Genomic DNA, 115343 nt, shown 5'->3' with positions numbered 1-115343 from the left:
GAACTTATTTTAATATTTTAAAAAGGATAAAAGATGGCAAAAGTTAAAACCCAAAAAGTAGGCGATGAAATTTCAATTTTCATACGTGAAGATGAGTTAAACGCAAAAACCGCAAAGGCAATTTATGAGTTTGCAAAGCCCAAAGGCTATCGCTTGGCAATAAAGTTAGCTCAAAGGGTGGCTGGCATTGATGAAAATGGTGTGATGAGCAATGAAACCTTAAAAGCGATAAATGCCATGAAAGAGGATGATTTTATAAAGGTTTTTGAGTTAGAGATACAAGGCTATTAAATGGATACACAATCAAGATTAGCAGAGTTAAAACAAAGAGCTTACGAGGGCTTTATGTGCTATAAGCCTATGCTTGATAAGCTAAATAGTGCCTATTTATTAGCACTTGATGAGGACAAGGCACTTAGTCTTAAAGAGCGTGGCAAGGCTAATTTATTTATCCCGAAACTAAATGCAAAGACAAAACGAATAACAGATGGCCTAAGCGAAACTTACTTTAACACAGATGAGTTTGCAAAACTTGAGTGCTATATTAACTCTGAGCAAAAAGTAATAGATAAGTGGCAAGAGGCTATTAACTATTATACAGATATGATAAAACTTTATAAAGTTTTTATGCCAATTTTTCAAAAAATACCATTTTTAGGCACAGCAGTAGCGAAAATTTACTGGCGAAGCGGACTACTAGTAATTGAGGAGGTGGAGCTTGATGATGTATATTTTGACCCAAATGCAAAGGATCACGATGATATAAGATATATCGTTAATCGCATAAATTTAAGCTATGGCGATTTAAAAGAGCTATCAAAACAAGGTATTTTTAGCAAGGAAGCAGTAAGTGAGATTGTAAGTAATGAAGCCTTTATTTATGAGAGATTAAGCGTTTATGATATTTACGAGCAAGATACAAATAGCCAGTGGAAAGTTAGTACAATTAATGAAAGTGGAGCAGTTTTAAGAGCTGATATTAAGCTAAAAGATGGTTGTCCATTTATAATCGGCTATATGTTGCCACAAGTTAGAGCTTATGATGAAAGCACTTTTGTCGTAGCTTACGGAGAGCCACCACTTGCTAGTATCTTACCGCTTCAAGATGAGATGAATTTTGCAAGAAATGCAATGATAGACGGTATAAACCGCCTTTTAAATCCAAAATTATTAGTGCCACTAAATGCAAATGTAAGTCGTAAAGATTTAGAAAGTATGGGGCCAACATATATCTCACAACCAACAGCTGTGCAGATAATGCCACCACCAAATGTTAGCTTTGCAGTGCAAAAAAATAGCCTAATACAAGCAAGTCAGGCACTAAATGCACAATTTGGACTTTACGCACAAATTGGCGACCCCAATGGAATGATAAAAATTCTAAAAGCAAATGAAAAAATCATACGTGATATTTTGCCACTTTATGGCATTAAAAACGTAAGCGAGTATTTAGGTGATAATGACAAGGAGATATTAAATGCTATCGTTACTGACAACGAACAAATTAACGCAGGAAATAACACAAATTCTATCAACCAACAAGGAGTTAATGGACCTATCAAGACATCAAGCATTTAAGGCAATACTGGGCTATATTTTAGCATTAAGCGATACAAACACAGCAATAGCGTTTGATAAAACAGCTAAAAAGAGTGATAGGCTAAGAGCGATTTATAGGGTCGCTTTGATTGATGAAATTTTAACTTACATACTAAATTGCAAGAAGAATGAGAATGACTGAACAAGACGCAATTAACGCACTGCTTGGCGAGTTTGAGAGCGAAGCAAACGAAATGGGTAAAGAGGAGCAAGAAACACAAGTACAGCAAGAAAATACAGGAGAACAAGAGCCAACGCAAACAGCTATGCCAAATTTAAGTAAAGACGACATAAGCGAAGCAATGCTTAATGCAATGCAAAAGATGAAAAGTACCGAGCAAGAACAGGCACTAAACGCACAAGCACAGGCACAGAGTGAAGCTAAAAACGCAAGTCAACGTGAAATTTTAGAGCAAATGGGACTTGGCGAATTAGCAGGGATGAGTGAGCAGTTAAAAGCAATGCAAGAGCAAATGGCACAACAAGCAGAAGAGGCAAGAAGGCAGAATGTTTTTAATCAAAATATTACTCAGTTTGAAAAAGAGTTTCCCACCATAAACCCAAAAGAATTTGGTGAGTTTGCAAAGGCTAATGGATTTGATGGATACTTAGGCGAGGATTATAATATGTGGCGCTTGGTGGCTAATACAATGCTTCAAATTGCAACGCCAAAACAAAGGACTGATGAGATTATCGGCAATGGTGGTGGTAAGAACGAGATAAGTGCCTTTGAAAGGTTAAAAAATGGTGAGGATGTGAGCGACATAGAGATTGGAGCGGAGCTTTTAAAGAGCTTATAAAGAAAGGATAAACGATGTGGCAAAATCTTTTAAATGGTGTAACCGGTGCCTTAAAAAGTGGCTGGGAGTGGCTCGGTGGAGTGGATAAAAATGGAACAAGTAACGCATTAACGGCACTTGGGACACTTGGTAATATTTATGGCGGATACGAACAAAACAAAATGGCTAAAAAAATGTATGGTATGCAAAAGGACGCTTATGATTTTAATAAAATTCTATCACAAAGAGAGATTGCAAGACAAAATCAAGCACAGCAAATTTTAAATAATGCCTGTGCTAACTCATCACTTGCAAATGGATACGATGATAAGGGGCGATAATGGCTTTTTACAATCCAAACAGGGTTGATTTTAACCCTAATAACGGCATTATAGGGGCAGTCGGCAAAGTTGGCGACGCCCTTTGGGATATTTATAAGACAAACGTTGAGAAAAACCGAAATCAAGCAAGACTAGATGAAACGGCTAGGCATAATGAGTCAGTAGAAAAACACGCAGCCGATAATTTAGCCGCAACTAATGCGTGGCGACAGACAGAAAAAGAAAACGCCGACAGAGCTTATCAATTTAGCATTGATAGATTTAACGCTGAAACTGATTTAAAAAACAGGCAACTAAATGAGGAGATAGCACGTCAAAAAGAGCAAAATGCTTTTAATAACGAATACAAAAACGTACTTTTGGATTTAAAACGAGGCGAAATCACACGAAAACAGCAAGAGATTAACGAAGCTAACGGCGGATTAAGTCCATTTGAGTATTTTAACAATAACAAGGACAACAAGCAGTTTATGGCAATGTTTGGCGGACTTGATGAGAATACAGGGCAAATAGATTTAAACAAAGCGGGGCAAAATTTCGCTAATTACATAAATACAAATAGAATGTGGGGTAAAAATATCACTGATAAATTAAATAAAGATGATGGCTTTGATAAGGAGATGACCCAAATTTTAGACGGAGCTAATAAGCTTAATGCAGTAGGGCAAAAATTTCGTACCTACGGCAAAGAGCTAGATAATTATGATGGTTTAATTGATAGAGTTGGTGACTGGTGGCAAGAAAAATCAGGTAAAGACAATGGCTCACAATCGGCTAGGGATTTAACGCAAATGCTAACAAATGCAGGAGTGCAATTAGCAAAAATGGGTAGAGCCGATAGAGAGATACAAGACTTATCAAAAGAGCTTGGCGTAAGTTTAAACGGCGTTATTTTTGATAATGACACGGCGTTAAAGGCTAGGCGTTTAAGTGAGCGGATTTTTGATACGACAATTGGCGATTTAGCAAACAAAAAAGAAGCCACGAAAGACCCTTACCAAAGATACATAATAAATGAGAAAATAAAAAATCTTACCGAGCAGAAAAGCCAAATTATGGACGCTATTTATAAGCCTAGTGGCGAGAGTAACCAAAATTTTAACTGGCAAAGCGTAAATGGTTTTGATGGCACAGCAACAACGCCTAAAAAAGATAACCGACCGCCACTTGATAAATTTTTTAATTAAAGGATAAAAAATGGGATTTGATTATAACGGAGCTATTAAAGCTGGATATAGCGATGATGAGATAAACAGCTTTTTATCAAATAAAAGTAAGAATTTAGCGAGTAATCAAGCTCAAAGTGTGGTTGGTTTTACAAACGAAGCACCAAAAGCCCCTAATTTAAGCGAAGCAAAACCACACGAAAATAAAAGCTGGTTTGATAGCGTGGTAGATAGTGGCAAACGCCTTTATAAAGATATAACTTCGCCTATTGATTATGCAACAGATAACATAGTAGCAACTTTAACAGGTAAAAGTGCGAACGAAGTAAGAGATAACTATAAAACACAGCAAGATATATCAAAGATAAACCGCACATTATCGGCACAAGAAGCCTTAAATAACGGCACTTTCGCACTAGGTGGATTATTTAAAAGCGATGATGAAAGAAAAGTGGACGCTGATAGGACAAAAGATATTTTTATAAAAACAGCACAAGAGTTAGGTTATGAACCACTTATGGCAAAACATAACGGCGAAATAAAATATGGTGTCCGGCTAAAAAATGGTGAAGTAAAGGATATTACGCCTGATTTTTTAGACCTTTTAGGGGCAAATAGCAATGAAATTTTAGGTTCATTAGCTGGAACTGGCGTAGCACTTGCTACAAAAAGCCCTACCGCAGGAGCAGCCGCAAGAAGCTTATTAGCCACGCGGGCAGCAAGAGCTTTAACTTACGGAGCGGTTGGTAGTGGAGCTGGTGCGGTAGCGGATTATACAAGAAACACAGCCGATACAGACGACGAGTTTAAATTAAGCGAAGCGATAAAAGCAGGTATTAGTGGAGCTAGTAATGAAGCACTAGGAGCTGGACTTGCCCAGCTTTTAAATCCAGTCATTAAAGGCTTTAAGGCAACGGGTAAAATTTCAGCCGATATGATAGGCAAGGTAGCCGATTATATGCCTATTTTAAAAACACTAAGAGAGCAAAATATAGGTGGAGCGTTAAAAGAGTTAGAAGCTCAAATGGGCGGTAAAGAAAACTTAGATGAGTTTTTAAAACAAGCCGATAAAATGGGCGTAAGAGTAAAGATTAACGACAGCTCATATTTAGCAGGAATAGCAAAAGAGGAGCTAGAAAAAGCAGGAGCGAAAATAGATGATTTTAACGCTCAAAATGAGCTAATGCAAAAGGGCAAAGATTTTACGCAAAAGGGCGTAAATTTAGCAAAAGACGGCATAGATGCAGCACAAAATCTGTTTTTTAAAAATGATGAGATAACAAAAAATCAAAGCGACTTTTTAACCGCCACAAGAGGCAATGAGAGAGTAGCTCAAATGGCTAGTAATACGTTAAGCTTAAATGCAACAGCAGCAAATAGGCTAAATGAGATAATTACGGCTGATACAAATAAAATTTTAGATGAGTTTAACACGTTTAAAGGTGCTTAATATATCTGTAAAAGATATGGCTACAAGTTACGAAGCAAGAGTAAAGCAGGAGTTTAACGAGGGCTTAAAGGCGTTAGAGAATAACATAGGTGATATAAAAACACTATTCACGATATACCGACTAGTTGGCAATTTTTAAATGATATAAACGAGCTAAAAGCAAGAGAATGGGGTGGGGTAGCTAACACGAAGCTAAAAAATATCTTACAAAATTTAGCAAATGGTAAAGAAATAGATATAAGCGGGATAAATGGGCTAAGAGCTGAGTTAAACGACTTAATAGCAGACACCCAGCAAAACAGCGTAAAACGCATAGCAAGAAGCATAAAAGATTATGTAGAGAGCGATATTTTAGACGATATTTTAACAAAATCCCCTTTACAAAACGAAGCAAAAAGCCTTTATAAAACAATGGTATCTGAATATAAAGATATGAAAAATATCACAGATAGCAAGTGGTTTAAAACCGCACAAGATACCGACAAGGGCGAAGATAGCGTTATTAAAGCAATGAGTAAGGTAATAGATGAAAAAACCCCAAATAATAGCGTAAATAGCTTTTTGTCAAAGCATAGCGATAAAGACATTTCAAAGGTGGAGCTGGGCTTATTAGAAAGAGCCTTAAACAAATATACATACGACGTAGGCACAAATGGCAAGATGCTAGATATAAAAAGCGTTATAAAAGCGGTAGGTAATCACAATTTTAAAAGTAGTGAAGCAAAGAATTTTACAAATCTACTTAATAAATTAGAGCCATTAATTGGGCAAGATATAAAACTAGCTAAGGCGATAGGAGCGTTTAAAAAAGGCGAAAAATTAAGTCAAGGCATAAGTTCTGACCCAATGGCTAGGATTTATACGATGATGGCAAACCGCACCATAAAAACAGCCCTAAGACTAGCACCGATAATAGGCAGACAACCAGCACTAATACACCACATAGAACAAGCGATTTTAAAGTCAAAAAACTATAATGGCTTTATAAATAACCTAGCCAAAATAACAACTGACCCAAACGTGCCAAATGGCATAAGGGCGGAGCTAAGCAGGTTTTTATCGGCAAAAGATGATTTACCGCCAAAAGGTGGAGTGCCAAAGCAAAGTGAGAATTTTAATATCGTAAGTGAGAGTAAGCCTTATCAATACGCAGAGCAAAACTTTAAAGCCGAGCAGTGGATAAATGATTTAAGCGGTGTATTAAACGATGAATAGGTAGCAAATTTAAAAAGCCTAGCCATAAAACACCCTGAAATGTTTAAAAGCGAAGCGGATGTGTTTAGGGTTATAAAAGAGATTAAGGATAATCCAACGCATTTTTTTAAAAATAATAACGAGCGAAATGCACTAATAGGCAAAGAGCTTAAAAACGGCAAATTTGGCGAAGTTGGTATAAACAAAGAGAGCGGACAAATCATACATACAACGCAAATTAACAAAGAAAAAATAATAAAAGAATTAAATAAAAGGCAAGAAAGGGAGCTAGGTAATACAAAATTACAAAGCGACAGGTCGGCACGCCTCAACCGACACTCTGATACTAGTCAGACAATGGCTACCGCAAAAGCGGGGTCTGTCGCTGATGAGCCTTTACGGGTAGAGACACCACACTCTACACCTCAGTCCGATGAATTATCGCTGAGCAAGGCTGGTAATAATCTACATTCTGTAAAGGCTAGTGATGAAATTATACCACAAAACGGAGCCAAAGACAGAGTTTCTTTAAAAAAAGAGCTAACCACAAAAGAAAACGCCCTTAATACCCTTAAAAGAGTGCGTGAGCTAGGTGATGAAATTAGCGTAAGAAATAAAGAATTTAATGCTAAACGCCTTGAACTAGAGAAAAAAGAGCCATACAAACCACAACTATCGCCGATTTTAAAAAAGGCACAAGAGCAATATAAAAATTTAGGCATAGATATTACGTGGAGTAAAGATGAGTATGTAAATGGCAAGAAAGTAGCAAGGCGTAAAAAGGTAAATTTAAAAGGGTATGATGAGCTAAATGAGAGTTTAGATACGATAAAGCTCTTTGCTAAAACATCTAAAGGAAAAGATAAAGAGATATACGAACAAGTAAGGGGCATTTTACAAAGCACAAAAGATGATATGGACGCAGAGCTTAAAAACCTTAGTACATATATAGCTAAAAACGGCGTAACAGAGAAAGAATTAGGCGAAATTTTACCACTAAAAGCCAAAGAGATAACCAGCCTCCGCCAAACTATACAAGAAAAGCAAAACATAACCCCTATAAAAGAGTTTGGCACAAACTACGCCGAGTTTTACCACGACGCAAAAGGAGCGGTTAGAAAGCTTTTGACTGAGAGAAACGGACAAGTTGCTGGAGCGTTTCATCGTGATAATTTGGGCGATATTGACTTAGTTTGGGGTGATAGTAAAATAGGATTAAATAAAATCATAGAGCGTCACGTTGATGATTTTAAAGAGTTTGGTGGGGTCGAGAACGGACTTGATGAGATAGTTAAAAATGGCGAAGTTGTAGATAAAAACAACGTAAAAACAATACTTTATCACGATAAGGGTAAAATTTACCGTATAGGTTTATCAAAAGGGTGGCTTGATAAAGGCGATAATGAGTGGATAATAACAGCTTATCAGGTAGAAAGGTCGCGAGGCTCAGATTCTCTACCAAGTAGCCAAGTTGCCAAGAGTGATGGGACTAATCTACACTCTAACGACCTAAAAAAAGGCGACACCGCGAACTTGTCTGCTTATAGCGATGAATTTAAGGGAGAACTGACTTCTTCTCATCCACCTCTTACTAATGAGAACATTATACCACAAAAACCAACAAAAGGCGGAGTTTCTTTAGAAAACAGAGTTACCCTGAACGCAAATCCAACTATTAGTGGTGGTTTGCTAGGTGGTGGCTTAAATAGTGTAGAGCGTGATGAGAATGGCAATGTAAAGCTAGATTTTGATGAGTTTGTAAAGGGATTTTTTGGTGGTGCGATAGGGGCTAAACTAGCAACTTTAGGTCTTAAAAAATCAAATCCTAGCTTTTATAACCGTATAATGGACTATGCAAACAAATACCCAAAAGTAGCACAAACAGACCCTGTAATGCTTGGCGATATGCTTAGACGTGGCAAAGATAAAGAGCTTAGAGAGCTTGAAAACAAGATAGCCTAAAATAAATCAAAAATTACTCATCACTGCAAAAAATGGGTAGTTTTTGCATACCCTGAACTTATAAACTAAGCCAAATTCATCATAAAGGATAGAAAATGGCAATAACTTCAACTGGGTATCAATCTCCAGCAACACAAAGAGTTGGACTGGCTCCGTCAGTCTATGATAAAATCCTACTTATAGGTTCAGATGAAACGCCTATGCTTTCACTTATGGGTAGTGGCTCAAAGGTATCTAGCACAAAACATAGCTGGATAACAGATACGCTATCTGCTCCAAAAAAGAATGCACAGCTAGAAATTTCAGATTTTGTAGGAGCTGATAAAAGCTCAAAAGTTGAGCTGTTTAACAACACTCAAATTTTTACCTCTGACGTTATGGTTTCAAAGACTATGCAGGCAGTTAGAACCTATGGTGGAAACGAACTAGCTCATGAGATTAGTAAAAAGGCAAAAGAGCATAAAGCCGACATTGAATATGCTCTTTTAGGACTTGGCAGAGATAGTAACGTTAAAACTTCAGTTTTTAAAGCCCCAACTGCTAGAACAGATACAACTGCTTCTGAAATGGCAGGGCTATTTTACTATGTAGCAAAAGGTGCAACAGCTTTTTCAAGTGGCAAACGCGGTAATGTTTTAGCATTTGATAGTAGTGGGGACTGGCAAGGCACAGCAGGTGTTTTAACAGAGGATATATTAAGTCAAATTTTACAGCAAATTTGGGATAGCGGAGCAACGCCAAAAGATGTATTTATCGGAGCAAACCTTAAAAAAGCGATAAACAAAATCGCAACTCGTCAATTTGGCAATGATAAGACAATAAACACTCGTGTTGTTTCGCTTGAAACGGATTTTGGCAAGGCAAATTTCAGAATGCATCGCTTATTAAGTGCTAAATTTGGACTTGATGACGTGCTAATTGCTGGGGATTTTTCACACGCCAAGTACGGATTACTTACACCTACATATGTTGAGGATGTGCCAACTAGCAAAACAGCAAAACAAAAGCACTACTACACCGAAGGCACTCTTGAGGTAAGGATACCTGACGCATTTGCAATAGGCGTTGGGTTAAAGGCGTAAAATGCTAAGCAAAAGAGCAAAAGAAATTTTACTCTTTAAGGGAAAGTCAGGGATTAAAATCCCTGATGATGAAATTTTAAGCGAACTGTTTTTAGAAGCTATGCTCTATGTAGCTACAAAATGCACTCCTAGTGAGCTAATGGAGCGTTACGTAAGCCCAAAAATGCAGGTATTTAGGAATTTAGCCAATGAAACTTTTATACGCATACCAAAAAAACCTGATTTTAAAAGTGATACTGAGCATTTGCAGATTGATGAGGAGCTAAGCTATGCTGTAATTTATGAGGTGCTTTACTTGCTAAACAAAGAGCCTTTTAATAGACAGCAAAGCTTAGAGATAATAGCACAATATAACGCCAATGAGGGGCTTAGCATAGATGATGTTAGATAAAGAGATAAAGAATTTGGCAAATATTGATTTGTTTAAGCTTTTTAAGCAAATCACACAAAGGCTTAAACAAGTTAAAGAGAGTATAAAAAAGGCAGGGTTTTAACAATGGCAACTAGTATATATGAACTAAAATTGGCACAGGAAAAATTAGAAGCATTGCAATTTTTATTAACGCAAGTTGATGAACTAGAAATAGCAATAAATAATTTTAACTCATCCGGAGTTAAAGAGTTTGAAACAGATATAAAAAACGCAAAAGAGCAAATTATTGCCACTAAAGATGAAATTAAACTAACAAAGTCGGAATTTGATACAGCACTACAAAAATTTAATCAAGACCTTGCCAGTGCAAACGCAAAAGTGGCTGAACTCGGCGACATAAGCACTGCATTAAAAAATAATGGTATAAAAACCTTACTTGATGAAATAAATCAACTTATTAAAACAAAAAGCGATGGGATTATTAATGACAATGAAATTTCAAGCGTATGTGTTTATAGTTCAAGCAAAATTACTCAATTGGTAAAACAAGTAAAAGATGAGATTAGCTTAACTATTCAACAAATTGTTTCAGAAAGTCAAGAGGCTAGTTTAAATATTGCTTTGGATACAAAACTTGATAAAAATGCAAATGCTGTTAGTGCCTCAAAACTGGAAACGCCGCGTAGTATATCGGGTATAGAATTTGATGGGACAAAAGATATAACACTTAAAAAAGAAAATATCGGACTTAATGAAGTGGATAATACAAGTGATTTAAATAAACCTATAAGCAAAGCTGTAAAAACTGAATTAGATAGTTTAAAGCAGAGTGTAGATGAGATAAAAAGCCAAGCTAGTAAAACTTATAATGGTGTTAGGCTGTTTAGTCATCTTTCAGGTATAAAGTATCTTTTTATGTATCAAGAGGTTATAAGAGATGCTAAAACTCACGAAATATTAAAGTATGGGGATATTATCGTTAATGGTAGAACAGAGCACTCTTTTTATATGCCCGGTCAGCACGCACGTGATAGATATGCAAAACCACAACGTTTAGCTCTACCTTATAATGAAGAGATCATAGACCTTGTTACGCAATATAACTATACAGGAGCTGAAAGTTTTATAGCAATACCAAAGGGTAAAAACTACATTTATGTTTGGGGAAGTAATAACAGAGGAGAGCTAGGTGTCGGACATACACAAATTGTAGTTATACCAACTAAAGTTGAGTTTGAAAGCGAAGTAGTTCGTGTATATATGTCAACTACACAGGTTAACGTTCATTATAAATCAACCTTTGTAATGCTTAAAAATGGTGATGTTTATGTCTGTGGTGCTAATAATGATGGAGAGCTTGGTATTGGGACAAAGGTATCACCAAGCACTTTTGTAAAGAATGAATTTTTAAGTGGTAAGAGTATAGTTAAGATATGGGTAACAGGAACACTTAATACGTATTTTCAAATTCTTAAAGATAATGGTAAGTATGATATTTATGGTTGTGGATACAATAATAATGGTAGTATAGGAAGTATGGGTAGACAAGTGTTAAACCCAACTTTACTAGCTAGTGATGTAGATTGGTTTTATACTGCAGAAAATGGTTCAGCAAGACTTGGAGATAGTAACTACTTTAATGATAGTTTTTGTTTTATAAAAAATAACAGATGTTATGCTTGTGGGTTAATTGGTAAAGTTTTAGGAAAGATTGTTAGTAATAATCACTCTACAAACACTCCAATGATAGTAGCAAAAGGTGATGGAACACCGTTTGAGAATGTAAAGCAATGCATTATCTTAAGTGATAATATAGCATTCTTGCTTGAAAATGATGGTAAGCTATATATTTGCACCGCTCACGAGAGCCTTGGTTCTTTAAAAGGTAGTGATGGGAATATAGTAAGACATCAAAATGGTTTTGAGCTATATGTTAGCGGGGTTAAAAAGATAGAGCTTATACACTCTTATCAATTAATGTGGTTTACTTTGCTTGTTTATATGGATAATGGTGATTTGCACTTACTCTCTAATATAGAAGGAATTAGTAATACTTCAACAGTAATAAACCCTGCTGTATTTGGTCTTAACACTATCCAAGCGGCTACTGAAAATGCAAAATATCTTATGAAAAACTTTAAATATACAAAGCTTGATCTGCCAATAGCTGTTGATGAGATAAGAGAGATAGCTACAGCTTTTAGTGATTATGAGACACTTGGATCGACTTTATACTTTAGCGATGGGTTAAGAATTTATAAGGGTGCAGGTAGACACGCAGATAATATCAGCACAACTGAAAATAGCATAGGTATAGAGGCAATACCTTTGATGATAACAAGGAGATAAGAAGATGAAATATTATATAGCAGATGTAAAAGATACAAGATGGAATAGTATAAATTTTGAATTTGTAGGAGCACTTAACGGACAGACTTATGTGGCTACTAATGATAATGTAAGCTTTGCTAAAGCGGTAAGCTTACCCCAAGAGTTAAGAGATAGATCAAATTTAGCTGAGTTTTTACCTATTCTTGAAGCAGAGTTTAAAAACAGAGTTCAAACCATACTAGATCAAAAGGCTAAAGAGAAAGGTTATGACAGCATAGTCTCAGCGGTTAGTTATGCAGGTTATGAAAATGTATTTCAAACAGAAGCTATTAATTTTGGTAAGTGGAGAGCTAATGTCTGGGCTTGGGGTTATAAGGTCTTAGAGGATGTTAAAAGTGGTAAGATAGATATAACTTCTACAGATATAAATGAAGTCTTAGCTAGTATGCCTGAATTTAAAGGTGATAGCAATGATTAAGTTTATAACTACTTTATTTGCTAAAAGAGCTTTAATTAAAGTAAGTGATAAAAACAAGAGTGAGATAATAACTATATCTCGTCCTATCTTAAAACCTTACTCAAAAGATAGATTTGAATTAGTAGCTGAATATACCTATGACACCATTAAAGTGCCTAAAGAGTATAAAACTAATGGAGCTAATACACCAAGACTTCTTTGGTGGTTATTTCCACCAAATAGTCCAGAGTATCTCTCAGCTATAGTAGTGCACGATTATTTATGTGATAAAGAAGAATACAGACAAGCTGATGAGATATTAAAGCAGATGATGATAGCTTTAAACTGTAGTCGTTTTAAAGTTAATTGCTTTTACTACTCTTGTAGAGTATATCATAAGTTAAGATATAGGGAGTATAGATGTTTAAAATTCTAATGAACTTTTTATAAAATTTACTTAAATCAAACGCTGTCATTTACGCCCTTTTAGCTTTTTGCATGGGTGTGAGCTTTGCTTTGTTTAGTCTAAATCAAATGCTAAATAGACAGCTAAAAATCGCAAATGAAAAGATAGGGATTTATCGGTTAGAGAGTGAGCTTATCCGCTCAAATTTAACCACTTGCAACGCTAAAATAGACGAACAAAACGCGAAATTTAAAGAGCTAGAAGCAAATAAGCCAAACATAGCAAAGATAACCGCAAATGTTAAAGCCAAACAGAGCGTAAAAGCACCTAAAAATAGCGAGTGCATAGAGATAAAGGGCTATTATGAAAGAGCCACAAAGGATATGCTAAACAAACTAAAGGAAAATAGACAATGAAACGAATTCTCATATTTTTAGCCCTTTTTGCATTTTTAGGCTGTGCGGATAAACAGATAATAACCGAGTATAAAAAGCAATACATCCCTATAAAATGCCTAAACAAAGATGACCTTCCAACCTTGCCGACTTATGGCCCAAATAAGCCAGAGAGCTTTGATGAAGTCGTGCAGTATGTTCTTATAGTCGATGAATTATTAATGGAGTGTGTAAATGAATGATTTTAAAAACAGCTATTTATTTTGGGTGTTAATGGTTGGCTTAGTGGCTGGGTTTTTATCCCACGCTAAAGATGAGCGACCAAAGAGCCTAAAGCAAAGGTTTATCTACTTTGTAATTGGAGCCATATCATCGACCTTTTTATGTTGGATGACTTATGAGATAGCATTTTATTATATCGCCCAGCAAAACCCTAGCCTTGCAATCGGTGGCTTTTTTGCGTGGCGTGGTGCTGAGTGGGCTACGGCGATAGTGGATAAATTTATAGATAGCAAATTAAAAAATAATGAAAGGAGTTACGAGGAGTAATTTAAACGGCTAGAGGCAAAAATCCTAAACCTTGTCACTTATGTGACAAGGTGGCTTATTAGTAAGCCTTGACTATAATTATACAAAGTAGTATAATTATGACAATTAGGTTTTTAAGCATAAACTCACCTCTCTTTCTGAGGTGTAATTTAGGCTGGAGGTTGCGACCCTCTAGCCTAATTATACAAATTATTCTTAAAATTTACAATGATACTTAAAATTCAAAGATTTAAAGAGATAGATGACGGCACTATCGGACGCTTTAAGCTTTTAAGGGATGATGAAATTTTACTTACTGGCTTTAGCCTTGAACCAGCCGGGAGTGATACAACCACACCAAATTTAGACAGACGCATACCAGCTGGGATTTATAACGTAGTGTGGCATAAAAGCCCACATTTTAAGATGACTTTACCACTTTTATTTAATGAAAGCGTTAGCCGTGAGCGGTATATCTTAATCCACGCTGGAAACTATCCTTTGGATACGCAGGGTTGTATCTTGCTAGGTAGCGAGTATAACAATCAGGGCGTATTTAACTCAAAAGCCACGCTAAGCAGATTTTTAGAGCTTACAAAGGGTGAAAATTTTAGGGTAGAGATAAAAAATGGACTACAAACAAAAACCCATAAAACACAAAGAGAGAATAAAAACAATGGCTGAAATTTTACAAACACTTGAAGAATACAAAGAGGCTTATAAGGAAATTCTAGCTCAAACAATGGCTGAAAATGCACCATATGACAAGTTAGTTAAAAAAATAGATGAAACATTTGAAAAATATGGTATAAGTGATGAAAAAACACTAAATGCAAAGCTATCCGCACTAACTTCACTACTGCAAACAGTGACAACTTCAAGCCAAGATATTGCACTTAGGCTACTTTTAGCAAGTAAAGAGTTGAAGCTTACAGAGAAAAAACTTTTATTGGCACAAGCAGAGCTTGAATTTAACAAAGCAAGAACAGAACTAGTAAAGACACAAAAAGACAGTGAAGAGGCAAGAAAAAGAGCAATAGAACGTGAGATTATAAGTTATGATGATAGACTTAGAATTCAAGAGGCAACACTCCTAAAAGATAGTGTATTTGGGTATTCAGTTGGCGGACTAACACCACCAGCAGATATGACTACAAAAATGTTTGACGCAATAGATAAGATTACTACGTAAAGGTAAAGAATACCAACAATGGCACAAGGCAAAAATGCACATTGGTTTGAAGAGACTTCAGGTAATTATTTTGATGATGCAAAAAATGGAAGTGTCTGGGATGCGATTAATAGAAGCAAACAATATGAGTTATTACATATGCAACTTGTTCGTAAGGCACAGAAAATTGACCCATTGGCAAATACGGGAGGTGTTAGTATTCGTGCTGATTATTTATTAACAAATAAGGGGCTAATATATTTTATAAAGAATTACTATGTCTATACGGGTGGAGTTCAGCCATATACATATGAAGGAAGATTAAATCTTGGATTGTCTCAACTTTTTAATGGTCAAAATCCAAAAGAAAAATTCTCTGGAGATTATAGCTCTGGAATAACAAATGATACTCAATGGCTAATAGTTGGCGAAAAAGTATATACAGAACAGGTTATTCCACCAACTAAATATGGCAAAATAATAGATAGTGGTTCAGGACGTTTCAAAATAGCAGAAACAAATTGTGGTGATGGTGTTTTATGGGGTAGGGATGATTGGTTTTTTACAGATAAGGGTTTTATAGTAAGACATAGACATTTTAAAACACATTCAAATTCCTTTGTTGCTCCTGCTTTTTGGGCTAATAATAATATGTTTGTCGGTGGTAAAAAATATTTTATTGAACACTGGAATGAAATTTTTACAGCAACCTACTACCCCAAGAAGAATAAGAAAAAAAGCAGTAATCCTTTTAAACGTTTTATGCAAAGTTTGAAATCAAATATTCCCATACTAGCAACAGCAGCACTTACATATTTTTCTTTTGGTGCTTTAAGCTCAATTGGCAGTTTGGTTAGCTGGAGCGGAATGGCTGCAATTGGTGGAATAATAGGTAGTATAGGTATGTCAATATCTCTTTTTGGTCATTATTTTGGTTCAAATTCTATTGTAAAATTTGGTAGCTATGTTGGTTATATTGGCTCAGCTATTTCAGCAGTAGGTGCAATTGGTGGGGCACTACAAACAATAGGCACAACAGCAAAAGGAACAGCTTCAACACTACCAAATCAAAATATAGCCCACTCACAAGGAGCGAACCAAACAGCAGACCTTTATAATGCAATAAGTCCAACAGCAAGAGATACGCTCACAAACTCACAACTTTATTTGACAAATAGTCTTAAAATTGCAGGATATGGAATGCAGGCTGTGCAATCAATCAGAAATTTAAGCGACGCTTTCCGTTCTCCAAATCAATATCAAGATGACGATATGCAAGAAATAAGCGATGAAAAAAAGCTGTGAGTGTTTCAAGTGAGTATATAGATGAAAATGAGCGTAGATTTTATGAGCTAAATGTCGAATATGACTTAGGCTTAGAAGCAGGAACACTTATGAGTAATGACGATAGCTTATTAAATTAAATACATTTTTATAGCGTATTTATAATAATTTTTATGCTGACTTTTTAGTTGACTAACAAAAATAATATAGTGTATCTTAGGGATTTATTTATAGTTATTTTTTTAATCCCTCTCCAACCTCTTAGTAAAAAATAATTAAAATTTTGTGCCTCAAACTGTGCCTTATTTTTTGTCAGAACTTTGATACACTGACAAAAATTGTGCCTAACTTAACCAAAACTTAAAACATTGTAGAGCTTTAAAACGCCGTATTTTAGGAGTTTGAGTTGGTGTCAAGAGAGAGACTTGAACTCTCGACCTCCGGCTTATGAGACCAGCGCTCTAACCAGCTGAGCTACCTTGACACGAAGTAATAAGTTCACGATTATACTATCTACAGACTTATTTCTAGCTGAATTTTAATATCTTTTAAATTTAAAAAACGCAGATAAAAGCCCTTGTTTTAATGGCGTAAGCTATTTTTGAGTTAAAACGACGTTTTTATTATCGCATAATAAAATGCCTTTAAAATGCGATATTTTATGTAAAACATAAATTAAACATCTGTAAGATATGAACTCTTTATAAGCATAAAGAGCTTTTATACGCACAAAGCTAATAGCTATGAGTGCAAGATAAAGATAAGTGGAGTAAATTTAAGCAAAAAGAGCTAGGATTTAAGGTGAAAAAGCAAAAGTGCCAAAGACAAAATGGACTTTTTGTTTCATTAAAAACCTCACCGCTATTTGGCTTATTGCTGTATCACCAGCCTCTCCTGGCGTGTTATCACTGATTTTACAATACCAGCTTTAGCCTCACTTGCATAAGGTGTATCATCTGTCTGCGTTGCCTAACGCACATTTTCAGCTTTGATAATATAAATGGCACTTATGTTATAAGGACGTGTTTTAGCCCCCTATTTCCATAAAATTTAAACTAAAGATTGGCTATTTTACGAAAAACTCTTGTGCCTTGCTTTTATCTTCAAACGGCTCTACTTTAAACGTCATATCGCCCACACGTACGTTATATAATCTATCTTTTTTTGCCTTCGTATATGCCAAAGCCAAACGTGCTGCAAACTCGCCATCTATCACATCAGCACCAACGCTTAAAAAGCTTTTTGCCCCCACGATGTCGTCCGCTGGATCAAATTCTATCGCATTAAATTTATCGTTTGGTTGTGTATTAAGAGCATTATTATCCGCTTCGTCACGTCCGATAATGAGCTTTGAGCCATTTTTTAGACGCAAGTGACGCCCAAGTTTTAGCCAAATGACATCTATATCACGCATACTGCTATCAAATTTTAAATAATCTTTTATCTTTACCGCAAAGCTATCTATCGTCAGCAAACAGCCACCACCTGGCGTAGCATAGTCATTTAGGCCCCATTTTGCAGCGAGTGCTAACTGTGGCTTACGATCGCGTCCACTTATATCTAGTAGCTTTTTGCGATCTATCCAGCCTTCACGTTCGGGCTTAGTTGGTGGCAAGAGCTTTGCACACATTGGACGCACAATAAGATCATTTTCATCATCAGCTAGTTTTTTGACTTGATTCATCGCGTCTTTACGCTGACTCATCGGTCGCTGTCCTAGCACCTCTCCTGTGATGATAAAGTCCGCGTTCTCGCTTTTAAGCATATTTAATGCCGTTTTAAACATATATCCGTGACAGTCTATGCAGGGATTAAACTGCTTTCCATAGCCATATTTTGGATTAAAAAGCACATCGCGTAGATATTCGTTGCGTATATCTACTACTTTAAATTCCGCTCCTACAAGTGCTGCACGACGAGCTAAAACGTCAAATTTATCCTTATCTACCCCAAATCCCGTATCTATATGCAACGCCGTTACCGCCACGCCTTGATCGGTGATGAGTTTCATCGCTAACATACTATCAAGCCCACCGCTAAAAAGTGCCAATGCTTTCATATTTTCTCCATAATTTTTGGCAATATTACTTAAAATTTCAAATTTTGTAAATAAAATTTGGGTGCAAATTTTCAGATTGCACCCAAGAGATTATGCCTTTGCAGCGATTTTTACGATATTTGTGATAAGCTCACTTGACGCTTTTAGTGATTTTACTGGGATATACTCATATATTGAGTGGAAGTTGTGTCCGCCGGTAAATAAATTTGGTGTTGGTATGCCTTTAGCAGAGATGACTGCACCATCGTATCCGCCACGCATAGGAATGATCTTTGGTGTGATATTTAGTGCTTTAAATGCCTCTTTTGCGATCGCAATAGCTGGGGCGTTTTCATCTTGCAAGAAGTTATAGACATTTTTATATCTATCGGATAAGTTTATCTCTACACGTCCACCCCAAACGGCATTTAGTCCGTCTGCTAAATTTTGTAAAAATTTCATCCGTTCGGTATATCGCGTCTCATCAAACTCTCTTATATCAAGCTTTAGTGTTGTCTTTGCACTATTGCCACTTAACTCTTTAACCCAGTAATACCCCTCCTTACCTTCAGTGTATTCAGGTGCTTCACCACCTGGTAGAAGTGAGATAAATTTATGAGCTAAAAGGAGTGAATTTACAAGCTTTCCTTTGGCATTCATCGGATGAGCTGAGGCACCTTGAAATGTAACCACTGCGTCCCCTGCATTCCAGTTTTCGTATATAAACTCCCCTATTCCGCAGCAGTCTAGGCAGTAGCCAAAGTCTGCACCTACTAAACTTGCATCAAGTGCCTTTGCACCACGAAGCCCCTGCTCCTCATCAGGCACAAAACATAACACTATCTTACCATGTGGCACGTCAGGGTTATTTATAAAATACTCTGCCATATTTACGATACTTGCAATCGCTGCCTTATCATCAGCCCCAAGCAAACTAGTGCCATCTGTTACGACGATATCGTCGCCTATGTAGTTTTTAAGCTCTGGATTGTCACTAAGTTTTAGATAAATTTTTAACTCATCATTTAAGCATATATCACCGCCACTATAATGCACGATACGAGCGTGTGTGTCACCCTTTTGCTCGGCACTTGTATCAAGGTGAGCGAAAAAGGCGATTGATGGCGATTTGTGTTTTAAATTTGATGGGATTTTGGCTATTAAAATAGCTTTATCACTTAAATTTATATCTGTTATGCCAAGTGCTTGAAGCTCTGATTTTATTAAATTTGCAAGTTCAAGCTCACGTGAGTTAGATGGCATAATCCCTGCTGCTCCGTTTTCACGGCTTGTAGTTGTATTTATCTTTGTGTAATTGATAAATCTTTGAATGATATCCATTTTCATACCTTCAAGTTTAAATAACAAAAAATGCGATCGCAACGACTGAGAAAAGCATACCTAAAAACGTCCGCTTTGCGATCTGTATAGGGCTAACCATAGCAAGACTCGCACAAACGATAGCTGCACCTGCTAGTGGAGACGCACTCCTACCTAAAGCCCCAGATATAGCCGCTGCCATACCTAGCTTATCTTGAGCAAATCCAAGATCTGCTGCGTGTATTGTAACGGCTTGATTAAACGCCATCGCCGCTGCATCTCCTGAACCGGTAACTACGCCCATTATAAACGGCACGAAAGTTCCGCCAAATTTAACATAACTTTGCTCTGCTTTTAGCCACTCTATAACGACATCTATCGCACCACACGCCTTTAAACCTGCGACAAACACACCAGCTGCGATAATGATACCAATGACATCAGCGTAAGCTGAACCCATACCCTTGAAAAACTCCTTTGTTATCTTTTCTGGGTTTGTTAAAGTTGCTACGATAGTGATGATAGCACCTAGCACCATAGCCTCTGCCACGCCCATCTTAGTCCAAGCAAGCCATGAAATTTTATTAAGATCAGTTCCACCTATGATTAAGATTATTAGTGGTACAAGCGGCATAAGTGCGTAGATTAAATTTACCCTTATCTCGCTCTTTTTAATCTGTATTTCGTCATTTTCAGCTAAGAAATTTCTATCTTTTGTATAGTCTTTAAAGATAACTGCCATAACGATCATCGTTATAAGTACTATAATAAGAGCGATGACAGCACTTGAAAACTGCACTGATATCACATCTTGAATGGTGTAGGTCTCAATGCTTTTTTTAACCATATCAGTTACATATATGTTATGTGCTGAACCGGGGCTTAACACACCGCCAAATGTCCCAGCAAAGACCGCTGCACCAGCCATAGCAGGGCTAACACCTGATGCCATAAGTAGCGGAATGAGTGTTGCACCAACAACAGCTGAACAGCCAGCAGCTGATGGAATGGCTATATTTATGAGATATGTTAGTATCGTAGTCATAGGGATGAGTGCAAAGCCGATATTTTTAAGCGGTCTAGTTAGTAGTGTAACTAAATGTTCATCACATTTTGTAAATTTCATAACAAAGGCAAAGCCCATAGCCGCACATATAGCCTTAATAAGCCCAGCCTTTGTCATATACTCAGTAAATGCTGCTAATGCATCCATAGGCTTAAACGCTACGATACAAAGCAACAAGCCAACGCCGATTAGAGTAGTTTTTGTATCGCGTTTTTTAACTAATAACCATACGACAGCGACAACGCCAAGTAGAGCCAAAATAAGCTTAAACGTCTGCATAAAATCTCCTTTTAAATTTTAAATTTATCTCCGACTTTGATAGTCGTGATCTCTTTTTGATATTCAAGCTTTAACACATCAGCATATCCGATGATCTCGCAGTTATCGTCGTTTATAAGTAGTGCGGTGCCTTCTGGTAGAGCATAGATGATTTCACGCGGATTTGCTATTAAAAACTCTTCTAATCTCTCCTCCCTACTCTCTCCGTTATGCCCTACAATCTTGCCACTTATGAAGTGCGGATTTATCTGAAATGGAAATAAATTTAACCCATCAAATGAGCGTGGCATAATGATAGGCATATCATTTGTTGTCATTATCGTCTTCCCAGCGATATTTGATCCAGCCGACCAGCCGAAGTATTTTGTTCCATTTGCAACAGCTTCTTTGATGGGCTCAATAAGATCAAATTTATAAAGCTCGTGTAGCAGCATAAAGGTATTTCCGCCACCTACAGCGATACTTCGTGCATTTTTAATTGCTGCTTTTTTGTCATCGTAGTGGTGGATTGATTTGATATTTTTATTTTTTAAGCGATCAATGACTTTTTGCTCGTATTCGTCGTTAGTGCGTCTGACACCTGCGTAAGGGATAAATAAAATTTCATCATCATTTGCGTCTGCTAAAAAGTCCTTGACCCAGTTCTTGCAGTGCCTTAGATAGCCAGTATCTTGATAGCTTGACGCACTGATAAGTAGTGCTTGTTTCATGTTTTTCTCCTAAATTTATTAAATTTTGCCGTTTAGCTTATACGCACATCGTAAAAATAGATCTACGCCAGTTACCAAACAGTTCTCGTCAAAGTCAAATTTATAGTTGTGGTGTCCTGCTGCTAGGCTCGTGCCTATCATCGCATAGCCACTCTTTCCCCCATTGTCTTGCACGAAACGCATAAAATGAGCGAAGTCCTCACATGCACTAAACTCAAAATTTCGCACGATTTTATCATTGTCAATAAATGGCGAATCGCTAGCCGCATCAAAAAACAGCTGCGTAGTCTCATTGTCGCTATCGCCTCCAGCTGTACCACCGGTGGCTACGACTTCACTTTTAACGTCATAAATTTCACTCACACCTCGCACGATATCCATACATTTTTGATACATAAACTCATTTAGCTCGGTGCTTTCACCTCTAGTTTCACACGCTAGATAGCCATTTGGTGCGATAACATTTCGCCCCTCTCCAGCACGTAAAATACCGACATTTATGCGAGTTACACCATTTGAATTGCGTGTTATGCCGTGCATATTTAATGCCATTTGTGCAGCGGCTAGTAGGGCGTTTGCTCCATCTTGTGGAGCTCCTGCTGCGTGAGCTGAGCGACCGCTTATATGCACATCAAATTTGGATGTGGCTAAAAGCTTTTTTGTGCCACAGATAATGCCACCCATAGATTCAGCCTTAAAGCCGATATGAGCACCTAGTAGATGATCCACCCCATCTACTACTCCAGCTTTTTGCATAGCCACAGCTCCACGTGTTCCCTCTTCAGCCGTTTGAAAGATGAATCTAAATTTGCCGTTAAAATCATTCAAATTTTCTTTGATAAGTTTTGCAAGAGCTAGTCCTATCGTGATATGTCCGTCATGTCCACAAGCGTGAGTAATGCCTACTACATCTGAGCTAAATCCCTGCTTTGCAGGTCGGTGACTCTCATCTTGACACTCCGTTACATCAACGCCATCTATATCAAAGCGAAATGCTACAAATTTACCAGTTCTACCAGTGTCTATATCGGCTACAAGTCCAGTTAGTCCATCTTCCATAATATCAAGGAATTTAGCCTGATCGGCATTTAGTAGGCTTTTTGCACGTTTTATTGCTGCTTTACAAGCTTCGTCTGAACCAAGCCCTTGACGAGCGTTGGCTACGACAACATCGCCACCCATTTTAAGCGTGTAGCCTAGCTTTTGTAGCTCATCAGCGATAACGGCAGTTGTAAAAAATGTATGCCATCCGGTTTCAGGATGAGAGTGAAAGAAGCGACGATGGGCGATAAGCTCATCTTTAAGAGTTAAAACTTTTTCTGCAATTTTATCCATTTAAAGCCCCTATTCATTAAAAAAATTTTAAATATTAAAATTATATCAGAATTTATAGGCTTAAAGCTTAAATTTTTAAGATATTATAGTATTTTTTGTAGATTTCTCTAGCTTTTAGGCTAGAGAAATTTAATTAAAATTTTTATAAATACTTACTCATTTGCCAGTTTTATCATCGCAGCTGTTAAAATTTCAGTTGCCTTAAACGCATCATCAAAATTTATGCTTTCATTTATATTATGGCTAATACCGTCTTTACAAGGGATAAACAACATACCAACGCTATCAGCTAGACTCAGCATATTCATCGCATCATGCCCTGCCCCACTTGGTAAATTTATCGTTTTTATACCAAGATTTTGAGCCTCATTGGTTAATAAATTTATGGCTTTTTGACTTAGTTTTACAGGTGTGTCTCGTATTAGCTCTGTGATCTTGTAGCTAAATTTCATCTCGCGACTTAAATTTGCAACAAATTGACGTAGCTCTTTATCTAAGGCACTTAGCTCATCTTTATCAATGTCGCGTATATCCACACCAAGCACAACTTCGCCTGGCACGACATTTAGCACGCCAGGTTTTGTCTTTGCGTATCCTATTGTAGCGACTGCTGTGCTTTTTGCAATGGCAAATTTCTCAGCAGCTATGATGATGTAAGATGCTGCCACAAGTGCGTCGTTACGCATATTCATAGGTGTTGCTCCACTATGATCGGCTCTACCTTTGATAACTAGCTCATAGCGTATGGGTGCTGCGATACCAGTTACCACACCAACAGCAATATTTAGGCGTTCTAGCACCGGACCTTGCTCTATATGAAGCTCTAAATAGCTATGATATGCTCCCTTTTGCAATATAGCTGAGTTTAAATTTTGTGGCTCTAAACCAAAATTTTTCATCGCGTCAAACAACGATATGTCGCTATCATCTTTTAGCTCATGAAGTTTGTTAAGCCCTAGTTTGCCACTTATTATCTTACTTCCTATAGTTGCCATTTTAAAGCGACTTGACTCTTCACAGGCAAATACTATCAGCTCAAGTGGTCGTTTTAGCGTTATGCCAAGCTCTTTTATGCTACGCACTGCTTCAAGTCCAGCCATAACACCCAAAGTGCCATCATAAAATCCACCAAATGGGACACTATCTATATGCGAACCAACGCTTACAGCAGGAGCGGAGGGTTTAGTGATAAATTTTTCATCATCAAATTTAGCATAGATATTACCTACGCTATCAACTCGCACTTTTAAATCTGCTGCTTTAAAAAGCTCGTATAAATACTCTCTAGCCTCGCATTCCTCTTTCGAAAATGCAAGTCGTGTCAGTCCACCATCGCTTAATGCTCCAAATTTTGAGATCTGTCTAAACTCACGTTCAAAACGTTCTTTGTTTATCATAATGCCTCCTAAATTTGATGTTGTTGTGCCTTTAGCTTATTTATTAAAATTACGATTTTTTCTAGTTTTTCTAGCTTATTTGGTTCGTTTGAGCTATGTATTTGGCGTTGTAAATTCTCATAAAATTTAATTTTTAAATTTAAGATGGCTTGATCTAGCTTTGTCATATCTGTGATGGGCTTTGCACTCTCATCAAGCTCTATCTCACGCAGTATTATCTCATCAGATTCGCTCACGCCACCATTTAACACTGCACGAAATCCATCTGTATGATGAATGAAAAATTTATCATCTATCTTATCAAGCACAAACTCCTGCGTCTGTGGTGAAATAAGCATAGTTTTAAGTATAGAAAGCTCTAAAATGTCCTTTTGATTTCGCATAGCTGGTGTAATTTGTTTTAAATTTGAATTTTGGCTATAGTGCGTTTTAGTAATATCTGTCCTACTTAGTGAAAATAAGTGTGGTTCAATGCCAAGCAAACTTGCCACTAAAGGTATATAAGATGTCGCTACAATTGGCTTTAAAGCATTTGTAAAAGCTCTAATCTCATCTAAGCATTTTTGTTTTTGTATCGGGCGTGTTAAGTCGTAGTTTTTAGTGATTTGACGTATATAAAACTCACCAAGCTCCACACCAGAGTTAAAAAGATTTTTTAGCTCATCTATCTTACCAGCAAATACCATATCCGCAGGATCGGCCCCATTACCTATGATAACTACACTTCCGTCTATCTCATTTAGGCTTAGTAGGTGTGATGACTTGATAGCTGCGTTTATGCCAGCTGCGTCACCATCAAAACAAAGCACCACACTTATATCATCACGTTTTAAAAGCGGAAGGTGCTTTTCGGTCAGAGCCGTGCCAAGCACTGCCACGGCGTTATTAAACCCTGCAAAGTGTAGCATTATCACATCTAAGTAGCCCTCTGTGATGATGATCTGCTTTTTCTCATAAATTTTTTGCTTTGCAATGTGATAACCATAAAGTAGCTTTGATTTGTCAAATACCGCACTTTGGGGCGAATTTACATACTTTGCAGGATTATTTGAGATAGTACGACCACCAAATCCTACGAGTCGCCCAGTGTGCGTGTATATAGGAAATGTTATGCGACTTATAAAACTAGCGTAGACCCCACGCTCATTTTGCTTTACAATGCCAACTTCTAGTGCCTCTTTTGGCTCTATTTTATTATTTTCAAGTACTCTTATCGTCTGAGCATTATCTCCGGCCCAACCTAGCTCGAATCGCTCTATCATAGCATCATTTATACCACGCCCATAGATATAACGCACCGCTTCTGCATTTTTGTAAAGCTCACTACGGTAAAAGGCGTTTACATTTTCTAAGATATGTTTATTTTCTTTTGAGGATTGAAATTCGCCCTTAGTGTATTCAAGGCTAAAATTTGAAATTTGAGCGATCTTTTCTATCGCTTCTGGATAGGTTAACTTCTCATAATCCATAACAAATTTTATCACATCCCCGCCAGCTTTACATGCAAAGCAGTGATAAATTTGCCTACTTTGGCTGATACTCATACTTGGGTTGCGGTCATCGTGAAAAGGGCAGACGCACTTATAGTTTGCCCCCATTTTACGCACAGGAACGTAGTGGCTTATGATATCAACTATATCGGTTTGGTCTTTTAATTTCTGTATTGATTTTGGATCTATCATAAGCGAGATTATACAATCATTTTGCTATAATGCAAGTAAAATTTTAACTTAAAGTTGCAAGAGTGGATATATTTTTTATAGAGCATAGAGATCCGATATTTAGTCTTATCGTGCTACTTGCTATCGTGCTGATGATAGCGTTTTTAAGCTATGCGTGGGGGATTTTCTTAAACAAAGATGAAAGAAAACGCATAGAAAAATTTATCAAAAAATTTGATAGTCAAAATGGACTAAGCGATGTTCACAAAGAGCTTTTGATAGCTACTGATGTTGATGTAGGTAGTCTAAGTGTGTTGGCTACAACATTTGCTAAAACTGGCGACTTTGAAAAGGCGATTAGTATCTATCTCATCGCACTTTCAAAGGTTAAGAGCAAGAGCGAAAAGGAGCTAGTGCTTGATGAGCTTGGAGAGGTCTATTTTAAGGCTGGGTTTTTAAAACGAGCAAATGATGTCTTTTTGCAGTCCTTGCAGCTCTCACCACGTAATGAACACGCCTTGAGATTTTTAACGATGATAGATGAGAAGCTAAAAAACTACGAAGAGGCACTGTATGCACTAAACTCACTTGAAGAGCTTGGCGTAAATGTAAGAGCTCAAAAGGCTTACATAAAAGCAAATGTAGTGCTTGATGATAAGAGCTTAAGCGTAAAAGAAAAGAGTGAGAAAATTTTAGCCCTTAGTACTGACTTTGCTTTACTTAAACGCATGTCCATGCAACTTTGGCTTAAAGATGGTTTGAGTTTAGCAGAATTTTCAGATTTTGCAGCGATAGATGATGTAATAGATATAATCTATCATCAAAAACAACCCATAAATTTAAATAATGATGGCTATAAAGCGGTATTTGTGGCTCGTGGGATTTTAAATTTAAAAGAAGATGAAGCTTGTGAGATAAAGGGCTTTGAGCTAAATGTTATTAAAAATTTAAACTCTGCTGGATATGACAGAGCTGAGCTGGGCTTTAACTATGTTTGCAAGTGCTGCAAAGGTTCATTTCCTATGTATTTTTACCGATGTCCGTCTTGCCACGAGTTAGGAAGTGTAAAAATTTTACCACACATAACAGAGAAAACTGATGAAAATAGTATGGCTTTTTAGTGATGGCTCGTGCTTAAATAATCCAGGACCTGGTGGTTGGGCGTATATCTTGGAGTTTGAGACAGCAAAAGGTAAAGTAGTAAAAAAGCAAAGTGGTGGAGCAAAGCAAACGACAAATAATCAGATGGAGCTAATCGCTGTCATTGAGGGTTTAAAAGCATTAAAAGAGCCGTGTGAGGTGCGACTACACACAGACAGCTCATACGTAGCAAATGCCGTAAATGGGTGGCTCTTTGGCTGGATAAAGAAAAATTTTAAAAATGTCAAAAATACTCCACTTTGGCAAGAGTATCTACAAGTATCAGCCTCACATAAGGTTATAGCGACTTGGATCAAGGCCCACAACGGACATCCGCAAAATGAAGAGTGCGACACGATGGCACGAGATGAGGCGATTAAATTTCAGCAAGGATTGTATGATATATGAAAAATTTAGATGATTTACAAGTGAGATTAGGCTATAAATTTAAAGATATTAAGACCTTAAATGAAGCTTTAACACATAAAAGTACAAAACTGCCTTATAGCAACGAACGACTTGAGTTTTTGGGCGATGCGGTTATGGATCTTATAGTTGGAGAGTATCTATTTAAAAAATTTACAAAGACAAATGAGGGCGATATGAGTAAGCTTAGAGCTGCACTTGTGAATGAAAAGAGCTTTGCAAATATGGCACGACATTTAAATTTAGGTGAGTATATTCACCTTAGTGTGGCTGAGGCTCACAATGGTGGACGTGAAAAACCAAGTTTACTTAGCGATGCATTTGAAGCGATTATGGGGGCTGTGTATCTAGAAGCTGGGCTTGAAACTGTGCGTGAGATAGCGGTTAAGCTACTTGAACTTTGCTATCCAAAGATTGATTTTTCGCACCTTGCAAAGGACTATAAAACAGCACTTCAAGAGATTACTCAAGCAAATTTGGGCGTAACACCTGTGTATGAGCTGGTACGTAGCTATGGTCCTGATCATAAAAAAGAGTTTGAGATAGCCTTGCTACTTAACGAGCATGAAATTTCACGTGCAATCGGTAGTTCTAAAAAAGAGGCTCAGCAGTTAGCTGCTAAAATTGCCTTAGATAAAATCAAAAAATAGGATAAAATTTGAATACTTTCGGACAAAAACTGACCTTAACAAGCTTTGGTGAGAGTCATGGTGTAGCTATTGGCGGAGTATTAGATGGATTACCTGCTGGTGTGAGAATAGACACTGAGTTTTTACAAAGTGAGCTTGACCGTCGTAGACCTGGACGAAATAAATTTGCCACTGCTCGTGATGAGAGCGATAATATTGAAATTTTTAGCGGTGTGTTTGAAGGTATTAGTACTGGTACGCCGATAGGATTTGCGATATTTAACGCTAATCAAAAATCAAATGATTATGATAATTTACGTGAGATTTTCCGACCTGGACACGCTGATTTTACATATTTTAATAAATTTGGCATAAGAGATCATCGTGGTGGTGGCAGGGCAAGTGCTAGAGAGACAGCTGTGCGTGTAGCTGGTGGAGCGTTTGCTCAAATGCTTTTAAATGAGTTTAATATAAGCGTAAAAAGCGGTATTTTAAGTATTGGTAAAGTATTAGCGGTCTCAAATTTAAAGGATGCTGATTTTGATTTGGCTATGAATTCTGAGATTTTCGCACTTGGTAACGAAGAGGCTTTAAAGTGTGAGATAATGTCCGCTCGTGAGGCTCACGATAGTGTTGGTGCGTCCGTGCTTAGCATTATCAATGGTGTGCCTACGGGGCTTGGCGAGGGGCTTTATGATAGGCTGGATGCAGTTTTGGCTTCAGCTTTGATGGGGATAAATGGCGTTAAAGCCGTTGAGATAGGTGATGGCGTGAAAACCAGCCAAATGTATGGCTCACAAAATAACGATGAGATGGGTGTAGATGGCTTTCTGAGTAACCATGCAGGAGGAATCTTAGGTGGTATGAGTAACGGAAATGAGATCGTTTTAAAGAGCTATTTTAAGCCTACCCCGTCTATTTTTAAAGAGCAACGTACGATAAATTTAAAAGGTGAAGCAGTTAGTTTTGAGCTTCGTGGACGCCACGATCCTTGTATAGGTGTGCGTGGAAGCGTAGTAGCCACTGCGATGATAAGGCTAGTCATAGCTGATATGCTGGTTCTAAACGCAAGTGCTAAGCTTGAAAATTTAAAAAAAATTTATAATTAAAAAGATAGAAATAATAGCTTTATGACCGAACTTTTAAGCTTTAATAAAGAAAAATTTACAGCCTTTATCTATGAGTTGTAGGTGTCATTTGGGTATATAGATCTTTGTTGGTGATAGATGATTATAGTGTCTTTAAGGTATAGGGCTAGTTTGTTTTATTTTTACTATCTGTTTGGGGCTAAAGCGGATGATAGTCCGCTTTAAATTTAATCACTTTGCTAATGAAAATATCTTAGTTATCGCCTCTTTAGTATATGTTTTGCTCATACCCCAATCTTTTGAGTTTTGCTCTGCAACTGCGATAATCTCACTTAAAATTTTATCATCAATATTTAGCTGTGATAGTGTTGTTGGAGTGCCGATCTTATCAAACCATTCTTTAAGTGATTCTATGCCAGCGTCTGCACCGTTTACTCCAAACACTTCACGCCCAAATCTCTCAAATGCAGCCAGTTTATTGTGTTTTTGCCACTTCATCCATGCAGGCATAACAACAGACAATCCAGCCCCATGTGCACAGTCAGTTACAGCACTCATTGCGTGTTCTATCATATGATTTGGATAGCTATAACCTGCTGTGCCAACGTATGTTAGACCATTTAATGCCATAGTCGCAGCCCATGCAAACTCCGCTCTTGCATTATAATCGCTAGGATCAGCAAGTAAAATTTCAGTCGTTTTTATGACTGTTTTTATATTTGCTTCTATGTATGCGTTGATGATTTGTGGTTGCATATCTGCGGTGAAGTATCCCTCTATGCTATGTGCGATGATATCAGAGGCTGAATAGACCAGATACTCACGACTTACACTCGCTTGAAGTTCAGGATTTATGATAGAGACTTTAGGATATAAACAAGGTGCGTCTATGGGATATTTCTGGCGAGTTTCCTCTTTGGTTACGACCCCACAACTATTCATCTCAGAGCCAGTCGCAGCTAGTGTGATAATGTCAAAAATTGCTAAAGCTTTGCTTGGGCTTTTACCTGTAAAAAAGTCCCAAACATCGCTATCATAACAGGCTCCTGCTGCGACTGCTTTTGCACTATCAAGCACTGAACCGCCACCGATTGCTAATACGCTATCTGCTCTAAATTCTTTGGCGATTTTGATTGCTTCATTGACTTTGCTAAGCACAGGATTGCTTTTTATACCACCGCACTCGGTAAATTCGATACCATTTTGCTTTAAACTTTGTGTTGCTACGTCAAAAAGACCGCTTTTTTTCACACGTTCACTGCCGTATAGGATGAGTGTCTTTTTTACACCAAACTCCTTCATATACCTACCGATCTCTTTTTCTTTACCTCTACCAAACTCTATACGAGTTGGGTTGTAAAAACTAAAATTATTCATTTTTTCTCCTTTAAATTTTCAAAATTTTTATAAGTTTATAAGCGAAACTATAGCTACCAAATATCGATATTTTATGCTACGCAGTAGTGTAAGTGGCTAGCTGCCGAAAGAGGAAGCTTTTAAATTTTTAAAGACTTTTTTATATAAAAAATATTGGGCTAGAATTACACTTTACTCGTAGTTACAAATGCAATGAAGCAAAAATCGCCATATTTCTTAAAGCCCCAACTTCCGTGCACTTAAGGTTTTTGCTATGCCACAGACTTATATTATAGATTCATACTCATAAATTTCTGTAATTATAGCTTTATTTGAATAATAGTGATAGAACGATTCTGCAAATTTCTTGCCTAATTCTGCAAATTTTATTAAATTTATTAAAAATTTCGTAGTTTTATCGGTATCGGTGAGATGATTTTTTCTATATCAAAACTATTTTTAGCATTATTCAGTGAGCCAAAATTTGAGCCAGTATCTAAAAATTTCTGTAAAAAATACTTACCCTCATAACCCATTTTTCTTAAAATTTGAGCCATTTGCGAGATGTCACTTTCATCTAAAAGGTCAAAATGAAGCGTCGTTCGGACCTCAAATTTAAATTTTATACTTAACAAAAACTCAAGTGTGGCAATAAATTTATCATATAAATTAGAGCCAGTTATAGCTTTAAATTTATGCTTTAAAGCCTTAAAATCAAGTGCAATGTAATCAATCAAACTCTCATCTATCGCAGTTTTTAACATATGTAAATTTGAACCGTTTGTATCAACTTTGAGTAAAAATCCACGCTGCTTAACCTCACGAGCTAATGGTAAAAATGCCGTATTTAAGGTGCATTCGCCACCGCTAAAAACGATACCACTAAGTTTTCCCACACGCTTGTTTAAAAATTTACAAAACTCATCGCCACTTATACTACCGCTACTCATTACTACATCTACGTTATAGCAGTAGGCACAACGCATATTGCACCCTGCAAACCACGCTATAGCAGCGATCTCATCAGGATAATCAAGTGTAGTAAATGGAGTTATACTGTGTATGGGATATCGCAAATTTTTCCTTATAAAGAGTTTGGTGGCTTTGCATAGAAATTGCGACTGCCACCAAACTTGGCTAGTTTAGGCTTTTTGGCAGATACTTACGCATTCGTCAAATTTAACGCGTTCTTTGTGTTCGCCCTTTTTACCTAGGTTAAAGCTCTCAACAGGGCGGTGATAGCCCATAACACGCGTATATACTACGCATCTTGTGCGTTTATCACTCATCTGCTCTAAAATTTCTTTTTCACTCATTTTTTCTCCTTTGATTATTAGCACTTACATTTTTTGATCTCAGCCACTAGCTCGGCATCGCAGATAGGGCAAAACTCATGCTCTCCAGCGATATATCCATGCTTTTTACACACGCTAAATACCGGTGTTATCGTGATGTATGGCAGTTTGTAGTTTTGTAGTATTGACCTCACTAAATTTTTACACGCTTTTGGTGAGCTGATACGCTCTTTCATATACAGGTGAAAGACTGTTCCGCCAGTATAGGCACTTTGAAGTTCATCTTGCAGATCAAGTGCCTCGTAGGCATCATCTGTGAAATTTGCTGGAAGTTGCGTTGAGTTTGTGTAGTAGATATTTTCATCCATTCCAGCTTGGATTATGTCTGGGTAACGTTTTTTATCCTCTTTTGCAAAGCGATATGTGGTACCTTCGGCCGGAGTGGCCTCGAGATTATAAAGGTTGCCCGTGCTTTCTTGAAATTCGCGAATTTTGCCACGCAAAAACTCAACCATCTCTAAGGCAAATGCACGACCAAATTCAGTGGAAATATTCTCTTTATCATCTGTGAAATTTCGTAAAAGCTCATTCATTCCGTTTATGCCGATCGTGCTAAAATGATTATTAAAATGTTTTAAATAGCGTGCTGTGTATGGATAAAGTCCACGATCATACATCTCTTGTATAAATTTACGCTTCTTTTCTAGAGTTGATTTGGCTAAATTTAAAAGGTGTATGAGATGGTTGTAAAGTCCCTTTTTATCGCCCTTATAAAGATAGCCAAGACGTGCTAAATTTATAGTTACCACACCGATTGAACCAGTCATCTCAGCTGAGCCAAATAGACCGCCACCACGTTTTAGTAACTCTCTAAGATCAAGCTGCAATCGACAGCACATAGAGCGGACATGCCCTGGTTTGTAGGCTTTTTCATTTGGTATACGGTTGCCATTTTCATCGGTGATATATTGAGAGCCTATGAAATTTTGAAAGTAGCTTGAGCCCATTTTGGCGGTATTTTCAAATAACACATCAGCTATTTCGCTATCCCAGTCAAAATCTTCTGTGATATTTACTGTTGGTATCGGAAATGTAAATGGCTGAGAGCATTTATCGCCTTCAGTCAAAATCTCATAAAATGCCTTGTCAATTCGTGCCATCTCAGGCTCAAAGTCGCCATAAGTCATATCTACAAGTTTCGCCCGTCCACGTTCTTTTGCACGTTTTAAAGCGTTTTCATCGTTCAAATTTGAAAAAAGATGCATATCGCTTGATGTAGGTATCTGATCTTTTAAGTCAGTAGGGCAGGTGATATCAATAGTAACGTTAGTAAATGGGCTTTGTCCCCAGCGTGCAGGGACATTTAGGTTGAAGATAAAGCTTGTGATTGCTTTTTTTATCTCTGTATCGCTTAGATTATCTTTAAAAACATATGGTGCTAAGTATGTATCAAAGCTAGAAAATGCCTGTGCTCCAGCCCACTCGCTTTGTAAAATTCCAAGAAAATTTGCCATCTGGCTTAACGCCTCTCGGAAGTGCTTTGGCGGTCTGCTCTCTACACGTCCACGGACGCCGTTAAAGCCTTCGTTTAATAATGCACGTAGTGACCAACCAGCACAATAGCCAGTTAAACAGTCAAGGTCGTGTATGTGATACTCGCCATTTCTGTGAGCTAAACCCTCTTCTTTACTATAAACCTTATCGAGCCAGAAATTTGCTATAACTTTGCCGGCGGTATTGTTGATAAGTCCAGCATTTGAGTAGCTAGTGTTTGAGTTTGCCGAGATACGCCAGTCGGTACCGTTTATATACTCATTTATCGTTTGAGTTGAGTTTATGTATGTCGTATCTTCGCTTAGCCCAAGGACTTGTTCGCGTTGCATTTTGTGTGTATGGCGATAGAGCATAAAGCTTTTCATTACATCAAAATACCCAGCCGCAAATAGCTCCTTTTCTATCGCATCTTGCACGTCCTCAACACTGATAGCGGCTTGATTTTGAAATATATCTTGCACTACGTTGGTAAAAATTCGCTCATCATAGGGCGTGTTTTCACTCTCAAACGCTTTTTTGATCGCATCAACTATCTTGTATGCGACAAAGTCCTGTTTTGTTCCATCTCGTTTTAGTATAGATCTCATTTTGTTTCTTTATTGGTAATTTTTAATTATATTAATAGTTTGAAAGTATAGGCAAAATTTGCTTAAAATTTAGTGAGTTCAAAAGCTTTTATTTGATATTTTTTATCATTTAAATAAATAAGTTTCATTTTAAAATTAAGTTTAGAAAGTAAATTTATAGCGTATTTTACGGAATTTTATTATAAATTTTAAATTATTAACATAATTAAATAAATTAATAAATTTATTTAAAATATTATATACTAAAATTACTTAAATTTGCGATAAGAGATTTTACAAAGGATGTATTTAGAATTTGACTTTTATTTTTTCATTTTCTATAAGCCATCTTTTCTGTTTTTGACAAAAACAGAAAACTTTTTATTGTTGCTGTGTTAGTTTTATAATCGGAGTTTATCGTGTGATTTTTTGATATTCGCTATATTTTCTATCGTAAATGGGCATAATATTGCATTTAATACAAGCGTATTTTATATTTATGATAGTGTTATTGACATAATAGGAAAAGTAGCGACATAAGAAATTTAAAAAATTAAAATTTAAAATTTAGATAAAATTCGAAAATTTTGGTGGAATTTACCACCAAAATCATACTAAAATTTATTGACATCCCTCACATTCTATTGAACGATCTGCGACATTATTTAATTTTTCACTATCTGGACTTTCTGAACGCAAATAATAGGTTGATTTAAGTCCTAGTTCCCACGCAAGCGTATAAATTTCACTCAAATACCCACCACTTGCCTTATCTAGGCTCATAAAGATATTTAGGCTTTGCCCTTGGTCTATCCATTTTTGACGCACAGCAGCGGCTTTGACTAAATCGCGTTGATCTATCTCGTATGCTGGTGTGTAAAACTGCCACGTATCAGGGCTAAGTTCTGGCACGACATTTGGTATCATACCACTTAGATTATGTTCAAACCATTTGCGTTTATATACTGGTTCTACGGTCTGTGTGGTGCCAACAAGTATGCTAATAGAACTCGTAGGAGCGATCGCCATAAGATAGCCATTACGTATGCCGTCTGTTTTGACCTTGTTACGGAGCTTTTCCCAGTCACAGTTATCTTCACTAAATAGACCGCCGTCGTTTGTAAGGGCTTTTGCATTTGGATTTGCTGTGTCTATAGGCATAATGCCCTTGCTCCACTTTGAGCCTTTAAAATCAGGATAAACACCCTTTTCAACGGCTAAATTTGAGCTAGTATATATCGCTTGATAGCTTATGTTCTGCATTACTTTATCAATCAGTGCAAAATGTTCGTAGCTACCCCATTTTATGCCACGCACAGCAAGCATCTGTGCTTCGCCCATTACACCAAGCCCGATTGAACGTGAAGCAAGGTTAGTGTGTTTTACTTTTTTATGAGGATAGAAGTTTAGATCTATCACGTTATCAAGCATACGCACCGCGATAGGCACGACGCGTTCGATATCAGTTTTAGTATTTATCTTGCTTAAATTTATACTTGCAAGGTTGCAAACTGCCGTTTTACCCTCTATGTTATCTTTTTCAACGATAAAAATTTGTTTGCCATTTAGACTATCAAGTGCTGAGAGCTTTTTGGCCTTTTTTGCTATACCATTATCAGTAGTAACGTCCTGCTCCTCGTCAAATAGCTCTTCGCTACCATCATGGTATGTGATCTTTATCTTATAATAATTTGGTTGCGTATTTTGGAAAATTTCAGTGCATAAATTTGAGCTTCTAATGATACCTACATGATCGTTTGGATTTGCCCTATTTGCGTTATCTTTAAAACATAAAAAAGGCATTCCCGTTTCAAAGTAGTTTGTGAGAATTTTTTTCCAAAGCTCTTTTGCCATCATCGTGTGCTTTTGTATATTTTCATCATTTTCATACTCTATATAACGCTTTTCAAACTCTTCGCCATACATATCGCACAGATCGCTTACTTGAGCCGGATCAAAGAGTGTCCATCGCTCATTTGCTACAACACGCTTCATAAATAGGTCATTTATCCATAACGCTGGGAAAAGTTCATGTGCTCTACGTCTTTCTTCGCCTGAGTTTTTACGCAGATCTAAAAAATCGCTCACATCCATATGCCACGGCTCTATATAAACAGCTATCGCACCTTTGCGAGTACCGAGCTGATCTACAGCCACAGCTATGTCGTTTGTAACTTTTAAAAATGGTATGATGCCACCTGCTGCATTTTTATGTCCATCTATGCTACCACCCATTGCACGCACTTTGCTCCAGTCCCAGCCGATACCGCCGCCAAATTTAGAAAGTAGAGCCATCTCTTTGTAACTATCAAAAATACCTTCTATATTATCGGGGGTGCTGCCTATGTAGCAACTGCTAAGCTGATGACGCGTTGTTCTGGCGTTACTAAGTGTTGGCGTGGCAAGCATTACTTCAAATTTTGAGATAAGATCATAAAATTTCTTTGCCCAGCCTTGACAATCTAGCTCATTTTGAGCCAAAAACATTGCTATCGCCATAAACATCTGTTGTGGTAGCTCTATCGGAGCACCTTTTTGATCCTTGATAAGATAGCGGTCATAAAGCGTTTTTATACCAAGATATGCAAATTGCAAATCTCTTTCAGGGCGTATGTAGGCATTTAGGTCATCAAGGTCGTAACGCTCTTTTAATCCAGGTATGATACGCCCAGCTTTTTCGCCTTTGATTAGATACTCACGTAGATGGTTGTATCCGCTATAGCCAGTTACTTTATGATATAGATCGTATAAAAATAACCGTGCTGCCACGAATGTCCAATTAGGGCGGTCAATATCAATCTTCTCAACTGCTGTTTTAATAAGCGTTTGTTGAATTTCTTCAGTACTTATCATATCGCGAAACTGAATTTTCGCATCTACCTCAAGCTCACTTAGGCTGACATTTTCTAATCCTGCCACCGCTTCGCTTGTATATTTTTTTATCTTGCTGATATCCAGCTCCTCGGTTCTACCGTTACGTTTTACTACTTTCATTCATTTCTCTTTTGTTGTCAATTTTAATCTAATAAGCTATTTTAATATATAAAATTTAACTAATTTTTTATAATTAATGGAATGTAAGATTCATTTTGATTATGCTCTATTTTGCAAAGTTTCGCTACTACAGAAGGAATGGTAATGGCAAGATCTATCGATGATAGAGTTGGTGCGTTTAATATATTTTGTGCTGGTGTGTAAAATTTTAAAATTTTTAATAGAATTTCCGTCAAATAATCAAAACGAACATCATAAAAATTATGAACTATTTTTTCACCTGTATCAAAACCATTTTCTAGGTAAAAAAGTCCTAAATCATTATAAAACATAACTACTCCTTATTTAAAACACCCTATCAAAAATTCTATCTACATTTTTCGTGTAGTAACTATACTCAAAACACGCTTTGATCTCATCCTCGCTTAAAGCTTTGGTTAACTCATTGTCATTTAATAAATTTTGTAAAAATAAACTGTGTCCGCTCTCATCTACTGCTTTTTTACCCTCTTGCAGATCAGCCCAGACTTTCATAGCGTTTCTTTGCACGATTTTATATGCATCTTCACGTGAAATTCCACGTTTTGGAAGTTCTAAAAGCACTCTTTGGGAAAATACCAAACCGCCTGTTAGATTTAAATTTTTCATCATATTTTCAGGATAGATGACTAAATTTTTAACTAAATTTGTAAGACGCACCAACATAAAATCAGCCGTAATAAAGCCATCAGGCAGGATAAAACGCTCAACTGAGCTATGGCTTATATCTCTTTCGTGCCAAAGTGCGACATTTTCAAGTGCAGGAGTTACGTAGCTACGCAATACTCGGCAAAGCCCAGTGATATTTTCACTTAGTACAGGGTTGCGTTTATGCGGCATAGCACTTGAGCCCTTTTGTCCTAGGCTAAAATACTCCTCGCACTCATAAACCTCCGTGCGTTGATAGTGGCGAATGGCTACAGCGATCTTTTCACAGCTTGAAGCAAGTATAGCTAACGCACTCATCACGTGAGCGTAGCGGTCGCGTTGTATGACTTGATTTGATGCTGGAGCAGGGAGAAGACCTAGATATCCACACGTTAGCTCTTCAAATTCCATCGGAGCGTGGGCTAAGTTACCCATAGCACCGCTTAGTTTACCATAGCTTATTATATCTTTGGCGTCTTCTAGCAATTTTAACGCACGTGCGATCTCATCATACCAGATGGCTAAAACTAGTCCGAAAGTTATCGGCTCACCGTGTATGCCGTGGCTACGACCGACCATTAATGTATATTTATGTTCGTATGCTCTTGTTTTTATTGCCACCATTAAGCTCTTTACATCGCTAATGATAAGTTCTAAGCTACTTTTGATCTGCAGTGCCACCGCTGTGTCTATGCAGTCGCTTGATGTCATGCCATAGTGAACGAAACGACTCTCATCGCCAAGACTCTCGCTAACGCTTGTTAAAAATGCGATAACATCGTGTTTTGTAGTCTTTTCTATCTCATCTATCCTAGCCACGTCAAATTTAGCATTTTTGGTGATTTTTTCGCAGTCACTATTGCTTATGAAACCTAGCTTATTCCATGCTTTTACCGCTGCTATCTCCACTTTTAGCCAAGCATCATATTTCGCTTGAATGCTCCACTTGTCCGCCATCTCTTTTCGTGAATATCTATCTACCATAACATCAGCCTTCTTTATGGATATTTTTGTATAATTTTAAAAATTAGATTATATTAAATTTGCACTGAAAAAGGGGTTATAAATTGCTAAATTTGAACTTAAATTTAAAGAGTAAAATTGCCTTATATAAATAAATTTATATCTCATGCAAATTCACAAAAAGCGTATGAGATCTTATTGTTACAAGGCTTTAGTATGCGTGAGACCCAGCGATTAATAGACAAAAGTCGACTCATATGTGGTGGTACTATCGTGCGTAAGAAAAATGCCTTGCTAAGTGGCGATGTTTTTTTGATAGAGTATGAGAGTAGAGCTGTAGGGCTTGAGCCTGTGTTTGAGTGCGATGAGTTTGCAGTATTTGAGAAGCCAAGTGGAGTACTTAGCCATCCAAACGGACGAAACTGCGAGTATAGCCTAAATGATGAGATTTTTGCTCGTTATGGTCGTACAGCGTGTGTAGCTCATCGTCTTGATCGTGAAACAAGTGGGCTTATAGTCGTGGCTAGGGATAGGAAGGCACAAATAGCGTTAAAAAGACTATTTGAGAGTAGGGCGGTAAGTAAAACCTATGTCGCTTTGGTGCAAGGTGATACACGAGATATCGTGAGAAATTTGGACGGCTTTGGCGGATCAGTGAGTTTACTTGATGATTCTGGTGAGTTGCAAAATTTGATTTATACTGAAAATGGGATAAAAAATTTATCAAATTTTAGTGATAAAATGGGCTTAAATTTTATAATAAATGCAGCGATGGATTTGGCTCATAACTACGATGATGTAAAAATGCGTATGCAAATTTGTGAAAATGGTAAACAGGCAGTTACACTTGTCCAGCCATTGGAATATTTTGCGGATATTGACGCTACGCTCGTTCGTGTTGTGCCACTGACTGGCAGACAACACCAGATTCGTCTGCATTTGTTTCATATGAAACATAAAATTTTAGGTGATCCACTTTATGGACTTCAAAAAGAGCAGATTATTAAAATTTTAGATCAAAAGATGAGCAAGGATGAGCGTTTTGAGCTGACTGGAGCAGTGCGACTTTTGCTTCACGCTGATGAGATAGCTTTTAAATTTAATAACACTATGTATCATATAAAGTCTAAATTTAACGCACGTGATGAGTTTTATAAACTAGCAAAAAGCAACGTCTATACCACGGATAGCTAATGCTTTATATTTATTTGTCATCACTCCTAGCTCATACACTGTGTCACAAGTATTCATCACATAAATTTTTATATAGTGTTAGTAGCGACATAAAGTCCGCCTTGTCAGCCTTATCGTAGTTATAGATTTCTTACCATTTTGGATAGTTTTTGAGTATCTCGGTTAAAATCGCTGTTAAAACTAGCTCTTGATTATTACATAAAAATTTAAGTGCATTTCGCTGATTTTTATTTGCATTTTTTAGCTCATTGCCATATTTATTGAGTAAAACATACGGTATTTCTTCACTTTTTTCATCTTGATTTTGAGCGAAAAACTCCTACTAAAATACTAAATTTATAAGCTTTTAACTAGATTATTCATCTACTTTTTCATTGGGTAATTTATGTGGACGATCTAAATTTGCGTTGAGAAATTTATAACAAGATGCCACACGAGTGAATGGATAATTAGGATTTTCGTAGTAGCATAGCATAAGGTATTTTAGAGCGTTTATCTCATCGCCACACTCAAGATATCGCTCATCTTTAAAATAGTTTATGATTTATGCTGGATTCTCTTTTGCACGTTCGTGCTTATCTATTTTATAAAGCCAATGTGATAGGTTTAGGCTATCTTTTGCTTGAGTATATTCATTTATCATATGAGCGATTATAATGTATGAGCTATACATCGCATACTTTTTTTCATCAGCTTCCGTCCACTTTGTCTCTATGAAATTTATAATCTCATCTTTAGTTATCTTGCTTGTTTTTAGCATACTTTATTTCTAAAAGCTTATATATCTCATCAATGATATTATCTGCGTTTGATATCATTTTATCTTTGTAAATTTTTGTATTATCTCGCGGATCTGATGAAAGTATTTTTCATTAAATTTATCTTTAACTTTTTTATAGTTTTTGATTTTATAAATGTCATTTTTCTTGGCATGGCAGTAAAATAAAAATGTAGTAAAGTATAAAATATCTAAGATTTTAGCTTTTAAATTTGCATTATCTATATTTATTTTTAAGCTAAATTTTATCAGCTTTTTAAATTGTTTTTTATCAAATTTGGTATTTTCGTTGAGTAAATTTATAAAGGATTTTTCATTTTTTCTATCAACTTGCTTCCACAGAAACTCCAAACCCTTACTCTGTTTTCTCATCTTTTAATACCTTAAATATTAGCCCCAAGCCCACACATACAACAGTCGCAATAAAGATAATCTGCGTTATATCAAGCCACGTCATTTTCACTCCTTTGCTTAAGCTGTCCACACGCCGCTGATATGTCTAATCCCTTACTTTGACGGATCGTGCAGGTTATACCGTGAACACTTAGATAGTCTTGAAATTGCACCATATCGCTCACATCTGGACGTCCATAAGGACTACCTTCGTGTGGGTTAAAGTATATTAAATTTACTTTTGCCTTTATGCCGTGTAGCAGTTTGACAAGTGTTTTGGCATCCTTTTGGCTATCATTTATTCCTTTTATCATTAGATATTCAAACATTACACGCTTACGCATATCTATAGGAAAGGCTCTTACGGCATCCATCACAGCTTCTATGTTGTATGCCTTATTTATCGGCATAAGCTTCGTGCGGAGTTCGTTTGTAACAGCATGGAGCGAGATAGCAAGCAAGACGCCCAAATCCATCTCTCCGAGCTTTTTTATCTGTGAGCTAAGTCCACTTGTAGAGATAGTTTGGCGACGTGGAGCGATGGCTAAGCCGTCATTTTCTTTTAAAATTTTAACCGCTTTGCTGACATTTTCAAGGTTATCAAGTGGCTCACCCATACCCATATATACTACATTTACACGGCGTTCGTATGGGATTTTGTTCTCTCTTTTTATCCATAAAATTTGCCCTACGATCTCACCCGGAGTTAAATTTCGTTTCAGTCCACCTTTTGCCGTGAGACAAAATGAACAGCCCATACGGCAGCCAACCTGTGAGCTAACACATACAGTGTATCTAGCGTGGCGAAGTGTTTTGCCATGTCCATCACTCAACTCCTCTTTCATCGGTAATAATACACTCTCTATGCGTGAGCCATCTTTTAACTCAAATAGATACTTTATAGAGCCATCATTGCTTTGTTCTGCCTTTACACATCGGAGTGGATCTAGATAAAATCTACTTTCTAGATTAGTCCTCATCTCTTTTGGTAAGTTTAACATATCATCAAAACTTAAGGCATTTTTCTTGTAAAGCCACTCATAAATTTGCTTTGCTCTAAATTTTGGATTTAACTCATTTTCAAGCTCAGCAAGAGAAAAATCAAGTAAATTTTTCAAATAATTCCTTTATCTTTTAAGTAAATTTCTAATTGTCTTTTGGCATTTTTATGATTTTTTATAAAGTCTATGTGTGCATTTTTATCGCAAAAATTTGTTGCTACAAATATCCCTTTTGTGCTTACGTTAAATGCATTTGCTACGGCTAAAACAGCGTAAAATTCCATATTTTCTAGTGTGTAACCCATATCAAAAAGCCTGTGTGCTAACGTCTCATCAGTTGTTATAAAAGTTGATGAATTTACATTTGTTTCATATGAAACATCGTTAAAAATTTTCTGTTCTATAGGAGTGTATGATTTACTTTCAAGCGATGAGATCTCTATATTTGCAGCATTTTTGCTCTCATAAATTTTAAGTATTTCACCATTTTTATAAAGTCCAGCCGAGCCGATAAATATAATCTCGTTTGGTAATTTTTCGTTCCTTGTTGCTATATCTTGCAATATTTTTGTCAAATTTATAGCCACTTGTGTCAGCCCTATGCCGATACTTTTTGCAAACTCAAAGTTCTCACTTTCTCCAGCACAAACAATCACAGCCTAACCTCTATACCATTTTGTGACAAGTAGTGTTTTAGAGCCATTATCTCAATCTGTCTAAAATGAAATATAGATGCTGCCAAACACGCATCAGCACCAGCTAAAAATGCATCTTTTATATGCTCCATACTTCCAGCACCACCACTTGCGATAACCGGTATATTTAGTTCGCTAAATTTATGCGTGAGTGCAAGATCGTAGCCGTCTTTTCTGCCGTCTTTATCCATTGAAGTTAGTAGTATCTCTCCAGCTCCACGATTTTGTGCCTCCACTGCCCATGCAAATGCGTCAAGACCAGTATCAACACGACCGCCGTTTATAAATACATTGTAGCCACCTTCAAATTTCTTTGCGTCTATAGCAACTACAACGCATTGTGAGCCAAATTTATTTGCTGCTTTGTCTATCAAATTTGGATTATGTATAGCGGCTGAATTTAGACTGATCTTATCACAGCCAACATCTAAAAGGCGAGAGATATCATCGAGTGTGCGTATGCCACCACCCACCGTTAGCGGTATAAATAGCTCACGTGCAACTTTTGCCACTACATCAATGATAGTTTTCTCGCCAAGATGCGTGGCTGAAATGTCAAGAAATGTTATCTCGTCAGCCCCTTCTTCATTGTAGCGTTTTGCTATCTCAACAGGATCTCCAGCATCAACAAGGCCGACAAAATTTACGCCCTTTACGACACGTGCATCTTTTATGTCTAAACAGGGTATTATACGCTTTGCAAAGTGGTTCATTGTTGTCCTTTTTAAGATATGATAACTAAATTTTTCTTATCTAATCATTATATAAGAAAAATTTAGATACAATCGGCAGGAATTTAAGACATTTCCGTTGATTTGCGGAGTTTTGTGGAGTAAAAATGGTCAGAGCGAAAAAACACTTTGGACAAAATTTTTTACAAGATCAAAATGTTCTAAATAAGATCATCCAAGCGATACCCAAAGAGACTCAGCCAAATAGCAATGGTAGAGTTGTTGAAATTGGGCCTGGCTTAGGTGATTTGACCCACTGGCTTTTAAAATCAGGTTACAATACTATAAGCTACGAGATAGATAGCGAACTTATATCAAACCTTGAAAATAAATTTAAAAATGAAGCTAAAAAGGGACATTTTAAACTGATAAATGAAGATGCAAATTTAGTATGGCATAAGCAGGGTAGTCTGCGAGGTGAGCCATATATACTAGTCGCAAATTTGCCCTATTATGTCGCAACAAAGATGATACTAAACGCTTTGCAAGATGGTTTTTGTGCAGGTGTTGTTGCTATGATACAAAGAGAAGTGGCCATTAAGTTTTCATCAAGCGGTGGCAGTAGCGAGTTTAGCTCACTTGGTGTGTTGGCAAATTTAAATGGCAGTTGTGAGTTGCTATTTGACGTGCCACCAGAGTGTTTTAGCCCAACTCCAAAAGTCGTCTCATCAGTTTTAAGGATAGTAAAAAGCAAAAGGCTCATCGGCGAATATGGGGTATTTCCAACGCTTAGTGAGTATGATAAATTTAAAAATTATTTAAAAATTTGCTTTAGTGCACCACGAAAGACGCTGTTTAAAAACTTGACTACTGGTTATGATAAGGATATGGTGGCTGGGATTTTTAACGAGCTCAATTTGGTGCAAAACATACGCCCTCACGAGTCAAATGTCGCCTTATATTTAAAAATTTATAATCAAATAAAGGCAAAAAATGAACGAAGAAAAAGTGATAACCAAACAGAGCAAGAGTAATAAAAAGCGGAGATTTCACCAAAAAAATAAAGATATACAAAGCATATCCCAAACTGAAAATTCAACTCAAAATGTTATAGACAACTTCTTTGCAAGTGATGGCGAAAGCACAGAGAAGAAATCAACTAACACTAACAAAAATCATAACAAAACTATCATTAATACACAATCAAAAAATGACAATAAAAATAGCCAAAAACAGCTAAATAGCAATAATAACAAGCATAATAAAACTAACACTAACACACAAACTAATAAGCAAAATAGTGAAGCTAATATAGGTGATGAAAAAGGTGAAAAAAAAGCGAAAAAGAAACGTGTGCGTAAAAATTTACCAGCTAAAATAAGCGGTAATGAGCAGTGGCAACAAGATATTGCAAGTGCAATAGAAGCAAATAAAGCGATACAAGAGCTACGTCTTGATCCACTTAAATATCTCTCTCACTCACAGCAGCTCAATGATAAGGTGCGTATAACTCCACTTGGTGGACTGGGTGAAATCGGCGGTAATATGACGATATTTGAGACCGATACGAGTGCTATCATAGTTGATATCGGTATGAGTTTTCCAAGTGAGAGTATGCATGGTGTTGATATTCTTATACCTGACTTTGATTATGTACGAAAGATTCAACATAAAATAGCAGGCATTATCATAACCCACGCACACGAAGATCACATTGGTGCGGTGCCGTATTTTTTTAAAGAATTTAAATTTCCAATATATGCAACGCCATTGCCACTAGGTATGATAAATAATAAATTTGAAGAGCATGGATTAAAGGCAGAAAGATCGCTATTTCGTGCAGTTGAGAAGCGTAAGCCATATCTAATTGGTGACTTTGAAGTTGAGTGGATACATATAACTCACTCTATCATTGATGCTTCTGCTTTAGCGATCACAACAAGAGCAGGGACCATTGTGCATACAGGCGATTTTAAAATAGATCACACACCAATAGATGGTTATCCAACTGATCTAAACCGCCTTGCATACTATGGAGAGCGTGGCGTTTTATGTCTGATGAGCGATAGCACCAACTCACACAAAGAGGGCTTTACAAAGTCTGAAAGCTCGGTAGGTAAAACCTTCGATATGATATTTTCAAGGTCAAAAGGACGTGTTATAATGAGCACATTTAGCTCAAATATCCACCGTGTCTATCAAGCTATAGAGTGGGGGCTAAAATATAACCGCAAAGTCTGTGTTATCGGTAGAAGTATGGAGAGAAACCTATACACTGCTATTGAGCTTGGATACATAAAGCTAGATCGTAAAATTTTTATAGACGCAAACGAAGTGGCTAAATTTAAAGATGATGAGGTTCTTATAGTTACTACTGGCTCACAAGGGGAGACGATGAGTGCATTGTATCGTATGGCAACGGATGAACATAAATACATAAAGATAAAGCCAAGCGATCAGATAATAATAAGCTCAAAGGCGATACCTGGCAATGAAGGTAGCGTATCAACAGTATTAAATTTCTTACTCAAAAGTGGTGCAAAGGTTGCATATCAAGACTTTAGCGAGATACACGTATCAGGACATGCTGCACAAGAGGAGCAAAAGTTGATGTTACGTATTATCAAACCTAAATTTTTCTTACCAGTTCACGGTGAATACAACCATATCGTAAAGCACAAAGAGACGGCTATAAGCTGTGGTGTTGATGAGCGAAATATCTATCTGATGAGCGATGGCGATCAGATGGAGCTAACACAAAAGTATCTGCGACGCGTAAAGACTGTTAAAACTGGTAAAGTTTTTATTGATAATCAAATAAACAAACAAATTTCAGATGATGTTGTCATAGATAGACAAAATCTAGCCGAAGCAGGTGTGGTTATGATAATCGCACAAATTTCAACACACAACCAAAAACTGATCCATAAACCACGAGTTGTTAGCTATGGACTTGTCGCAGATAAACAGGATGCAGAGTTTAGTAAAGAGATGCAAGAGATTTTAGTACAATTTTTAAGCAATGTTAAGCCAGAGCTTTTAAAAGACAATCGAATGCTTGAAGCACAAATCAGACAGGTCGTACGAAAGCATATATTTAGAAAAGTTAAAAAATACCCAACGATCGTTCCGATCATATACTTAATGTAAGGACAAGATATGTCTGAAATGATAAAAATCGCAAAAGATGTTTTAGAACAAGAGGGCAATGAGCTACTTCGCCACGCTAGTATGCTAGGATCAGAGATAGATGAGGCTGTAAATTTGATATACGCCGCAAAGGGTAAAGTCATCGTAGCTGGTGTGGGGAAGAGCGGACACATCGGTGCAAAGATAGCAGCAACTCTAGCTAGTACTGGCACACCCAGCTTTTTTTTGCATCCAACTGAAGCTATGCACGGCGACCTTGGTATGATACAAAAAGATGATGTTGTTTTAGCGATTAGCTTTAGTGGCGAAAGTGATGAGCTGGTAAGAATTTTGCCACATATTCAGAGATTTGGTGTAAAGATTATAGGTATGGCACGAAGTGCAAATAGCACACTCGGGCGTTTTAGCGACGTGTTTTTAAATTTAAATATTACAAAAGAGGCGTGTCCGCTAAACGTAGCACCGACTACATCAACGACATTAACACTTGCAATGGGCGATGTCTTAGCTGTTTGTCTTATGTATAAGCGTGGGTTCAAACAAGAGGACTTCGCTCAGTTTCACCCAGGCGGTAGCCTAGGTAAAAGACTGTTTTTAAAGGTTAAAGATGTTATGCGAAGTGAAAATTTACCTATTGTTAGTAGCGATGTTAGTATCAAAACAGCCATAGATGTGATGACTCACGGCAAAGTTGGTAATGTTTTGTTAGTAGATGTTAGTGGTCGGTTGGTAGCTATTTTGAGTGATGGAGATTTACGCCGAGCCTTGATGAATACTAAATTTGATATAAATGACAAGGCGATAGATTATGCTACAAAATCACCAAAAACATTAACAGATAAAAATATGTTAGCAGTTGATTCACTTAAACTCATTGAAAAATTTAAAATTCAACTATTAGTTATTGTCGATTTTGATTGCAGGCCAGAGGGGATATTACACATTCATGATTTGACAAGCTTGGGACTATAAAATGGAAAAAATACGTATAAACAAATTTATATCTCATAATACAAACTACTCACGCCGAGAGGCTGATGAGCTGATAAAGCAAGGTAAAGTTAGCTTAAATGGTTGTATTGTTAATGATTTTAGCGTTGGTGTTAGCAAAGAAGATAAGCTAAAAATCAACGGTAAATTTGTTAATAAGAAAAAAGACTTTACGATGATAATCTATCACAAACCAAAGGGTGAGCTAGTAACAAATAAAGACGATCGTGGTCGCAGAACGATATTTGACTCATTACCGCGTGGGTTTTCTAAATTTGTTAGTATTGGGCGGCTAGACTTTGCTAGTGAAGGGTTGTTGCTACTAACAGACGCACCAGCTATCGCAACAGCACTAATGAAAAGTGATATAGAGAGAGAATACTACCTAAAAGTTAAAGGCGAGATTACGCCTGAAGTTATAACTGCTATGCGTGAGGGATTTTTTGCAAAGGACGCAAGCAAAGGAGCTCACTCAAAAAGCAAGATAACTTCAATGGAATTTAAGCCATTTTTAGCATACCGCGTATTTGAGACAAGTGGCGGATATACAAAAGTAAAGGCTATTATAAACGAGGGACAGAATCGCGAATTAAGGAGATTTTTCGGATATTTTGACCTTGATGTGGTTGATCTAAAACGTACCGCCTTTGGGCGTATAACTTTAAGCACTCTAAAACCTGGCAAATGGCGATACTTTGAGACATCTGAATATGATGACTTAAGAGATTTTATGAAGGAAAATGGGGTTAGGCATTAAAGTTTAGTATAATTTACTCAAATAAATTAAAAGGTTGCTTAATGACTATTTTTGAAGTTGCTAAAAAAGTTTTAGAGGATAAAAAGGTTGCGTTGTCTCCAAATAGAATATATAAACTCGCAGAGGAAATGAGACTAGTAGAGCAGTTAAATTTAAAAGGTAAAACACCTTGGCAAACATTTAGTGCATATATTTATATTGACTTAAAAAATAATCCAAACTCAATATTTGAAAAAGTAAGTCAAAAGCCGATACTTATAAAACTCAAAAATCAAAATTCAAAAGAGCCAAGGCAAGAGGCAATACAAGAGCTAAAAGATGATAAATTTATTGAGCGGGATTTGCATCCGCTTTTAGTAAAATTTATATACTCTAATGAAAATTTTAATGCTCGTGCAAAGACGATATTTCATGAAAATAGCAAAAAGCAACAAAAAGGACACGATAGATGGCTTTATCCTGATATAGTCGGTGTGAGCTTTGAAGCTGAAAACTACGAAAAAGTTATGTTGGGGTTTATCTCTAAATTTAACCAAATACCTATAAAGCTATTCTCGTTTGAGATGAAGAAATTTTTAAGTGTTGGTAATTTTAGGGAGTATTATTTTCAGGCAGTCTCAAACTCTAGCTGGGCTAACGAGGGCTATTTAGTCGCACTTAATATAGATGAGAGTGATACAGAGCTGATAGAACTTATCCAAAAGTTAAATTTAAGCTTTGGTATAGGCGTTATCAGTCTTGATAGCGAAAATATCGCACAGAGTAAAGTTATCGCCCCTGCTAAATTTAAAGATGCACTAGATATGAATATAATGAACGAACTCACTCAGAAAAATAAAAATTTCAATAGTTTTTTAAAGACAATTAAGGATTTTGAATCAGAAAATCAAGTTAGATTTGAGCATGAGTTTGATGAAATTTTAGATCATGATAAATTTGAAAAGTATCTAAAAGAAAAAGGGATAAAAAAATGTTAGTTCTTGGCTAACACTTTTGAAATTTAGATTTTGAAGTCTGTGCTAAAGCAGTGTTTGACTTCGCCTTTAAAAAATATCTTTCCATTTTCAAGTCTAAGACCAAGCTTATCCCTGCTTTTTGGATAGACGTTTATGCTCTGTTCTAAGTTAAAATTTAAAAAACCGCCGTAAAAACACGCTGCCATACCTGTACCGCACGCTTGAGTTTCATTTTCAACTCCACGCTCGTAAGTTCTAACATAAATTTCACCATCTTTTATCATAGCTAAATTTATGTTTGCATTGTATTTGTGTCTTAGTTTGCGAGCCATACTAATGTCAAACTCAGTTAAATCACTAACAAAACTAACAAGATGAGGTACACCAGTGTCATAAAAATACCACTCTTTGTCAAACTCATTTATAGGGTTATTAGCCAGTATTTTGGGGCTTGTTAATTCTACCTCTACACCATCATCACTAACTTTAGCACTAACACTACCACTACCTGTTAGCAGGTTAAATTCATTATCACAAAGTCCATTATCCACTGCATATTGTGCAGCTGCACGTGATCCATTGCCACACATTGCTGCATAACTTCCATCGTTGTTATAAAATTCCCAAACGATCTCGTTAGTATTTTGGCTCGGTTTTAGTACGATAAGTCCATCTGCACCTACGCCGTTATAGCGGTTACACAATCTAACAGCTAACGCACTTCTGTTAGCACTAACAAATGTGTGAAATATCACAAAGTCATTACCATTTGCATTGTATTTTGCTACTAACATATCTATCCTTTTATCATATTTATAAATTTTTCTGTTTGGCTTGTTAGATGAGCTAAGTCTCGTGAGTTATCTATTACTATATCTGCGAGTTCTAGCTTTTTTTCTATATCCATCTGAGTGTTTAGCCTTTGAGTGGTTGCATTTTCATCTAAGTTATCACGAGCCATAACACGCTTAAGTAGAAGCTTAAGTGGTGCATAAACTAGCACAACTTTATTAAATTTATCATAATTGCCACGCTCAAAAAACAGTGGAATATCAGCAAAATATGCCACTCTTAGTCGCTCAAGCTCATTTGAGTACTTATAAATTTCATCTTTAATCTTTGGGTGCAATAAATTTTCTAGTTTTTCTAGCTTACTTTTATCGCTAAATACAGCCGTTCCAAGAGCCTTACGATCAACTGTCTTTATGCTACTTTCTGTCTTTATAAATCTATCTCCAAACAGTCTTGCTACCTCATCAGCACTTGCGTTTAGTATCTCGTGAGCAATCTTGTCAGCGTCTATCACGCTATATCCATAAATTTTTAAAAGATTACAAAATGTGCTTTTGCCACTACCGATACCGCCAGTGACGACATAACCATATCTAAATTTATTCATAGTTTCATCCATATTTTATTACTTTGATTTTAGCAAATTTTGGCTAAAATAGGCAAAATTTAGGCTATAAAAGGAAAAATAATGATAAGCTACAAGGATGCTGGTGTGGATATAGATGCTGGAAACAGCTTTATTGAAAACATAAAACCGCATGTGAAATCAACCTTTACACCATTAGTTTTAGGCGGTATTGGCTCATTTTCAGGTGCGATAAAACTACCAAGTGGATATAAAAATCCAGCTATCTTAGGTGCGACTGATGGCGTAGGCACGAAGCTTCGTCTTGCTATAGATGCAAATCGCCTTGAGAGTGTAGGCCAGGATTTGGTCGCTATGTGTGTTAATGACTTGATTTGCAACTTCGCAACGCCACTATTTTTTCTTGATTATTATGCAACAGCAAAGCTTGATATAGATGCGGCGACAAAGGTTGTAGCAGGTATAGCGGATGGTTGTCGTTTGGCTCAGTGTGCTTTAATAGGTGGAGAGACGGCTGAAATGCCATCTATGTATGAGGGCAAAGATTTTGACTTGGCGGGATTTGCTGTGGGCATGGCTGAGGTCGATGAAATCGATAGGAGTAAATTTGTAAAGTCTGGCGATATGTTGATAGCTCTGCCATCAAGCGGACTTCACTCTAATGGTTTCTCGCTTGCTCGTCGCGTTATCAGCAAACTTGGACTTAAATTTGATGATAAGATTGGCGATAAAAGCCTGATAGAAGTGTTGCTTGAGCCGACTAGAATTTATGTTAAAGATTTTCTAAACTTAAAATATAAAATAAATGCCTTAGCACACATCACAGGTGGCGGTATAGTTGAGAACTTACCGCGAGTTTTCCCTGATGGACTTGGTGCGAAAGTAGAGTTAAAAGCGATAAAAACGCCTGAAATTTTTGATATTATCTCTCAAAAGGTTGAGCATTCTGAAATGATGAGAACCTTTAATATGGGTGTTGGCATGGTATTAGTTGTGCCTAAATTAAACGTAGATGCAGTGTTAGATGTAACTGATGGCTATATCATCGGAGAGATAGTGAGTGGCAAGGGTGTAGAGATGGTTTAAATTTAGCTATTTTTACGCAAAGTATCTAAATAGTAAATTTATAAATTACAAGAATACTGATAAAAATATTAGATAAGCCTATAAACTTAGATAAGTTAGGCTAGGATATAGCGAATGATTGTTGCAAATACAAGTAATCACTATAAATTTTAGCTCGTGATGAAAGCTACTCGCCATTTAGCTTTTAAACTGCAAACTAGCTAAAAGTGATGAGTAATTGAGAGAGTTAAAATTATGTATAGTATGACAATCTAAGGTCATACATAATAGATGTAATTATTAAATTAAATAATTTGCTGGTTGTTTAAATTTAGATATCACAAGCATTAATAAACGGGGTTTAAAAACTATAAGTAGTTTACAGAAAGCTAAAATTTATAATTCAACCATATAGCTAGCGTCATAAACACCATCAATACGCTTTTGTATATCGTTCTGCCAACCATTTGCTATTGTAGTAAGCTTAAAAAATTTATCTAATAAATTTTGATGATTTTTTGGGTCAAAAAAGAGTTTATTTACACTCATAACGCTCATTTGAATGCTATCTTGCGAAATAAGCTTTATCTCATCTCCAGCCTTACATGATCCGCTCTCAAGCACTCTATAATACCATCCAGTAAGTCCCGTCGCGAAGATATGTCTTGCAAAGTCTTTATTTCCCCAGCGTATGGAAATCTTAAAACAAGGCTTTCGTGGTTGTGAAACCTGAAGTACGAGTGAGCCGACTTGGTGCACATCACCTATGCAAACATTGTTCTCATCTAGACCAGATATTGTTAGATTTTCTCCCATCGCACCAAATGGCAAATTTGAAAGTCCAAGATAACTCTCCCACGACGTATAGTTTTCATAAGAGTTGGCAAATACTGCTTTTTCGGCTCCACCGTGATGTTTTGTATCTGCTACGCTATCGCCGCAAAATCCTAGCTCATTAGCAAAAGTCTCGCCACTTTGGGCAACTTTAAAAAAGGCACTTTTCCACACCTTTTTAAGTGGATTAATGGCATTTTTATCACCGTATTCTTTCACGCTACCTAGTAAAACTGCTTTTAAAAACGCCATTATTTAACCTTTATATATTCATCTTGTTTATACTCTTTTTTTTCATTGTAGTCTTTTAAGAGCTTTTCAACTACTGGACTTAGAATAAGAACGGCTATTAAATTTGGTATAACCATAAGTCCATTAAACAAATCGGCTAAGCCCCAAACAAGATCTATTTTTAACAAACTTCCTAAAAATACAAAGCAAACGACTAAAATTTGAAGCCATTTAACACCTTTTTGACCAAAAAGATAGCGGATATTTATCTCGGAGAAATAATACCAACTTATAATAGTTGTAAATGCAAAGAAAAATAGGCATATAGCTACAAATGAGTAACCAAGTTGATTGCCAAGCAGGTGTGCTGAAAAGGCCTCTTGCACGAGAGTAATTCCCTTAAATACCGCTTCAAATTTGCCAGCACTAACCTCTTTAAACGCCACCACATTAGAACTAAGGACTACAAAAACGGTGATGTTTAGCACGATAAAAGTATCTACAAAAACACTCATTATACCTAGTACACCTTGCTCTACTGGGTGTTTAACCTTTGCGGCGGCGTGTGCGTGTGGAGTTGAACCCATACCTGCTTCATTGCTAAAAAGCCCCCTTGCGATACCGTAACGCATAGCTGTTGCGATGGTAGCACCTGTCGCACCGCCCCAAGCAGCAGTAGGGTTAAATGCTGCTTCAAATATAATATTGATAACAGCTGGAATTTCTTTGAAATTTACGATGATAATAATAAGACCGACTAATACATAAAGTATAGCCATCATTGGCACAACCTTTTCTGCTACTCGTGCGATAGCTCTAACTCCGCCGATAAAGACAAATGCACAGATGAGTGCGAGGACGATACCAATCGCCCATTTTGGTATACCAAATGCTCCAGAAAAGCCATCCGAGATGGAGTTTGCTTGTACCATATTACCCATACACCCAAGTGCTGTTATAATGGCAATGGCAAAAAATATCGCTAGGTATTTACCCATTTTACCGCCTACACCATTTGAGATGTAAAATGCTGGACCACCGATAGTATGTCCGCTATTATCTTTTGTGCGATAAATTTGTGCTAGGCAGATCTCGGCAAAATTTGTAGCCATACCTAAAAACGCAGCACACCACATCCAAAATATCGCACCAGGACCGCCCATTATAAGTGCAGTTGAAGCACCGACTAAATTTCCAGTACCAACCTGTGCTGCGACTGCAGTAGCAACCGCTTGAAACGAGCTCATTCCGTGCTTACCAGCGGCATCTCCGTGAAGTGAAAAGTTACCAAATAGTTTGTTCCAACCATCTTTAAATTTAAAAATTTGAACAAATTTAAGCTTAATAGTAAAGTAAAGCCCAGTTCCACAAAGTAGAGCGATAAGAAAGTATGGTCCCCAGATGAAGGAATTTATAGTATCAATACCATTGTTAAATGTGTTTAGTAGTGTATGCAATGGATGTCCTTTGAAATATTGTTTTATGAGATTTTAGAGTATATTTAAAATAAAATTAAATTTTTATAAAATATTTAAATTTTAGCTACTTTTTTGTCTTTATCCTCACACTCCATTCATCTAAGGTTTTTTCAAAGCCTATGCCATTGCTATCATAAAATTTTAGCGGTTTTTCTAAATACGTCTGCTCTACCCAGCCACCAAAGTCGTGCGGATAAAGATATTTTTTTATCTCTGGATCACTATTTATTAGGTATTTTGGCACTTGTAACTTTGGCTCGTTTTTTACATAAGATAAAGCAACATTAATTGCCTTATAACTTGAGTTTGACTTTGGTGAGTTTGCTAGATAGACGGCACACTGAGCTAAAATGATACGTGCTTCAGGATAGCCTATTTTACTAACAGCAGTTAATGTGTTAGTCGCCATTGTTAGTGCATTTGGATTTGCGTTACCTATATCCTCACTGGCAAATATCACCATCCGCCGTGCGATAAAGTCTGCACTCTCACCGCCGTCTATAAGTCTTGCAAGGTAATATATAACAGCATCTGTGTCGCTTCCACGAAGAGATTTTATAAATGCACTTGCTAAGTTATAGTGCGTGTCATCGCTACTAACTCCATCACTTAAAGCATTGGCTCTTAGTGTTTTTAACTCTGTTAGTGTTATGTTGGTTGTTATACTTAGTGTAAATTCTAATAAATTTAATAATGCTCGTGCGTCTCCGCCACTACTTTTAAATAGGTAATCTTTAGCCTCGTCTGTTATTTCAAAGCTAACTTTAGTCCTAATGTTTGTTAGTAGTTTTTCAAAATCACTAACATTTAGTGGTTTAAACTCAAAGAGCATTGAGCGACTACGAATGCCTGAGCTTAACGTAAAGTATGGATTTTCTGTACTAGCACCAATGACTAAAGCGTGATAGTTCTCCATAGGTATGAGTAGAGTTTCTTGTTGTGTTTTGCTTAAGCGGTGAATTTCGTCTATGAAAAATAGCGGTTTTGTTAGTGCGTTTTCATGATTTTTGAGAATTTTACGAAAGTCATCTATCTTTAAATTTCCCCCGTCAAATTCATAAAAATCATAATCCATCTGTCCTGCTACTGCTCTAGCAAAGCTAGTTTTACCACACCCTGCCACACCATAAAATATAGAGTGCGGAATCTTGCCATTTGCTATAAATTTTTTAAAAACAGCGACAACTTCGGCTTGTCCGCATATCTCATCTAAATTTTTAGGGCGAAATTTAAGAGCAAAAGCTTGCAAGAGTATCCTTTTATTTTTTGGATATTATACTAAATTTACAAGCTTAAGCCAAAACTAACTTTTAAAATTTCTTTTCAAAATCAATATAGAAGTTTCTGCCACGTCCAACATAGCCTGAGTTTTTATAGCTATTTGCCTGCATGTGTTTATCATCTAGTATGTTATTAACACCAAAATTTAGCTTAAATCCACTTCCAAAAATTTTATTTTGAACTTTTGGCACCCAGCTACCACGTAAATTTACAATAGTATAAGGCCTATCGGGGTAATAATATGTATTTCCTCTTATTACAACACTCTTTGTATCAAGGTATGGCTTTAGCCAATGACTTATATGCACTCCACCACTTAAGCCCCATGGTATATAACGATATGTAGCCCCTAATGTTATTTTATCGGCGAATGGTTTTATTCTAGCCTTTGTCTCTTTGTCTGTTAGTTTTGTGTGATCATAGCTAAAGTCAAAAAGCCAATAGTTTATATTATATTTGGCTTCCACCTCATATCCATATCGTTTGGTTTTTGCGATATTTTGATACTGAGCGTATGCTCTGCTAGTATGAGGTGGTGTGCCAAGTGCTGTGAGTGCTTTAAGATTTATTAAATTTGAAATTTCACCAGTATAGTAGGTTGCTTTTAGATAAAGCTCATCACTATTTGTTATCAACCCGCTTTTATCTACTGAAAATCCAAACTCATACTCTTTTGCTATCTCTGGCTTTAAATTTGAATTTGGTATATACCAATACATTATATTTAAAGGGCCAGAGGCTGATGTCTCGTGTGGTGTTGGAGAGCGAAATGTCTCAGCATATCCTGCTAATAAGTGTATATCTTCAAATATCTCGTAAGCAAAAGCTATCCTTGGTGAAAATCTACTTTCCGTAAATTCACTACTTCCGTTTATATTAACCCCGCGCTCAAACCTATCATATCTACCGCCAACTGTTATCTCTAAATTTCTTAAATTCATAATATTTTGAATGTAAATTCCTAGATCTTTATAGTAATTTGGCATTGAACTAGAGTCTTGTAGCACACCGTTTACGATAAAGGTCGCATTTTCACGGCGTTTTTCATAATCAGCACCTATAACTAGCCTATGATCTATAATGCCAGTATCAAATATGCTCTCATTTTTTAAATTTATACCCCAACGATCATCTTTGTTTATATAGTAGTTATTTACATTTGTTGTCCCGACTCTTCCAACTCTATCTCTATTATATTCTGACTTGGCATTGTAGTATTGTGCTTCAAAATTTATCCAGTTGTTATTTAACGGTATGTAACTATATTTTAGATTATAATCACGTTGCTTTAGTGTGCCTATAGTCGGTGCATCGCCTGGGTCGTAGTGCCAAAGTGAATTCCATCCAGTTGTTACGTTTTCGTTAAAATTAAATAGACTAAACTCAAGTCTTTGTTCGTCTGTTACGTCCCATTCTGTCTTTGTAAAGAGTGTGTTTATCTGCTCTTTGTTTATTGTTTTTGTTATAGTTTTTGCTTCGTTTCCACCATCAGCTAGTTTTATATTTCCAAAATCAGCATGTTTGCCGTAGAATAAAAAGCCAAAATTTTCATATGGCTTAATGGCTATAGCTCCACGAAACGAGTGCATATTATTGCTCTCTATTCGTGAGCCTATCATTACGCCGTAGTTTTTGTTGTCTATTATATAATCATCAACTCCCTTTGTCTGCATACTAACTATACCACCTATCGCACCACTACCGTGGAGCACTGATGACGCACCTTTAACCACCTCAACTCGTTTTAATAAGTCATTATCTACTCTAAAACTTGAAATTTGGTTAGAAAACATAGACACAGAGCGTCTTATACCATCTTGTTTGATGATAATTCGGCTTTCATCATTGCCATATCCATAGCCACGAATTTTAAAATCCTGGCCTATTTGCCTACCATAATCACCGCCTATTTGAACTCCAGGTATTTGATCTAGAGCTTCTATAATAGATGGTGTGTATGATATGTTATTTATTACACCTATTTGACCTGCATATTTTGCTATATCAGTTTCGCTTCGGTTTGCTATTACTGAGATTAGTGCTAGATCAATTGTCCTTTCATCACTACTTGCTACCGTTGGCTTTGTGGCGTTTAAATCAACTGCGTAAAGTGATGAGCCGAATATAACAATAGCTGCTACTATACTAAATTTAGACATTTTCTACCTTTATGTTAATAATAATCGTTATCATAAAGTGAATATTAGCCACTATTATCTTAAATATTTATTAAATAAATAAATTGTTTAAAATCTGTAAGTCTATGAATGTTTTTACTTGCAGTTACAAGCAAAGTGAAGTAAAACAACGATATGCCGATTTCAATGAAACAAAGTTGGTACTAAATTTAATAACTCCTAAGTATAAACAATAATGTTTATAAATTTATAAGCATTATTGTTTATTTAGCTTAGCTATCTCATCTCTTGTTAGTCTAAATTTTATCCATCCACTTTGGCGTTTAGCACCTAAACTCTCATAAAATTTAATACTCGGTTCATTCCAGTCAAGACACTCCCATTCAAGTCGCCCAAAACCTTCATGCTCACAAATTTGAGATAAGGTTTTAATAAGTCCAAGTCCCAAGCCACGACCACGATGTTCTTTTTTAACATACAAATCTTCAAGGTAAATTCCAGAGCGTCCCAAAAATGTAGAAAATGAGTAAAAATATATCGCATACCCCACGATCTCACTGTCTACTTCGGCGACAAGGGCGTTTGCCAGTTTTTTCTCAAAAAGATGAGAGCGAAATGTTGCTTCATCTATATCTACTTCACTATTTAAATTTTCATACTTAGCAAGCTCTTTTATGAGCGATATTATCGCGACTGTATCGTTTACATTTGCCTCTCTTATCAATGTCTATCCTTTAATCTGCTTTTATGTTTGTCTTTGCACTTAAGCTTATTATCTTTAACTCATAGACGTTTGTAGTTTTTAGCGAGTGTGCTATAGCTGCATCAAAGCCTTGCAGATATTTGGGTGTGTATTTTTCACAAAGTAGCCTTAGAGCGTGTATCTTTGCGACTTCGTCATCTACTTGATACGCTTTTGTTTTTGCAACGGCACTTTTGTATTTTGTTGTATAAGCTTTAGAGCTATACGCTTTGCCATCGCCTTTCATCATCTCTAACTCATCAAGGCTTAGCATTGGGATATTATTTTGACTAACACAAACTAGCTCCACATCTTTGCCGTTTTGAAATAGCCTTTTCTTTCCACCAGCCATAGCTCCGTGTAAAAATATACTATTATTTTCACGCACATGTGAGATAGGCACTGAAAATACGCTATCTTCATCGATACACGAAACTACTGAGTATTCACTCTCATCTATTACTTTATAAGCTTCATTTATATCTAGCTCCCTATCCTTACGTCTCATCTTTATACCTTAAAATTTGATAAGTCCCAGTCTATCGCACTAATGCCGTTAGCTAACAGATATGCGTTAGTTTGTGAGAAGTGTTTGCAGCCGAAAAATGCCCCACGAGCTAGTGGACTAGGGTGTGCAGCTAACAAAATTTTATGTTTGTTAGCGTCTATTAGCTCACGTTTTGCCTTTGCGTTATTGCCCCAAAGTAAAAATACTAAATTCTTACGCTCACGACTTAATACTTTTATAACTGCATCTGTAAAGTTTTGCCAACCAAAATTTGAGTGAGAGTTTGCCACTCCTGCTGCTACGCTTAAAGTTGCATTAAGTAGCAACACACCTTGCTTAGCCCAATACGAGAGATCCCCATTATTTGGTTCAAGGATACCCAAATCATCGTAAATTTCTTTATAGATATTTGCTAGGCTTGGTGGCACTCTCACACCCTTTGGTACTGAAAAGCTAAGTCCCATAGCCTGACCTTCTCCGTGGTATGGGTCTTGTCCGAGTAATACAACTTTGACCTTGTTAAACGGAGTTAAGTTAAACGCATTAAATATTAGATGGTTTGGTGGATAGACAATGCCTTTGTGCTTTGCTTTTATAAATTTATCTTTAAGCTCGGCAAAATATGGGCTTAAAAACTCATCCTTTAACACCTCTTTCCAGCTTGGTTCTATCTTTACATTATCTAATTTTATCTGCATTATCTATCTTGTATATGTGTAGTTGTGTTACTACCGCTTTCTTGTGTGGTGTCTAGCGATAGTGCTGAATGACTAGTGATAGATAGCAATGTGAAAAATGGTCTAAATTTCATATCATTTCCTTTAAATTTAGACAAAATTATAGCATATTACAAGGTTGTTTTATAAATTTAGATACTAAATATTTATTTTAAAAGCTTATTATTGCATAAAATTTTAAAGGAGCAAAGATGAATTATCTTGAGATTATAAATTTTCGCCATGCTTGTAAGGTTTTTGATGAGAGCAAAAAGGTAAGCAGAGCGAATATGTATTATATTTTAGAAGCTGGACGCGTAAGTCCTAGCTCAACAGGGCTTGAACAGTGGGATTTTTTAGTCATTACAAATGATAAGTTAAAGGCTAAACTTCGCCCAAAATGCTGGAATCAAGCTCAAATCACAAGCTGTTCGCATCTAGTTGTCATACTAGCTAAGATAGCTGATATAAAAAGCGATAGTAAGTATGTGAGCGATATGATAGTACGCAGACCTTATAAAACTCCAGAAGAGCATGCAGGTAGAGTGGCATTTTATAAGGATTTTATAGATAGCAACTTTAAAAATGATGATGAGCTACTTTATACTTGGGCTCATGCACAGACGATGTTTGCAGCCAATAATATGATGAATGCAGCGGCAAGTTTAGGCATAGATAGCTGCCCAATAGAGGGCTTTGAGCAAGAGGCAGTCGGTGAGATACTTGGCATAGATAAGAAAAAACATAGAGTTGCTATCCTTGTGCCATTTGGTTATAGGCTTAATCCACAACCGAAAAAATACCGCCGTGAAATAAACGATGTCGTTACTTGGATTGAGTAGAATCTAAACACAATTAAACTATTTATAAAACCTTTTTAAAGTATTATAAGATAATTATATTGACAATTTATATCAATTTTATTATAATTATTTAACTAATAATTAAAAAATTTAGAAAGGTTTTATCTTGCAAAAAAAATCAATTATAGCTCTATCATTGGCTGTCGTATTTTCAGGTGCACTAAGCCTTAATGCTGATGAAAGTATCGTATTAGATCAGATCGAAGTTACGTCAAATAGTGCAGGTGCAGCAGTAGATGATATCAAGATCAGCACACGTAATGCTGGGATTGTTAAAGATGTTGTTCGTGATATTCCAGGTGTTTATGTAGGTGGTACAAACGGAATGAACCAAAAAATTTATATGCGTGGCGTTAGTGATCGTGGTCTAAATATCACGATAGATGGAGCCAAGCAAAATGGCAATACATTTCATCATAATGCAGACTTGCTTATAGACCCAGACCTGATAAAGGCTATCGATATAGAAGTCGGTGCAAAGTCAGTTGTAAATGCAAATGGGGCACTTGGCGGTAGTGTAGCTTTTAAAACTGTTGATGCAAAAGATTTGTTAGAAGGCGGTGAGATTATTGGTGCTAAGATCAAGGCTGGATATAGCTCAAATGATGAGGGTTTTTCTCAAGGGCTTATGGTATTTGCCGCACCAGTTGAAGGGCTTGATTTCTTGGCTGCGTTAAATCATAAAGGCTATGACTATGGTAAGGCTGGTAATGGCAAGGTTATAGGTGGCAACGGAAATGATTTAAGTTATTTATTTAAGATTGGCTATAACTTTTTAGATTTTCATAGAATTTCGATTAGCCACGAACATACGCAGTTTAAAGGAGACTATCCTTTAAAGGCTGAGTTTGGTTACAATGCAACCGGTAACGCCTATACTGATACAAAATATGAGCGTGACACAACAACTATTAAATATACATATAATCCAAGCGATCTGTTAGAATTTGACGTAAGTGCTTATAATACCGAACATAAAAGAGTAACAAAAAACAAATGGGGCGTAGAGACAAAAGGTATAAATGCCAAGGCAACAACCAAGCTTGAAACTGGAATTTTGGCTCATACTTTAAGATATGGTATCGAGTATTATAATACTGAAAATTTTGTAAAGCCTAACAATAATAGACCAGAAGAGGTAGATAACTACTCATTATATTTAGAAGATGCGATCAGATATGGTGATCTTATCGTAACTCCTGGTGTGAGATATACTAGACATGAGTTAAAAACTTACAATGGTACTGCCAATAATATAAGTAAATATAAATATAAATTTGATGAAGTTACCCCAGCACTTGGACTTGATTATAATATAGGGTATGGCTTTGGTGTGTTTGCTAGTTATGCAAGAGTGTTTAGAGGTCCTGATGTTATGGAGAGTATGCTCGCAGCTGGGACTAGCAGGGGGAATGCTTTAGGCTGGAATGGTAATGATGATCTTAAAGCCACAACTGGCAATGCATATGAGATAGGCGGCAGATATAAAAATGAATTTGGTGAAAATAAATCTGTAAGCTTAACCGCTAAATACTACAAAACTGAGTATAAAAATTTAATAGTAGATAACAATGCTCAAAATGGCACGATAAATAACGTCCTTTATAGGATAAATGCAGGCGGAGCTGATATAGATGGTGTTGAACTTTGGAGTAGATTAAATTTAGACAATCTAAGTCTAGCAGCTAGCTACACACATCAAAAAGTAAAATATACAGGAAATAGAGTAACTCAAACTAGTAGAGGAACAAGAAGCTATGCAGTATCAAATGTGCTAGGTTACCGCGATCAGGGTGATAAATATACTTTTAATACAGAATACTTTATACCAAGAGCTGACATATTATTAGGATATAATTTGATATTTTTTAAATCAAGAAATGTTCATAGTGCAAGCTCTATAACCGGCGATAATGTCAGGCTTCCAAGCTATGCAGTAAATGACTTTTATATAGCATATATCCCAAGTAGTGGTAAATTTAAAGGTCTTGAGATAAATGCTGGACTTTATAACGCGTTTGATAAAGCGTATGCCTCTCATTCACAACGCACAGCAGAATATACAGGCGATACTACATCTATAGACTGGGAGCCGGGTAGAAATTTCAAGGTTAATGTAAGTTATAAATTTTAATTTAAAGGCGAAGGATGGAGTTTTTAAAACATCATATCGATTTCGTGATATTTGCAATACTAGGCTTTATGAGCTTTATTGTTGTTTGGTTTAGCATTGAAAGATGCATATTTTTATCAAAGGTAAACTTTAAAGAGTATAATAACGAAGACGAGCTTGAAATTGGATTGACTAAAAATTTAACCACACTTTACATCATCTATTCAAATGCCCCATATATCGGACTACTAGGGACAGTTATAGGAATTATGGTTACATTTTATGATATGGGTATGGGCGGTGGCATAGACGCTAAAAATATAATGGTTGGTCTATCTTTGGCACTCAAAGCAACTGCTATGGGCTTAGTTGTGGCAATCCCAACGCTTATGATATATAATGCACTTTATCGTAAAGTCGAAGTTGTTATGACTAAATTTAAGGCTTATGCAAATGAAGTCATATAAACATGACGGGCTAAATGTCGTTCCATTTATCGACATTATGCTCGTTTTGCTTTGTATTGTATTAAGCGTTTCGACATTTATCGCACAGGGTAAGATTGAGATAGAGCTTCCTCAGAGCGAAAGTGGCGTAAAGGAGCACAAGGACGACTCTATAAGTATCGTCATAAATGATAAAGATGAGATATATTTTGATGATATTTTAGTGGGTGAAGATGAATTTGAAACCAAATTTGCACAGATTGATTCGAAAACATTAGTGATTTTAAGAAGTGACAAAAACTCTAAATTTGAAAGCTTTGTAAAGATTATTGATGCACTTAAAATGAAAAAACACGAGAATTTTGCAATTGCAACAGAGATTAAACAATAACGCCTCTATCATAGGCTTTTTTATTAGTGCAACTTTGCATATAGCGTTTATAGTGTGGATTGTTTGGGTGCATTCTAATATCATATACACAAGTCCAAAAGTGGTAAAGCTACCTCTAAATGCCTTTATAGTTGGTGGTGGTGCATCGGCTGAGCCACCAGCTCCACCACAACCCAAACCTATGCCAGAGCCAACACCACCACAACCAGAACCCATCCTTGAACCAGAGCCGATGCCTACACTGGTTAAGATACCAAAACCAGTTGTAGAAGATAAAATCGTCGAAGATGTAGTTAAAAAACCTGAGCCTAAAAAAGAGGAAAAACCGAAAGAGAAACCAAAGAAAAAACCTGAGCCTAAAAAAGAGCCTAAAAAGGAGGTATCTCCTACGCCAACTCCGCCAAAGCCACAAGAGATACAGGTCTCGTCAAATTCTGTTACTAGTGAGTTTGCAACTCAAAATGTTGCGGTCAGTGGCAATAATGCATTAAATAAAGATAGCAATAAAGTCGCTAGTTCAAACACTCAAAGCGATAACCCAATGCAGACAAACGATGTTGCACTACATCACGCTATCGCTGGTGAGATACAAGCTATCATAGCAAACTATGCTAAAAAGAACTATCCACGAAGCTCAAAAATTCGTCGCGAACAAGGTACGGCAACAGTGAGTTTTAACTACGATCCAAGTGGAGTAGTTGATAATGTAAAAATTGTAAAAAGTTCAGGGTTTGCAAATCTTGATGAAGCGGTTAAAATAGCGATTGATAAAACAAAGAGCAAATTTCCAAAGATCGATAAAAAGACTACATTTTCTGTCCCTGTGAGATTTAGTCTAAGTTAGTATAACGTTACTAGCTTAGATTTTAAATTAAAAAATACAAAATATAATTCTATATTTAAAATTCTTAATTAATAAAATTTTTTCTTTTCTAATAAAACAAATTTGTTCTATACTTTTAAAATTAATATTTTAAATATACATTAATAAATTTGGAGGAAAGGAGAAAATATGCAGATTGATAGACGAAAATTTCTTCAATTTAGCACGTCAGTAGCTACTTGTTTAGCTATCTCGCCTAGTATCACACTAGCAAAAGATAGCTTAAAATATGAAGCTATCTATGATAAAAATATTAAAGATAGCTTTGAATTTGCACAAAATTTTGCAAAACAGCACGAGATAGACGGCGATATTTCTAAATTTTATTTTGAAAATATCAGGCATTTAGATGACAGTACCGCTTTTTGTGGTATAACTAGTTATGAGACCTTCTTTGTTTTACAACGACTATTCTTTGACAAAGATTTTGTCGCTTTTTATAGAGCGGAGCACGATTTTAGAAATGATAAGAGTAGCCATAATGTGCTAAGTCAAATTAATCAAGAAAAGGTGCTAAATCATGCTCTAAATAGTGATAAATTTGTACGAGCATTGGCGTTAAGTATTGGTGATTTTACCCCTAGTTCAAATATAAAATCTTATAAATTTAATAGCAATGCAAACTCAAATGAGCCATTTTTGGTATCGTTTGCCTTTGCATCAAGGAGAGTGTTATGATACTACCTAAAAATGTGAGTGAAGCCGACTTTAAAGCAGCAGTTGCAGAGTTTAAAGTTGCCGTTGGTGCGGAAAACGTCTATGACAAAGACGACGATATAGCCCTTTATAGGGATGCGTATTCGCCTTATTGGGGTGAAGAGCTAGAAAATGTCCCATCTTTGGCAGTCGCACCAAAGAGCACAGAGGAGGTGCAAGCTGTAGTAAAAGTTGCAAATAAATTTAAAATTCCAATCTTTCCTATCTCAACTGGTAAAAATTTAGGCTATGGGGCGAGTGCTCCAAACAACCGAGGTGATGTGGTTATTGACTTAAAACGTATGAATAAAATTTTAGAAGTTGATGACAAAAGAAATTTCTGTATCTTAGAACCTGGTGTTTCGTATTTTGATCTTTATGAATATATTGAGAAAAATAATTTAAATGTGATGATGGATATACCAGATCCGGGCTGGGGTAGTCCAGTGGGTAACGCACTAGATCACGGCTGGGGCTATACATACGGTGCATATCGTGACCACTTCGGTGCTCATTGTGGTATGGAAGTGGTGCTTGCAAATGGAGAAATTTTACGCACAGGTATGGGTGCTTTGCCAAGTGCTAAGACATTTGCAGAGAATAAATATGGTTATGGACCATATCTAGATGGACTTTTTGCTCAATCAAATTTTGGTATCGTTACTAAAATGGGCTTTTGGATGCAGCCAAAACCGGAGCATTACGCTCTTATAAACGTAACTACACCATTACGCGAAGACATTATACCGATGGTTGAGATATTAAACTACCTTGAAGATAGCTTTATCATCGGTTGGCCTTTGTACCGCTCTCCACTTAATCCCCCTCATGGTAAAGCGATGAATCCTGAGCTAAAAGGCTACTTGACATCAAAGGGCGGTAAGCCAGACTATGAAAAAATTCAAAACTATGCTTTAAAAAATAAAATTCCATACTGGAGCGTGGATATTACCCTTTATGGCAACAAAGAAGCTGTTGCTGCAAATATTGAGGATGTTAAAAGACGATTTAATGCAGCTATAAAAGGTTGTGAGTTTAAGACATTAGAAAATCACTCTTTGCCGCTTACTGCCGAGCAGAAGAAAAATATGAAACATAAAGTAACGCTTGGAATTCCAAATATGGAAATTTTCTGGCTTAGTACTCGTGGCGAAACTATCGATCCAAAAGATGGACACGTTTGGTTCTCGCCTATCATCCCACGCGATGGACGTGAATTACTTAAATGTCAAGAGGTATATATAGATGTGTTTTATGAGATGGGTATGCCATCACCTATTACTCCTTTTGCACATCCTAGATCGTGGATGTATCGTGCATTTTGTTTTATGCTTGGATTTTCAAATTCTCGTGAAGATAGCGAGAAAAATAAAAAGATGCGTGAGGTTTATCGTAAGATGGTTAAAGTTGCAGCTGAAAATGGCTGGGGCGATTATCGTGCGGCACCTGATTTTCAAGATGATGTTATGGACGCATATTCGCATAACGACCATATATTGCGTAAATTTAGCGAACAGCTCAAAGACAGTATCGATCCAAATGGTATTTTAGCACCAGGTAGAGGAGGTATATGGCCAGCAAAACTACGTGCCAAACGTGGATATAGAGCAAGAGGAGAGAAAAAATGAAAAAGCTTATTTTTTTAGCACTCTGTGCTTTTAGCATGAGTGCATTTGCCGCAGATTATGATAATGGTAAGAAAATTTATAACCACTGGTGTCTGCCTTGTCATGGAGCTGGTATGCCTGGCACAAACGCCTTATATTATGCCTACAAAGGCACTGATATAGCCGCTGAGCTTACAAAGCGAACTGATCTAACACCTGAAGTAGTTGAGTTTTTCGTAAGAAATGGCAAACACTCTATGCCATTTTTTAGAAAGACAGAGATAAACGACACACAGATGAAAGATCTTGGTGAATATCTATCTAATGCCTACAAAAAAGAGAGTAAGAAGTAGATTAAATTTAGTGGCTTAGCTTAGGTTGAGCCACTCTTCACTCTTATCTACTTTGGCGATTTGAGATAATCAAAGCTATGCTTAACTACAAAAGTGTATGAAATAATCATTATTCCTCAATTAAGTAGCCAAATTAAACCCTTATTTAAACTCATTGGGATATTTAGATTATATACTATAAAAAGCCTTTGTTTTTAAAATTTTGCAGAATTAGGCAAGGAATTTGCAGAATTATTCTAATGTAAAAATAAAATTTCAGATACAATAAGAATTTATAAAAAGCAGATATCGCAGGTGTGATTACATTAAGCGTGATAGATATTTTACAAAGGAGATACAGATGAAGCAAGAGGGGCAAATGCTTATAAAAAAGGCAGAGCAAGAAGAGTTTGTCGGAAGATCAGAATTTTTCACAGGTAATGTAATTATAAAAAAGATATTTGATTCAACTCAATATGCAAATTTCGGTGCTAGTTTGGTGCATTTTAAAAAGGGTGCAAGGACTGTTTGGCATACGCATCCAGCTGGACAGCGTTTTATAGTAACAAAGGGCGTAATATACACTGGCACAAAAGATGGTATATTGCAAGTAGCCCATGAGGGCGATGCAGTGCTTTGTCCACCTGATGTGGAGCATTTTCATGGTGCTGGGTTTAAAGACATTGGTGAACATATCGCACTTACGCTTGAAAAAGATGGTAAAAATGTAACTTGGCTTGAATCGATAAGCGATGAAGAGTATGCTAAATTTATCGCAAAAGCAGACAAACAGGATGTGAAAAAATGATGAAATTTATAGTGTTTTTACTAGTTTTGTTTATAAATTTAAATGCAGGAGATCAGATGAAAGTGGTATTTAAAGTTGGTGATGAGAGCGTGAGTGCGACGCTAAATGATAGTAGTGCTGCAAGGCAGTTTTATGATATGTTACCACTTGAGGTAAAGTTAGAAAATTATGGTAGTAATGAGAAAATTTTTTCTCTTCCAAATATGCTAAGCACGGCAAATACTCATCCAAATTTAAAAGTATCTGTTGGAGATATCTCTTATTATGCTCCATGGGGCAATATAGCGATATTTCATAAGCCATCTAGAGGCGATTCTCAACTTTATACGATTGGTAGATTTGACGGTGATTTTAGTGCCGTAGTAAATGGCAGTATCACAAAGATAGAAAGGGCAAAATAGTGTTTATGCGGTTATGAAAGCAAGTGATTGCTACACATAGTATTTTTACAGAGGAAGTTGTATGCGATACATAAAAATTTAATGATAGAAACAAGATGTCTTAAATAAATCAAAAGAGTGTTAAAGCTGCGTAGAGACGCACTTAATAAAGAGTATTGGTGTGGATAAGGGTAAGTGGCGTAAAGTGAGATGAACCATTTGTCACTACAAAACTTTGGATAAATGATATTAGTGAAGATAAGGCATTTAAAGCCTTTAACATCTCTACGAAAAGGCTAAGGATTTAATATCTTGATTTTTATCTCATACATCAGCCGTTTAATGATATTTATATATAGCTACTAAGTAGGTCAAGGCGTGAAGGGCGTATGCACTCTATCAGTGCGAGCAACTTCTATAGTACATATTTAAGCAAAGAGTATGATAAGCAAAAATGTACTAAATATTGGATAAAAGTAGAGTTTGGTATATAAATTTAAATTTTCTCCGGTAAAAGCTATAAATTTATCTTACTACATCAACTCTTGATTTACCTTGCGAGTCAGTTACGATTTTAACTCTATCTCCATTTTTAAATGTTGATACCCCGCCCTCTTGAGCGTATGTTACTATGTCGCCATTTTCTAGTTTTATTACTAGCTCAATACCTTCAGTATCATTCATCATCTCGCCTACTCTATCAGCACCCATACCACCTATAACAGCTCCCACTGCTGAACCTGCTATCTTTCCAGAACCACCACCCACGTGATATCCAGCTAGTCCACCAAGTCCTGCAGCTAAGACGTTTAATACAACATTACTTTCGCCTGTTATCTTTATAGGTTTGAGCGAGATGATCTCACCAAACTGCGTTACTTGAGCCTTTTGCATCTCACCTTTAGTATATACATCTGGCGATGAGCTACCATTATTACTCATCACGCAACCTGATAAAAGCAGAGCAGTTATGGTAGATATTGATATTAAATTTTTCATTTCTTATCCTTTTGGATTGATATTTATACATTTTGACCTATTTTATTAAAATTTAATTAACAAGGATTATAGATTAAGTCTTGTTTGTAGAATTTTAGGAGATTTACCCCAAACGCTAAGGCATTTAGGGTAAAATTTGTTTTATTTTAAAGCATCTTTTGCTTGTTTAGCAAGTGCCGCAAATGCCTTCGCGTCATTCATCGCTAGATCAGCTAAAATTTTCCTATCAAGAACTATATTTGCTTTTCTTAAGCCATTTATAAATTTAGAATAGCTTAAGTCATTTAGTCTGCAAGCAGCATTTATACGAACGATCCATAGACGACGGAAGTCACGTTTTTTCGCACGTCTATCTCTGTAAGCATATACTAAGCTTCTTTCTAGTTGCTCTTTAGCTTTTCTGAAGTGTTTGTGTCTTGCACTATAAAAACCACGTGCAAGTTTTAGAACTTTTTTATGGCGTCTTCTTCTAACTACGCCTGTTTTTACTCTTGCCATATTTATCCTTTTTACAAATTGGCGTCCATTACGGATCTTTCCCTAAAATTTAGGGGAGTTTGAATGACCTTTTTTGTCAAAAACTTTTGCTTTTTGCTCAGTTTATACGCCGAGCATTTTTCTTACTGCTTGGACGTTCGTGCTATCTACATAGTGTGGAGCACGTAAGTCTCTCATACGCTTACTAGGCTTTTTAGTCAAAATGTGGCTTCTAAAAGCAGCACCACGTTTTATCTTGTTTTTGCCTACTTTAAAGCGTTTAGCAGCACCACGAACGGTTTTCATCTTTGGCATGCTAATCCTTTTTGTATTTTTACGATAAACGTTAGAATGTGGATTATACTCAAATTTTCTTTTAAATTTATTAAATCTAAGTGAAATACTCTTTACAAAATGCAAAAAAAATAATATAATGCCACAAATTTTTATAAAGGACTACACGATGAAATGTCCCATGCTTGCTACAAAAAGGTGTTTATAATCTCTATTTTGATTATAAATTCGTCTCTAACTATCTAAACGAACGCACAAAACAACTAATATTTTTAGCTTATAAGTTAATTGGACAAGAGTATTATAAATTTCATTTTAGTTTACGCAAATCTGGTTGTCATCCACCTTATTTAATAATATCCTTTTAAGTATTTTTAAATGAGCTTGAAATTTTCACTCCGTAATAGATTATATTCTGTCTTGGTTGAAAATTTTCTATGCAACATTTAAATCGTCTTAAAATGATATCATTAAAAATTTAGCTAATTTAGACAATCAATTAAAAAATTTTAAATGAAATAAGGAAAAACAATGATAAAAAGTTATGTTACAGGATTTGGCAGGATAGGTGAGCAAAGAGAGCTTAAAAAAGTTTTAGAAAATTACTGGTCTGGCAAGGTCAGTCAAGGTGAGCTTTTAAGCGTAGCAAAGACGCTTCGTGCTAGACACTGGAACTATCAAAAAAACGCTGGCATAGACTACATATCAAGTAATGATTTTTCATTTTATGACTTAGTTCTTGATACTATTTATGCACTTGGTTGTATACCATTTAGATTTAGATCGCTGAGTGGCTTAGATCTTTACTTTGCAATGGCTCGCGGTAATAAGAGTGCCGTTGCTATGGAGATGACAAAGTGGTTTAATACAAACTACCATTACATCGTGCCTGAGCTAAACAAAACTAGCACATTTAAGCTAAATGCCGACAAGATCATAACTGAGTATAAAGAGGCTAAAGAAAATGGTGTAAAAACTAAGATAAATTTAATAGGCCCTATCACATTTTTAGCCCTAGCAAAGACCACTGATGATAGTTGTGCTTTTTACCACTTTGATGAAGTTGTCACAAAATATGTTGAACTTTTAGATGAAATTTCAAAGCTTGATGATGAAATTTTAGTGCAGTTTGATGAGCCGATATTTGTTACAAGTAAGGGTGATGAGCTGACTGATAAGATTGTGCCTGTATATAGCAAACTTACCACAAACTCAAATGTTAAAATCATCTTTACAACATATTTTGAACATGCTTTAAAGGCAGTTGATGAGGTGATAAAAACTAAAATTTATGGTCTTGGGCTTGATTTTATCCACGGTGAGAGAAATTTAGAAGCTCTAGCAAAGATAGCTACCTCAAATGTCGTTCTTTTTGCCGGTATCGTTGATGGTAGAAACGTTTGGAAATCAAATATAGATAAAAAAGTGGAGTTGGTTAAAGAAATTTCAAAAGCACTTGGCGACAAAGACTTTGCAATCGGTACAAGTTGCTCGTTACTTCATGTCCCTTATACGCTAAAGTATGAAGATAAGTTAAATCCTGAGATAAAGAGCTGGTTAAGCTTTGCAGTTGAAAAACTTAGTGAAGTAGCAATCATCAAAAAACTAGCAAATGGTGAAAGTCTAAGTGAGAGTGAAGCTAAAATTTATGCAGACAACAAAACTAGTGCAAATTCTCGTGCAAACTCAAGTCTTATCCACGATGAAGCAGTAACAAAACGTGTAGCAAATTTGGTTAAATTTGAGCGTGAGCTATCGTTTGCTGAGCGTATCAAAATTCAAAAACAAAGACTAAACTACGGCATTTTACCGACTACGACCATTGGTAGTTTTCCGCAAACTAGTGAGCTAAGACAGGTGCGAAACGCTTATAAAAAAGGGCTTATAAGCACTGAGATTTATGAAGCGGATATTAAAAAATACATTGATGATTGTATAGCATTTCAAGAAGAGGTGGGACTTGATGTGTTGGTGCATGGAGAGCCTGAGAGAAATGATATGGTTGAGTATTTTGGTGAGCAGATAAAAGGGTATGCATTTAGTGAAAATGGTTGGGTGCAAAGCTACGGTAGTCGTTGTGTTAAGCCACCACTACTCTTTGGCGATGTAAGTCGTCCAAAGCCGATGACTGTGAAGTGGATAAGCTACGCTCAAAGCAAGACACAAAAGATAATGAAAGGTATGCTAACAGGACCAGTTACTATCCTAAACTGGAGCTTTGTGCGTGATGATCTACCGCGAGCACAGATCGCAAAGCAACTCGCCCTTTGTATATACGATGAGATCGCGGACTTGCAAGATGCTGGGATAAAAATCATACAAGTTGATGAGGCGGCATTTAAAGAGGGCTATCCGCTAAGAGTCGAAAATATCGGTGCTTATGAGAGATTTTCGGTTGATTGTTTTAAGCTTTCTGTTAGCTCAGCACGCCCAGAGACACAGATTCATACACATATGTGTTACTCTGAGTTTAATGATATCATCAAAACTATTGAGGCGATGGACGCTGATGTTATATCTATTGAGACAGCTAGAAGCGGTAATGAATTGCTTAAAATTTTTAAATCAGTTGGCTATAAACAAGAGGTTGGTCCTGGCGTTTATGACATACATAGCCCACGTGTGCCAAGCGTAGAGGAGATGGTAGAGCAGATAAAGGCATTGCTTGAAGTATTACCAAAAGAGCAACTATGGATCAACCCTGATTGCGGACTAAAAACACGCAAATGGGAGGAAGTAAAACCGAGTCTTAAAAATATGACCGAAGCAGTAAAAATCGTAAGAGCTTTATAAATTTTAGCCCCAATTTGGGGCTAAAAAAGTAGTAAATGAAAATAAACAAGATGCAAGATTTATTAAGTGAGCTTTGTTTTAATGGAGTGCATTATTTGAATTTGTTATTTAAAAGCAGAGATAGATAAAATTTATAATGAGTGATAGCACAAAACCAACAAGTTATTATGCTTGATATAACTTAAAAATTCTATTACTATCGCAAGAGTATATAGCACTTGTAGTTTAAATTTTATCAAAGATGAATTTTGTACCACTAATGTTTGTTTTGCTACATCGCAAATAAGATATAAATGTAAAAATTTATTATGGAATTTAAAAATCCTAATTCCACTAATAGAAGTTTAAAATGAGATAATTAAATTTTTAGATGATTTTATGGACTTGATAACAAAATTATAAGCAGAGTTACAAGATTGTGTAAAATATTAGTATTATTGTAATGATCTTTTAAACTTTAAGGAAATAGCATAAAGGATAAATTTGCTAAGAGATAAAATTTTAAATAAACATTCAGGTATATTGCTCTATGGATTGACGCCACCGAAAGCATATTTAGATGTTAATGAGTTGGAGCGGATAGCTGGGATCTGGCGTGATAGAGTAGAGAGTATCGGCGTTGATGGTATTGTGCTATATGATATACAAAATGAGACGGATCGAACGAGTGATGAGCGTCCATTTGAGTTTTTAGCAACGATAAAACCGCAAATTTATTATAAAGATTACTTACGCACGAGCGTTCCAGCTATTATTTATAGTGTTGTTGGAAACTATAATCTAAAAGGCTTTGAGAAATTTATAGATTCGCTTGAGCCAAACTCACTAAATGTATTTGTTGGAGCTAGTTCTAGTGCTGTGATACCAAAGCTAAGTCTTGATAATGCTTATGACTTAGTTAAACACAGTCAAAAAGAGATAAATTTCGGTGGTATATGTATACCAGAACGCCACTTTAAAAAAGGCGGCGAGCATATACGTGTCGCTATGAAAACAGCACAAGGGTGTAAATTTTTTATCAGCCAAGCCGTGTATAACCTAGAACATGCTAAAAAATTTATAGATGATTACGCTACTTTAGACTGTGAAAAAGTGCCTATAATCTTTACATTTACACCATGTGGTAGCCCAAAAACACTTGAGTTTATGAAGTGGCTAGGCGTTAGCATACCAGCTAAATTTGAAAATGCTTTGAAAAATTCGCAGGATATTTTAACGTTATCAGTAAATTTAAGCCTTGAACTTTTTAACTTTTTATACAAATACGCACTTTCAAAGGGCATAAGTGTGGGGGCAAATGTTGAGAGTATATCAACGCGGAAAGTAGAGATAGAAGCCTCTTTGCATTTGCTTGATGGCATAAAAAATATAATAAGAAATGTAAATTTTAGCTATAGAAGTGAGAGTTTTAAGTTTTTAGACTATTCTAGTTTATAACCCACGCCACGTATTGTAGTAATCTCTAAATTTGGTACTTTTTTGCGTAATTCGCGTAGTAAAGACCGTAAACGATCTTGAGCTGTTAAACTATCGTCTTTGTAAAGATGGTGCTCTATCTCATCGTATGTTACTACGTGTGGAGAGTTTTTGGCTAAAATTTCTAAAAATAACCCCTCTTTTTTACCTATATAAATTTTGCCATTTTTACTGTTTATACAAAGTTCATCTTTTTCAAATGTCAAGCCATTCTTAAGCTCAAACCTTGAATCAAACAATACCTTGCAAAGCTTTAATGCATGAAATGTAAATTCTTCGTGCGAAAATGGTTTAACAATAAAACCATCAACTCTTGCATAATAAATTTTTTTAAATATAGGTGGGAAAGCTTCGTCTAATATCATCAAAATAGGAGTTATATTTTTGTTTTCACGTAAAAATTTAACAAGGGCTAAATTTGGATTTTTAGCCCTTGTTTCAAGCACATATAAATCATAGCGGTTGCCACTATCGAAGTCAGCAAATACCTCGCTTTCGCTTTTAAAATTTGTTATACGAAAGTTAAATCGCCAAAGGGCGGCACTTAGATTTAAATTTAACTCAGTGTCGCTTGATAGTAGCATTATTTTTTTCATTCGTGTCCGCTCTTTTTCTCTTTATTCTTATTGGCGTCCATAAACTCCCTCTCATCTTTACTCGGCTCATACTTATCTTTAAAGAATGCCTTCTTAGTCTCTATCTTCATCTGCATCATCTTCTTCTCATATATCTTATATGATGGTTGCCAGTATTCAAGATAGTTTCTCAGTTTAGCTGAGTGCCCTGCATCAAAGTGGCAACTTACACACTTTAGCTCTTTATCAGTTCTTAATAACTTCTCATAGTGAGCGTGCATCTTTATAGCTTGTGGCTTACTTGCTGTATTGCCTAGTATATCTGTATGGCAGCTCATACAACCATTATCGAATACAAACTTCTCTTTATTCTCTAACCTCTTATGCCAATCAATCTTATCAGGATCGCCAAAGAAGTGAATATATCCTTCAACTATACCATTTTTAGCCTTAGTTAACACATATTTAGCTAAGTTATCGTGTGGTATATGACAATCAACGCATTTAGCCTTTACACCAGTTGCACCTTTGCCACTATGTATATCATCGTTGTAAGCTATCACCATAGGATCCATCTCATGACATACTACGCAAAACTTATCTCCACTTGTCTCTTTAAGTGCATAGTGAACTGGTAGGACAACTAAAAAGCCTATAATACCACTTATAAATATTATAAGCACTAATAATTTCTTAGATATTTTCATGGTGTTACCCCCATCCATTGTGGCACTTCATGCTCGTGGCATTCTACACACATATTTGTTGACTCTTTATGTTCAAAGTGACACTCATCGCAGTATAGTGTAGGGCCATCGTGAACTGAGTTATGAGGATTTGCTTTTAGCGTATCCATAAAATTTAGACGCTGTGCTATTAGCTTTTTACTCTTATGACACTGCATACATCCATTATCGCCTATGGCTTTAAATTTACTTGGGTCATCACCTTGTCCGCTATGACAATCAATACAATCAAAGGCTAAATGCTCGTGATGTGGCTTTATCTTATATTTAGCTCTAAGCTCATCAGATACTACTATCTTAGTTACGTTTAGATCACTTTTTGCACTATTTGTAGTTGATGCTGCAAACAAAGAAAAAGAGAATATACAAGCTAAGATATATATAAATGATGGCTTTATTAAATTTAGTTTTTTCATTAAACTACCTTTTTGTAAATAAAAGGACGCCGTATTTGGCGTCCCAAACAAAATCCATATTATAAATTATAAATTAACCTATAGTTTCACCAGCGATCATACCAAATGTGATACAATCTGTTATAGCTACTGTTCCTAGACGGCTAGCACCGTGTGTTCCACCTGTTATCTCACCAGCTGCGTATAAGCCAGGGATAGGTTTATTTGTCTTAGCTGAGATAACTTCTGCTTTTTCATTTATCTTTAGACCGCCCATTGTGTGGTGTGGTTTTGGAGATAGACGTATTACATAGAATGGACCAGCTTCATTGATCTCAAACAATGCACTTTCTTGTTTGTGAAATTCATCTTTTTTAGCCTTTACACCCTCGTTGTATTTTTTAACTGTCTCTTTTAAAGCTGCTGCTGGGACGCCGTATTTTGTAGCGATCTCATCAAGAGTAGCACATACACCTACTAGTTTTCCACTTGCCATACCTTTTTGGATAATCTCTTCGCTTAGATCTCTAAAACATTTGTCGTCACCAAATGTTATAGGGTATTTACCTGGAGCTTCGCGTAAAATTTTAAACTCAGCATCGGCACGAGTTTTTCGGTCAGCTAACTCATTCACAAAACGTTTACCTGTGCGGATATCAACAGCAATGCCATATTTAAATGTTCCTTGTTGAGTTAAGATAGGAGCTGTGCCAAAGCCTTTTTCATCTGGAGATGCCCAAGGTCCAAACTGAATCCAATCAACTTGAACCGGATAAGCACCGATCTCAAATGCTTTTAATAAAACGCCAGCTGTTGCACCTGGGTGGTTTGTGCTATCAACATCATCTGGTATACGCGGATCTTGTAGTTTTCTAAAGGCTTTATCGCGACAAAAACCACCAGCCGCTAGGACAACGCCCTTTTTAGCTTTATAAACTTTTTTAGTTCCGCTTGTATTTTCTAAATCATCACTGTAAAGATTAGGATTAAATTTATACTCTTCTCTAACAGCTATGCCAACGACTTTACCGCTATCATCTAAGATAAAGTCATCAAATTTAACACGACGAGCTAGTTTGCAACCTTCAATGGCTTCAAATTTCTCAAGCATCGGCTGAATGAAGCCTGAGCCTGAGTCGTTTGTAGTTAACATAGAGCGAGCAACTGTGTGTCCGCCAAAGTGTGCATTGTGGTCTTTAAACTGAACGCCTTGCTCTATTAAAAAATTATAAGAATCCATCGCACGATCAGCAATAGTATTTAAAAGCTCTGGGTGGTTTATACCAAGACCAGCCTTTAAGCAGTCAGCTATAAATAGTTCTTTGCTATCTTTTATGCCTTCTTTCGCTTGGACTGGATTTACAGGGATTGCCATACCACCACCGTTTATGACTGAGTTACCGCCGATACGACCCATCTTTTCTATGATCAGGACTTTGTTACCCTTTTTAGCAGATGTTAGACCAGCTGCAAGACCAGCAAAGCCTGAACCGACAATGATAACATCCCATTCCTCATCAAACTTCACATCTTTCTCATTTAAAGCAGAAGCTGAAGCACCTACACCACTAAGTGCTAAAGCACCAGCACCTACCACACTAATCTTTAGCATTTCACGTCTTGAGATTTGATTTGCCATAAAGTCTCCTTTTAAAAATGATTGATTACGGTAATTATATTACAATAATATGAGAATTATATGAGAAATTTAAAAATTTAATTTTCGTGATATTAAGTATATTTTGTAATATATGGTCTTAAAATTTTAGAAAAAACTAATATTTATTTAAATCATATATTTTAGTATAAATAATAAAATTTTATATAAGTATATATTTTATGTAGTGTGTAATCTTTGTTTGAAACGCCCAAAATATCGATATTTTATATAAATATACTTTATTAAATTTATAAGTTTTGTTTAAGAAAATATTCCATATTTTAAAGTAGCATTCTGGCTATCTTAATAAAGGCTGCACATATCTTTTGAATAAATTTAATGATTGTTGTAGTAGTATGTTTGATCGTGTTAAAATATCCATTTGATTTAAGCAAACAAAAAAGAAATATCAGCTATAATCACTAATCTTTTTGAGTGGTCGCGTAGCTCAGTTGGTAGAGCACTACCTTGACATGGTAGTGGTCGAAGGTTCAAATCCTTTCGTGGCCACCATACAATATTAATATCATTCAACTTTATTAAATATCATTCAAAAATAAAGTGTTAAAAATACCTTGAATGCGTTGTTTGTGTGTGAAAATTATTAAATATCATTCAATTTTATTAAATATAATTTAATATTGTTATAAACAAAAATAACTGGTAATATCACGGACAATTAATAAAAAATTTAATAAATTTAAAGACAGGTGTCCGTAAAAATGCTAAACGATACGAAAATCAAATCTTTAAAGCCAAAGGATAAATGTTATAGGGTAGGTGATGGAGATAATATCTTTACGTGCAGATTATGCCAAGTGGGACATTTATATATGAGCTTAAGAGTAAAAGCACAGGTAGATATAAACGTATAAGTTTAGGAGTATATCCAATCATAATGGCAAGACAAAAAAGACTTGAATTTCAGAAAATTTTAGCAAGTGGCGATGAGCCGATTAGTAAAGCAATCTTTTACAAGCTTTGAGAGTATTTTAAGAGCAAGAGAGCTAAGCAGGTTTTACTCATAGGCGGTATTATGAGCGATTTTTTCTACCAAAATTTAGCAAACAAGATATAAAAAGCAAGAAATTTTAGAGGTTATAAAACCACTTTTAGATGAGAGTAAGATAAGTGCTTTAAGCTCTATAACATCGCTTTTGTGTTATGCAGTAAGCACGGATAAATTAGAGCATAATATCGCCCTTGATATAGACAAAATACGATATTTAAACGTCCCAAAGTAGTGCGTTATGCGGTGATATTTGATAATAATGGTATAAGAAATTTAATAAATAATATCAAAATTATGATGATGATGTGCGTGTTATAACGGCTGGATTAGTTGGGTTTTAACCATAGCTTGTCCGTTTAATGTGTGAAGTATGAGATGGATATAAATCTAAGTGAAGTGGATAAAACACAGATAAAAGATATGTCAGCACTGCAACTTACTAAGTAGATATCGTCATAAACTCACAAAACATTACTACAAAAATAAATGCGTCAAACTCACAAAACACTATAAATGATAATAAAAAATATATACACCTACACGGCACACAAGCTACACCACAAGGAGGGTTTGTGAGCCCTATTATTAGTTGTCTTTTGTGTAGCATAGGGTATAAATTTCATATATGTGAGTTTTTTAAATTTTTTGTTTTTCGTATAATTTTTACTTATTGGCGTTTTTACAAGCTAGACTTCATTTATTTTGTCGGTTTTATAGCATTTAATCTCTTACTCACTTACTTAGAAGTATCCTTTATATGCTCTAGTAAATTAAGAGCGATAGCGTGTTAATTTGCTATTGGTTATTTTTTTAGCTATTTATCTAAGTTTGAGATTTTTATAAAGTTATCAATAGGTATAAAATAAATTTATTTTATTACTTAATATTTTTTACAAATAGGATAAATTTTATCTATAATTAGTCAAAAATCACTAAAATAACTTAATAACACTTAGTAAAGTAATTTTAATTATATTCATAAAAATATGTTTAAAATATAGTATTTTTTTATTAATTAATATATAATTTTATATAAATTTTAAAAAAAATGTATTTTTTCAAAAAAAATATATAAATTTCAGAAAAATTTAATAATTAAAATAATATTATTTCTTAAATAAAATAATTAAATTATTTTAAAAAGGAGTTAGAAATGGAATTTCTTGAATTGTCGCTTTTTCTAGTAGTATCCCTTTTGCTCTATTTTAAACCAGAAAATAAGGGTTTGGCAACATGTTTAGCGATACTTGGATGCTCTATACTCGTCGCACTTGAGTTTTATATAAATTTATGGGTCGTAGTGCCTATCGGTAACTTTTAGGAGGCATTAGATGCAAGAGCAAGAAACATTTGGTGTTAATATGGCACAAAATTTAAAAGGAAATTGTAACTCACGCCAATCAGAATGCTATAAAAATGGCAGTATGATAAAAGAAGAAGAGAAGATATTTTTTAACCTTATGTCATTAGCTGCACTAATCCTTATCGCACTTCCAGTCGGTATAGCTTGTATCGTGCTTGGTTTTGGTATGGGTGATAGTCCTTGTGTTATGTGCTGGGCGGAGCGTATCACGATGATAGCTATCGCTTTGATCGCACTTTTCATCGTTCGTTATGGCGTAAAGCCAAGCTACCTTGCTGCACTTATTTTGATGGCATGTTGGGGGTTGTTTAATGGCTTTATACATTATAGCATTGATGGCATATTTGGCGGATATCTTGATATAAAACAGGGCTTTGGACTTGAAATTTTAGGAGCTCATACACAGTTATGGGTTATTGTTGTAAATTTATGTGTCTTTATATTTTTAGCATTTATCATCTTTGCTAGTAAAAATTTAGGCGAGATAATGAGAAAATCTCAAGATGGTGAATATGGTAAATTTATACACTACTTGCCACTTGGCAAACTAGCAACGCTTACATTTATCGTAATAGTCGGTGCAAACTGCCTTCAGGCTTTCATCACATCAGGTGTGCCACCATATCTTGGCTCAAGCACTCCACCAAGGATGAGCTTTGATATAAGCAAATGGTTTTGGGAGATGGATCATTGGCAAAGCGATCTTGATTTTAGGTTTGATTGGAATCCAGAGCTTCCAGACCTACCAAATTAAAGGATAAAAGATGAAAAATTTAAAAAGTTTAATATGCTTAATGTGTGTGGCAGGGTTATCGATGGCCTTTGAGTTTGATCTAAATAGCAACGCTGGAGCGATAGAGGGCTTAACTCCACTAAAAGCAGAAAATAGTATCACTTTAAAGCTAGAAAACGCAAATGCCATAACGGGAGCAGACTATGATGCGGATAAAAAGCAGTTTGTGCTTGTCTCAAAAGACAATGAATTTTACGTAACTGATGAGAGCTTTAATCCACTAAGATATGGTAAGCACGATAGACATTTTATTATGGAAATGGAAGCTAGCGTAGGTGCAACATGGTATAAAAATGAAGTTGCGATGATAAGTTTTAACAAGACATTTGTATCTTATGAGCCGGTAGATATTATAGATAAAGATGAGCAAAATAGCCAGTGGAGACATCTCTTAGCTGGTTGGGATAAATTCCGCTTAAACGACTTTGGTAACAAAAATCGCTTTTTTACTATACGTGCAAAACAGCAATACATCTTAGACTTTGACTATGACGCAATGAGTAATAAATTTATAATCGCCTCCGTGCCAAATGATGTGCGTCCTAGTTGGAGTATCGGCGTGTTTGATGGTGATGATAAGATGGTGCTTGAAGAATATATCCCAAGTATTAATGCAAATTTAAAGTTAAAAGATGGCAAGGATCTAAGCGGATATTACATAACTGGCATTGATTTGCAAGGCGATGTAGCGTATTTACTTAGTAAAAATTTCTCAACGATTTTAGAGCTAAATTTAAAAGAAAAGCAGATAGTAAATGCATATAGTTTTAGCGGCTTAAGCGATTCTAGGGCGATTAGTGTAAAAGATGGCAAATTTTATATCTTTTCACGTGAGGGTAAAGAAAATAGAGTAAGTATATTTTCAAAATAGCTTACAAATAAAGGCAAATTTGAAAGGAGAAGAAATGCAAAGACGTTCGTTTTTAAAGGGTGCTGGTGCAGGTTTAGCGGTTGCTAGCACCACACCATCACTTTTTGGTATGGAGCAGTTTGAAGTTGATTTTAACCCAAAATCATATAAAAACTCAAACGCTACCTATCATCATCTAACCTGTCCTAGAAATTGTCGAGATGCATGTGCACTTATAGCAGAAGTAGTTGATGGTAAGATGGTCGGCATCACCGGAGATCCGGCTCATCCACTCACACAAGGCACGGCCTGTGTTAAAGGCCATACATACGCTATGCACTTATATAACGCTGATCGCATAATGTATCCGATGAAGCGAGTTGGTAAAAAAGGCGAGGGAAAATGGGAGAGAATAAGCTGGGATCAAGCACTTAAAGAGATTGCAGCTAGACTTACTGATATAAAGGAAAAATTTGGTGGTGAAGCACTGACTGAGTTTGTCTATTCTGGTAACGAAGGGCATATCTCAAAGACTATCGCTCCTGGAAATTTTTTAGAGAAATATGGTGCGACAAGACTTGTTAGAAACCCTTGCGATTGGCCACGCTATGCTGGCACACCAAGCGTTATCGGCACTGACTTTTCAAAAGATGCACTTGAAGTTGATGAGAGTGATATGTATATAAGTTGGGGATCAAACGAATCCTATACTGCCGTTCATTGGGTCCGCTTTGCACATCGCGTTAAAAAAAGAGGTGGTAAGATAATCGTTATAAATACTATTCGCGTCCCACTAGCAAATCAAGCTGATATGTTTATCCAGCTAAAACCTTCAAGTGATCCAGCATTTTGTCTAGCGGTTTGTAAAGTGCTTATAGAAGAGGATCTTTATGACCATGAATTTGTAGAAAAATATACAATGGGCTTTGATGAGCTGGTAAAAGAATGCTCGCTTTATACTTATGGAGAGTTAGCACATATGTGCGGTGCAAGCGTGGATCAAATAAAAGTATTTGCTAGAGAATACGCTCACGCAAAAGCTCCAGCCATCATGCATGGTGATGGCGGACAAAGACACTTTAACGGTGCAAGGCTAGTTCGTGCGGTTACATTTTTACCTGTGTTAGTTGGCTCACTTACTAAGCTTGGTGGTGGGCTTTTTTGGGCTTACGTGCATGTAAAAGGTTGCTTTAACTTTGATAACTGTATGCCAGATCTATCGCCCAAAGATGAAAATGGTAATAAGATAAAACGCCAACAAATAAGCTATGTAGAATTTGGTAAAGGTATACAAAAGCAAGGTGCGACATATCTTGACAAACCAGTACCAACTCCTATAAAAGCCTGTATACATTATAATTCAAATTTAATGGTGACGGCACCAAATACGAATTTAATTAAAAAACGAATAATGGATGATGATTTCTTTTTAGTTGTTATTGACCCTTACGATATTGATACTTGTGATTATGCTGATTATGTGCTTCCAGGTGTTACATTTATGGAGAGCGAAGATATACAAAATGATCAAATTTCTGGCTATGTATGCTACAACGCACAAAGCGTGAAGCCACTTGGCGAGGCTAAGACAAATTTAGAGTTTTTTAACGCTCTTGCAAAGGCTATGGGGTATACAGAAGAGTGCTTTGATTGGGATAGCGAAACTGTTTGCAGACGCTTCCTTGATACGGAATTTGCCAAAAAGCAAAATATCACATATGAAAAGCTAAAGACTATCGGCTGGATCAAGCCATTTAGGACACCAGAGACGATGAAGGAACAGTTCCCATACTATCCTTATGCACCAAAAGATAAGTTAGTATTTGGCACTGAAAGTGGTAAGGCTGAGCTATACTCAAAGACCTTTAAAGAGGCTGGTTATCATCCAGTTATTGACCTTAATGATGACTGGGATTATTATAATGAAAAATTTGGTAAAGAGTATATCAAAAAATACCCACTTTACTTTATGACACCGGGTACGCAGCTACAAGATAATTCAAATTGGGGTAATATGCCTTACATACTAAAACGTGTTATAGTTAAAGGCAATGCTGAGCTATTTATGACTAAAGAAGATATGGACGCTCGTGGTATCAAAGATGGAGATACTGTTGAGGCGACAAATGAGAAAGGTACAGCGGTATTTACAGCAGTGCAGACATCTCAGATGAAGCCTGGGATTTGCTACGCGTGGAATAACATCTGGGTAAAAGTGACTAAATCTCGCACCGGTGCAAATATCCTTTGTAGTGATGGCGTGAGCGATCTTGGCAATGGCTCAACATATACGGCTAGTTTTTGCGAAGTCAAAAAAGCAGCCAAACAAGAGATGGGAGCATAACAATGAAACGAAAACTTGGATTTTTATTTGATGAAAATTTTTGCATAGGTTGCAAGGCGTGTGAGGTGTCTTGTCAAGTTTATCATAACCAACATCCAGATATCAACTGGCGACACGTCGATATGATGCTTATCCACGAAGATGGCATAGAAAAAGAGATGTTTATCACTCACTCTTGTCATCACTGCGATAACCCAGCCTGTATGGACGTCTGCCCGGTTGGAGCTTACGAAAAGCTTGAAAATGGCATCGTCCAGCCACTTCACAATAAATGTATCGGTTGTGGATACTGTCTGCTTGCATGTCCGTATGGCTCTATCACTAAAGGTTTTGATGGTAAAGCACAAAAGTGTAATCTCTGTGCCGAAAAGATTGAGCGTGGTGAAGAACCAGCGTGTGTAGCAGGATGTCCGTGCGGAGTGCTTAAACTAGTTGATAGTGATGTGAGCGATAGTGCTGGTATGCAAAAAGAGATGGTTGGATTTAAACACTTTTTTACAAAGCCAAATATTCGCTTCTATCCACGTATGAAACGCAATGAGTTTATACACTAAAGGCTAAGATATGCAGTCAAATTTAAGGCAAAATTTAAGCCGTAGCATATATGTTGAAGATCTATTAAGACGGCTATTTTTACAAGAGCTTAAAAGTGAAAATTTAGATGAGTTTTTGGCTATTGCATCAAATTTAAGTTATAAATTTAAAGAACATAAATTTATAACAGAGCTTTTAAAGCTAAAAGATGACAATGATGCTTTAGATGAAGCTAGATATGAGTTTAATGCTCTTTTTGTTGGACCTCGTCGCCCAAAGGCTGTGCCTTATGAGAGTGCATATTTTGATTATAAGACTATTTTTGGTGAAAAAACTATGCAAGTTAGGGGATTTTATGATAGCATTGGACTAAAAGTGCAAGAGGAAAAATTTGATAAATTTCCTGATGATTTTATAGGATTTGAGCTACAATGTCTTTATTTTTTAAGCTTTAAAGCTTTAAAAAGTTTTGAGGTTGATTTAGGCGATCGAGCTTTGGAATTTGCTAGGGTAAAGGCAGAGTTTATAAACACTCACGCCAAGATGTGGTTTAGTGAGTTTGCAAACTGCGTAAATAACGCAGCAAAGCTTAAAATCTGGTTAGCTTTTGGAGAGTTTTTAAATTTATACTTGCAAAATGAGATTATAAATTTAAAGAGTGTAACCTCTATAGAAAAAATTTAAAGGATATAAAAATGGAGCAAACAACTTGGGGATGGCTTATCGCCATATATCTATTTTTAGGTGGTCTAGGTGCTGGAGCGTTTTTATGTGCAACTCTGGCTTATAAGGGATTTTTTGGCAAGATGAGCGATCAATTTTATAAATTTGGCTTTGTCTTAGCACCAGTTGCGGTCATCATAGGCACTGTGCTTTTGCTATTTGATCTAGCACCAAGTGCTATGATTAGTCCTGTTAAACTTATACAACTTTATACTCGTCCTACCTCTATGATGAGTATAGGTACGTATCTGTTGACGTTTTTCATAATCGTTAGTCTGCTTGTATTTTTGCAAGTTAAAAAAGATAATAAACTCTGCGATGTTATGCTTACGATCGGCTCACTTTTAGCTATTGGCGTGATGGGGTATACCGGACTTTTGCTATACGTGGTTAAGGCGATTCCGCTTTGGAATAGTATCTGGCTACCGATATTATTTACTATTTCAGCGATTTCAACAGGCTTTAGTGCAAATGCTATCTCTCTTTTAAATAGTGGTAAAACTTTGACACATAAAAGCCATAAATTTCACACTTATCTTGTGCTATTTGAGATAGTCGCTATCATAATGTTATTTGGCTTAGTTGGCAATGAAGCTGCTGGTATGGCAAGTATTAGCAAGATCGCTATGGGATCACTTGCATTTTGTTTTTGGGTGGGATTTGTCTTATTTGGGCTTGTTTTACCGCTTACAAGTGGAGCAAAGAGCTTATTTAGTAGTTGCTGTGTTGCTAGTGCAAACGGTAGTGTCTGCGTAGCAACAGATGAGATAAAAGGCAGTGTTTTAAGCGAAGTAGGTGTTTTAGTGGGTGGATTCTGCCTAAGAGTATTTATAGTATTTGGTGCCTTTTATATTTTTTAAGCCCCTCCTTTTTTAATAAATTTGCAAGACTAGCTTTGCTGGCCTTGCTATTTAACATTTTAGTTTAAAGAGTATTATTGCAATAAAATTATATGAGATTTAAGCAAAATGCGGCTACTCTGTCTTTAAATTTTTATTATCTTTTAAAAATGGCTATTTTATTTACGCCATTTTCTCTTAATTCGCCATCTTGAGATTTTCTCATTATCTCACCTAAATTTTTACTAGCAAAGATGATAAATGCTAAAAATATAAAGACACATAAATTTACAACAATGACCCATAACTTTGTATGAGCTACTAAAATTTCAAGTCCATTGTAAGCACTAGCATATCTATGCCTACTAAATCAAATCCAATAACTAAACATTTTTTCTAGTTTAAGCCAAAGAAAAATTCTAGCTATAAAAAACATCAGAACTATTAAAATTTGCTCTTTAAAATATTAAATTTTATTTACTAAAAATCTGAGATAAATTTAAATTTTTAATGAATTATTCGTTATAATCACTAGGTTTAAATTAGAAAGTTAATAATGAAATTTAAATATATACAAGATAAAAACGCTGAAAAATTCGACTTTTTCTCTTATGAATATGAGTGCCAAAAAGAGTTTATTACACTTGCAATAGTTAAATTTTTGCAAAAGAATCCAAGCTGTGAATGGGAATTTATAAGCGATGATAAGCGGTTTAACTCCTTTCCAAATTTTCTTTTTAAACACCAAACTTGTATCTCACATACTAAATTTAGCGATTCGACTTTTCAGTTTCGTATATGCAATGAAGGCGATATCGGTTCATTTGGATATAGACTGTTTATAAATTTAAAAGATGGTAAATGTCTTGACTTTGTCTCTAACGACATTACAAAAGTCGATGATGTGGCGATGTGGTTAAAAGGTGAGATTTTAAGCGATTTTGACTGTATCTCTAAATGCGGATGGTGGATAACTGATGAGTGGAAAAATATGTATCCCATCGTTGCTAAAAGCGACACGAACAAATTTATGCAAGAAATTTTAAACTCAAACTACACTTACGAGATGATAAAGATAAACGAGCGACTTTTACAATGCGAAAAAGATGGCAAATTTAAAGATATTATCTCGTGTATGAAATCGCTTGATTAGTTTTTGATATTACACAAAATTGCAGGATACTCGGTTAGTCCGTAGTCCAAAGACTCTATATCCCATAAGTCCATATTTGCACGACGCGTTAGGATGTATTCTAATCCTTTTTGAGTTAGTTCAAGATGTATGATTAGCTCATTTTTATCTTTTTTACAGACTACACTTTTTATAAAACGCGAGAAATATGCTATATCATCGCTACTGTTTTGTGTGCTTTGATTAAGCATTAAGTCGATATTTGTGATGAGTCGAAAGAGCGAATTTGCATTAGTAAAATTACCAAATCTAGCATAATAATCGCTTAAATCTTCGCTTCTTAAGATAATGTTTTTATTAAAATTTGTCATAACATTTTTATAAATTGCCTTGAAAAAAGCTATACTTGCATTTTGATTATCGATAACATTAAATTCGTCGCGTTCTAGTACCACAAAGCCGTCTTTAACTTGATATTTTTCATTTTTATTATAAAATTTTATAGTCGCGATCTCTTGCTCGAATTTACGTTTTCTTGAAAACGGCAGATATCCGATATTCATCTTATCAAGTATGGCTGAGCTTTTTACACCACCATCTAATCCGTGCTGAATAAAATACCGTATAAAGCTACCTTGTTCTAAGTCAAAGTTGTTTAGATACTCGATTTTATCGATGTAGTTGCATCGATAAAGCGAAAGGAATTCTTTATTTAACATTATACTGATATCTTCTGGTATATCGCTATATTTTTCAGCATTAGCGACGTTTATAGCATCGATGATACTCATTTGTTTATCGATTTTATCTTTTACTAGGATTGAAATTTTAACATCTTTTAACTCATTTAGTCGCTTTAACGCTTCGGTGGCACTTTTTGATATATCAGTTTTAAATTTTTTAGCAAGCTCTGCTTTTTTGATCGTGAGTGTGAAGTTGCCATTTTTGAGTTTATTTTGTGTCGAGAGTAGATACAAACACTCTTCATAAAGCATAAGATGTGCATAGGTTAGAAATACATTATCTACTACTATGACGTAGTAGCAACGAGTTACAGAGTAACGCTTATTATTTTCTAGAAAATCACTGTAAATTTTAAGACCACTGTAGTTGGTACAAGCTTTGAATACGTCGTATGATTCTAAAAATATATTTTCCATTGATTTTCACTTTGCTTATTATGATAAATTGATTTTAGCTATTTGATTTTTATACACTTTATATTTTGGTTTTAACGCTCGCATCGCTGTGTCAGTAAGTGGCGGATTAATGCGTGGCATTTAACAGACCTCATTTTCTAAAAATTTATTTAGTCCGTATAATTGTCCGTTAAAAATCCTTAAAACCATATAAATTTATTTGAAATAACTTAAAATAAAATAAAATGAAAAAACATTTTAAAGCTTGATTTTTGAGGAGTTTATTAAAACAATTTGAAGCAAGATAAAACAAACTAAAACATAAAAATGGTGGAGTTAAGCGGGATCGAACCGCCGACCTCTTGAATGCCATTCAAGCGCTCTCCCAGCTGAGCTATAACCCCAAAAGTTCGATTATTTTACACTTTAAAGACTTATAAAATTTTGAATTTTACAAATTTGATATGAAAAAATAAATTTTTAAGCAAAATTTGGGTAACATTGCATTTTTTAAATATAAATTGCGGGAATAGCTCAGGGGTAGAGCACAACCTTGCCAAGGTTGGGGTCGCGAGTTCGAATCTCGTTTCCCGCTCCATTTTAATGATTGCCCGAGTGGCGGAATGGTAGACGCAAGGGACTTAAAATCCCTCGGTAGTTTTTACCGTACCGGTTCAAGTCCGGTCTCGGGCACCACTGAAACTGGCGACATGGCCAAGTGGTAAGGCAGAAGCCTGCAAAGCTTTTACCCCCGGTTCGAATCCGGGTGTCGCCTCCATATATAAAGGATAGAGATGCGAAATATACTTTTGGCTTTATGTGCAGTTTTATTTATGTTATTAGGTTGTTCGAATACGTGGCATGGTATCAAAGAGGATACACACAATGCTACGCAATGGACAAAAGAAAAAGTCAATGACGGAGCAAGTTACGTCAAAGAGAAAACTGAGTAATTATAGTAAATTTTAAGCAAATTTTGCTATAATCTCAAAACTCATTTCGGGAGATGGCTGAGCGGTCGAAAGCGGCGGTCTTGAAAACCGTTGAGGTGTGAAAGCCTCCTGGGGTTCGAATCCCTATCTCCCGGCCACTTTATAATTTTTCTAACTTAAATCAATAAATTTATATGATCCGCTTTTAAATTCTTAAGCCTTAAATAAAAAATCTAAAGTAAAATTATAGTATCTAAATTTAAAAGGACTAGCTATGTATAACTTTGATGAGATAGTTGATAGAGCCGGGACATTTTCGTCCAAATGGAATACTCAAAAAGATGAGCTACCTATGTGGGTGGCAGATATGGATTTTAAGGCTGCACCCGAAATATTAGATACACTAAAAGAGCGGTTAGACAAAGGAACATTTGGCTACTCGCATATACCAGATGAGTGGGCAGAGGCGATTAGTATTTGGTGGCAGACTCGTCATAATGTCAAGTTTAAGACAGAGTGGGCGGTGTTTTGTACTGGTGTGATACCAGCTATATCAAGTGCGATACGTAAATTTAGTAAAGTTGGTGATAAAATTTTAGTCCAAAGCCCAGTTTATCATGTCTTTTATCGTGCTATTACAAATAACGATAGGCAGATCGTGCAAAATGAGCTACTTTACGATGGTGACGCCTATAGCATTGATTTTAATAACCTTGAGCAAAAACTATCAGATCCACTCACAAAGATGATGATACTTTGCAATCCTCACAATCCTATCGGTAAAATTTGGAGTAAAGATGAGCTAAAGCGTATAGGTGAGCTTTGCTTAAAGCATAATGTTTTAGTGGTTTCAGACGAAATTCATTGTGATATCACAGATCCTTGTAGGCATTACACGCCGTTTGCTGGCATTTGCGATGAATTCGCACAAAATAGCCTCACTTGTATCTCGCCGACAAAGGCATTTAACATTGCTGGACTTCAAAGCTCGGCCATAATCGCACCAAACGATACATTAAGACGTCAGATCCAACAAGCGGTATATGCTGATGATATAGGTGAGCCAAACTCATTTGCGATCGTGGCGGCAGTTACTGCATTCACTAAAGGTAGTGCGTGGCTTGATGAGATGAATGCGTATGTTAGTGAAAACAAACGTATCGTTGATAAATTTATAAAAGATGAGAGTTTGCCTGTGCATTTAGTGCGATGTGAAGCAACATATCTTTTATGGCTTGACTGCTCAGCATTTTGTGATGATGCGACACAATTTACAAAATTTTTGCGTGAGAAGACTGGTCTTTGGCTAAATGATGGCAACATCTACCGAAGCGATCGTGCCTTTGTGCGTATGAATATTGCAACACAAAGATCAAGACTACTTGAAGGATTAAAAAGGCTAAAAAATGGTATAAATTTATATAAATTAGCAAAATAAAATTTGGCTGGTTCTAATGCTTTAGATCCAGCCATTTTGAGTAACAGTTATTTATCTTGATAGACTAGTGACATATCGCCGTGTCCGAAGTTTAGCACGCCTTCGCCTTTTGCAAAATGTATCTCGACGCCTTTATCGCTCACCATTCTTATACCACTTGCAGCAACTGCACGCTTCATATCAAATTTATAGCCCATTGAGTCATTAAATTTTGCTGTTTCAAAGTTATCATTTGAGCTTAAAACTGCTTTATATTTTTCATGATTTCCAGTGCCACTAAAGTGAATAACATATGTCTCTTGTGCTATTGTTGCTGTTTGCGTATTAGTGCTTGATGTCGCACAACCGCTTAAAAATGCTAATGCTACTAAAGACGAAGCTAAAATTTTTTTCATATTTAATCCTTTTATTTTAAAATAGTTGAAATTTTATCTTTTAAAAGTAAATATTCGGGAAAATTTAAGATTTAATATAAAATAAACTCAAATTTATCTATAAAATTTAAAAAATTATAGAGATCGCCTTACATGAAAGGTTACGTAAGGCGATGAGAGTTTAAATTTAGTAATTAAATTTTAATGACAGCCGCAACTCAAAGAGCATTTACTATCTTTGTGCAGATCATTTATATAAAATTTTACCGAGCCAAGCCCCTCTTTTAATGCCCACTCATAAGCGGAGCTTACGAATTCCCAATTTATATTTTCGTAAAATATCTCAAGGTATTTTGGACGTGCATTGAAGTTATCGATATAGTATGCATGTTCCCAAACATCAACGACCAAAAGTGGCACTTTGCCATTTGTTACTGGCGTAACGGCATTTGAGGTTTGCACGATCTCTAGCTTTTTACTATCTGGATCAAAAACTAACCAGCACCAGCCTGAGCCAAATAACGTAGTCGCAGCTTTGATAAACTCGTCTTTAAAATTTGTGAAATTTGCTTGTAGTGCAGCGTTTAGCTCGGCACTTGCTTCGCTTTTCTTAGCGATACAATCCCAATAAAAGTCGTGATTATAAACCTGTGCAGCGTTGTTGTATAGTCCACCTTCGCTACCGACTAAAAGCTCGTAAAGTCCAGCATTTTCAAATTTAGTGCCAGAGACTAGATTATTTAGGTTATTTACATATGTTGCATGATGCTTCCCATAGTGATAGTTACAGGTCTGTTCACTTACTACTGCATTTGACTTTGAATCAAATGGAAGTTCTCTTAGTTTAAACATTATTTACTCCTTTTTAAATTTATTATGCTGACATTATACTATATAATTTTAACTAAATTATTAATTGAGTATTTTTATCCTTTAAAATGTGTAAAAAAATATTAATGTTACTTTTTTACACATTTTTTAAAATTTATATGTTTCAAATAGTAACAAAATCTATACAAGATAACTAAAAATTTTTATAATGAATCCTGAAAACAAGAATAAATCTCGAAAGGAGAAAAGATGAAAAAGGTTTTAATATCTACATTATTAAGTTGTGCTGTTGCCATTAGTGCATTTGGTGCAAATAAAGTTTATACTGTCAAATTTGCTCACGTTGTTGCAGCATCTGCACCAAAGGGCAAAGCAGCAGACTTCTTTGCTAAACGCGTTGAAGAACTAAGCGATGGTGCAATAAAGGTGCAAGTTTTCCCATCAGCTCAATTAGTTGATGATGATCGTGTTTTTGGTGGTTTAAAGCTAAATAACATTCAAATGGCGGCTCCAAGTTTTTCTAAATTTACACCTATTGTTCCTCAGTTTCAGCTATTTGATCTACCGTTTATCTTTAAAAATGATGACCACCTACACAGAGTCCAAGATGGCGAGGTAGGCAAGACGCTTAAAGATTTGATAACAAAAAAAGGCTTTGTTGCACTTGATTATTGGGATGCAGGATTTAAACATTTTAGCTCAAGCAAAAAGCCGATCATAGTTCCTGAAGATGCAAAGGGACAAAAGTTTAGAATCCAAAGCTCAAAAGTGCTTGAAGAGCAGACTAAAGCGATTGGTGGCAATCCGCAAATTTTACCATTTTCTGAGGTCTATTCAGCACTTCAACAAGGTGTTGTAGATGCTACTGAAAATCCGCTTTCAAATTTTTATAACACTAAATTCCATGAAGTTCAAAGCTCGCTTACACTTTCAAATCACGGATATTTGGGCTATTTAGTTGTGGTGAGTGATAAGTTCTGGAAGAGTTTGCCAGATGATTTAAAGACTAAATTTACTCAGGCTTTAAGTGAGGCAACAGAATACGAAAGAGCTGAGACAGCAAAAGAGGATAAGCATATCATCGAGCTTTTGAAAAATTATGCAAATGATACTAAAAAGCTTGAGATATATGAGCTTGATGATGCAAAAAGAGCTCAATGGTCTGATACTATGAAGGCAATCTATCCTAAATTTTATGATGTTATCGGTAAAGATCTGATAGAAAAAACTATCAACGCGAAGTGATAAAATAGGCGTAATATGTATAAATTTTTTCATACATTAGACGTTGGTGTTACTAGCATCAATAAAACTATCGCCGTTGTAGGTATAGCAGCTGGAACGCTGCTAACCTTTGTAAATGTCGTGATGCGTTATGTTTTTAATAGCGGTTTTGCTTGGGCTGGAGAGATGACAAATTACCTTTTTATTTGGTCGGCATTTTTTGGTGCAGCTTATGGCTTTAAAAAAGGCATACATATAAGCGTTACGATACTTATAGAGAAATTCCCACCACAACTAGCAAAAATTTATGTCGTGTTTTCACACATTTTGACTATGGTATTTTTGCTATTTATCGTGGTTTATAGCATCCAATATCTTCAAATTTTAAATGAGATGGATTTTATGAGTGTTGATTTAAGTATTCCGCAGTGGATACCGATGCTCGTTTTACCTATTGCATTTTTAGGTGCGAGCTATAGAGCTGGTCAAAAGATCATCGAAGTGGCAAATACCCCAGCCGATCAAGTTATTAAAAACGCAGAAGCCGAGCTAGTTCACGATGCCGTATCTGCATCAAAGGATTGAAATGACTATAGCATTTTTATTTATATCTCTTTTTGCGTTGATACTTGTTGGCGTTCCGGTTGCCATCTCGCTTGGTGCTAGCACGGTTTTAACTATGTTGCTTTTTACTGATCTTGATGTGGCGACAATACCGCAACTAATATTTGATGGCATTAATAAATTTTCACTTATGGCGATACCGATGTTTGTGTTGGCCGGGAATTTGCTTAGCAAGGGTGGTTCGGCTAGACGTATAATCGACTTCGCTAAGTCGATAGTAGGGCATTTGCCCGGCGGTTTGCCGATGAGTGCGATATTTGCTTGTGTTATTTTTGCGGCAGTTTCTGGTAGTTCGCCAGCGACTGTTGTAGCGATAGGCTCGATAATGTTTGTGGCTATCAAAGAGGCTGGATATCCAGCTACTTATGCGGTTGGTGGCATAACTACTGCTGGATCTTTGGGAATTCTCATACCTCCTTCAGTTGTTCTTATTGTTTATGGTGTAACGGCTGAAGTAAGCATTGGTAAGCTCTTTATGGCAGGTGTTGTCCCAGGGCTTATGCTAGGAGCTATGTTATTGCTTCAGACATATTTGGGAGCAAAAAGGATCGGCTTTAAGGCTGGAAAGCCAGAGAGTTTTAAAGAACGCGTTAAAAAATTTGGTAAGGCATTTTGGGCCCTGCTTATCATAGTGGTGGTTGTAGGCGGAATTTATGGTGGAATTTTTACTCCAACAGAGGCTGCCGGAGCTAGTGCGATCTATGCACTTGTAATCTCTCTTTTAGTCTATAGAGATATAAAGGTAAAAGATCTTTGGAATATCTGCCTTGACTCGGCACTCACGACGGCGATGATATTTTTCATTATTACAAATGCTGTAGTCTTTGCATATTTGCTTACTAGTGAGCAAATACCACAGATTATATCCGAAGCCATGCTTAATGCAAATATCGGCAAGATAGGATTTCTTATTATCGTCAATATTATGCTTTTTATAATGGGGCAGTTTATGGAGCCATCAAGTGTTGTTATGATTATGACACCTTTGCTTTTGCCTATCGCCATAACACTTGGTGTAGATCCGATCCACTTTGGTATATTAATGATTGTCAATATGGAGATCGGTATGATAACGCCACCTGTTGGACTGAATTTGTTTGTCGCAAGTGGTCTAACCGGTATGAATTTAAAAGATGTCATTGTAGCTTGTTTGCCTTGGACATTGACACTATTTATCGGACTTATATTAATAACATATATCCCACAAATCTCACTTTGGCTTCCGAATTTGATGTATGGAAACTAAAAATTTACCCCAAAATGGGGTAAATTTTTTATATTTTTCTACTCACAGCAGCAGTTTGTGTGAGTATGTCGTGCAGATTTAGCTTATCCTTGCGAAAGAAACACAAAACTATACCAATTGTGCTAAAACCAGCTAAAACAAAGCAGATATAGCGTAAAACTGCCATAAAAAAGCCAACTTTACGCCCCGTTTTTAAGTTAACTAGATAAATTTTCTGTGCTTTATACCCAGGGCTTTGAGCTAAAAGCGTAAAAAATAGCGACAAAATAAGTCCAAAAAGTACATTGCAAATAAGGATCGCACCTTGATTATGTTGAAACTCTTCTTTACTGCCTAAAACCACATAAGTCACAATGTATAAAATAGGCATAAAGATGACAAACATATCAATAATAAAGGCTTTAAAACGCGAGTATATCGGTGCTATGACTGCTTTTTGTCTTGACAAATTTTTACCTTTAATCTATTTAGACTTTAAACTATTTTGATATTTGTTTTAAATTTAATGAATAACAAAAACAGCCAAAGAATTAGTTTATCTTTAGTTACCTCTACTGCCTGGTTTGATCGCTTCGCTACCATCTTTACAAAGAGGACAATTGTGTGGCTCATAAATTTCAAACTCAAAATTCCCTAGAGCAAATAATGGCTTGTCGATTGGTAGCTTACACTCAGCTTTTGAGTCAGCTTTTGTGTTAGCAATCCGACAAAATCCTCTATTTGCAAGTGCCGCAAATCCTATGACAACGCCACCTAGATCTTGAATTATATTTGCACTTTCTAAGGCTGAGCCACCAGTTGTTATAATATCTTCGCAGATGATAAATCTCTCGCCTTTTCTCACTTCAAATCCACGCCTAAGACTCATTATTTTATTCACTCGCTCAGTAAATATAAAACGCTTCTTAGTTGCACGTGCTAGCTCATATCCCGCCAAAACTCCACCAAGTGCGGGAGAACATACGCTATCAAACTCAACGCCATACTCGGCTATTACACGAGCTAACTCATCGGCGAGTTGTCCTGCTAAAATAGGGTCTTCAAGCACCTTTGCACTTTGCAGATAATATTGTGAATGATTGCCACTACTTAATAAAAAATGTCCTTGTAGATACGCTCCAGCATCTCTATAAATTTTTTCTATATTCATCTTTTTCCTTTTTTAAATTCTATCAAGTCAGATCTTAAACTACTCTTTTTCAAGTATTGCAATGACTTCAAAAAATTTAGCTATATAGCCCAAATTTTTGTCGTATTCTATCTCAATATTGTTAAATATAAGTGTCGAATCTGGTGTATTTACTTTTAAAAATTCACTACAAATTTCCTTATTTTGCCTACTTTTTATGTTTAAATCTTTAAAATTATTTATTGAGATGCCGTTATTTTTAAGAACATTTTGAATGTGTTTAGTTACATTTATATCATAATTTCTCTTGGCATTTATCTTGATATTATCTTGATTGTAAACGTACATATTTAAGAATTTAACACTTTTATATCCAGTAAGATCGTGTGAAGAGCTATCAAGAAAACAATATTTACGCCAATAGTCTGAGTTATATGTATCAATGTTTTCAATAGCTTTATAAAACGATTTTGTCTGTTTTTGAAAATTATTATCGTGTGAATTTATAAAGTCAAGATCATTAAGTATATTAAATTTTTGTTCGTACTGAAGCTCTAAATTTGTTGCGTTAAACTCCTTAACAAATTCGCCATTTTTTAAAAAGCCGAATTTTTCAAACATTGCATAAGCACGTGCTTTTTGTGATTTTAGTGAAATTTGCTCTGCATTAAGCACAAAGACTGCTCCAATCACAAAAAGAGCTGCCACAACAGCTACTAAGCGATATGAAAAGTTCCTTTTAAAATGCAAAAAGCAGATCGTAAAAGTGGCAAAAAGACTAATGGCAATGAGATAAAAACGTTCAGGCGTTATACCGTATTCACCTACGCGGCGAGATATACCAAACCACAAAAGCATGATCGGCACAAGCGAAAGTGGTGCGAAGTAGCGGTAAAATAGCTGCCATTTTGGCTTAGCACTTATCAAATTTAAAGCCGTTATGATAAAACCAATAAAGAGATAACTAAGCACAATAAAGCTCACTCCGCCTCGTGGCAGACCACTAAAAATAGCAATATTTGTCGTGTAGATGTAGATGAAAGCTGTGTATATGATAAGTAGTGGTGAAAGTATGAAATCTATAATTACACTTAAAAATACTCCTATATTAAAACTGTATCGCTCTTTTAGTATAAAAAATACAGTTGGCAAGATACCTATAACAGCGATAGCGTATAAACGAAGTGATAACTCACTTCTAAATACTTTTATATCAAAAAGATACTCAAGTCCTGCTAACACCGCGATGATAGCCAGATAACAAATGTGCGAGATGGCAAAAGCTGTGGCAAATGCCATAAGTGTATCAAAAGCATTTTTGACAAATTTTTCATTATCTCTTATAAATTTATGAGCCAAAAGCAAGATAGATAAAATCATATAAAGTGCATAAAATTTAATATCTTTTAGATAAAAATTTGGCTTTTCGTCAATATAGCCGATTATACAAAAGCCAATAATCGCAATAATAAGTGAGAAAACGTAGATTGATTTTTTCTGCCTTAAAATATAACTAAGGATTATAAAAAGCGGTGTAAAAAGCAAAAATGAGTTGTAAAAATCAAGATAGCGAGAGCGTAAAATAAAAAGTGGCAAAATGCTGACAAATATAAGCAAAAACTCTATTTTATGTGTGATTATGGTGGCTTTTAGAGTAGATAAATTTAGCATTAAAACCCTTGAGAAAAATTACCAGGATAATAACAAATTTTATCTTAAATTTTCACTTTTTTATGGCATCAAAATACAAATTAGAATAATTTTTAATTTAAAGCAAAAGCCCTATAAATTTATAGGGCTTAAAAAGTATCGTAAAGACTAAATTTTTAGTAGTTCAGCCTCTTTATCTTTTACGAGTGTGTCTATCTTGGCGTTATAGTTGTCAGTAATCTTTTGAACTTCATCTTGTCCCTTTTTACTCTCATCTTCTGTTACCACTTTGTCTTTTTCTAGCTTTTTAACTTCATCATTTGCATCTTTTCGCACGTTACGAATGCTTACTTTTGCCTTTTCGCCCATAGCTTTTGCGTGTTTGGCATTTTCTCGGCGTTGCTCCATAGTCATCGGTGGGAAAAATAGTTTTACGGCCTCTCCGTCTGAGTTCGGATTTACCCCAATATTTGCGGCTTGGATAGCTGATGAGATAACTTTTATCATGGATTTCTCCCACGGAGTTATCGTGATAGTAGAGGCGTCAGTTGCGATGACGGTTGCAACTTGGTTAAGTGCAGTTTGTGAGCCGTAGTAATCAATATAGATGTTATCTAAAATATTTATATTTACCTTACCAGTTCTAAGTGTTGTAAAGTCGCGTTTTAGGGCAGCTATCGCTTTTTCACAACCCTCTTTTTGAACGGTGTAAATTTTATTTAGCATAGTTTTTCCTTTTAAATTTATTGAGCTGGTGTTGCTGGAGTAGTTGGGACCGATGGCACAGATGGGACTGATTTATTAACATCAATACTCATTAAAGCTTTAGTGTCTATACTATCAACTATCGACCTTTTCATATCTGTGTTGTATGTGTATCCAAGTATTAGAGTATTTATGATAAAAAGCACACCAATACTAAATGTAAATTTAGCTAAAAATCCAGCAGGACCCTTCGCACCAAAAAGACTCTCGTTACTGCCGCTATATGCACCAAGACCGATAGATGAGCTTTTTTGAAGCAATACTGCAACGGTAATGACGGCTGCTAGAATGAATTGTAAGATTAAAAAAAATAAACTCACTGATATTTCCTTTAAATTTTTAAGATTAGCTAGGATTATACAAAAAAAGTTTTAAATTTTTTGTTAAATTTGCTTTTCTATCTCATAAAGTTCATATCTTATGCCTTTAAAGAGCTCAGAATACTCCAAATTTATAAGCTTAAAGCACTCTTCAAGTACTCTCGCACTCTCTTGTGCTCGTTTTAGATTTGCTATTATTATATCACTTAAGCTAGACCTATTTTGCTCAGTTTTAGTGCTTGATTTTAGCACATCATTTATGCTATCTCGACAGGTTAAATATTGATTTGCAGGGATTTTTGCCTTATGGCGGATGGACTTTATCTTGTAGGCTAGGGAAGCATCGTTAAAAACATAACGCTTAATGTCTTCAACGACCCTTAACCCTTCTTTAAGTCTGTTTAAATTTGCATCTATCACACGATAAATGCCTTCATCGCTACTCATCTCTGCCAAGAATGCCAAAAATTTGAAGCAGTGAAGTGAATAGATTTACAAAGTCAAGATACAATGCTACCGCACCCTCAATAGGCGTCTCGTAGTTACCACGAATGATATTTTGTGTATCATAAAGTATATAAGCACTAAAAAGTATTGCTCCAACGCTTGCTATAACTAGCTGAAATAGTGGGCTTTGAGTGAATATATTAATCAAGCTTGCCACGATGATAACGATAAGTGCTATAAAAAGCATCTTGCTCATCGTAGTAAAATCACGTTTTGTATTCATAGCAAATACGCTTAAACCACCAAATGCAACCGTAGTAAGTGCAAATGACTGAGCCACTATAGCCGCACCGCTTGGCATGGATAGAATAGCTGATAACAATGGAGTTAGCGTAAGACCACTTACGAATGTAAATGCAAAAAGCAAAACCATATTTAGCCCAGCCTTGCGTTTAGCTGCCATAAGACCAAAAAGTAGCCCTAGCTCAACTATCACAAGCCCCCAAAATAGCATCCTGTTACTGACAAACACGTGCGACATACTTATACCTACATACGAACCAGCTGTAGCTGAAAGCAACGAAGCTGCAAAAAGCTGGTAAGTTTGTTTGATAAATGTGCTTAAAGAACTTTGAGAATACGCAACTTCACTCTCGTGAGTTTGATTAGCGTAATTTCTGTTATATAAACTCATCTTTACTCCTTTTTAAATTTTTAGTTGAATTTAACCAAAAATAAGTAAATAATAATTAAAATTTTACTTAATTAGTAAAATTTAAGCATCAAATTTTTGAATAAATTTAACTAAAATTGATATAATCTTGCAAAAATTTGTTTGGAGATATATGAGATCTATTTTTGAAGGTGCTATGAAATTTATGGAAGATGGTTTTTTAGAGCACCAAGAGTTATTTAAAAGCTTACAGCACACGCAAGATCCGCATACGCTTTTTGTCTCCTGCGTAGATTCGCGTGTTGTTCCAAATTTAATTACAAATTGCTTACCAGGTGAGCTATTTATGGTGCGAAATATCGCAAATATAGTGCCACCATATCGTGTAAGCGGTGAGTATCTAGCCACAACTTCGGCTATAGAATACGCAATCGAAGTGCTAAATATTAAAAACATTATAATCTGTGGGCACTCAAACTGCGGTGGTTGTGCAGCTTTGTATGAAGATGAAAATAAATTTATAAAAACACCAAATGTTCGCAATTGGATAAAGCTAATAGAACCGATAAAATACGAAGTGCTTAAATTTACAAGCGACGATCCAGCCAAAATGGCATGGCTAACAGAGAGATTAAACATCATAAACTCAATCAATAATATCTTAACCTATCCAAATGTTGAAAAAGAGTATAATGATGGAAATTTAAGTATATATGGTTGGCATTATATCATTGAAACTGGTGAAATTTTTAGCTATGATTTAGCTTCTAAAACATTTAAATTATTAGCTGTTAGGTAGGGAAAAATGTTTAAAATTTTTATATCATTATTGCTATTTTTTATGGTATTATTTGGCACAGATGATAACAACGAAACAAATAATATCGTAGATATAACCGCCCAAATACAAGTCATAAACTCACAGATAAAAATCTTAAAAGCACAAAGCGATAGCAATGCAACCTCTAATGCATCAAATCTAGACACGCTTGAGAAAAAAAAGATAAATTTAATAAGCAAGATACCATTTTCTATAATGCAGATAGATATTAAACAAAGTGATTTGGATAAATTTAAAGCACAAAAAAAACTGCTTGAAAAAAATGTACAAAGATATGAAAAGCTAAGCGATAAGAGCCTTTTTATACAAAACTCAATTGATCTTGAAAGGCTAAAGATCAATGAGTCTTATTATACAACGCTTATAAATTTAGAAAAACTTTTTAAGCAGGGTGCAAAAGATAGCTCCATAAAAGAGCTAATAGATAATGGATTGCTTGAACTTCAAACAAACTCTTATGTAAGCATAAACGACTTAAAAAATAGTCTCACAGATAGTTTTAGTATATACGATAGCGACTTTCATCAGCTCGAACTTCAAAAACAGACAAGAGAGGAAATTTTAGACTATCTTAAAACAAATGCCAGTTTGCTTAGTTCAAGTTTGATACTCTCTGAGCTGAATTTACAAAATGCAATTGATAGTGTAAATAAATATATACCGCTAAAATTTGGAAATCTCAACATCGGTAAAGTTATTATTATTGCTGTTGTGTTTATATTTTTTGTATCATTTACACGAATTTTAGCAAAGCTTACATACTGGCTCATATCAAAGCTTAGCACCACGCAAAGCGATGAGGAAGTCCGTGAGCAGGTGCTTGAGATCGTTAAAAAGCCTATAACATTTTTACTTATCATATATGCACTTAGTCTATGTATTGCGGTTGGATTTTACCCAGCACCAGTGTCTATTAATATAGTAAATATCCAGTCTATCGTATATATAGTAGGCTTTACGTGGCTTATTTTGACTATGCTAAATGGCTATGGGCTTATTCTTATCGGCAAGATAGCTAAAAAAAGTGGTCGCAAAGAGATAGTAAATTTAGTCCTTAAAATAACTTATTTTATAGTATTTATCATATCGTTTTTAATGGTATTAAGTCATCTTGGCTTTGATATATCAGCACTTATAGCATCACTTGGTATCGGTGGTCTTGCTGTTGCATTTGCTGCAAAGGATATAATAGCAAATTTTTTCGCCTCTGTTATGTTGTTATTTGATAACTCGTTTTCGCAGGGAGATTGGATAGTTTGTGGCGATATAGAAGGAACGGTCGTTGAGATAGGGCTTAGAAAAACAACTATAAGAACCTTTGATAATGCCCTTGTTTTCGTCCCAAACTCAAAACTCGCAAGCGATCCTATACGTAATTGGAATCGTCGCAAAGTAGGTAGACGTATCACGATGACTATAGGAATAACGTATAATTCACCCATAGCAAACATAAAAAAATGTATAGACGATATAAGGCAGATGCTAATAGATCATCAGGGAATTGCAAAACCTGAAAATATGGGCTCTCAATCAAAAAATTTAAGATCTTTTTATAGGCAAAATATACTATCAATTGACGATCTAGCGGGCTATAAGAGTAATCTTTTTGTAGTTATTGATAAGCTAAATGATAGTTCAATAGATATTATGATATATTGCTTTACCAAAACTACCATTTGGGGTGAGTTTTTAGAAGTAAAACAAGATGTTATACTAAAAATAATAAAAATAGTTGAAGACAATGGGCTAAGTTTTGCATTCCCATCACAGACTATGTATATCGAAGATGCAACAAGCACTGATGCCATCGCAAAACTACATGGACAAACACAAGCAAAGGATATAATATGAGTAACGAATTTAATGATGAGCTAGAGTATGATGATATCTACGAAGATACTTTTGAAGAAGAGCAAGACAGTGGATATAGCTACAACTACGATGAAAATGACTACGATTTTGAAGATAGTGACGAGGAAGAAGATAGTTATGATAGTTGGTAAAATTTATTTTGCATTCGAAGAATTTTTTAAAAGATGGCTTTATAGATCAAAATAACTATAAATACATTTAGTTATACGCAAGATACTTTAAATATACTAACTAGTAGGTTATATATCAAATTTATTTATAAACACCTGTATGTTAGCTATGATTTGTTTAGTCGATATTTATCGATATCTTAAAACTTAAAAGGCTTTAAAAGGCCACGCTTTTGATAAGACTATTTAATCGTAGAGCTATATAAAATGGCTAAAACACGAACCAAGTTTATTAAGTGATAAAAATATAAATTTAGTTTTTTAAAATTTTAAAGTATTTATAACTCACTTGATACTAGGCAGAAATAAATTTCAAATTTTACTTTAAATTTACAATAACCTTTTATCTTTTGTATGATATAATCAGCCACTTTATTTTAAAAGGAGACTAAATGAGTGTAAAAAAACTATTTTTACCATTGTTTGGCCTGGCCTTTTTAGCCAGTGCCTACGCATCAGATACTTTGCGTATCGCAACAGAAGGCACCTATTCACCTTACTCGTATCATAACGAGAAGAATGAGTTAGTTGGCTACGATGTGGATGTCGCACGTGCAGTAGCTCAAAAAATGGGAGTGAAAGCAGAGTTTGTAGAGGCACCTTGGGATGCAATGTTAGCTGCATTTAATGCCCAAAAAGCTGACGTTGTATTTAATCAAGTTAGCATAACGGAAGATAGAAAGCTAAAATACGACTACACGATACCATATACAACAGCTTATGGCGTGATAGTTGTACGAAAAGATAACGATATCATAAAGAGCTTTGAGGATTTAAAGGGTAAAAACTCAGCTCATTCAGCTACTAGCAACTGGGCGAAGATGGCCGAAAGTTATGGTGCAAATGTCGTTGTAACAGATGGATTTAGTAAGGGCATTGAACTTATCATTGCTAAACGTGCAGATGCTACGATAAATGATAGTGTTACATTTTTTGATTATATAAAACAACGCCCAAATGCACCGATAAAGATAGCAGCGACTAGCAAAGAGACGATATACTCAGCGGCTATCGTGCATAAAGGCGATAAAAAGCTACTAGATGCCATAAATAAGGCACTAAAAGAGCTAAAGGATGAGGGTAAACTTAAAGAAATTTCAGTTAAGTATTTTGGCGAGAATATATCAGAATAAATTTAATAGAATAGGGCTTGACGACTAAATTTATATGTTTTTAAGGGTATTATAAAAATTTATAATATACAATCAAATTTTTTAAATTTATAATTATTAAATTTTTATGAAAACCAATTCATAAGGAGAAACTGATGAAACTACAAAAACTATTAAAGTTGTTAGGCTTTTTTAGCCTATTTTTTATTACTACATTTGCAGGGGCAAGTGACACTGCTTTGGAACGTATCCAAAAAGATGGTGTATTTCGTGTAGGTATGGAGCCTGACTATCCTCCATTCTCGTTTTACAACGAGAAAAATGAGCTAGTCGGCTTTGATGTTGAGGTGGCAAAAGCTGTAGGTGCAAAGCTTGGCGTTAAAGTTAAATTTATAGAAGCAGCGTGGGATTCGCTAGTAGCGGCATTTAATGCTGGTAAGGCAGATATTTTATTTAATCTAAGTATCACGGATGAGCGTAAAGCAAAGTATGATTACACAAAGCCTTATGTCAAGGGATATACTGTGATCATAGTGCATAAGCATAATGATGATATCAAGTCATTTTCTGATTTAAAAGGTAAAACTACCGCTGTATCCGTAAATAGTAACTTTGCAATGATGGCTGAACAAAATGGTGCAAAGCTTGTAACCATACCTGATGGCTTTCCGACCGCTATAAAGCTTGTGATAGATAAAAGGGTCGACAGCACGGTAAATGATAGCATAACTTACTTTGACTTTTTAAAACAAAAGCCAGATGCACCTGTTAAGGCTGCTTTTATAGATACCACTGCAATACCAGCTGCGGCTATCGTGCATAAAGGCGAGCGTTCACTTGTGATAGCTATTGATAATGCATTACAAGAGCTATTAGAGGAGGGCAAAATAGCACAAATTTCGCTAAAATACTTTGGCACAGATATATCCAAATAAATTTAAAAAAGAGCAAATTTGGAAAGAGCAATACAGATAATATCTGAATCTATTATGCCTATAATGATAGCTGGAGCCAAGATAACTATACCGCTTACCTTGGCGTCATTTTCACTAGGACTTATTATTGCTATCATCACAGCACTTGCTAGGCTATCACCACTAAAACCGCTAAATTTTATATTTGGAATTTACGTGTGGATATTTCGTGGTACGCCACTATTAGTGCAGCTTTTCATCGTATTTTTTGGACTTCCAGCTGTTGGTATAACTCTTGATGTTTGGACGGCTGCGATAATAGCATTTTCACTAAATGTCGGTGCTTACGCATCAGAGGCAGTTCGTGCAGCTATACTTTCAGTACCACAGGGGCAGTGGGAGGCGGCGGCTTCGCTTGGTATGAGTAAGGGCATGATACTTCGTCGTATCATAGCACCGCAAGCCGCTCGTATCTCTTTGCCACCGCTTTCAAATACCTTTATCTCGCTTGTAAAGGATACTTCATTGGCTGCATCTATTACTATGGTAGATATGTTTATGGTCGCTCAACGCATTGCAGCAAGGACGTTTGAACCACTCTTACTTTATGTGCTGGTTGCTGTGGTATATCTTATTATTTGTACCTTTTTAACTTACTTGCAAGCGATCTTAGAAAAGCGATTTTCTAGGCATATTTAGGAGCTAAGATGTCTGTAAAACTAGCAAATGTGAGTAAATTTTTTGACAAACATCAAGTGCTTAGCGATATTAGCGTTGAGATTTATGAGAGGCAAACTACAGTTATCGTAGGCTCATCAGGTTCGGGGAAATCAACCTTGCTACGTTGTATAAATTTATTAGAAATCCCACAAAGTGGAGAGCTATCGCTTGGTAATGAGTTTATTAAATTTGATGGGAAGCTAAGCGAAAAAGATATTTTGCCGTTTAGACGGCACACTGGTATGGTTTTTCAGGGATTTCACTTATTTCCGCATCTAAATGTGCTTGAAAATATCATAGAAGGCCCTATAAATGTGCTAAAGCAGGACAAGCAAAGTGCAATAAAAACGGCTCGTGAGCTTTTAGCAAAGGTAGGACTAAGTGAAAAAGAGAGTGCCTACCCAAATAGGCTCTCTGGTGGACAGGCACAGCGTGTGGCGATAGCTAGAGCATTGGCTATGGATCCGTATTTTTTATTGCTTGATGAGCCGACATCCGCACTTGATCCGGAGTTAGAAGCTGAGGTGCTAAAAACAATAGTCTCATTAAGTAGTGAGCATAAGTCGCTCATCATCGTAACGCATAATATGGCGTTTGCCAGAAAGGCTGCGGATAGGATTTTATTTTTAGACGGTGGAGTTATCGCATTTGATGGTAGTCCTGATGAGTTTTTTGAAAGTTCAAATGAGCGTATCGTTAAATTTATCTCAGCGATGAAAATTTAAAGAATATAAATTTAAAAGGATAATAATGAAAGTTGATACTTTAATCGTAAAAGGCATAGAAGCAAAACACAACCCAAATGGCTCTGTGGTTCCGCCTATCGTGCTAGCTAGTACATTCGTTCAAGATGGCATTGAAGAGTTTCAAGATTATGCTTATTCTCGTGGTGCAAACCCTACTAGAAATGCCTTTGAAGAGCTTTTTGCCAAATTTGAAGGAGCAAAGCACTGCTTCGCACTCGCTTCTGGTATGGCTGCTACTTCGACAGTATTTAATCTGCTAAAAAGTGGCGATAGAGTGCTGCTAAATAACAACGTATATGGTGGTACATTTCGCTATGTTAGTGGGATATTTAAAAATCAAGGCATAAATTACGAGCTAGTTGATGACTTAAATAAGCTAAAAGAGAGTGATATAAGCAGTGATGTGAAGATGATATTTATAGAAACTCCGTCTAATCCGTTGCTTCGCGTGACTGATATAAAAAAGATCACTGAACTAGCCCATAAAAAGGGTATTTTAGTCGTTGTGGATAATACATTTTTAACGCCGTATTATCAAAAGCTATTTAGCTTTGGCGTTGATATAGTAGTCTATAGTGCGACAAAATACATTGGCGGACACGCTGATTTAATCGCTGGTATCGTTACTACAAATGATGATGTTTTGGCTGAGCGTATAAAATTTATGAAAAATACGCTAGGAGCGACACTTGCACCGACTGACGCATACTATCTTATACGCGGATTAAAGACGCTAAGTGTGCGTTTTGATAGACAGAGCGAGAATACGTTAAAGATTATTAAATTTTTAAAGGATAATGAGGCGATTGAAGTAGTGCATTACGCTGGGTCGCACTCTACGTATGAAAAACAAGTGCAACAAGCTCAGGCTAGTGGCGTTGGTGCGGTTATATCTATTGAGCTAAAAGCTGAGTATGATTATAAAGTATTTGCTAAAAGTCTTAAGCTATTTGATTTAGCGGTGAGTCTAGGCGGTGTTGAGAGCCTTATATGTCATCCAGCCTCAATGACACATGAGGCATATCCAAGGGAGCTACAAGATAGGATAGGCATTAAGCAAAACTTACTTCGTCTTGCAATCGGTATAGAAAACGTGGACGATCTCATCGCTGACTTATCACAGGCTATTGCAAAGGCTAAGAAGTAGCCATTCGGTGTCGTGGTGATTGCTACGACACTTTTTAAATTTAAGGCTCTTTAACTTCGTCTTCTTTTTCATCTTTACTAGCCCAGTATCCAGCCAATAAAGCTCCTGAGACGTTGTGCCATATGCTAAACATCGCACCTGGTAGGGCACTAAGTCCACCGAAGTATTTTATCGCTAAAGCTACGCTTAATCCTGAGTTTTGCATACCAACTTCGATAGCGATAGTTCGTGCGATCTTATCATCAAAGCCAAAGAGTTTTGCACCTAAGTAGCCTAGCAATAAACCAGTACTATTATGCAAGATAACAGCGATTATAACTAAATATCCAACTTTTTGGATATTTAAATGATTTACAGAGACTACAATAGCTATAATAAAAACTATAGATGATATAGATATAGTAGGCAGTAAAGGCTGAATTTTTGTCACAAATTTATGTGCGTATGTGTTTATGGCTATACCAAGGCTTAAAGGTATTAGTGTTATTTTTATAAGCTCTATAAGCATATCTATGGCTGGGACTGGCACCTTTTGTCCTATGTAAAGCCAGGTTAAAAATGGCATTAACACTATAGAAAGGAGTGTCGAACATAGTGTCATACTCACAGATAATGCAAGATTACCACGTGCTAGATATGTGATGACGTTTGAAGCGGTACCACCAGCACTCGTGCCAACAAGCATCATACCTACTACTAGATCTTTTCCAAGATCAAACGCTATAGATATACCAAGTGCAGCTAATGGCATTATTATAAATTGTAGTGATATGCCTAGTAAAAGAGCATATTTTTTATCAAAAACACCATTAAAGTCATTAAGCGTTAATGTCATTCCCATACCAAGCATAATGATGATTAAAAGCGGGATGATATAGCCTTTAAAAGGTATAAAAATATCTGGCATAAAATACGCAACAAAGGATAAAATAATAGCTGTTATTGGAAATATTAAAGTTTTCATCGTGCGATTATACTATGCTAAACTTTAGCTAAGCTTCAAGTAGCTTTGGCTTATCAATGTAAAATACTACGATACATCGATATTTACTGATTCAAAAGCCTTTTGTCATATAAATTTATCTAATTCTTTGTTTATCTTTTAGATTATAAATTTCGCTTTTTAAGACCTTGGCATTTTATGATTGAAATCTCTTATTCAAGTATGCAAATGAGCTAGTAAATATATAGTAGCAATAGATAAAAATACAAATTTATTAGTAAAAATTTCTATTTTTATACCTTTTATATCTGCTGTAAGTATCCTTGTTTAAAATTTGTTATGCTATCGTATTTAGCCTATCTGTATTTTTATTAAAATAGTTTTGGTTCATTGTTTTTTAGCTTAAAACTTTGTCTCATAAGAGCACAATCACCAAATTTATCTATCGCGGCTATGTGTGCCTTTGTACCGTATCCTTTGTGTTTTGCGTAGCCGTATTGAGGATAAATTTTATCCCATGCGTTCATTAGCTCATCACGGCTTACTTTAGCCAAGATACTAGCCGCACTCACTTGTGCGACTTTGCCATCAGCTTTTATCATTGTTTTAATACCTGTACCGTAGTTTGCATTACCATCATATAATAACTCATAACCCACAAAATAGCTTTTAAATAAATTTAACGCACGTCTTAAACACTCGCTAAGTCCTAGCTCATCAATCTGAGTATTTGAAAAATAAATAATGAGAAAATTGGCATTTTGTATGATCTGATTATATAGCTCTTTACGTTTTTTAGGAGTTAGTTTTTTAGAATCATTTAGCCCCTTTATATCGCACTTTAAAATACACGCAGCTACTGCCATACACCCAGCTAACGCACCACGTCCAGCCTCATCTATACCGCAAATTTTAGGATCAAATTCACATAAATTTTTTAAATTCTTATCCATTTTATATTTGAAATTTAAGCCATCTAACATATTTAAAGCCCAAAGCTATCTTTTAAAAATGGCTTAATTTCATCTAAGCTAAGTGTCTTTTCATCGTCACTATAAAACGTCAATCCCATTGGCGAAAGTGTGAAATTTTCGCTCATTCTTATATCGTGTTTGGTAAAAATCTTTTGCAGATTTTCATCTTTTAAATTTTTAAAAAGCGATGATAGGCTAAGATTTTTTGAGTTTTTTATATTGCTTGTTTTGCAAGTTATAGTGATTTTATTTTCATAAGTACAGATATTTTTTATGCGTTCATTTTGATAAAATAGCCGTGTTATTTTGCTATGATTTTCATCTTTTTGAGGTCTATTTTGCCATAATACTTGTAAATTTTTTAGATCTTCGGTGAGATTTTTGCGGTATTTATTTATAAATTTAGTCGAGCTAAAATCGCTTAAGATCGCTTGAAATTTTAAGCCATTATCGTTACTGAGCTGTTTGGCAAGAGTTATGATCTCAAAGCTTATATCTTGTTTTAAAGTGAGTTTGTAGGCTTTACCTTTGATCGCTACTTTTCCGACAAGTTCGTTATTTGTGTTATTTTCTACGTTTAGATCTATCCATTCTGATTTTGCATTTATCTTTGTTATAGTATCGTTTTTTTGCTCTATCATACCCTTATCAAATTCAAATTTGTTGTTGCTAAAAAATATATGACCACTCGTTTTACTTGGCACTTCAAAGTCTTTTGTTGATTTTAAATTTTCAAACTCATTTTTATAAACATTTATATAAAGCTCTGTTGCTATACCATCTGCCTCGCCACTAAATTTATAAAATTTACCGATATTTTCGTGACTTATCTCATATCCAAACGCAAAAATTGCTATAAAAAATAGTATGAAAAGTGATCGCATTTTTATCCTTTTAAAAAAGTGCAATTATAACAAATTTATATTCCTAGTGCCCAACGTGAAAATGGTAAAATCTCGCACTTAATGCCTTCAATGCTAAGCTCACCAGAGTTTGTTACACTTATGACTTGTAGCTTTGTCGCACCTAGTTTTTTTAAACTTTGATGAAGTTTTTTAAATTTTAAAAAGATTATCTCGCTTGGCGTAAATGGTATGCAAAGCAAAGCAAGTTTTCTTTTAACAAGGAAAAAATCAAACTCTTTTGTGTAGTAAATTTCATCATTAAATTTAGACAATTCACAGAGTATAACATTTGCAAAAGTTGATGAAAAGTCCTTTTTTGCACTAAGTGCATTACGCATGGCAAAATTTGTGAAAAATAGTTTTTTTGCAACATTTGGTTCATTAAATTTTGCCAAAAGTGTTATAATACCATCTCTCTCAAGCTCGTTTAATACGGTATAAACGCTATCTTTGGAGATCTTTTGCTGTGTTTTTAATGTTTTATAAATTTCAAAAACACTCATCGTCTCACCGCACTTCCTAGCACACTCTTTTATGATGTTTAAAGCACTTTGGCTTAGCTCTTTTTTGAGTTGATTTTGAAGATATTCACTTACTTCGCTTGCATCTAAAAATGCACATTTTACCGCCGTTCCATGGGCTAAAAAATGGCTAAAAAGCATATTTTCATCTAAATTTTTACGAAAAAATAGTATAAACTCTTCATAATCAAGATAACCAAGCTTTAAGGTATTAAAATTTGGTAAATTTATATCACGATTGTTTGTTGCTATTAAAAAGCCTTGAAGTTGAGGTAAAGAGGAGCAAATTTTAAGTGTGTTAGCCTCATCTTGTGAGCTTATATTATCCACACCAAGCACTTTTATATTTGGATTAGCTAACAAAAAATCCTTTAAATTTGATAGTAAATTCGCATTGCACCGCATATCTTTTAAGTTTATATAAAGCCGCTCTTCTTGTTTGTAAGCACTTAGATATTCGCATATCATACTTGTCTTTCCACTGCCTACATTGCCGATGATGAGCGTTTTGGATCGAGTTATATAGCATTTTCGATCTATAAATTTGATATTTTTAAGCGGTGTTTGATAAAAAAAATCCAAATCTTTCAAATTTTCTCCCTTGAGTGAATTATAACATTTACTTTTTAATATGATAAATTTATAGAAATTGAAAATTTTTAGTTAAAGTAGATAAAAATTTATTCTTTTAAAAACACTATAATTTATATTGATATTATAAAGGTTTGTTTTATTAAATTTTTTAGAAAATAGCTAGTTAATAGTAAGACTTCAATGGGTTTTAAAAAGAAGTAGCCAATGCTATCGAAATAAAAACTCATCGCTATAATGAAGATAAACTATATCAAGCACAAAAGGTTAGTGAAAATAGTTTTTAAAGGTAGGTAATTTTATAAATTAAACAATGTTTTATTGTAGACAAAATACTATATTATCACTAATCTAAAGCCAAATTAGCATAGTTAAAATACTTATAAAAAATGTAATAGTTGGTATTTTGTATTTAAAAGTATTTCTTAATTATGAAATTTATTATTCATAGATATTTTTAAATTTTTAAGCAATCACTACGATACTAACTGGTATAATAAAATAAAAATAACACAAAAATAACACAAGGACATTTGATGCTTAATTTTTTAAAACAGCTTTTATCCATTTTTGTTAGTATATCCTTGCTTGTTTCTACCTCTTTAGCCAACATTATCGCCGATCCTGCCGCCCATAAATCGCACCAATCAGTCATTCTAAAAGCAAAAAATGATGCCCTTATAGTAAATATCGTTACTCCAAATTCCAAAGGCATCTCATTTAATGAGTATGCTAAATTTAATACCCCAGATAAGGGCACGGTTTTAAATAACTCAGTAAATGGTGCAAACACAAATATAGCTGGTTTCGTAAATGCAAACCCTTTTTTAAATGGTGGTTCGGCAAATTTAATCATTAATCAAGTAAATTCAAACGATCCGTCACTACTAAAAGGGAATTTAGAGATAGCTGGAAAGAGAGCTGATTTATTAATAGCTAATCCTAGCGGTATAAATATAAATGGACTTAATATAATAAATGCAAGCTCATCTACATTTACAACTGCTAAAATTCATCTAAATAACGACGGAGGCATAAAAGAGTTAAATTTAAATCCTATCTCAAATAATCTAAACCCTTTGCAGGGCAGAATCGAGATTATCGAGCAAGGACTAAACGATAAAAATGGAGACTATACAAATATCATTGCAAACGCTATAAAAATAGCAAGTTCTATCCATTCAAACGAATTAAATTTAATCTCAACCGATAGTAAAGTTCAAAGTAGCGACGGTAAGCTTTTTAATAATGCCTTACCAAGCACTACTACAAAAAACTCTGCCATTTCAATCGATAGCACCGCTCTTGGTGGAATGTATGCTAACAAGATAAACATAATAGCCACTAAAGACGGTGTCGGAGTAAATAATGCCGGTATTATAAAAGCAAACCAAATAAAGATAAACTCAAACGGAGATATAATAAATCTAAATACCATTCAAGCACAAACTAGTGCAGATCTTAACTCAAATTCTGTCATCATAAATAAAGATAAAGCCACTATATCAAGTGGCTTTGATATGCATATATCGGCTAATCAGATAAATAACATAGCCACTTCTATTATGGCTTCGGCAAATAATTTAAATTTAAATGCCAATGAGATAAACAACGCCTCCTCCACGATACTAGCGGATAATATTAACATTAAGGCTGGAAAGTTAAATAATTACTCGCTTAATAAATTTGAAATAGATAGTGAGAATTTTAGCTCCACACTTGATCTTGGTTGTTGTGGCGAGAGAAGCTTTAAACTAACTACCGACATATCTAAAATAAAAGATGAGATCATAAACCGATGGCAACTTGAAGCAAAAAGTTATAGTGATGATGAGCTAAATGCCGAACTTTTTAATAAAGTAATCTTAAGCGATCCAATCGCCTATGCTTTAAATTTACATAAAACAAGCTATCTTCACGGCACTGACTCACATCCTTTTGTATCATTAAAATTAGATGAAAGCTCAAACTCTATCATAGCCACAACCACTCATGTAAAAGATCATGAAAAAACTAGAACCATTCACTACTCTATCACAAAAGAATACATCACCCCAGATAGTCTAGCTAACTTTATCCCAGCTCAAATTTATGCCGGAAATGATATAGATTTTAAAGTTGCTAATATAACAAACGACAAAAGCCAAATATATGCAAACCATGATATTAGACTAAATGGTGGTGACTTATATAACATAGGGCAAGATTTAGAGCGAAGTGTAAGCTCGTATTTAACATACAATTGGGAAGAAAAAGTAAAATGGTATAAAAATGGTAGCTTAAAGACAAAGTGGGAAACCAAAGGAGGCACTAGTGCACATAAAAACTTATCCTACAAAGAAGACGGCTATCCGGCGATATTTGCAGCAAATAATAACTTCTATGCAAGTTTAACAAATCTAAATAACGGTGACATAGAAGATAAAGCAAATAAAACCATAGATATACCTATATTTAGACCAAATGATATCTCTCATATAAAATTTAATCCACTAAACACCGGCTTTTTATATACAAATGACGGTAGCTCACCAGCATTTGCTTTAAACAAATTTGATAAACTTTATGCAAATGCCAATGCCTTAATAACCAACACGCTTTTATCTAAGACAGATAAAACGCCAATAAATCAAAGCTCGCTTATCATAGCAAATAATCAAATACATATCGATGCGACAGGAAATATCTATAATAGCGGAGCAATGGCTGCAAATGATATAAATCTAAAAGCAAATTCCATCACAAACAAAGACGCCTTGCTTCTAGCAAATAACACTATAAATTTAAATGCCGATAATAATCTTAGCTTAACTTCTACCGCAGCTAGTAGCGATAATATAGCACTAAGTGCAAATGATATAAATATCAATCAAACCAGCACTGATTACTCAAACAAATATCAAAGTGGTAACTACCTTGGTGCTAGCTCAACTCTAAATGCTAAAGAAAATATTAATATAACTGCAAACAACGATATAAATATAAATGGTGCGGACCTAAACGCAGATAAAAACATAAACCTACAAGCTAAAAATAATCTAAACATAAAAACTAGCCAAGCAAAGCAGAGCTTTGATATAAGCGGTAAAGATACTACCTTTAAAGGCTCTATCACAACCAATACAATATCCACTCTACAAGCAAACAATATAAATGCCGATGCAGCGAACATAGACTTAGTAGGAGCAAATTTAAATGCCGATGAAGCTATAAATCTAAATGCGGATAAAAATATAAAAATTTCATCTATAAACAATCAAACGGACTTAAAAAGCACTGTTAGATCAAAAGGCTTTTTATCTAAAAAGACAACTACTACAGATATAATAGACGAAAAAGTAGTAAGCTCAAGCTTAAATGCTAAAAGTATAAATCTAAACTCAAATGAAGACACGAGCATATCAGGTTCAAATTTAATAGCCAGTAACGAGATAAATGTCAATGCAGATAGTATAAATTTAACCCCAGCCGAATTCACCACCCACCATAAAACTAAAACAACTAAATCACATCTTGGTAATATATCTAAATCATTTATAGATAAAACACAGACTAATACAAATTTAAAACAGAGCTCTTTAAACACAAACAAC

At 35.7% G+C, this 115343-nt stretch carries 118 protein-coding genes and 7 tRNA genes (1 of these 125 running past the window's edge); 74 read left to right on the top strand and 51 right to left on the bottom strand.

Annotated elements, in window-relative coordinates; translation table 11 throughout:
- From KDE13_RS07530 to KDE13_RS09670, 23 genes are all read left to right on the top strand, one after another.
- Positions 1–47 carry the 3' portion of a resolvase gene (locus KDE13_RS07530; RefSeq protein ID WP_212143326.1) on the top strand. It extends 232 nt beyond the left edge of the window, so only the last 47 of its 279 coding nucleotides appear in the window; the start codon falls outside the window, past its left edge; it ends in the stop codon at positions 45–47.
- Complete coding sequence (locus KDE13_RS07525; RefSeq protein ID WP_212143324.1) at positions 34–291, top strand: lysozyme family protein; 258 nt, start codon at positions 34–36, stop codon at positions 289–291. Before KDE13_RS07530 ends, KDE13_RS07525 begins: the two co-directional genes overlap by 14 nt.
- On the top strand, positions 292–1578 hold the full coding sequence (locus tag KDE13_RS07520; protein WP_212143323.1) for a phage head-tail adapter protein: 1287 nt from the start codon (positions 292–294) through the stop codon (positions 1576–1578).
- Positions 1550–1741: a hypothetical protein gene (locus tag KDE13_RS07515; RefSeq protein ID WP_212143321.1), complete on the top strand. Its 192-nt coding sequence runs from the start codon at positions 1550–1552 to the stop codon at positions 1739–1741. Before KDE13_RS07520 ends, KDE13_RS07515 begins: the two co-directional genes overlap by 29 nt.
- Positions 1734–2399 (top strand): HIT family hydrolase, encoded by a 666-nt coding sequence (locus KDE13_RS07510; RefSeq protein WP_212143319.1) that lies wholly within the window; start codon positions 1734–1736, stop codon positions 2397–2399. Before KDE13_RS07515 ends, KDE13_RS07510 begins: the two co-directional genes overlap by 8 nt.
- Before the next feature lie 14 nt (positions 2400–2413).
- Positions 2414–2719, top strand: a complete 306-nt coding sequence (locus tag KDE13_RS07505; RefSeq protein ID WP_212143317.1) for a hypothetical protein — start codon at positions 2414–2416, stop codon at positions 2717–2719.
- Positions 2719–3906: a hypothetical protein gene (locus tag KDE13_RS07500; protein WP_212143315.1), complete on the top strand. Its 1188-nt coding sequence runs from the start codon at positions 2719–2721 to the stop codon at positions 3904–3906. The genes KDE13_RS07505 and KDE13_RS07500 overlap by 1 nt, the downstream gene beginning before the upstream one ends.
- A gap of 10 nt (positions 3907–3916) precedes the next feature.
- The gene (locus KDE13_RS07495) at positions 3917–5335 is read left to right on the top strand and encodes a hypothetical protein (RefSeq protein ID WP_212143313.1); all 1419 of its coding nucleotides are present in this window, start codon (positions 3917–3919) and stop codon (positions 5333–5335) included.
- Positions 5307–5474 (top strand): hypothetical protein, encoded by a 168-nt coding sequence (locus KDE13_RS07490; protein ID WP_212143311.1) that lies wholly within the window; start codon positions 5307–5309, stop codon positions 5472–5474. The genes KDE13_RS07495 and KDE13_RS07490 overlap by 29 nt, the downstream gene beginning before the upstream one ends.
- 272 nt (positions 5475–5746) lie before the next feature.
- Positions 5747–6550 (top strand): hypothetical protein, encoded by an 804-nt coding sequence (locus KDE13_RS07485; RefSeq protein ID WP_212143310.1) that lies wholly within the window; start codon positions 5747–5749, stop codon positions 6548–6550.
- Positions 6551–6589: 39 nt separating this feature from the next.
- Positions 6590–8491 carry a putative barnase/colicin E5 family endoribonuclease gene (locus tag KDE13_RS07480; RefSeq protein ID WP_212143308.1) on the top strand — a complete coding sequence of 634 codons (1902 nt, stop codon included), beginning with the start codon at positions 6590–6592 and terminating at the stop codon, positions 8489–8491.
- Positions 8492–8586: 95 nt separating this feature from the next.
- On the top strand, positions 8587–9573 hold the full coding sequence (locus KDE13_RS07475) for an SU10 major capsid protein (protein ID WP_212143306.1): 987 nt from the start codon (positions 8587–8589) through the stop codon (positions 9571–9573).
- A 1-nt stretch (position 9574) separates the two neighbouring features.
- Positions 9575–9964 carry a hypothetical protein gene (locus KDE13_RS07470; RefSeq protein ID WP_212143304.1) on the top strand — a complete coding sequence of 130 codons (390 nt, stop codon included), beginning with the start codon at positions 9575–9577 and terminating at the stop codon, positions 9962–9964.
- A gap of 105 nt (positions 9965–10069) precedes the next feature.
- Entirely contained in the window at positions 10070–12295 is a 2226-nt protein-coding gene (locus KDE13_RS07465) for a hypothetical protein (RefSeq protein ID WP_212143302.1), read from the top strand.
- 4 nt (positions 12296–12299) lie between these two features.
- Entirely contained in the window at positions 12300–12755 is a 456-nt protein-coding gene (locus tag KDE13_RS07460; RefSeq protein WP_212143301.1) for a hypothetical protein, read from the top strand.
- The gene (locus KDE13_RS07455; protein WP_212143299.1) at positions 12748–13170 is read left to right on the top strand and encodes a DUF1353 domain-containing protein; all 423 of its coding nucleotides are present in this window, start codon (positions 12748–12750) and stop codon (positions 13168–13170) included. Before KDE13_RS07460 ends, KDE13_RS07455 begins: the two co-directional genes overlap by 8 nt.
- A 62-nt stretch (positions 13171–13232) precedes the next feature.
- Positions 13233–13556 carry a hypothetical protein gene (locus KDE13_RS07450; RefSeq protein ID WP_212143297.1) on the top strand — a complete coding sequence of 108 codons (324 nt, stop codon included), beginning with the start codon at positions 13233–13235 and terminating at the stop codon, positions 13554–13556.
- On the top strand, positions 13553–13777 hold the full coding sequence (locus KDE13_RS07445) for a hypothetical protein (protein ID WP_212143295.1): 225 nt from the start codon (positions 13553–13555) through the stop codon (positions 13775–13777). The genes KDE13_RS07450 and KDE13_RS07445 overlap by 4 nt, the downstream gene beginning before the upstream one ends.
- Positions 13770–14084: a phage holin family protein gene (locus KDE13_RS07440; RefSeq protein ID WP_212143294.1), complete on the top strand. Its 315-nt coding sequence runs from the start codon at positions 13770–13772 to the stop codon at positions 14082–14084. The genes KDE13_RS07445 and KDE13_RS07440 overlap by 8 nt, the downstream gene beginning before the upstream one ends.
- A 207-nt stretch (positions 14085–14291) precedes the next feature.
- Positions 14292–14747 (top strand): DUF5675 family protein, encoded by a 456-nt coding sequence (locus KDE13_RS07435; RefSeq protein ID WP_212143292.1) that lies wholly within the window; start codon positions 14292–14294, stop codon positions 14745–14747.
- Positions 14692–15255, top strand: coding sequence for a hypothetical protein (locus tag KDE13_RS07430; RefSeq protein ID WP_212143290.1), 564 nt, complete (start codon positions 14692–14694; stop codon positions 15253–15255). The genes KDE13_RS07435 and KDE13_RS07430 overlap by 56 nt, the downstream gene beginning before the upstream one ends.
- Before the next feature lie 18 nt (positions 15256–15273).
- Positions 15274–16539 carry a hypothetical protein gene (locus KDE13_RS07425; RefSeq protein WP_212143288.1) on the top strand — a complete coding sequence of 422 codons (1266 nt, stop codon included), beginning with the start codon at positions 15274–15276 and terminating at the stop codon, positions 16537–16539.
- Positions 16536–16658, top strand: coding sequence for a hypothetical protein (locus KDE13_RS09670; RefSeq protein WP_267873709.1), 123 nt, complete (start codon positions 16536–16538; stop codon positions 16656–16658). The genes KDE13_RS07425 and KDE13_RS09670 overlap by 4 nt, the downstream gene beginning before the upstream one ends.
- A 267-nt stretch (positions 16659–16925) precedes the next feature.
- Here KDE13_RS09670 and KDE13_RS07420 read toward each other — a convergent pair.
- The 8 genes from KDE13_RS07420 to dnaG form a co-directional block, all read right to left on the bottom strand.
- Positions 16926–17002: transfer RNA gene (locus KDE13_RS07420), tRNA-Met, on the bottom strand.
- 582 nt (positions 17003–17584) lie between these two features.
- Positions 17585–18577, bottom strand: coding sequence for an argininosuccinate synthase domain-containing protein (locus KDE13_RS07415; RefSeq protein ID WP_212143286.1), 993 nt, complete (start codon positions 18575–18577; stop codon positions 17585–17587).
- Between the two features lie 90 nt (positions 18578–18667).
- A complete protein-coding gene (pepT, locus tag KDE13_RS07410) occupies positions 18668–19897 on the bottom strand; it encodes a peptidase T (RefSeq protein WP_212143284.1) in 1230 nt (409 codons plus the stop codon).
- Positions 19898–19913: 16 nt separating this feature from the next.
- Positions 19914–21221, bottom strand: coding sequence for a C4-dicarboxylate transporter DcuC (gene dcuC / locus KDE13_RS07405; protein WP_212139703.1), 1308 nt, complete (start codon positions 21219–21221; stop codon positions 19914–19916).
- Positions 21222–21232: 11 nt separating this feature from the next.
- Positions 21233–21931, bottom strand: coding sequence for a dipeptidase PepE (gene pepE, locus KDE13_RS07400; protein WP_212139704.1), 699 nt, complete (start codon positions 21929–21931; stop codon positions 21233–21235).
- Between the two features lie 18 nt (positions 21932–21949).
- Positions 21950–23266, bottom strand: a complete 1317-nt coding sequence (locus tag KDE13_RS07395) for an amidohydrolase (RefSeq protein ID WP_212139705.1) — start codon at positions 23264–23266, stop codon at positions 21950–21952.
- A gap of 152 nt (positions 23267–23418) precedes the next feature.
- Complete coding sequence (locus KDE13_RS07390; protein WP_212142194.1) at positions 23419–24663, bottom strand: Zn-dependent hydrolase; 1245 nt, start codon at positions 24661–24663, stop codon at positions 23419–23421.
- A gap of 8 nt (positions 24664–24671) precedes the next feature.
- The gene (dnaG, locus tag KDE13_RS07385) at positions 24672–26345 is read right to left on the bottom strand and encodes a DNA primase (protein ID WP_212139707.1); all 1674 of its coding nucleotides are present in this window, start codon (positions 26343–26345) and stop codon (positions 24672–24674) included.
- A gap of 62 nt (positions 26346–26407) precedes the next feature.
- Here dnaG and KDE13_RS07380 point away from each other — a divergent pair, with 62 nt between their 5' ends.
- The 4 genes from KDE13_RS07380 to aroC are packed head-to-tail and all read left to right on the top strand — an operon-like array spanning position 26408 to position 29628.
- On the top strand, positions 26408–27445 hold the full coding sequence (locus tag KDE13_RS07380) for a hypothetical protein (protein ID WP_212143283.1): 1038 nt from the start codon (positions 26408–26410) through the stop codon (positions 27443–27445).
- Positions 27423–27872, top strand: a complete 450-nt coding sequence (rnhA, locus tag KDE13_RS07375; RefSeq protein ID WP_212143281.1) for a ribonuclease HI — start codon at positions 27423–27425, stop codon at positions 27870–27872. Before KDE13_RS07380 ends, rnhA begins: the two co-directional genes overlap by 23 nt.
- The gene (rnc, locus tag KDE13_RS07370) at positions 27869–28540 is read left to right on the top strand and encodes a ribonuclease III (RefSeq protein ID WP_212139710.1); all 672 of its coding nucleotides are present in this window, start codon (positions 27869–27871) and stop codon (positions 28538–28540) included. The genes rnhA and rnc overlap by 4 nt, the downstream gene beginning before the upstream one ends.
- A gap of 8 nt (positions 28541–28548) precedes the next feature.
- Positions 28549–29628, top strand: coding sequence for a chorismate synthase (gene aroC, locus KDE13_RS07365; RefSeq protein WP_212143279.1), 1080 nt, complete (start codon positions 28549–28551; stop codon positions 29626–29628).
- Positions 29629–29838: 210 nt separating this feature from the next.
- Here aroC and KDE13_RS07360 read toward each other — a convergent pair whose 3' ends face one another.
- The 7 genes from KDE13_RS07360 to purB form a co-directional block, all read right to left on the bottom strand.
- Positions 29839–30984: an iron-containing alcohol dehydrogenase gene (locus KDE13_RS07360; RefSeq protein WP_212143277.1), complete on the bottom strand. Its 1146-nt coding sequence runs from the start codon at positions 30982–30984 to the stop codon at positions 29839–29841.
- 377 nt (positions 30985–31361) lie between these two features.
- On the bottom strand, positions 31362–32039 hold the full coding sequence (locus tag KDE13_RS07355) for an anaerobic ribonucleoside-triphosphate reductase activating protein (protein WP_212143275.1): 678 nt from the start codon (positions 32037–32039) through the stop codon (positions 31362–31364).
- A gap of 66 nt (positions 32040–32105) precedes the next feature.
- Positions 32106–32279: an anaerobic ribonucleoside-triphosphate reductase gene (gene nrdD / locus KDE13_RS09665; RefSeq protein WP_212139714.1), complete on the bottom strand. Its 174-nt coding sequence runs from the start codon at positions 32277–32279 to the stop codon at positions 32106–32108.
- Positions 32280–32296: 17 nt separating this feature from the next.
- Positions 32297–34399, bottom strand: a complete 2103-nt coding sequence (locus KDE13_RS07345) for a ribonucleoside triphosphate reductase (protein ID WP_212143273.1) — start codon at positions 34397–34399, stop codon at positions 32297–32299.
- Between the two features lie 600 nt (positions 34400–34999).
- Entirely contained in the window at positions 35000–37372 is a 2373-nt protein-coding gene (locus KDE13_RS07340) for a ribonucleoside-diphosphate reductase subunit alpha (protein ID WP_212139716.1), read from the bottom strand.
- A gap of 59 nt (positions 37373–37431) precedes the next feature.
- A complete protein-coding gene (locus KDE13_RS07335; protein WP_212139717.1) occupies positions 37432–37704 on the bottom strand; it encodes a hypothetical protein in 273 nt (90 codons plus the stop codon).
- Positions 37705–37717: 13 nt separating this feature from the next.
- Entirely contained in the window at positions 37718–39043 is a 1326-nt protein-coding gene (gene purB, locus KDE13_RS07330; RefSeq protein WP_212143271.1) for an adenylosuccinate lyase, read from the bottom strand.
- A 117-nt stretch (positions 39044–39160) separates the two neighbouring features.
- Between purB and KDE13_RS07325 the strand changes: the two genes are divergently transcribed.
- Positions 39161–40216: an RluA family pseudouridine synthase gene (locus KDE13_RS07325; RefSeq protein ID WP_229204395.1), complete on the top strand. Its 1056-nt coding sequence runs from the start codon at positions 39161–39163 to the stop codon at positions 40214–40216.
- Between the two features lie 544 nt (positions 40217–40760).
- On the opposite strand, the gene KDE13_RS07320 is transcribed toward KDE13_RS07325, so the two are convergent.
- From KDE13_RS07320 to hisF, 5 genes are all read right to left on the bottom strand, one after another.
- Positions 40761–40976 carry a hypothetical protein gene (locus tag KDE13_RS07320; RefSeq protein ID WP_212143268.1) on the bottom strand — a complete coding sequence of 72 codons (216 nt, stop codon included), beginning with the start codon at positions 40974–40976 and terminating at the stop codon, positions 40761–40763.
- Between the two features lie 54 nt (positions 40977–41030).
- The gene (locus KDE13_RS07315; protein WP_212139721.1) at positions 41031–41366 is read right to left on the bottom strand and encodes a hypothetical protein; all 336 of its coding nucleotides are present in this window, start codon (positions 41364–41366) and stop codon (positions 41031–41033) included.
- A gap of 71 nt (positions 41367–41437) precedes the next feature.
- Positions 41438–42505: a dual-specificity RNA methyltransferase RlmN gene (rlmN, locus tag KDE13_RS07310; RefSeq protein WP_212143266.1), complete on the bottom strand. Its 1068-nt coding sequence runs from the start codon at positions 42503–42505 to the stop codon at positions 41438–41440.
- Positions 42502–43044: a nucleoside phosphorylase-I family protein gene (locus tag KDE13_RS07305; protein WP_212142180.1), complete on the bottom strand. Its 543-nt coding sequence runs from the start codon at positions 43042–43044 to the stop codon at positions 42502–42504. The genes rlmN and KDE13_RS07305 overlap by 4 nt, the downstream gene beginning before the upstream one ends.
- A complete protein-coding gene (gene hisF / locus KDE13_RS07300) occupies positions 43041–43796 on the bottom strand; it encodes an imidazole glycerol phosphate synthase subunit HisF (protein ID WP_212143264.1) in 756 nt (251 codons plus the stop codon). Before hisF ends, KDE13_RS07305 begins: the two co-directional genes overlap by 4 nt.
- Positions 43797–43921: 125 nt before the next feature.
- Here hisF and rsmA point away from each other — a divergent pair, with 125 nt between their 5' ends.
- The 5 genes from rsmA to KDE13_RS07275 are packed head-to-tail and all read left to right on the top strand — an operon-like array spanning position 43922 to position 49628.
- Positions 43922–44788 (top strand): 16S rRNA (adenine(1518)-N(6)/adenine(1519)-N(6))-dimethyltransferase RsmA, encoded by an 867-nt coding sequence (rsmA, locus tag KDE13_RS07295; RefSeq protein WP_212139725.1) that lies wholly within the window; start codon positions 43922–43924, stop codon positions 44786–44788.
- Entirely contained in the window at positions 44748–46904 is a 2157-nt protein-coding gene (locus KDE13_RS07290; RefSeq protein WP_229203750.1) for a ribonuclease J, read from the top strand. The genes rsmA and KDE13_RS07290 overlap by 41 nt, the downstream gene beginning before the upstream one ends.
- Positions 46905–46913: 9 nt before the next feature.
- Positions 46914–47876 carry a KpsF/GutQ family sugar-phosphate isomerase gene (locus KDE13_RS07285; RefSeq protein ID WP_212139726.1) on the top strand — a complete coding sequence of 321 codons (963 nt, stop codon included), beginning with the start codon at positions 46914–46916 and terminating at the stop codon, positions 47874–47876.
- 1 nt (position 47877) lies between these two features.
- On the top strand, positions 47878–48651 hold the full coding sequence (locus KDE13_RS07280) for a pseudouridine synthase (RefSeq protein WP_212143262.1): 774 nt from the start codon (positions 47878–47880) through the stop codon (positions 48649–48651).
- 41 nt (positions 48652–48692) lie between these two features.
- A complete protein-coding gene (locus KDE13_RS07275) occupies positions 48693–49628 on the top strand; it encodes an HTH domain-containing protein (RefSeq protein WP_212143260.1) in 936 nt (311 codons plus the stop codon).
- Positions 49629–49651: 23 nt separating this feature from the next.
- On the opposite strand, the gene dapF is transcribed toward KDE13_RS07275, so the two are convergent.
- Together dapF and coaE are read right to left on the bottom strand one after the other, a co-directional pair.
- Positions 49652–50401, bottom strand: a complete 750-nt coding sequence (gene dapF / locus KDE13_RS07270; protein WP_212143258.1) for a diaminopimelate epimerase — start codon at positions 50399–50401, stop codon at positions 49652–49654.
- Between the two features lie 2 nt (positions 50402–50403).
- Positions 50404–51006, bottom strand: a complete 603-nt coding sequence (gene coaE / locus KDE13_RS07265; protein ID WP_212143256.1) for a dephospho-CoA kinase — start codon at positions 51004–51006, stop codon at positions 50404–50406.
- A gap of 78 nt (positions 51007–51084) precedes the next feature.
- Here coaE and purM point away from each other — a divergent pair, with 78 nt between their 5' ends.
- Positions 51085–52071 carry a phosphoribosylformylglycinamidine cyclo-ligase gene (gene purM, locus KDE13_RS07260; protein WP_212143430.1) on the top strand — a complete coding sequence of 329 codons (987 nt, stop codon included), beginning with the start codon at positions 51085–51087 and terminating at the stop codon, positions 52069–52071.
- Positions 52072–52446: 375 nt separating this feature from the next.
- Here purM and KDE13_RS07255 read toward each other — a convergent pair whose 3' ends face one another.
- The 7 genes from KDE13_RS07255 to ung all read right to left on the bottom strand — a co-directional run bounded on the left by KDE13_RS07255 (position 52447) and on the right by ung (position 59960).
- Positions 52447–53136: an MOSC domain-containing protein gene (locus tag KDE13_RS07255; protein WP_212139730.1), complete on the bottom strand. Its 690-nt coding sequence runs from the start codon at positions 53134–53136 to the stop codon at positions 52447–52449.
- A complete protein-coding gene (locus KDE13_RS07250; RefSeq protein WP_212139731.1) occupies positions 53136–54572 on the bottom strand; it encodes an alanine/glycine:cation symporter family protein in 1437 nt (478 codons plus the stop codon). Before KDE13_RS07250 ends, KDE13_RS07255 begins: the two co-directional genes overlap by 1 nt.
- Before the next feature lie 85 nt (positions 54573–54657).
- Positions 54658–55842, bottom strand: a complete 1185-nt coding sequence (locus KDE13_RS07245; RefSeq protein WP_212139732.1) for a replication-associated recombination protein A — start codon at positions 55840–55842, stop codon at positions 54658–54660.
- Between the two features lie 61 nt (positions 55843–55903).
- Complete coding sequence (locus KDE13_RS07240; protein WP_212139733.1) at positions 55904–58033, bottom strand: TonB-dependent receptor domain-containing protein; 2130 nt, start codon at positions 58031–58033, stop codon at positions 55904–55906.
- Positions 58034–58268: 235 nt separating this feature from the next.
- Positions 58269–58736, bottom strand: coding sequence for a GNAT family N-acetyltransferase (locus tag KDE13_RS07235; protein WP_212143254.1), 468 nt, complete (start codon positions 58734–58736; stop codon positions 58269–58271).
- Between the two features lie 10 nt (positions 58737–58746).
- Positions 58747–59262, bottom strand: a complete 516-nt coding sequence (locus KDE13_RS07230) for a pyridoxamine 5'-phosphate oxidase family protein (protein WP_212139735.1) — start codon at positions 59260–59262, stop codon at positions 58747–58749.
- Between the two features lie 2 nt (positions 59263–59264).
- Entirely contained in the window at positions 59265–59960 is a 696-nt protein-coding gene (ung, locus tag KDE13_RS07225) for a uracil-DNA glycosylase (protein ID WP_212143252.1), read from the bottom strand.
- A gap of 230 nt (positions 59961–60190) precedes the next feature.
- On the opposite strand from ung, the gene KDE13_RS07220 reads away from it, so the two are divergent.
- The 10 genes from KDE13_RS07220 (at position 60191) to KDE13_RS07175 (ending at position 68518) form a co-directional block, all read left to right on the top strand.
- The gene (locus KDE13_RS07220; RefSeq protein ID WP_212143250.1) at positions 60191–60820 is read left to right on the top strand and encodes an NAD(P)H-dependent oxidoreductase; all 630 of its coding nucleotides are present in this window, start codon (positions 60191–60193) and stop codon (positions 60818–60820) included.
- Positions 60821–60947: 127 nt separating this feature from the next.
- Positions 60948–62975, top strand: a complete 2028-nt coding sequence (locus tag KDE13_RS07215) for a TonB-dependent receptor domain-containing protein (protein ID WP_212143248.1) — start codon at positions 60948–60950, stop codon at positions 62973–62975.
- A gap of 14 nt (positions 62976–62989) precedes the next feature.
- A complete protein-coding gene (gene exbB, locus KDE13_RS07210) occupies positions 62990–63421 on the top strand; it encodes a TonB-system energizer ExbB (RefSeq protein WP_212139739.1) in 432 nt (143 codons plus the stop codon).
- Entirely contained in the window at positions 63408–63791 is a 384-nt protein-coding gene (gene exbD / locus KDE13_RS07205) for a TonB system transport protein ExbD (protein ID WP_212139740.1), read from the top strand. Before exbB ends, exbD begins: the two co-directional genes overlap by 14 nt.
- Positions 63763–64635, top strand: coding sequence for an energy transducer TonB family protein (locus KDE13_RS07200; protein ID WP_212143246.1), 873 nt, complete (start codon positions 63763–63765; stop codon positions 64633–64635). The genes exbD and KDE13_RS07200 overlap by 29 nt, the downstream gene beginning before the upstream one ends.
- A 168-nt stretch (positions 64636–64803) precedes the next feature.
- Complete coding sequence (locus KDE13_RS07195; RefSeq protein ID WP_212139742.1) at positions 64804–65352, top strand: hypothetical protein; 549 nt, start codon at positions 64804–64806, stop codon at positions 65350–65352.
- A complete protein-coding gene (locus KDE13_RS07190) occupies positions 65349–66998 on the top strand; it encodes an FAD-binding oxidoreductase (RefSeq protein ID WP_212142165.1) in 1650 nt (549 codons plus the stop codon). The genes KDE13_RS07195 and KDE13_RS07190 overlap by 4 nt, the downstream gene beginning before the upstream one ends.
- Positions 66995–67330, top strand: a complete 336-nt coding sequence (locus KDE13_RS07185; RefSeq protein ID WP_212143244.1) for a c-type cytochrome — start codon at positions 66995–66997, stop codon at positions 67328–67330. Before KDE13_RS07190 ends, KDE13_RS07185 begins: the two co-directional genes overlap by 4 nt.
- Before the next feature lie 340 nt (positions 67331–67670).
- Positions 67671–68117, top strand: a complete 447-nt coding sequence (locus tag KDE13_RS07180) for a cupin domain-containing protein (protein ID WP_212139745.1) — start codon at positions 67671–67673, stop codon at positions 68115–68117.
- Positions 68114–68518: a cyclophilin-like fold protein gene (locus tag KDE13_RS07175; protein WP_212143242.1), complete on the top strand. Its 405-nt coding sequence runs from the start codon at positions 68114–68116 to the stop codon at positions 68516–68518. Before KDE13_RS07180 ends, KDE13_RS07175 begins: the two co-directional genes overlap by 4 nt.
- Positions 68519–69022: 504 nt before the next feature.
- On the opposite strand, the gene KDE13_RS07170 is transcribed toward KDE13_RS07175, so the two are convergent.
- From KDE13_RS07170 to rpmI, 3 genes are all read right to left on the bottom strand, one after another.
- Positions 69023–69496, bottom strand: coding sequence for an outer membrane lipoprotein (locus KDE13_RS07170; RefSeq protein ID WP_212143240.1), 474 nt, complete (start codon positions 69494–69496; stop codon positions 69023–69025).
- Positions 69497–69637: 141 nt separating this feature from the next.
- On the bottom strand, positions 69638–69994 hold the full coding sequence (gene rplT / locus KDE13_RS07165) for a 50S ribosomal protein L20 (RefSeq protein WP_212139748.1): 357 nt from the start codon (positions 69992–69994) through the stop codon (positions 69638–69640).
- A 102-nt stretch (positions 69995–70096) separates the two neighbouring features.
- The gene (gene rpmI / locus KDE13_RS07160) at positions 70097–70288 is read right to left on the bottom strand and encodes a 50S ribosomal protein L35 (protein ID WP_212139749.1); all 192 of its coding nucleotides are present in this window, start codon (positions 70286–70288) and stop codon (positions 70097–70099) included.
- A 510-nt stretch (positions 70289–70798) separates the two neighbouring features.
- Here rpmI and metE point away from each other — a divergent pair.
- Together metE and KDE13_RS07150 are read left to right on the top strand one after the other, a co-directional pair.
- A complete protein-coding gene (gene metE / locus KDE13_RS07155) occupies positions 70799–73060 on the top strand; it encodes a 5-methyltetrahydropteroyltriglutamate--homocysteine S-methyltransferase (RefSeq protein WP_212143239.1) in 2262 nt (753 codons plus the stop codon).
- 483 nt (positions 73061–73543) lie between these two features.
- Positions 73544–74497 (top strand): methylenetetrahydrofolate reductase, encoded by a 954-nt coding sequence (locus KDE13_RS07150; protein WP_212143238.1) that lies wholly within the window; start codon positions 73544–73546, stop codon positions 74495–74497.
- Here the strand turns inward: KDE13_RS07150 and KDE13_RS07145 are convergent.
- From KDE13_RS07145 to KDE13_RS07130, 4 genes are all read right to left on the bottom strand, one after another.
- Positions 74482–75132 carry a winged helix-turn-helix domain-containing protein gene (locus KDE13_RS07145; protein ID WP_212143236.1) on the bottom strand — a complete coding sequence of 217 codons (651 nt, stop codon included), beginning with the start codon at positions 75130–75132 and terminating at the stop codon, positions 74482–74484. The genes KDE13_RS07150 and KDE13_RS07145 overlap by 16 nt on opposite strands.
- Positions 75129–75818, bottom strand: coding sequence for a cytochrome c3 family protein (locus KDE13_RS07140; RefSeq protein ID WP_212142223.1), 690 nt, complete (start codon positions 75816–75818; stop codon positions 75129–75131). Before KDE13_RS07140 ends, KDE13_RS07145 begins: the two co-directional genes overlap by 4 nt.
- Complete coding sequence (locus KDE13_RS07135; protein ID WP_212143234.1) at positions 75815–76273, bottom strand: cytochrome c3 family protein; 459 nt, start codon at positions 76271–76273, stop codon at positions 75815–75817. Before KDE13_RS07135 ends, KDE13_RS07140 begins: the two co-directional genes overlap by 4 nt.
- 73 nt (positions 76274–76346) lie before the next feature.
- On the bottom strand, positions 76347–77891 hold the full coding sequence (locus tag KDE13_RS07130; protein ID WP_212143232.1) for a flavocytochrome c: 1545 nt from the start codon (positions 77889–77891) through the stop codon (positions 76347–76349).
- A 458-nt stretch (positions 77892–78349) separates the two neighbouring features.
- Here KDE13_RS07130 and KDE13_RS07125 point away from each other — a divergent pair.
- The 10 genes from KDE13_RS07125 to KDE13_RS07080 all read left to right on the top strand — a co-directional run bounded on the left by KDE13_RS07125 (position 78350) and on the right by KDE13_RS07080 (position 87523).
- Positions 78350–78425, top strand: a tRNA-Val gene (locus tag KDE13_RS07125).
- A 289-nt stretch (positions 78426–78714) separates the two neighbouring features.
- The gene (locus tag KDE13_RS07120; protein ID WP_212143230.1) at positions 78715–78897 is read left to right on the top strand and encodes an Arm DNA-binding domain-containing protein; all 183 of its coding nucleotides are present in this window, start codon (positions 78715–78717) and stop codon (positions 78895–78897) included.
- Between the two features lie 1180 nt (positions 78898–80077).
- Complete coding sequence (locus KDE13_RS07115; protein WP_212143228.1) at positions 80078–80245, top strand: hypothetical protein; 168 nt, start codon at positions 80078–80080, stop codon at positions 80243–80245.
- A 10-nt stretch (positions 80246–80255) separates the two neighbouring features.
- Positions 80256–81041, top strand: a complete 786-nt coding sequence (locus tag KDE13_RS07110; protein WP_212143226.1) for a disulfide bond formation protein B — start codon at positions 80256–80258, stop codon at positions 81039–81041.
- 10 nt (positions 81042–81051) lie between these two features.
- Positions 81052–81951, top strand: coding sequence for a hypothetical protein (locus KDE13_RS07105; protein WP_212143224.1), 900 nt, complete (start codon positions 81052–81054; stop codon positions 81949–81951).
- A gap of 34 nt (positions 81952–81985) precedes the next feature.
- Positions 81986–84274 (top strand): molybdopterin-containing oxidoreductase family protein, encoded by a 2289-nt coding sequence (locus KDE13_RS07100; RefSeq protein WP_212139771.1) that lies wholly within the window; start codon positions 81986–81988, stop codon positions 84272–84274.
- Positions 84275–84276: 2 nt separating this feature from the next.
- Positions 84277–84828, top strand: a complete 552-nt coding sequence (locus tag KDE13_RS07095; protein ID WP_212143222.1) for a 4Fe-4S dicluster domain-containing protein — start codon at positions 84277–84279, stop codon at positions 84826–84828.
- Between the two features lie 10 nt (positions 84829–84838).
- Positions 84839–85492 carry a TorD/DmsD family molecular chaperone gene (locus tag KDE13_RS07090; protein ID WP_212143221.1) on the top strand — a complete coding sequence of 218 codons (654 nt, stop codon included), beginning with the start codon at positions 84839–84841 and terminating at the stop codon, positions 85490–85492.
- An 11-nt stretch (positions 85493–85503) separates the two neighbouring features.
- Positions 85504–86391, top strand: coding sequence for an NrfD/PsrC family molybdoenzyme membrane anchor subunit (gene nrfD, locus KDE13_RS07085; protein WP_212143220.1), 888 nt, complete (start codon positions 85504–85506; stop codon positions 86389–86391).
- Between the two features lie 535 nt (positions 86392–86926).
- Positions 86927–87523: an effector protein gene (locus KDE13_RS07080; protein WP_212143219.1), complete on the top strand. Its 597-nt coding sequence runs from the start codon at positions 86927–86929 to the stop codon at positions 87521–87523.
- On the opposite strand, the gene KDE13_RS07075 is transcribed toward KDE13_RS07080, so the two are convergent.
- Together KDE13_RS07075 and KDE13_RS07070 are read right to left on the bottom strand one after the other, a co-directional pair.
- Positions 87520–88662, bottom strand: coding sequence for a hypothetical protein (locus KDE13_RS07075; RefSeq protein WP_212143218.1), 1143 nt, complete (start codon positions 88660–88662; stop codon positions 87520–87522). The genes KDE13_RS07080 and KDE13_RS07075 overlap by 4 nt on opposite strands.
- A gap of 307 nt (positions 88663–88969) precedes the next feature.
- Positions 88970–89045 (bottom strand) — tRNA-Ala (locus KDE13_RS07070).
- Between the two features lie 119 nt (positions 89046–89164).
- On the opposite strand from KDE13_RS07070, the gene KDE13_RS07065 reads away from it, so the two are divergent.
- The 6 genes from KDE13_RS07065 (at position 89165) to KDE13_RS07040 (ending at position 91011) form a co-directional block, all read left to right on the top strand.
- Positions 89165–89239 (top strand) — tRNA-Gly (locus KDE13_RS07065).
- A gap of 11 nt (positions 89240–89250) precedes the next feature.
- A tRNA-Leu gene (locus tag KDE13_RS07060) sits at positions 89251–89337 on the top strand.
- Positions 89338–89345: 8 nt separating this feature from the next.
- Positions 89346–89419, top strand: a tRNA-Cys gene (locus tag KDE13_RS07055).
- 16 nt (positions 89420–89435) lie between these two features.
- Entirely contained in the window at positions 89436–89594 is a 159-nt protein-coding gene (locus KDE13_RS07050; RefSeq protein WP_212139842.1) for a hypothetical protein, read from the top strand.
- Positions 89595–89641: 47 nt separating this feature from the next.
- Positions 89642–89731 (top strand) — tRNA-Ser (locus KDE13_RS07045).
- Between the two features lie 116 nt (positions 89732–89847).
- Positions 89848–91011: a MalY/PatB family protein gene (locus tag KDE13_RS07040; RefSeq protein ID WP_212143217.1), complete on the top strand. Its 1164-nt coding sequence runs from the start codon at positions 89848–89850 to the stop codon at positions 91009–91011.
- Positions 91012–91058: 47 nt separating this feature from the next.
- Here the strand turns inward: KDE13_RS07040 and KDE13_RS07035 are convergent, their stop codons facing one another.
- Both KDE13_RS07035 and sodB read right to left on the bottom strand, forming a co-directional pair.
- Complete coding sequence (locus KDE13_RS07035; RefSeq protein WP_212142147.1) at positions 91059–91406, bottom strand: hypothetical protein; 348 nt, start codon at positions 91404–91406, stop codon at positions 91059–91061.
- 180 nt (positions 91407–91586) lie between these two features.
- Complete coding sequence (gene sodB / locus KDE13_RS07030) at positions 91587–92237, bottom strand: superoxide dismutase (RefSeq protein ID WP_212139845.1); 651 nt, start codon at positions 92235–92237, stop codon at positions 91587–91589.
- Positions 92238–92465: 228 nt separating this feature from the next.
- Between sodB and KDE13_RS07025 the strand changes: the two genes are divergently transcribed.
- The 3 genes from KDE13_RS07025 to KDE13_RS07015 are packed head-to-tail and all read left to right on the top strand — an operon-like array spanning position 92466 to position 95310.
- On the top strand, positions 92466–93461 hold the full coding sequence (locus KDE13_RS07025) for a DctP family TRAP transporter solute-binding subunit (protein ID WP_212139846.1): 996 nt from the start codon (positions 92466–92468) through the stop codon (positions 93459–93461).
- Positions 93462–93476: 15 nt separating this feature from the next.
- Entirely contained in the window at positions 93477–94025 is a 549-nt protein-coding gene (locus KDE13_RS07020; RefSeq protein WP_212139847.1) for a TRAP transporter small permease, read from the top strand.
- A 1-nt stretch (position 94026) separates the two neighbouring features.
- Positions 94027–95310 (top strand): TRAP transporter large permease, encoded by a 1284-nt coding sequence (locus tag KDE13_RS07015; protein ID WP_212142145.1) that lies wholly within the window; start codon positions 94027–94029, stop codon positions 95308–95310.
- Positions 95311–95338: 28 nt separating this feature from the next.
- Here KDE13_RS07015 and KDE13_RS07010 read toward each other — a convergent pair whose 3' ends face one another.
- From KDE13_RS07010 to KDE13_RS06980, 7 genes are all read right to left on the bottom strand, one after another.
- Positions 95339–95758: an RDD family protein gene (locus tag KDE13_RS07010; protein ID WP_212142144.1), complete on the bottom strand. Its 420-nt coding sequence runs from the start codon at positions 95756–95758 to the stop codon at positions 95339–95341.
- Positions 95759–95851: 93 nt separating this feature from the next.
- Positions 95852–96460 (bottom strand): orotate phosphoribosyltransferase, encoded by a 609-nt coding sequence (pyrE, locus tag KDE13_RS07005; protein WP_212142143.1) that lies wholly within the window; start codon positions 96458–96460, stop codon positions 95852–95854.
- Between the two features lie 39 nt (positions 96461–96499).
- Positions 96500–98110: a DUF4153 domain-containing protein gene (locus KDE13_RS07000; protein ID WP_212143216.1), complete on the bottom strand. Its 1611-nt coding sequence runs from the start codon at positions 98108–98110 to the stop codon at positions 96500–96502.
- Positions 98111–98257: 147 nt separating this feature from the next.
- The gene (gene frr / locus KDE13_RS06995; protein WP_212143215.1) at positions 98258–98815 is read right to left on the bottom strand and encodes a ribosome recycling factor; all 558 of its coding nucleotides are present in this window, start codon (positions 98813–98815) and stop codon (positions 98258–98260) included.
- Positions 98816–98832: 17 nt separating this feature from the next.
- Entirely contained in the window at positions 98833–99174 is a 342-nt protein-coding gene (gene secG, locus KDE13_RS06990) for a preprotein translocase subunit SecG (protein ID WP_212139853.1), read from the bottom strand.
- Positions 99175–99237: 63 nt separating this feature from the next.
- Entirely contained in the window at positions 99238–99621 is a 384-nt protein-coding gene (locus tag KDE13_RS06985) for a thiamine-phosphate pyrophosphorylase (protein WP_212139854.1), read from the bottom strand.
- On the bottom strand, positions 99614–100315 hold the full coding sequence (locus KDE13_RS06980) for a Bax inhibitor-1/YccA family protein (protein WP_212139855.1): 702 nt from the start codon (positions 100313–100315) through the stop codon (positions 99614–99616). The genes KDE13_RS06985 and KDE13_RS06980 overlap by 8 nt, the downstream gene beginning before the upstream one ends.
- Positions 100316–100466: 151 nt before the next feature.
- Between KDE13_RS06980 and KDE13_RS06975 the strand changes: the two genes are divergently transcribed.
- From KDE13_RS06975 to KDE13_RS06940, 8 genes are all read left to right on the top strand, one after another.
- The gene (locus tag KDE13_RS06975; protein ID WP_212139856.1) at positions 100467–101093 is read left to right on the top strand and encodes a carbonic anhydrase; all 627 of its coding nucleotides are present in this window, start codon (positions 100467–100469) and stop codon (positions 101091–101093) included.
- A gap of 6 nt (positions 101094–101099) precedes the next feature.
- Complete coding sequence (locus KDE13_RS06970; protein ID WP_212143214.1) at positions 101100–102986, top strand: mechanosensitive ion channel domain-containing protein; 1887 nt, start codon at positions 101100–101102, stop codon at positions 102984–102986.
- Positions 102983–103138 carry a hypothetical protein gene (locus tag KDE13_RS06965; RefSeq protein WP_212143213.1) on the top strand — a complete coding sequence of 52 codons (156 nt, stop codon included), beginning with the start codon at positions 102983–102985 and terminating at the stop codon, positions 103136–103138. Before KDE13_RS06970 ends, KDE13_RS06965 begins: the two co-directional genes overlap by 4 nt.
- Positions 103139–103569: 431 nt before the next feature.
- Positions 103570–104310 carry an amino acid ABC transporter substrate-binding protein gene (locus tag KDE13_RS06960; protein WP_212143212.1) on the top strand — a complete coding sequence of 247 codons (741 nt, stop codon included), beginning with the start codon at positions 103570–103572 and terminating at the stop codon, positions 104308–104310.
- 134 nt (positions 104311–104444) lie between these two features.
- Positions 104445–105224: a transporter substrate-binding domain-containing protein gene (locus tag KDE13_RS06955; protein WP_212139860.1), complete on the top strand. Its 780-nt coding sequence runs from the start codon at positions 104445–104447 to the stop codon at positions 105222–105224.
- A 63-nt stretch (positions 105225–105287) separates the two neighbouring features.
- Positions 105288–105902 carry an amino acid ABC transporter permease gene (locus KDE13_RS06950; RefSeq protein ID WP_212140507.1) on the top strand — a complete coding sequence of 205 codons (615 nt, stop codon included), beginning with the start codon at positions 105288–105290 and terminating at the stop codon, positions 105900–105902.
- An 8-nt stretch (positions 105903–105910) separates the two neighbouring features.
- Entirely contained in the window at positions 105911–106648 is a 738-nt protein-coding gene (locus KDE13_RS06945; protein ID WP_212139861.1) for an amino acid ABC transporter ATP-binding protein, read from the top strand.
- Between the two features lie 25 nt (positions 106649–106673).
- Positions 106674–107816: a trans-sulfuration enzyme family protein gene (locus KDE13_RS06940; RefSeq protein WP_212139862.1), complete on the top strand. Its 1143-nt coding sequence runs from the start codon at positions 106674–106676 to the stop codon at positions 107814–107816.
- A gap of 40 nt (positions 107817–107856) precedes the next feature.
- On the opposite strand, the gene KDE13_RS06935 is transcribed toward KDE13_RS06940, so the two are convergent.
- The 4 genes from KDE13_RS06935 to KDE13_RS06920 form a co-directional block, all read right to left on the bottom strand.
- Entirely contained in the window at positions 107857–108780 is a 924-nt protein-coding gene (locus KDE13_RS06935) for a bile acid:sodium symporter family protein (RefSeq protein WP_212143211.1), read from the bottom strand.
- A 350-nt stretch (positions 108781–109130) separates the two neighbouring features.
- Positions 109131–109712 carry a ribonuclease HII gene (locus KDE13_RS06930; protein WP_212140508.1) on the bottom strand — a complete coding sequence of 194 codons (582 nt, stop codon included), beginning with the start codon at positions 109710–109712 and terminating at the stop codon, positions 109131–109133.
- 32 nt (positions 109713–109744) lie between these two features.
- Positions 109745–110617, bottom strand: coding sequence for a hypothetical protein (locus KDE13_RS06925; protein WP_212139864.1), 873 nt, complete (start codon positions 110615–110617; stop codon positions 109745–109747).
- A gap of 35 nt (positions 110618–110652) precedes the next feature.
- Positions 110653–111750 (bottom strand): ATP-binding protein, encoded by a 1098-nt coding sequence (locus KDE13_RS06920; RefSeq protein WP_212142132.1) that lies wholly within the window; start codon positions 111748–111750, stop codon positions 110653–110655.
- A 536-nt stretch (positions 111751–112286) separates the two neighbouring features.
- Here KDE13_RS06920 and KDE13_RS06915 point away from each other — a divergent pair.
- Positions 112287–115343, top strand: a 3057-nt coding sequence (locus KDE13_RS06915; protein ID WP_212143210.1) for a two-partner secretion domain-containing protein, incomplete at its 3' end; no start/stop codon positions are given.

The sequence above is a fragment of the Campylobacter anatolicus genome (genome assembly GCF_018145655.1).
GTDB lineage: Bacteria > Campylobacterota > Campylobacteria > Campylobacterales > Campylobacteraceae > Campylobacter_A > Campylobacter_A anatolicus.
Note: the sequence above shows the minus strand (reverse complement) of the source record. Positions and strands in the feature narration are given on the sequence as shown.

Coding starts and splice junctions, on each gene's coding strand:
- KDE13_RS07525 (WP_212143324.1), top strand. CDS start 34: ATGGCAAAAGTTAAAACCCAAAAAGTAGGCGATGAAATTTCAATTTTC.
- KDE13_RS07520 (WP_212143323.1), top strand. CDS start 292: ATGGATACACAATCAAGATTAGCAGAGTTAAAACAAAGAGCTTACGAG.
- KDE13_RS07515 (WP_212143321.1), top strand. CDS start 1,550: ATGGACCTATCAAGACATCAAGCATTTAAGGCAATACTGGGCTATATT.
- KDE13_RS07510 (WP_212143319.1), top strand. CDS start 1,734: ATGACTGAACAAGACGCAATTAACGCACTGCTTGGCGAGTTTGAGAGC.
- KDE13_RS07505 (WP_212143317.1), top strand. CDS start 2,414: ATGTGGCAAAATCTTTTAAATGGTGTAACCGGTGCCTTAAAAAGTGGC.
- KDE13_RS07500 (WP_212143315.1), top strand. CDS start 2,719: ATGGCTTTTTACAATCCAAACAGGGTTGATTTTAACCCTAATAACGGC.
- KDE13_RS07495 (WP_212143313.1), top strand. CDS start 3,917: ATGGGATTTGATTATAACGGAGCTATTAAAGCTGGATATAGCGATGAT.
- KDE13_RS07490 (WP_212143311.1), top strand. CDS start 5,307: ATGAGTTTAACACGTTTAAAGGTGCTTAATATATCTGTAAAAGATATG.
- KDE13_RS07485 (WP_212143310.1), top strand. CDS start 5,747: ATGGTATCTGAATATAAAGATATGAAAAATATCACAGATAGCAAGTGG.
- KDE13_RS07480 (WP_212143308.1), top strand. CDS start 6,590: ATGTTTAAAAGCGAAGCGGATGTGTTTAGGGTTATAAAAGAGATTAAG.
- KDE13_RS07475 (WP_212143306.1), top strand. CDS start 8,587: ATGGCAATAACTTCAACTGGGTATCAATCTCCAGCAACACAAAGAGTT.
- KDE13_RS07470 (WP_212143304.1), top strand. CDS start 9,575: ATGCTAAGCAAAAGAGCAAAAGAAATTTTACTCTTTAAGGGAAAGTCA.
- KDE13_RS07465 (WP_212143302.1), top strand. CDS start 10,070: ATGGCAACTAGTATATATGAACTAAAATTGGCACAGGAAAAATTAGAA.
- KDE13_RS07460 (WP_212143301.1), top strand. CDS start 12,300: ATGAAATATTATATAGCAGATGTAAAAGATACAAGATGGAATAGTATA.
- KDE13_RS07455 (WP_212143299.1), top strand. CDS start 12,748: ATGATTAAGTTTATAACTACTTTATTTGCTAAAAGAGCTTTAATTAAA.
- KDE13_RS07450 (WP_212143297.1), top strand. CDS start 13,233: ATGGGTGTGAGCTTTGCTTTGTTTAGTCTAAATCAAATGCTAAATAGA.
- KDE13_RS07445 (WP_212143295.1), top strand. CDS start 13,553: ATGAAACGAATTCTCATATTTTTAGCCCTTTTTGCATTTTTAGGCTGT.
- KDE13_RS07440 (WP_212143294.1), top strand. CDS start 13,770: ATGAATGATTTTAAAAACAGCTATTTATTTTGGGTGTTAATGGTTGGC.
- KDE13_RS07435 (WP_212143292.1), top strand. CDS start 14,292: ATGATACTTAAAATTCAAAGATTTAAAGAGATAGATGACGGCACTATC.
- KDE13_RS07430 (WP_212143290.1), top strand. CDS start 14,692: ATGGACTACAAACAAAAACCCATAAAACACAAAGAGAGAATAAAAACA.
- KDE13_RS07425 (WP_212143288.1), top strand. CDS start 15,274: ATGGCACAAGGCAAAAATGCACATTGGTTTGAAGAGACTTCAGGTAAT.
- KDE13_RS07415 (WP_212143286.1), bottom strand. CDS start 18,577: ATGAAAGCATTGGCACTTTTTAGCGGTGGGCTTGATAGTATGTTAGCG.
- pepT (WP_212143284.1), bottom strand. CDS start 19,897: ATGGATATCATTCAAAGATTTATCAATTACACAAAGATAAATACAACT.
- dcuC (WP_212139703.1), bottom strand. CDS start 21,221: ATGCAGACGTTTAAGCTTATTTTGGCTCTACTTGGCGTTGTCGCTGTC.
- pepE (WP_212139704.1), bottom strand. CDS start 21,931: ATGAAACAAGCACTACTTATCAGTGCGTCAAGCTATCAAGATACTGGC.
- KDE13_RS07395 (WP_212139705.1), bottom strand. CDS start 23,266: ATGGATAAAATTGCAGAAAAAGTTTTAACTCTTAAAGATGAGCTTATC.
- KDE13_RS07390 (WP_212142194.1), bottom strand. CDS start 24,663: ATGATAAACAAAGAACGTTTTGAACGTGAGTTTAGACAGATCTCAAAA.
- dnaG (WP_212139707.1), bottom strand. CDS start 26,345: ATGATAGATCCAAAATCAATACAGAAATTAAAAGACCAAACCGATATA.
- rnhA (WP_212143281.1), top strand. CDS start 27,423: ATGAAAATAGTATGGCTTTTTAGTGATGGCTCGTGCTTAAATAATCCA.
- rnc (WP_212139710.1), top strand. CDS start 27,869: ATGAAAAATTTAGATGATTTACAAGTGAGATTAGGCTATAAATTTAAA.
- KDE13_RS07360 (WP_212143277.1), bottom strand. CDS start 30,984: ATGAATAATTTTAGTTTTTACAACCCAACTCGTATAGAGTTTGGTAGA.
- nrdD (WP_212139714.1), bottom strand. CDS start 32,279: ATGAGTGAAAAAGAAATTTTAGAGCAGATGAGTGATAAACGCACAAGA.
- KDE13_RS07345 (WP_212143273.1), bottom strand. CDS start 34,399: ATGAGATCTATACTAAAACGAGATGGAACAAAACAGGACTTTGTCGCA.
- KDE13_RS07340 (WP_212139716.1), bottom strand. CDS start 37,372: ATGAAAGTAGTAAAACGTAACGGTAGAACCGAGGAGCTGGATATCAGC.
- KDE13_RS07335 (WP_212139717.1), bottom strand. CDS start 37,704: ATGTTTTATAATGATTTAGGACTTTTTTACCTAGAAAATGGTTTTGAT.
- purB (WP_212143271.1), bottom strand. CDS start 39,043: ATGGTAGATAGATATTCACGAAAAGAGATGGCGGACAAGTGGAGCATT.
- KDE13_RS07320 (WP_212143268.1), bottom strand. CDS start 40,976: ATGCTAAAAACAAGCAAGATAACTAAAGATGAGATTATAAATTTCATA.
- KDE13_RS07315 (WP_212139721.1), bottom strand. CDS start 41,366: ATGAGAAAACAGAGTAAGGGTTTGGAGTTTCTGTGGAAGCAAGTTGAT.
- hisF (WP_212143264.1), bottom strand. CDS start 43,796: ATGAACCACTTTGCAAAGCGTATAATACCCTGTTTAGACATAAAAGAT.
- rsmA (WP_212139725.1), top strand. CDS start 43,922: ATGGTCAGAGCGAAAAAACACTTTGGACAAAATTTTTTACAAGATCAA.
- KDE13_RS07290 (WP_229203750.1), top strand. CDS start 44,748: ATGAACGAAGAAAAAGTGATAACCAAACAGAGCAAGAGTAATAAAAAG.
- KDE13_RS07285 (WP_212139726.1), top strand. CDS start 46,914: ATGTCTGAAATGATAAAAATCGCAAAAGATGTTTTAGAACAAGAGGGC.
- KDE13_RS07280 (WP_212143262.1), top strand. CDS start 47,878: ATGGAAAAAATACGTATAAACAAATTTATATCTCATAATACAAACTAC.
- KDE13_RS07275 (WP_212143260.1), top strand. CDS start 48,693: ATGACTATTTTTGAAGTTGCTAAAAAAGTTTTAGAGGATAAAAAGGTT.
- dapF (WP_212143258.1), bottom strand. CDS start 50,401: ATGTTAGTAGCAAAATACAATGCAAATGGTAATGACTTTGTGATATTT.
- coaE (WP_212143256.1), bottom strand. CDS start 51,006: ATGAATAAATTTAGATATGGTTATGTCGTCACTGGCGGTATCGGTAGT.
- KDE13_RS07255 (WP_212139730.1), bottom strand. CDS start 53,136: ATGGCGTTTTTAAAAGCAGTTTTACTAGGTAGCGTGAAAGAATACGGT.
- KDE13_RS07240 (WP_212139733.1), bottom strand. CDS start 58,033: ATGTCTAAATTTAGTATAGTAGCAGCTATTGTTATATTCGGCTCATCA.
- KDE13_RS07230 (WP_212139735.1), bottom strand. CDS start 59,262: ATGAGACGTAAGGATAGGGAGCTAGATATAAATGAAGCTTATAAAGTA.
- ung (WP_212143252.1), bottom strand. CDS start 59,960: ATGCAGATAAAATTAGATAATGTAAAGATAGAACCAAGCTGGAAAGAG.
- KDE13_RS07220 (WP_212143250.1), top strand. CDS start 60,191: ATGAATTATCTTGAGATTATAAATTTTCGCCATGCTTGTAAGGTTTTT.
- exbB (WP_212139739.1), top strand. CDS start 62,990: ATGGAGTTTTTAAAACATCATATCGATTTCGTGATATTTGCAATACTA.
- exbD (WP_212139740.1), top strand. CDS start 63,408: ATGAAGTCATATAAACATGACGGGCTAAATGTCGTTCCATTTATCGAC.
- KDE13_RS07195 (WP_212139742.1), top strand. CDS start 64,804: ATGCAGATTGATAGACGAAAATTTCTTCAATTTAGCACGTCAGTAGCT.
- KDE13_RS07190 (WP_212142165.1), top strand. CDS start 65,349: ATGATACTACCTAAAAATGTGAGTGAAGCCGACTTTAAAGCAGCAGTT.
- KDE13_RS07185 (WP_212143244.1), top strand. CDS start 66,995: ATGAAAAAGCTTATTTTTTTAGCACTCTGTGCTTTTAGCATGAGTGCA.
- KDE13_RS07180 (WP_212139745.1), top strand. CDS start 67,671: ATGAAGCAAGAGGGGCAAATGCTTATAAAAAAGGCAGAGCAAGAAGAG.
- KDE13_RS07175 (WP_212143242.1), top strand. CDS start 68,114: ATGATGAAATTTATAGTGTTTTTACTAGTTTTGTTTATAAATTTAAAT.
- KDE13_RS07170 (WP_212143240.1), bottom strand. CDS start 69,496: ATGAAAAATTTAATATCAATATCTACCATAACTGCTCTGCTTTTATCA.
- rplT (WP_212139748.1), bottom strand. CDS start 69,994: ATGGCAAGAGTAAAAACAGGCGTAGTTAGAAGAAGACGCCATAAAAAA.
- rpmI (WP_212139749.1), bottom strand. CDS start 70,288: ATGCCAAAGATGAAAACCGTTCGTGGTGCTGCTAAACGCTTTAAAGTA.
- metE (WP_212143239.1), top strand. CDS start 70,799: ATGATAAAAAGTTATGTTACAGGATTTGGCAGGATAGGTGAGCAAAGA.
- KDE13_RS07145 (WP_212143236.1), bottom strand. CDS start 75,132: ATGAAAAAAATAATGCTACTATCAAGCGACACTGAGTTAAATTTAAAT.
- KDE13_RS07140 (WP_212142223.1), bottom strand. CDS start 75,818: ATGAAAATATCTAAGAAATTATTAGTGCTTATAATATTTATAAGTGGT.
- KDE13_RS07135 (WP_212143234.1), bottom strand. CDS start 76,273: ATGAAAAAACTAAATTTAATAAAGCCATCATTTATATATATCTTAGCT.
- KDE13_RS07130 (WP_212143232.1), bottom strand. CDS start 77,891: ATGGCAAATCAAATCTCAAGACGTGAAATGCTAAAGATTAGTGTGGTA.
- KDE13_RS07115 (WP_212143228.1), top strand. CDS start 80,078: ATGGAATTTCTTGAATTGTCGCTTTTTCTAGTAGTATCCCTTTTGCTC.
- KDE13_RS07110 (WP_212143226.1), top strand. CDS start 80,256: ATGCAAGAGCAAGAAACATTTGGTGTTAATATGGCACAAAATTTAAAA.
- KDE13_RS07105 (WP_212143224.1), top strand. CDS start 81,052: ATGAAAAATTTAAAAAGTTTAATATGCTTAATGTGTGTGGCAGGGTTA.
- KDE13_RS07100 (WP_212139771.1), top strand. CDS start 81,986: ATGCAAAGACGTTCGTTTTTAAAGGGTGCTGGTGCAGGTTTAGCGGTT.
- KDE13_RS07095 (WP_212143222.1), top strand. CDS start 84,277: ATGAAACGAAAACTTGGATTTTTATTTGATGAAAATTTTTGCATAGGT.
- KDE13_RS07090 (WP_212143221.1), top strand. CDS start 84,839: ATGCAGTCAAATTTAAGGCAAAATTTAAGCCGTAGCATATATGTTGAA.
- nrfD (WP_212143220.1), top strand. CDS start 85,504: ATGGAGCAAACAACTTGGGGATGGCTTATCGCCATATATCTATTTTTA.
- KDE13_RS07080 (WP_212143219.1), top strand. CDS start 86,927: ATGAAATTTAAATATATACAAGATAAAAACGCTGAAAAATTCGACTTT.
- KDE13_RS07075 (WP_212143218.1), bottom strand. CDS start 88,662: ATGGAAAATATATTTTTAGAATCATACGACGTATTCAAAGCTTGTACC.
- KDE13_RS07050 (WP_212139842.1), top strand. CDS start 89,436: ATGCGAAATATACTTTTGGCTTTATGTGCAGTTTTATTTATGTTATTA.
- KDE13_RS07040 (WP_212143217.1), top strand. CDS start 89,848: ATGTATAACTTTGATGAGATAGTTGATAGAGCCGGGACATTTTCGTCC.
- KDE13_RS07035 (WP_212142147.1), bottom strand. CDS start 91,406: ATGAAAAAAATTTTAGCTTCGTCTTTAGTAGCATTAGCATTTTTAAGC.
- sodB (WP_212139845.1), bottom strand. CDS start 92,237: ATGTTTAAACTAAGAGAACTTCCATTTGATTCAAAGTCAAATGCAGTA.
- KDE13_RS07025 (WP_212139846.1), top strand. CDS start 92,466: ATGAAAAAGGTTTTAATATCTACATTATTAAGTTGTGCTGTTGCCATT.
- KDE13_RS07020 (WP_212139847.1), top strand. CDS start 93,477: ATGTATAAATTTTTTCATACATTAGACGTTGGTGTTACTAGCATCAAT.
- KDE13_RS07015 (WP_212142145.1), top strand. CDS start 94,027: ATGACTATAGCATTTTTATTTATATCTCTTTTTGCGTTGATACTTGTT.
- pyrE (WP_212142143.1), bottom strand. CDS start 96,460: ATGAATATAGAAAAAATTTATAGAGATGCTGGAGCGTATCTACAAGGA.
- KDE13_RS07000 (WP_212143216.1), bottom strand. CDS start 98,110: ATGCTAAATTTATCTACTCTAAAAGCCACCATAATCACACATAAAATA.
- frr (WP_212143215.1), bottom strand. CDS start 98,815: ATGCTAAATAAAATTTACACCGTTCAAAAAGAGGGTTGTGAAAAAGCG.
- KDE13_RS06985 (WP_212139854.1), bottom strand. CDS start 99,621: ATGAGTAGCGATGAAGGCATTTATCGTGTGATAGATGCAAATTTAAAC.
- KDE13_RS06980 (WP_212139855.1), bottom strand. CDS start 100,315: ATGAGTTTATATAACAGAAATTACGCTAATCAAACTCACGAGAGTGAA.
- KDE13_RS06975 (WP_212139856.1), top strand. CDS start 100,467: ATGAGATCTATTTTTGAAGGTGCTATGAAATTTATGGAAGATGGTTTT.
- KDE13_RS06970 (WP_212143214.1), top strand. CDS start 101,100: ATGTTTAAAATTTTTATATCATTATTGCTATTTTTTATGGTATTATTT.
- KDE13_RS06965 (WP_212143213.1), top strand. CDS start 102,983: ATGAGTAACGAATTTAATGATGAGCTAGAGTATGATGATATCTACGAA.
- KDE13_RS06960 (WP_212143212.1), top strand. CDS start 103,570: ATGAGTGTAAAAAAACTATTTTTACCATTGTTTGGCCTGGCCTTTTTA.
- KDE13_RS06955 (WP_212139860.1), top strand. CDS start 104,445: ATGAAACTACAAAAACTATTAAAGTTGTTAGGCTTTTTTAGCCTATTT.
- KDE13_RS06950 (WP_212140507.1), top strand. CDS start 105,288: ATGATAGCTGGAGCCAAGATAACTATACCGCTTACCTTGGCGTCATTT.
- KDE13_RS06945 (WP_212139861.1), top strand. CDS start 105,911: ATGTCTGTAAAACTAGCAAATGTGAGTAAATTTTTTGACAAACATCAA.
- KDE13_RS06940 (WP_212139862.1), top strand. CDS start 106,674: ATGAAAGTTGATACTTTAATCGTAAAAGGCATAGAAGCAAAACACAAC.
- KDE13_RS06935 (WP_212143211.1), bottom strand. CDS start 108,780: ATGAAAACTTTAATATTTCCAATAACAGCTATTATTTTATCCTTTGTT.
- KDE13_RS06930 (WP_212140508.1), bottom strand. CDS start 109,712: ATGGATAAGAATTTAAAAAATTTATGTGAATTTGATCCTAAAATTTGC.
- KDE13_RS06925 (WP_212139864.1), bottom strand. CDS start 110,617: ATGCGATCACTTTTCATACTATTTTTTATAGCAATTTTTGCGTTTGGA.